Origin of the sequence: Marinifaba aquimaris (assembly GCF_013328345.1) — a bacterium.
Classification (GTDB): Bacteria; Pseudomonadota; Gammaproteobacteria; order Enterobacterales; family Alteromonadaceae; genus Marinifaba; species Marinifaba aquimaris.
Map to the genome: position 1 here is coordinate 1 of NZ_JABULX010000002.1, position 115,343 is coordinate 115,343.

Sequence of the window (115,343 nt, forward strand, 5' to 3'; positions counted from 1 at the left end):
TGTTTGTTTTGGGTTCAACTTTCAGTTTAGTGCTGAAAGTCAATGCAAGGAGCGAGGCTGTCTTAGAGGATTATCAGGTCTTTCATTTTGCACATTATTCAACTTACCGTTGAACAATACACGCCTACATTTGGCTTTTAATAGCCTAACCCGTTAGTACTGAAAATTTATCAGAAGCTATAAAAAAGGAGGTATAAACCTCCTTATCTAATCACCCAACTAAAACGGGTTTATTTACCCAGCTTGATGCAAGCAGTGCAGACAAGTTATCCATGACCAATTCGGGTTCGCTTTGGCTAATTGGCACACCGTAGTTATAGCCATAAGTTAAACCTGCCGATAAGCACCCAGCAGCTTTTGCTGCCTTGATGTCGTTTTCAGAATCGCCCACCATCACAATTTCAGTCATTTGGCAGTTAAACTGTTTAGCTAAGTGTAATAAACCCATCGGCGATGGTTTTTTCTCTTTTAGCGTTTGTCCGCCCACCCAAGCAGAGAAGTACGGCATAATTTCAGCCGCGGTTAAAATCGGCTCAACAAAGGCATCACTTTTGTTGGTTAACACCGCCAATTCAAAACCTTGTTGTTTCAGTGTTTTTAACGTTTCGGCTACGTTTGGGTAAACCACATCGCGATGATGGCCTGCCTGTGCATAATGTTCATTAAATAAAAAACGGGCTTTCTTAAGTAAAGCTGCCGGTAAGTTTTCATCTACCTGAATATTTCGGCTTAAACCACGTGCAACTAATACATCTGAGCCATTGCCTATCCAGGTTTTGATCACATCGGTGGCAATGGGCGCTTGGTCAAGGTCGGCTAACGTGCAGTTTAAGGCATAAGCGATTGTTGGTAATGAATCTACTAACGTGCCGTCTAAATCGAATACAAAAAGTTTGATCATTTAAGAAGCTTCACTGTCTGTTTTATTGTTTGCTCTATTGGGTCAATTATTCTCGGTATTTGAGATTTACTCAGTTTGATATAAAGCGCGAACTTGCAGGCCAATTAACTCGGCCGCTTGTGTTAACACATCATCCGTTTGGCAATAAGATAATCGGATGCATTCTTGTGTGTGCTGCCAGTTTTGGTTTAATGCAAAGAAAAATGGCGCACCATCCATCACCAATACGCCTTGTTTTTTCAGTAATTGATAAAGTTCAGTCGATGATACGGGTAAACCTTCAAACCAAATCCACAAAAAGAATGCGCCCTCAGCTTGATGGATACGATACGGTAAACCGTTTAAGGTTTTATTTAACTCACCAATAAAATGGTCGCGTTTCGCTTGGTAAAAAGGGCGAATAATAGTGTGTTTAATATGCTCAAGCTGACCTTGCTGTAAGATGCGCGTCATCAGATCGGGCCCTAAATTGCCATTTGCCAAGCTGACAATAGTATTGACCTTAACAAACTCTTCGATAACGTGTTCATTGGCGATAACAATGCCGGTTCTAACAGCGGGCAAGCCCAGCTTAGACAAGCTCAACGCTAAAATGTGATGCGGCTGCCATTGATAATCAGTTGTTTGGTAAACAATACCGGGAAATGGCTCACCATAAGCACAATCAATCACTAATGGGATCTGATTAGTTTTTGCTAACTTAGATAATTGCGCTAGCTCTTTATCTGACACCATATTACCCGTTGGGTTAGTTGGTCTCGATACACAAAGCGCGGCAACTTGCTCGGTAATATCCAGCGCGTCAAAATCGATATGGTACTTAAAGCTGTGCTCACCTACTTTCTCAATCAGCGGTTTATTACCAAGAAAATAATCATCGCTGATACCTTGGTCACTGTAACCTAAATATTCAGGCATTAAAGGAAACAGCAGCTTTTTGTGATCGCGCTCTGATTGACCCGCTAACATATTAATTAAAATAAAAAAGGCAGATTGACTACCATTGGCAATGGCAATGTTTTTCTCTGAGATATTCCAACCTTGGGTTTGGTTTAAGTAATCAGCTAAAGCACTGATAAAACGCTCTGAACCTTGTGGCGATTGATATACGCCGATCAGTTTGTGTAATTCATCAGGGTTATTGGCAATTTGATGTAAATGCTCAGCAATAATGGCTTCAAACTCATCGATTTTGGCTGGGTTTCCGCCCCCTAAAAACAATAAATCAGGATTGACGTTGAGCGCATCGCCCAAGTCAGCCATTAAGTTAACAATGCCAGATTCAGCAGTGAGCTGCTGCCCAAATTGAGAAAGTTTCATTTTTATATTTTTTATGATTAAAAAAGCTACGGCATTATAACCTTAGCTAGGCTATTCACCTACTGGCAAAAAGTGACTTGGGATAAAATGAATAATGGAGGCGGTTAATACCAATCTTGCAGGCCATACCTTTGCAGGATCACTTTGAGTTGGCCGGTTTTTCTGAGCCGTTCGATGCCATCAGACAGTAATGCAGCAAGTTTGGCCGATTCTGGGTGTTTGGGAGCAAAGCCGATATAAACCGGATCATGGCTGACTCTAGCGAGTAATTTAAACTTGTCTTTATCTGGATGGTAACGCAAATGGTGTTTAAGCACAGATTCATCTTCGATAAAACCATCTAAGCGATTAGACAGCACCATTTGTAAGTTGCGCTCAAGTGGGTCATCACCTGATGTCACATCCACACCCGTTGACAGGGCCAAACGCTCGGCCAGAAACTTATCAATTTCAGCACCATAGGAATAACCTTCAATGACGCCTAGCCGCAACTCTTGTAAGGTTTCAATTCCTTTAAATTGGGTGCTATCTTGTGCGCGAACAATCACGCTATTATCGGCATAGCCTAATGCGGTATCGGGGAAGATTAAATCCTCAGCATCACTGGGAAATGCGCCAATTAAACCATTGGCACGACCCGTTCTAACTAACGTAATTGCTTGGTTCCATTCCATGGTTTTGTATATGACGTGATAGCCATGCGAGGAAAGTACAACTTTAGCAATTTCAACAAGATAACCAGGGCGTTCTGATTCGGGTAAGCAATTATAGGGACACCACTGATCGGCCACTAGCACCACGGTTTGATTGTTAGTTTCCGCGGCTTTAAGGCCAAAAGCGATGAAAAATGTAAAAAAGAACAGCAATACCTTCATTACTTTGACCCCAGATTTAACACAATAACTATTAAATGTAGTCTAGCTAGGCTGAATGCCCAAAGTATGACGTTATCGTTTAGCTGCGCTAAACCGATTGCAAAATCCCCATGAGTTTGTGGGCGTGTTCAGCGGCTTCTCGCCCTAGGTTTGTTAAATAGCCACCATCTGGTTGAGTGACCAAACCTTTGTCGTAAAGGCGTTTGGCTGCAGCGACTTTTTCATCGCCTGCATCTGAATGTACTTTCAACCCTTCGTGTACTGAAGCTAAGGTGTATAACACGAGGATCTTCAGTTCTTCATTTGTTTCTGTATTTATTGGCATCTGATTTCCTTCTATTTTTCACTGCAAGCGCGCAATAACTAAAGCTTAGTAAGCAGTGGCTATTTCGCCACTCGCTTTTGTGAAATTTTCATGGCAAATCAGTTAACTACCGGGTGCTTCGGTATTATTTCGGTAGTAGCTCAAGTCCAATAATCCAGGGTGAGCCGTCAGGCCAATAAGCTGATTGATGATGCCATCCATCTCTATTGTACTCGGTGTCCAAGATGGCGTTTGCTGCGAGTAACGCCATGGAATAGCCACACCTGATATTTGCGTTGTCGCAATACCAAAGTTGTTATCATCCCACTCAAGAAAATCTTCAAGTAAAGTTAAATCGGAGACAATGTAACCCGCTATTGTCGGTGCATGCGCATAGTTACCCGGTTGGTCAGCCAAAGTATCGTAATAAGGCGTTTCACTGGCAAAGGTATTTTCACCAAAACCATAACCCCATACATAGTCGGCCTCGCTAAAATTAGCTTGCCAGTAAGCCTTTTCGGCGACCGCTTGTTCACTCATTAGCGTTCGGTAGTTCGCCGAATCGAGTGCGGCTTTAATCATAAAGAAGTTTTGTTGATGAATAGTCGCGCTAATCGGATCACCATTTTCATCTGCTGGCATAACATTACCGTCATAAACATAGCGTTCAAAGGCTTCACCCGAGTCGTAATGCTGTGTCCATAAATCGATAGCTGAGACATCACCTGTATTTCGACTATGCCATACAGCCTGCATCTGGAGGTTATAAACACCTTGGGTCGATTGTGCATTACCTGTTAAATCTTGAGTTGCCGCCACGGTACCTGCCGAGGCATCAATGATAATTCCAGCCCAATCGATTGAACCGGTTATCGAATCCACTTTGCTGACGATATCCGTGTTAGATGCAAAAACATTGCGGGTAAAATTAAGTGCAGAAACAAGCTGCGCCGTTGCAATAACTGAGTACTCATTGGTTGTGCCATTATTACCCGAAGTATCGACTTCTGCTTTAAACATACCTAAGTCATTTCGTTGATGTACATATGATGGATTATCGCCATTTAACGATTCAAGCGTGGCTAAAATAAGTGTGGCAGCATCAGGTTGCCAACCCATTGAGAAGCCAATATTTAAAGCCGTTAACCCATGCGCAGTTGCAGAAACTGACAGCATGGCATCTTGTGAGCCAACTAAATCATAGTGGCTGCGGTACATACCCGTTGTACTTTCACGCATCGCTTGAATGGTAGTATAAGTATCCTGTGCAATATCACTGGCTTGAATGATTTGTTGCTCATTAGCGATGGGGGCATTGGTTGAATCCCATTTGAAATTAACAACTGAGTATTGAGGCAAATTGTAGTTAAAAAACTGTCCTTTCCAGTTAATATCAAAGCTAATAGCCGCATTGGTACGATTGACAACAACAGTCACAACGGTGGCATCTGGATTTTTAAACGATACGGTTTCAAGCTGCCCTGCAAAAGTTGTCGAGTCGATGCGAACAGCATCAGGACGAATAAACTGACTAAAATGCGCCAAAGCAAAATATTCAGCATTAGGTAACATATCGCCATTGCTATCGATAGTTACCACCCCGCGACAATCTGCACAGCCGCCTTGAGTCGGACCATTATTTTCATCTAAGGCAAGCGAGCTATAGTAAATAGCCTTAACCGATTTACGCAACGAGCCAATAAACATATCGCCAGCATCTTGCGCTAAAATTTCACCAAAACTGCGGCTATCTTCTTGATTACTACACTCGGTTAGATAAATGCTCTTATCAGGGCGATTAAGTAATAATTCATCAAACGCTTGGCTGTAATCAGCAAAACCATTGGTCGCTTGATAACACTGGAAACCTGCGATATTAACCGTATTATTGATCTCGTTGTAACTAAATAGCGTTTTTGCATAGTTGGCAATATCAGCACTATTTTGAGTGTCGTTATCCGTCCAGTTACCATCCCAAACGATGAACTCAGGGTTGATGTTGGCAGTCGTCAGTGCAGGGTCTAAATAATCGGTATAGAAATCTCTAAAATCGAGTGCTTCGAAACGCTGAGTGGGAAAGTCACTTTCTTCATGCGGTTGGTTTTGCACACTAAAGTAATCAAATTCAATACCTTCTGTCTGGTAATCTTCAAAAAACTTAACAAAATAGTTGGCATAGCTGGTGTAAAACTCATTTCGAACTTCTCCGCCTTGCAAGCTATCAGAGTCTTTCATCCAGCCGGGTGCACTCCAGTTAGTTGCGATAACATCGATATCACTGTTCTCTGCTAATGCTGATTGCAATACAGGTAATAAAAAGTCTCTATCCGCAGCGATTGTAAAAAAGTCTAAATCAGGGTCAGTCAAACCAGCTGGTCGTTCGTTATAACTTTGCGCAACACGAGACACAAACTCACTCATACCGGCAAGTGGGTAACGCAAACCAGAAATACCAATACCATCATCGCGATTAAATAACTGAGCAATAATGGCGTCGCGTTTATCTGACGCATTAATTAATGAAGCGGCCGAATCAGTTAATGTCGCACCAAACGAATCGATTGTTTGATACTCAACACCTTCCGATACATCAATTTGGAATAACGCTGTACCCGTACCTATTTTCAGCTCTTCATCAGCTTGCTTTTCGAGTAATGCCGTTTGGTCATAACTGGTTAACCAAACCGGGACAGTATTAACCAAGATAGAATTGACGGTATGAGTGTAATCTATTGACTGACTTTGAATACCGCGACTGTTGTTAAGAATATAAAATTGTCGAGTACCTAAATCGGCGCAATCTAGAGTAAATTCGCCTTCTAGCTCAGCACCGAGCTCGGCAATAAGGTCATCGGTCTCACTGTCATAAACCGTTAGTTCATGGGCATCACCTTCAGTGTCGGTTTCCACTCGAACAGCATAACGCAGCGCTTCTTCACCTAAACTACATTCACCCGAAACGGTCACTGGCGTTTGAATGGTATCCGTGTGGATAGTTCCCATATCGAGGAAGAAGGTTGTTTCAACTTGACCGTCATTGGCAAACGCTTGAACGACTAAACTATTGCCACCTTGGCCTGTGGTATTAATCACACCGCATTGCTGGCTATTAAGCGATAAATCAGTGAAGGTGCTATCCCCGTAACGATAGCTTGCACTATAAGTTAACGCATCGTTATCAGGATCAGAACCTTCAACACAGACGACAATATTTTGGTTATCGCGATATTGGCCACTAAACTGCTCACCACTATCGACATTGATACCCACACTTGGAGCAGAGTTGAGTTCAGAACTGACCACATGACTATAGATCAAAGAGTTGACAGTTTGACCGCGACTTGTGGTGCGAATAGCAAAGTTAGTTGCGCCTTGTTCGTCACACGAGAGCGTAAAGTTACCGGCAACGACCTGCCCCATGCTGGCTAGCACATCATTCGTATTAATATCTATCGTATCAACACTATAGATATCACCTTCAGGATCGGCTGAAATTAAGACAGTGTAATTAAGCGGTGGATCACCCACCCGACAACTACCACTAGAGCTAATGGCAATATTGATATTATCTTCCAATACAATGCCCGGCGTCAGCGTATCATTAGTGGTAGCCGTACCATCGCCAACAAATCCTTCAATAACCAGTTCCTTGCCGCCCTGATTTGTTAAATCTAGGTTGCCACAAAGTGCAGATAAGGTTAGTTCTTGTTGAGGGTCGGTACCTAATTGGTAGAAAATTTGTGTAGTTAATGGGTCAGAATTTGGGTCACTGACAGTGGCACAAATTTGGATAGTTTGATTATCTCTAAGCTGACCAGAGAAGTATTCTGCATTATTAATGGATAAATCGATCGTAGGCGCATCATTCACCACATTAGTAACAGTATGCTGGTAAGTAAGTGATTGGCTGGCAATACCACGCGCCGTATTTTTAACATAAAAGTTAGTAACACCATTGGCGTTACAGTCAAAAGAGACATAACCAATGGTTGTATTTCCTAAACTTTGAATAAGCGTGTTAGTGTCGGCGTTATATACTTCTAATTCATGTGTATCACCTTCTGTATCGGGAGATACAGTTACAGGGTAAAGTCGCGCCGCATCACCAATTCGGCAAGTTTGACCATAGGTAGATGGAAACTGAACCGTATCTCGATGAATTTCAAATTCAACTTGTTGGCTAATATTTTCTTTACCATCGGTTGAATCAATAAGAATAGATAGAACTTTTCCTCCTTGACCATTAGTACTCACATCAGCACAGTTACTGCTCAAATTTAAAACTTGCCATACACCATCATCAAATCTATATATAACATTTGATAGCACATTATCACCATCTTCATCGGATTCAGTAATACACACTTCAATATCCTGATTATCTCGAATCAAACCTTCATACTGCTCTGCATTATTGATGCTCACAGTCACATCAGGTGGGGTATTAGGCACATCTAACACTTCGTGCTCATACGCTAGGGATAACGTTGATAAATTGCGACTTTGGTTGCGAATATAGAAAAAACGCTCGCCAACTGCACTACATGGAAAAGACAATTGGTACGGAGGTGTGCCCCCTATTGCTGCAATTAAATTGTTATTTTCTGCATCAAAAACATCAAGCTGAATATCATCACTTTCAGTATCATCTGGAATGTCGATATTATAAGTCAAAGAGCCAGAGCCCAGACCACAACTATTACTCGCTGAGGTAGCGATTTGGATGGTATCTAAATAAATTTCACCTAAATTTTGGAATAGGCTCGTACTGACTTCACCGTCAGAGCTCGTCGCATCAATCACTAAGTTTTGAGCCCCTCGATTTAACGTACTTAATTGTGCGCAATTATCATCGTCTAAATCGAGCTCTACTTCTGTTTCATCATCAAAACGATAGCTGGCATCAACAGCTACAGGTAAACCTTCTGGATCTTCTGATGTAAAACACACTTCAAGTAGCTGTTGGTCTCGATATTGAGTTTGATTGTCAACGGTAAACGTATCCCCCGTGACAGCCATTTCAAGGGTCGGTGGCTGGTTAATACTCTCAGTTACTACATGCTGGTAAGTCACCGAATTAACGGTTAAATCTCGACTTGTGTTTCGAATGTAAAAATCAGTTTGCCCTAATTCATCACACGCGAGTGAAAAAGTACCGGTTGTTACCGAACCTAAGGTTTGAATGATAGATTCATCATCGGCATTGATAACGGTTAAATTATGGCTATCGCCTTCAGAATCAGCATCAACAGTGACACTGTAGTTTTGTGCATCAGCACCTGAGACACAGCTGCCACTACTGCTACTGGCAAATTGAACGGTATCAGCATGAACATCTCCTACGTTTCTAGAATCAGTTGCCGTTGCAAATCCATCACTGGCACTAGCAAAAAAGATAAGTTCCTGACCGCCTCGGCCAAAAGTACTTAATTCAGCACAAGTATCGGCTAGTGTGAGCGTTTGCTGTGCTTCATCATCAAATTGTGCAGCTAACGAGAGCGTTAATGCATCGCCATCAGCATCTGAAGCTTCAACACAAACCTGCAAAGTTTGATTATCTCGATACTGTAAATCGACTAAATCACCTTGTGGAATAGTGATACTCAATTCAGGTACAGAATTGGCTTCGCTTGTCACCGAATGAGAATACGTTAATGAGTCTTTTGTTTGGCCGCGGCTAGTATTTCTTAGTAGGTATTGTGTTTGCCCCAAGGTGTCACAAGCAAAACTAATGGTTTCTTGAGTAAATTGCCCCAAGCTTTTTAACGTTTGACCTGAATCACTATCAATAACATCAACACTGTAACTATCAAATTCGGTATCAGTATTAATAGCAAGATTAACGGACTGTGCTGCATCACCCATAACACAACGACTATTGATACTCTGCCCTACCTGCAAAGTATCTTGATGAATAATGCTTAAATCTTGTACTTGCGTCGTGGTATTGCTGGCATCACTGGCTTCTGCAATTAGAGTTAACCTTTTATCGCCATCATCACCAATAACGATATCAGCGCAATTATTTACCAATGTAGCCTCTTGTCGGCCATCACTATCAAATTGATAATACAAGCGGTTAGTCGTGAGCTCCCCTTCAAAATCGAGTACAGAAATACAAGCGGTAATGGTTTGGTAATCTCGAATTAACCCACCAAAGCGCACAGCACTGACAGGCTCAAATACTATCATTGGAGGTTGATTACTGCCGTCGCTACCCTTAGCAATATAGACACTACCCGGTGCATCGTCAGTTGCAAACTGTTCTGCCACATCAGTATCTAGTAGGTCTTTACACTTAGCTTGAATACTGGCGCCATCTCTAACATTATCAGTATCAAGTTCAACTTCAGCCCTAGGTTGCTGACTAAACCACAACTGACCGTCTTGCATCACTTGCACTTCTGTACTATCACCTTGGGGATCTGTACAGTTAGGTAAATTGATAATAAAACTGTCTTGGTTATCGGCAATCGCTAATATTTGATCTTGAGCAAAACTGCCCAAAGGTTCCGAAGTTTCGATAGAGTTGAGTATTAAAGCAATACTTGCTGCATCAGAAACAGTCTGAGTATTCCCTTGACTGACAGCTGCACGAACTAAAATATCGCCATCAAGCCCAGCAACTGGCAATGTGAACTGGCTATCGGTTGTAGCCACATTTTGCCAACTAGTACCACCATCTGTTGAAAACTGACCAACTTGCGACAACGAAGCTGCATCTGCGCCCGTAATGCTAATATCGACATCGAGATCACATATGCTGGCAAAACTGCGCCACGTATCTAGGTTATTAACCACTTGATACTCACATGAGCTGGGTAGATTTGCAGCATCGTAGCTGATATTGACCGTGATGTTGGCTGGTGGCTGACCGGGATCTGTTGGGTTGTCACCTCCGCCTCCTGAGCCTCCACCACATGATGCTAGTAAACCTGTTAATACTACCCAATAAAAACTACGAACCACACTCAACCCCGATACAAATTTTTGACACCTTTTTACCAAGGTGTTTCAAAACAATATAAGCAACTGTTTTGCTTTAATTTTTTATTTTACCTTACTGATAATACACAAAGTTCACACCAACTCTATACCGCAACAAGAAACAAGGTTCGTAAACCCAGAGTTACATAAATTACAGAATTGGAAACAATGTAGAAATACAGGCATTGACATAATATGACCACAGACATAATATGTCCGTCATATTATGTCACTACACATAAGGCTTATTTTCAATGTTCTTAAGTGTTATCGACAGGTTTGGTTTTTGCTAGAGCCTAGTTAAGAAAATAAGCTTAATTTTCATTGGTTAAGCGGGTATTCGAAACGACAGCTCAACGTTACTTCAAGGTAATGACTTTGGCAACCACGTAGATTTGATGTGTTATACGGTTAGCACACTCACGATCTCCAATCGTAAGAGCGACGCTTTGTCAATCTAGCCATCATCGGATGACAATTTGCCTAAATGGAATATTAGGCGCCTTCCTTAGCCCTAGTTCTGTAGTGAGACTAGGGCTTTTTTTTGCTCCGAATAAATAAATTGATAACCTAACTCAATCAATTTCTGGCTACTAATGTGTTTCCCTGCTTGTTGATTATCGACTTTATCTTGCAAGCTTTCGTCCTGGCATCTTGCATCTAATGCCAATTGATAAAATGCCCTTTTACTCATTTGTTCCGGACAACTGATATTGATAACATCAGGTAACGTATTTAAAGTCAGTAAGAAGTGAATTGCTGCCACCACATCTTCTCTGTGCACCATATTTACTGGCATCTTTGAGCTTATCGCCTTCAGCCTTTTGACAAAGTTAGCAGGGTCTCTATCAGGGCCAAATAAACCGGCTAGTCGACAAACCATAAGTTCGCCGTTAAATGCTTTAGCAACCTCAGCTTCAACTTGCCATAACGCTAAACCTTTTTCTGATAGCAATTCGTGTGTGGTTATATCTTCTGTTAACGCAAGTGGTAAATCGGATTCAGTAAAGCTTTGTGCTATTTCTGGATAGACAGCAGTAGAACTGCAAAAAACTAAACGTTTGACCGCATATTGATTGCAATAATCAGTAAGTTTTAACCAATACTTTAAATAATTATGACCACGACCTGAGCGAAACCCAGGAGGGAAGCAACCGATGACAATGTCAGTATCAAAAACCGCTTTTAAAGCCGCTTCATCTAGCTTAGCCGCCAGTAAATTATCAAGATCCAACTGGCAGGTCTTAATACCCTTCGCTTGTATCTTTTTGAGTTTATCTAGATCACGGCTCGTTGCCGTAACACAATAACCCTGCTCAGCCAATTTTGCGGCTAGCGTTTGACCTAACCAACCTGCACCTATGATGGATACTTTCTTCATAACGTCACTAAAAAATTACTTTGATAGTTATCATAACAAAGCAAAATCAAATAATCTGATTTGTCGCTTGCAGATAACAAAGAACTTAGCCAAAATACTGTATATAAAAACAGACACCAGAATGCATTCGTGAAGTTATATATTGCAGAGAAACCGAGTTTAGGCCGCGCTATTGCCCAAGTGCTTCCCAAGCCTCATAAAAACGAGCAAGGTTATATTCAATTAGCCAATGGTGATTGTGTGACCTGGTGCGTCGGACATTTACTCGAGCAAGCCGCGCCAGATGACTATGATGACAAATACAAAAAATGGCAATTTGACCATTTACCTATTGTGCCTGAAAGTTGGCAATTAAAGGCAAAAGCTAAAACACGTAGCCAACTGAGTGTAATAAAAAAATTGGTAAAAAAAGCCAGTGAGATCATCAATGCAGGGGATCCAGACAGAGAGGGGCAAATTCTCGTAGATGAAGTGATCAATCACGCCAAACCAAGTAGCAATAAAATTCAAAATGCCAAGCGCCTGTTAATCAATGACCTAAACCCACAAGCAGTCAAAAAAGCACTGGCTAATTTAAAACCTAACAAAGAGTTTATCCCTCTAGCCACTTCGGCTTTAGCTAGAGCCAGAGCCGATTGGCTTTATGGCATGAATATGACCAGAGCTTATACCCTACAAGGGCAAAAAGCAGGCTACAAAGGCGTCTTATCCGTTGGTCGTGTTCAAACCCCATTATTAGGTTTAGTGGTGGAACGAGATAACACTATCAAAGACTTTATCAGTAAACCTTTTTATCAAGTATTGGCAGATTTAATCACACAGAATAATGAGCGATTTAAAGCGAAGTGGGTTCCAAGTGCCGCTTGCCAGGACCATCTTGATGAAGAAGGTCGCCTATTAAACAAAGCGTTGGCTGAAAATATTGTCAATCGTATTAGTGGAAAGGCTGCTAAAGTTGAAAAAGTAGAGCGCGAATTAAAAAAGCAAAATGCGCCCCTCCCCTTTAACCTTTCACAGTTACAAATGACCGCGAATAAAGCCTTTGGCATTAATGCCAAAGCTTGTCTAGACACCTGCCAAGCTTTGTACGAAAAGCATAAATTAATTACCTATCCTCGGTCAGACTGCCAGTACTTGCCACTCGATCATTTTTATCAAGCGAATGACGTTGTATCGTCCATTGCCAGCACAAACACAGCATTAAACCAAGCGTGCCAAGATGCTGACACGAGGATTAAAAGCAAAGCTTGGAACAATGCAAAAGTTGATGCTCACCACGCCATTATTCCCACGACTAAAAAAGCAGATATAAGCAAGCTGAGCCAATATGAAGCAAAGGTTTATAACCTTATTGCTAAGCAGTATTTAGCACAGTTTTATCCCGCACATGAGTTTGAAGACATAAAAGTTAAAGTACGCATCGAAACGGGACAATTTAGCGCATCGAGTAAGCAGACTAAAGTGTTAGGCTGGAAGTCTATTTTAGGCAAACCTGAACAGCAATCAGCGCATACACTGCCCCCTTTAGAAGAAGGACAAGATCTAACTTGTGTCCAAGGTATTTTAGAAGAAAAGCAAACTGAGCCGCCCAAACACTTTACCGATGCGAGTTTACTCAGTGCCATGACAGGTATTGCTCGTTATGTAAAAGACAAAGCCATTAAACAAATATTAAAAGATACAGATGGCCTTGGCACTGAAGCAACCCGTGCAGGTATGATTGAATTGTTAATAAAACGAGGTTTTATTACTCGACAAAATAAGAATATTCTTGCCACCGCAGCAGGCACACAACTGATAGCAAGTTTGCCTAGTCAAGCAACTACGCCAGATATGACTGCATTATGGGAAGCTAATTTAGATCAAATTAGTCATAAAACAATGAGCTATCAGCATTTTATGGCCCCCATGTTGGAAAATTTACAGGCTTTACTGATAACCGCAGAACAAACGCAAATGCCCAACATGGCTCATTTGACCAGTCCAGCAAAAACGCCGTTTAAAAAGCGAAAATCAACGGCTAGTAAAGGTAAGTTCAATACAAAAACCGCGAGTAAAACAAAAAAACGTTAGCCCATACTTGCTAACGTTTTATTATTGATTAGATAATGAATGCGAGATCGCTTCAGCTAGTGACTCCACTGCTTCGATTTCCGCTTTACTAAAACCTTGCTCTCTTGCTTCTGTGGAAGAGAAATTTAATGTCCCCCAGATTTTATCGCCTTGGCGAATAGGCGTGCCAACATAACTGAGTAATTGCATCATGACGTATACCGGATGCAATAACATTTCTTCCATTTTACCGACATTGTTATAAACCACAGTCTGCTTCTTATCACATACAGCACTGCAATATGTGTCTTTTAACTCAAAGGCATCGCCAACTTTGAAAACAGGCATAGCAGAATCAATCGCTTTAATAGTGTAAGTTTTACCTTCAATATTGGAAATAATCGCTGTCTCAAGCGCTAACTTTTTTCTTAATTCAGCTATTTGTGCTTGATATTGTTCCATTAAAACGACCTTTATTAAATTGACTAGCTCTTGTGATTATTAAACCTTTTAACTGAAAATCAAGTATATAAACCAATGTTTATTATGCATTTATTCTGTGATGGTCACTGGGACATCGACAACCGTTTCACAGCTCAAATGCAACGTATTTTTAGCCACACCTAATACAAAGCAGCTTTGCTGCTGAATTTTACTAATGGCCATGATATCGCCTAAAGAGCGATGAGCGAGTGACGTTATTTGCCCTTCTGTTGTCGAAGTCTGCTCTAACGACTCATTTTCATAACTATTAACAGCTTTCGCAGCAATAAATAAAGCCTCTTCGCGTGCTTGGGCACGTAAGGCTTTAAAGTCAGCTGGCACCTCATCCTTAACGGTGAGTTTTACTTTTATCGTTTGGTACTTTAACTGTTCATTATTTTCGTAGTTGATTTGCCCCAAAGTTACTTCGGGTTCTTCAACTTTTATTTCGGTTTCAACTGCAGTCAAATCTGGATTAGATTCAAGCGTTTGACTGCATGCACCGAGCATTAAACTCAATGCAATAAATAGAGGCGTTTTTTTCTTCATCTTTTTTATTGATATTTCTTTTCTGCTTTGCGGACTTTGTACAAGTAACGACGAGATTCCACTCTTGGGTGCTGCTGAGTTAATTTATCATAGACTTCATTTGCCGCTAAAGTGTTGATGCGCTCAATAGCCACTTTTCTATCGTTAGAGAAGGTTTTTAACACATTACCCGCCCCGCCATTATAAGCAGATATCACCGCATAATGACGACTGGTAAGATTGCTAATTTTCGATAAATACTGATTTTTTAAAATATACAAATATGCCGTGCCAATATCGATATTCTGTTTTGGATCAAACAAAACCTGCTTTGATGGTTGGCCCGCTTTATTTTTTACTTTTTGATAGACATCTCGTCCTGCTGTACTGGATACCACTTGCATTAAACCATAAGCATTAGCATGGCTGACCGCAAAAGGGTTAAAGCTACTCTCAGTCTCGATAACACCGTATATTAATGCGGGGGCAATTTGATAACGTTTAGCCGATGATAGAACAAATTCACTGAACTTTTCTTGTCGTAAGTGCTGATGTTGCTCGACCAGCGAGATATCAACATAATGAGCAAACCGATAGTCTATGGCTCGCTTTTTAATGTGATGAGTAATGAGATAATCTGCAAATCGATTGGCCCGCCAAGGGTAAGCAATCGCTTGTTTGTCTTGATCTAAAACTTGTTGGTATAAAAAGGGTTTACCGGATGCCTTAGGTGTTTCACTGGAAAAGATATCGGTTTTATCGGGATCAGACGTTGCCAATAAGGTAGTCACAATCGCTTTTTGCAACATCTGTGTTGGCGACTTAGTATCGATAGTTTCGACCCTAACCCAACCTTTTTCAAAATCGACAATCGCTCTGGCCTTGTAATCATTAGTGTATTTAACATAGCGCTTATTAGTGGGTAGCTGAATTTGTTTTTCACCCCAAACAACGCGAATCCCTTTTTTGAGCTGAGTAAATAAATCACCGATGGCTTGTACATCTTTGACGATTTGCTCTGGGTTTTGCTGATAACGAACTTGTTTATCTTTAACAATCGCTTTAATAGCTTTATCCGGTTGTTCACTGGTTGCGATATCAAAAATACGCTGCTTATCCGTCGTCGTACAAGACACCAAAAACAAGCTCATTAAAATCAACAAAAAGCGCATACACGTCCTTGTAAATACAGTAAATGTTACAATCATTTTGTCATTGTTAATGACAGATTGTCGCTATACTAAATGCAATAATTTGTGTCTAAAAAACGAGCTCATGCGCTACTTTTTTATAATTTCATCGATATTTAGTTTGTTCTTTAGCGCGATAAGCTCAGCCAATGATGTCATTCAATTTTGTTCGATAGACAAAGCCTTCAAACCTTACTTTGACAACCGTCGCTCGCTTGAGCAACAAACCGATTTGATGTTAGCAAAACGTGTTTTAACCGGAATAAAAGCCAATAACTGGCAACATCAACTCCATACACTTCCTTGGCTTAGATGCATGAAAGGCTTGGAGTCGGGTCAATATCAAGCTGCATTTGCAATGATTAAAACACAAGAAAGAGCACGTATTTTTGCTTTTCCAGCTGATGTAAAACATTACCTCGCCAAGGTTGAATACCCCATCTTTTATCGAAAAGGAGGAGTGTTAGATCACTACACTATCAAACGCCTATTGTTCTCTGCCACTGGAGCATTTGATGTTGCTTATTATCGGAGCATTCAAGAGTTTGGTTTAGCCGCCCCTCTTGGCTATGTTGCCTATCACTATCTAGCCGACAAGCAATTATTGGCTGACACAACGCCAGATGCCGATGTTGCTTTTCATGCATTAAACGCTGATCGGTTAGATGGTTTTGTGATTGAAAGGGAGATAGGGCAAGCCTTACTTTTAGAGCAAGGGTTAGATGAAGTAATTGTTGCCACAGAACACGCTGTATTAAACGCTTATTGGCATGTCGCTTTTAACAAAGACTTTTACCAACAAAATACAGCCGCAGTCGATAATTTCTGGGCTCATTTGAACCCAGAAATACTGACAAAGAATTAACCTTGCCGTTTAATTAAATAAGCCGCGATAACGGTAAATAAAATACTTGGCATCAAAGCACCCACAATTGCCGGTAAATCGTATACCAAGGAGATAGGGCCAAAGACTCGATTGGTAATATGGAAACCAAACCCGATTACAACCCCCATCAAAATTCTCGCTCCCATCGATGTCGAGCGCAATGGACCAAATACAAAAGACAATGCCATTAACATCATCACTGCGACGGTAATAGGTTGAAAGAGCTTGCGCCAAAATGCCAATTGGTAGCGGCTGCCATCTTGATCGTTTGCTAATAAATAATCAAGATAATCAGACAGTTCTGAAATCGATAAGGCCTCAGGCGTCACTGATACAATACCCAGTTTATCGGGTGTCAATGACGATACCCATAGGTCTTTGTCTTGCTGTGATGTGCTGATTTGATTTTGCCCTAAATGAGTAACATCAACACTGTCTAACGACCAGCGGTTATTACTATACTGGGCAGAATCGGCGTGCAGTACTCGCTCCAATTGTAAATTATCAGCAAATTCATACACAGTTAGATCTTTTAACTCGCCGTTTTCATTGACTTCTTCTATGTGTACGAAATGATTACCATCTTTGGCCCAAACACCTTGGGACCCAGCTATTACCGAACCTTGAGTTATTTTGGCTCGACGCATTTGATAGGCTTCGTTTTCAAATTTCGGCGCAACCCACTCACCAATAATCAAAACTAACACCACTAAAATAGTCGTCGTTTTCATTGCGGATTTAATGATATCGAACTTAGACCAGCCAGAAGCTTGCATCACGATCAATTCAGAGTTTGAAGCTAATGCCCCCATGCCCAATAAACCACCTAAAAGAGCAGCCATTGGAAAAAAAATTTCAATATCTCGCGGCGCGGTGTAAAGAACAAATTGCAAAACATCCATCATGGTGTAGTCACCACGACCAATACTTTTCAATTGATCGACTAAGCGAATCAGACCACTTAGTGTCACTAACACCATCATAGAAGCAAAAGTCGACGTTAAAATGGCACGCCCAATGTGCAGGTCAATTATCTTTATCATGTCGCTCTCCCTGCCAAACGTGCTTTGATTCTAAGCCCAAGCGCCCGCTCATTTATCAATAAGTAGAGTCCGTAAATCAGCACTAAAGTATGTACCCACCAAAGGCCTATGGTCGGAGGAATCTTACCATCGGCAAGAGCCGACTTACCTGCCATCAGTAATAAGAAATAGGCCAAATAAATTAAAAATGCAGGGGCTAGCTTGGCCAAACGGCCCTGCCTTGGTTGAACTCTTGCTAGTGGGACAGCGATTAACGCAACCAAAGGCACTGAAAGCGGTAATGCAATTCGCCACTGTAATTCGGCAATGGCGTCGAGATCGTCTCTTTTCATTAATTCAGCAGTGCTGACGGACGAAAGCTTGCGCCTTTGCTCTTCAACTTCCTGCTCTTTGATCTTCATTTTCGAGGAGCCAAACTCAGTAATTTGGTAATCGCGTTTACCGCGCTCCCCTTCATATCGATAACCATCAGAAAGAATTAAAGTTTGATCGCCCAAACTGTCTTCTACTACTTCACCTTTTTGCGAATAAACAATGTTAAACCTTTGTTTTCGCGCTTCTTCTTGAGGTAACTGTGCCACAAAGACCCGATCAAACTCACTGCCCGAGTTTTCTGAATTGTGAACAAAAATAACGGCTTTACCATTTGAAGAATTTTGAAATTGCCCGGGGATAAGGGTCGATAACCCGATATCAGCAGCGAGTTTTTCTCTAAATTCACTGCGCTTTTCATACGCTGCGGGGCCCCACCAAACGGTATTTAGTGCAGTTAAGATGGCGACAAGTAAAGCAAAGACTAAGGTCACACGGGTGACAAACCATTCACTGACACCACAGGCTTTAAGCACTGACATTTCGTTGTCGGCGTAAAATCGACCATGAGCGAGGAAAATACCAATAAACAAACTCAGAGGTAGAATCAAACCAGCAAGCGGAGGAATATTAAGTAACAACATCCAAGCGACAAGGTCGGTGGGTAATTTGCCTTCCATTGCATCATCTAATACGCGAACCAATGCATTAGAACTAAAAATGGTCAGCATGACAAAAAAGACGGCCAACTGCGACTTGAATGTTTCGCTAAAAAGGTAACGGGAAATAATCAAAGGGAAATCCGTAAATTTGCTATTTTACTGCAATACTTAAAAATTTTAAGTAAACTCAGCGTTTTTACAAGAAAATACAACTAAAAACAGGCTAATTTTACAAAATTAATCAAAATTTTGGTCAACTTTTTACATAGCCTGTTCTAAACTCATAACCACAAACTAAGCATACTGGCTTAGTTTAACGAAATTGTAAAAGATCCTAAAAATACCTATTAGCAGGAGCCAAGATGGAATTCAGCGTAAAAAGTGGTAGTCCAGAAAAACAACGCAGCGCATGTATCGTTGTTGGTGTGTTTGAGCCACGTCGCCTAACTTCAATTGCCGAACAATTAGATAAAATCAGCGAAGGTTACATTAGTAACTTATTACGTCGTGGTGATTTAGAAGGCAAGCCGGGGCAAATGCTGTTGCTTCATCATGTACCTAATGTCTTAAGTGAGCGCGTTTTACTCGTTGGTTGCGGTAAAGAACGTGAACTTGATGAACGTCAATACAAGCAAATTATTGCCAAAACAATTAATACATTAAACGAAACGGGTTCGATGGAAGCCGTTTGTTTCTTATCGGAGTTACACGTTAAAGGTCGTGACGCCTACTGGAAAGTTCGTCACGCTGTCGAAGCAACTCAAGATTGCTTATACACCTTTGACCAACTGAAAAGCAAAAAAGGCGAGACTCGTCGCCCACTTCGCAAAATTGTCTTCAATGTGCCTACTCGTCGTGAGTTACCAATTGGCGAACGCGCAATTGCAGAAGGTTTAGCTGTATCTTCTGGTAGCAAGCTTTGTAAAGACGTCGCGAATATGCCACCAAATATCTGTAACCCAGCCTACTTAGGTGAGCAAGCACAAGCATTAGCAACGGAGTTTGACAAAGTTGATGTTGAGCTGATTGGCGAAGAACAAATGAAAGAGCTGGGTATGAATTCATACTTAGCTGTAGGCCGTGGCTCTGACAACGAGTCAATTATGTCGGTTATCAACTACCAAGGTGGTGACAAAGACACGGCCCCCGTTGTTTTAGTTGGTAAAGGTTTAACTTTCGATTCAGGTGGTATTTCAATCAAACCAGGTGCTGGTATGGATGAAATGAAATACGACATGGGTGGTGCTGCAGGTGTTATCGGCACGATGCGCTCATTAGCTGAGCTAGACTTACCTATCAATGTAATTGGCGTATTAGCAGGTTGTGAAAATATGCCTGATGCCAATGCTTATCGACCTGGTGACATTTTAACGACAATGTCTGGCCAAACGGTTGAAGTACTCAACACTGATGCCGAAGGTCGTTTAGTTTTATGTGATGCATTAACTTACGTGGAACGTTTTAACCCTGCGTTAGTTATCGATGTTGCAACATTAACAGGCGCATGTGTGATTGCACTTGGTGCGCATGCATCTGCAGTTTATTCAAGTCACAATCCACTTGCTCATGATTTAACATCAGCAGCAGAACAATCAGGCGATCGTGCTTGGCGCATGCCGCTATGGGATGAGTACCAAGAGCAGCTGGAAAGTCCATTTGCAGATATGGCTAATATTGGTGGCCGTGAAGCAGGTTCGATTACCGCAGCATGTTTCCTTGCTCGTTACACGAAAAAGTACACATGGGCACACATGGATATTGCCGGTACAGCTTGGAAAGGCGGTAAGAACAAAGGCTCAACAGGTCGCCCTGTTCCTATGTTGACTCAATTTTTACTTAACTATGCAACCGAACACTCAGAGCAACCGAGTAATTAATGTCAGCCGTACATTTTTATCTTTTTGATGAAACTTATGAGCAGGTCGAAAATGTACCTGCTCATATTGATTTTGCCTGTCGTTTAGCGGCTCATTGTTACAGACAAAATCAAAAAATCTTTATCTACACGGGTGATCAAACCCAAGCCAATCAAGTTGATGAATACCTATGGCAATTTGATGCACAAAGCTTTGTTGCGCACAATTTGCAAGGCGAAGGCCCTAAATTTGGCAGCCCAGTTGAAATAGGTTGCGAAGTTCCTAAAGGTTCTCGACAAATTCTGATAAACTTGTCGCCATCTATGCCTGATTTTGCCAAGCGCTACCCTCAAGTTTTTGATTTTGTTCCACATCAAGAGGAATTAAAACAAGTAGCACGAGAGCGTTACAAGCAATACAAACAATCAGGCCACCAATTAACAACTGAACCCGCCTACCCTGCGCAATAGTGCACGATAAGTCGAGCTCAGATAATATAAATTTTAACTGATATTTTTTGATACCAGCCATGGAAAAAACATTTAATCCGCAAGCGATAGAAAGCGAGTTATACAACTCTTGGGAAGAAAAAGGTTACTTCAAACCATCAGGTGAAGGTACACCTTACTCAATTATGATCCCGCCACCAAATGTCACTGGTAGCCTGCATATGGGTCACGCTTTCCAAGATACCATTATGGATACCCTTATTCGCTACAAGCGTATGAAAGGTAACAATACTTTATGGCAGGTTGGTACTGACCATGCGGGTATTGCAACACAAATGGTTGTTGAACGAAAACTTGCCGCAGAAGAAGGTAAAACACGCCACGATTTAGGACGTGATGCTTTTATCGACCGCATTTGGGATTGGAAAAAAGAGTCTGGTGGTACTATCACCAAACAGCTTCGTCGTTTAGGTGCATCTGTTGATTGGGACAGAGAGCGCTTCACCATGGATGAAGGCTTATCAGAAGCAGTTAAAGAAGTATTTGTTCGTTTACACAAAGAAGATTTAATCTACCGCGGTAAGCGCCTTGTAAACTGGGATCCTAAATTACACACAGCAATCTCAGATTTAGAAGTTGAAAACAAAGACAAACAAGGCCACATGTGGAATTTCCGCTATCCATTAGCCGATGGCGTTAAGACCAAAGACGGCAAAGATTACATTGTAGTCGCGACAACTCGGCCAGAAACCATGTTAGGTGATACGGGTGTTGCGGTTAACCCAGATGATGAGCGTTACCAAGATTTAATTGGTAAAGATATCCTTTTACCTATTGTTAACCGCCGTATTACGATTGTTGGCGATGAACACGCTGATATGGAAAAAGGCACTGGTTGTGTAAAAATCACGCCTGCGCATGACTTTAACGATAATGAAGTCGGTAAACGTCATCAATTGCCAATGATCAACATCTTCGACAAAGATGCAGCTATTTTAACTCAAGGCGAAAGTTATACCTTCGATGGTAAAGAACTTGAGCTAGATGCGCCGATTCCTGAGCGTTTCCACGGTTTAGATCGCTTTGCAGCACGTAAAGCGATTGTTGCTGAATTTGAAGCGTTAGGTTTATTAGAAGTAATCGATGATCACTCACTGACGGTACCTTACGGTGACCGTTCTGGTGTGGTAATCGAACCATTACTGACCGACCAGTGGTATGTGCGCGTAGCGCCATTAGCAGAGCCAGCTAAACAAGCCGTTGCCGATGGTGAAATTAAGTTTGTACCACAACAGTACGAGAACATGTACAACGCTTGGATGAACGACATTCAAGATTGGTGTATTTCACGTCAGTTATGGTGGGGCCACCGTATTCCTGCATGGTATGACGAGCAAGGCAATGTTTATGTTGGTCGTGATGAAGCTGAAGTGCGAAGTGAAAACAACATTGCTGATGATGTGGTATTAACACAAGACGAAGACGTTTTAGATACTTGGTTCTCGTCTGCCCTTTGGACTTTCTCAACATTAGGTTGGCCTGAGCAAACTGAAGATTTAAAAACCTTCCACCCTACTGATGTACTAGTGACTGGTTTTGACATCATCTTCTTCTGGGTTGCGCGTATGATCATGATGACCATGCACTTTAACAAAGACGAAAATGGCAAAGCACAAGTACCATTTAAAACCGTTTATGTAACCGGTCTTATCCGTGATGAAAACGGCGATAAAATGTCTAAATCTAAAGGTAACGTACTGGATCCAATCGATATGATTGACGGTATCGACCTTGAAAGCTTAGTTGAAAAGCGTTGCGGCAACATGATGCAACCGCAACTAGCGAAGAAGATTGAAAAGAACACACGTAAAACATTTGAAAACGGTATTGAAGCACACGGTACAGACGCCCTTCGCTTCACACTAGCGGCTATGGCATCAACGGGCCGTGATATCAACTGGGATATGAGCCGTTTGGAAGGTTACCGCAACTTCTGTAACAAACTTTGGAATGCCAGCCGTTACGTATTAATGAATACAGAAGAGCACGACTGTGGCTTTAATGATGCTGAAAAAGAGTATTCACTAGCCGATCGTTGGATCTTAGGCCAATTCCAAAATACGGTTCGAACTTATAACGAGCACTTAGATAACTATCGTTTCGATTTAGCCGCTAATACAGTTTATGAATTCACTTGGAACCAATTCTGTGACTGGTACTTAGAATTAACTAAACCCGTATTATTTAAAGGTAACGAAGCGCAGCAACGTGCTACACGTCATACTCTTGTGACAATACTGGAGCAGTTATTACGCTTAATGCACCCGCTAATGCCTTACATTACAGAGACTATCTGGAAGAGTGTTGCGCCATTAGCAGGTATAAAAGCCGATACCATTATGAATCAAGCTTTCCCTGAGTTTGATGCCTCTAAAGTCGATGAAGCAGCGATGGCTGATTTAGACTGGGTGAAGAGTTTTATCGTCGGTATCCGTAATATTCGTGGTGAAATGGATATATCGCCAAATAAACCGCTTAATGCCTTTATCAAAAATGCAGGTACTGAAGATATTCGCCGCTTAACGGCAAACCAAAGCTTCTTACAAGGTTTAGCTAAGTTAGAAACAATCGATGTACTCAGCGAGAGTGATGAAGCCCCAGCATCTGCTACTGCATTAGTTGGTGAGATGGAAATTCTTATCCCAATGGCAGGTTTAATTGATGTTGAAGCAGAACTTGCACGTATTGAGAAGAACATTGAAAAAATCAGCAAAGATTTAGGTCGCATCCAAGGCAAGCTTTCAAATGAGAAGTTTGTTAGCAAAGCACCAGAGGCGGTCATTGAAAAAGAAAAAGCTAAGCTTGAGGAAGTACAAACAGCTTTAGCTAAGTTAGAAGAGCAAAAAGCAACCATTCAAGCGTTGTAAACTCTCTAGATCATTATGAATAAAAGCCGAATCTTATGATTCGGCTTTTTTTCTGCTATTGCCTATTGAGGATTAAAATAGACCTTACCACCTAATCATCATTACATTCTGATAAGTTACTACCGAAAAACTCTTTTATAAAATGTAAAAAAAGTAAACAAATATTTCAAATAGTTATTTTAAAATAATGGAAATACCGTTTACCCTAGCAAAAATAGTTACAAAATGGAGTAGTAATCGCTATGGATTTCAAAAACTCAATAGCACTAAAAAAAATCAGCCTAGCTGTCTCAATTGCACTATTATCAGCCTGTGGTGGCGGAGGTGGCGGAGGCTCAACTCCCAGCTCTAAAAAACAGCCTCAATCTTATTCTATTCATGGCGCTGCAGTTAAAGGCCCTTGGCAAAACGCCAGTGTCAATTTAAGAAATTTAGACCTCAATATCACAGATGGTTTAGGAGGTATTGTCAGCAGTTCAACCACAGGTGATAACACCTTTATAAATGGTTTAAATATCCAAGCCCCGTTAGCTGATTATTACCTTCTTGAATTTATTGCAACTGATGAAACGGTTGATACTTCAACTGGTAATAAACCCGTTTTTAACAAGCTATACAATTTAGTTGAGGCAAACCAAATAACAGCAGGTCAAGCAACTTATGCCACACCATTATCCACCCTCTCTTATTTTGTAAGTTTAGAAAAAATGAAATTGGGTTTATCTTATGCTCAAGCAAAAGTTGAATCTGAAGCACTAATAAAATCTATTTTTAGTTATGGTCAAACACTACAAGCAAGTATTACTCAAACAAGTCCAATTTTAAATTCTGGAATGAGTACAGACCAACAAACGTCTTCATTTCAAATAAGGCAAATCAATGAAATACTGGCGAGTCAAATTGAGTCACTTACTAATGTAAACCAAAGCTCAGACATAATATTTCAGCAATTAGCACAAGATATTACTGACGGTAAATTAGATGCATTATCAGAGCTGGTTCCGATAATAGCTTATCAAGCAGATGATGTTTCAGTATTTCAAAACGATGTTTCAAACTTATTAGTTGTGGGAACAAACATCTCTGTTAGTGATATTCACCTGCAAATGTTGAGTGAAACAAGCGTTACAGGACAAACATTTAATGATGATACATATTTAACGACACTAGCGAGTTCAATTGTATTATCTGGTGCAATTTTAACAGCTGATTATGATAATGATGGTGTGCTTAATGCAGCAGATGAAGATGATGATAATGATCAAGTATCAGATATTGAAGATGCCTTCCCGCTTGATCCAGCAGAACACCTAGATACAGACTTAGATGGTATCGGCAACAATCAAGACGATGATGATGATAACGACGGCACCCTAGATAGTGAAGATGAATTACCACTTAATCGAGCAGAGCAAAAAGATTTTGATAAAGATGGCCAAGGTGATAATGCCGATTTAGATGATGATAATGATGGTACAGCTGATACGTTGGATCTATTTCCTTTCGACGCTTCAGAGTGGCTAGATTCTGATGGGGATGGTACAGGTAATAATGCCGATATTGATGATGATAACGATACCATAAATGATACAGAAGATGCTTTCCCGTTGGACCCAACAGAATCACTGGACACGGATTTAGATGGTGTTGGTAACAATACCGATTTAGATGATGATAATGACAATGTGCCAGATTCAGCTGATTTATTCCCACTAGATTCAACCGAATCAGCTGATTTTGATAATGATGGCTTAGGTAACAACACAGATACTGATGATGATAATGATAGTGTCGTTGATGAGTTAGATGCTTTCCCATTCAATGATAAAGAATCACTCGATACAGATTCTGACTCTATCGGTAATAATGCTGACACTGACGATGATAATGATGGTGTGATTGATGATAAGGACGCCTTCCCTCTTGATGCAGAAGAAAGCATAGATACTGATTTAGATGGTATCGGTAATAACAAAGATAGTGATGATGATGGGGATGGCGTTAGTGATGACGAAGATGCCTTGCCTCTTGATAAAACAGAAACCTTAGATAATGATGCTGATGGCATAGGTAATAATGCTGACACCGACGATGATAACGATGGTATTAACGATGACGAAGACGCTTTTCCGCTAGATGAAGATGAGTGGCGAGATAACGATCAAGACGGTCTCGGTGATAATGTAGATGATGACGATGATAATGATGGTGTAAAAGACGCTGAAGATGAATTGCCATTAGATGCATCTGATTCTAAAGACTTTGATCGTGATTTAATTGGAGATCTAGCCGACACAGATGATGATAATGACGGGATTTTAGATAATAAAGACCTCATCCATGTCAGCTATTCTTTAGATGAATATTACACAAATGAAACTATCAAAATCCGTGTTCGAGGATTTGATTCCAAGGGTAATCGCCTATTATCCAGTGATGGGTGGCACCTACAATATTACAGTTATGACCTTTCTAAAATAATTGGTTATGATCATTTAAACCAACCAGAATATAAGCGTGTAGAAAAATACACTACAAATGGTTATTTCAACGGGATTTTTGACAGCTTGTCACAAGAGTGGGAGATCAATTTCCCATCCGTTGAATACTCTGGTGATTTTAGGTTAGATATCTCAGTTTATTGCTCTCGTGGTGGCAATGATTGCTCTCCAGAAGAGGATGTTTGGATCGATAAAAAGCAATCACGTAATTACACTTTATTATGCTCAAGTGGTGAAGACGTTTGTGAACCTATTTTAGATCCTGAGCCAGGAGTCAATATAACTCAATCTGAAGGCTCATCCTATTTGGCCAGTATTGCCCAAGAATCTAATGGTCAATTATTAGCAGTATACAGGGAGTTTTCAAATAGCAAAGTAGTAAACCAACTGAGATACTCAACTAGTAATGGTCGTAGCTGGCAGGCATTTTCGAACCCAAGTGTGCTGGAATCAGATACAACAGCCAGTCTAATAGCCAATGCAGACAATGATTTTGTTTTAGCGACCAATTGTAGAAATTATTTAGGAATCTGTATTTTAAAATCAGATACAGGCGAAAGATGGTTACAACAAGCAAGCATTAATTTATCCTCCTATGAAGATTGCTCTTCAGGTTGTAGCTATTCACCCGCAAGTAAATCAATTACTCAAGCACCAAATGGTGATTACTATTTAACCTATAGTGTTTTCAACCCACAGCTAAATAAAAATCAATTGCATGTATCAACTTCCAATAATTTACTTCAATGGACCACACCGATTGAAATTAGTACTGAACAGGAAGCCATCGAACCTAAAATAACAGCTATGGATAACGGTACGCTTCTCTTGAGTTACCGCGCTGTTAACTATCAAGAAGAAGATGGAAACTTCAGTACTTTACTTGCTTCGCAAGACGGAGGGCAAAGCTGGCAAGAAGTCAAAACTTGGAAAGGTTATATATCTAACTTTAACTTTGTTAACAATGAGAGCAGTACGGATATATTCTTCTTCTCTTGGGGCATAACAACTAAAGTAACCATCTCGGACAATTTAACCTTGTCTGACGAAAGTTATTATACTCATAACGAAGGCTTCGCTCCCATCTACATTAAACTAAACGATGGCTCTCTTTATAAAGCCTATAGCTTAGATTTAAATGAGACAAGAGATATTTTCTTTGTTCCTTTATCAGAGGATTAACATTAACTTTTAAAAACATGTGCCACTGAACAATTTACATCTAACAGAGGCATACTGTTCATAGAGAACAAAAAAGCCGAATCAGATGATTCGGCTTTTATCAAAAATCAAAGCTGTTATTTAGCAAGTTTGCGTCTTAAGCTCACACCTAAAACACCTAAACCTAATAATAATAAACCGCTAGGTGCTGGAACTGGGTTAACAACACTACCAATACCAACTTGAGCAAATAAAATCTTACCACCTGCTGTTAACACTTCACCATAACCATCACCCCAGAAAGTTACTGTTGTAAAAGTGTTTGTATCATCGATAGCACCAACAAATACAGTATCGTTACCGTTACCGCCACCATTAGCAACTGTTGGGTTATCGTTGTAGCTATTTGCTGTTGCAACTTGCTGCACTGCACCACCATCAAATTGAATGTAAAGACTTGATGGTAAACAACATGTACCCCAGTCACCTACTTCAAAACCTAATGCGTTAATTGCATTATCGAAAGTAAATGTAATACCTGATGTTTCAGGGTTAACTTGTGTAGGGTCAATATTGATCATTTGACCACTCGAAGTATTAGCACTTGCTGATCGAACACCAGTAGTGAAACCATCTGTTGTTTCAATAGTGAAACCACCTAAATCCCAAGAAGAGCTAGTAGTTAAACCAGATAATGTTAAATCAGCTACTGAAGCACCAGTTGAAACAACCGTGTTTGTGAAAGATGTTTGACCGCCAACGATAGTGTCATAGAAAGTAACTGGAACGGCTTGAGCTTGTGCGCTGACAAGAACGGCAGCCGCAGAAAGGTATTTTGCGAAAGTGTTCATTTTTAATCCTTATTTGATTTTATATATCCAGCCGATATTAGTTTTATTTTCGGCATAGCATTTTTAGTACTCCTTCACCACGAGGAACCGCTCGTACAAAAATGTTGCACTTGATAAGCAAAAAACAAACCACCAATAAAATAACAAACAATATCAATAGCTTAAAAAATAAAACCGTAAACATATAGATACAAAAAGTAACAAGTGTAAAAAAAATGAACAGTAAATAGGGGCAGAGATAAAGCGATATCTTAAGAACAAAAGGGAAAAGGGTATGCCGACTAACAAAATAAATGCCAGGAGTGAGGGTGTGAGGTTAGGTCACCTATCCTGCCAGTCGGCGTTTTTTCAGTGCTTTACTCTTCCTATCGATGTAAAAAAACCACTGAAAGCTGCATCAAAGTTTAAAAGGGCTGAGGGAAAGCCCATCAAGTTTTTGACGCATTCTAGATAAAGCAAACTGCGTGCCATAAAAACAACGTTTACTTTATTAAGAATAAAATGGGCTGGTGTTAATCAAACACCAGCCTAAGGCTCAACACTTGGAGAGAGTGAGCAAAATCTTAATGGTGAGTCACTCAAAAGACGAATAGCTTACTATTAAGACTGATTAATTTGCTTTTAAGTTCGATAATAAATGCTTGGTTTCACATGATAAGTAGCGATGAAACCAAGCGCTTTTTGACGTTAACCTGGCTTTATCCTAATAGTGATAATGCCGCTTGTGGACGTTGGTTCGCCTGACTTAAAACCGTTTGGCTTGCTTGTTGTAAAATCTGATTACGGGTTAATTCTGCTGTTTCTGCCGCAAAGTCGGTATCTTTGATACGCGAGCGTGCACCTGATACGTTTTCAACAACGTTTGATAAGTTACGAATCGTTGATTGGAAACGGTTTTGTAATGCACCTAAATCGGCACGTGTTCCACCTATTACTGAAATTGCACCATCAATTAACGTTAACGCCGCTGACGCTTGTTGCTCTGTCGCGACCGAGATTTGACCAATACCTAAACCCGATGCACCAAAGCCGCCTTGACGAGATAAATTAACTGAAATGGATTGACCACCATTTGCACCCACTAAGAAAGCGGCTGAGTAATCACCTCTTAATAAGTCAACGCCGGCAAACTGAGTCGTGGCACCGATACGACTGATTTCTGTTTTTAATGCTGATACTTCTTTTTGCAGGGCTAAACGGTCTGATGAACCATTGATACCGTTTTGTGCTTGAATCGCTAATTGACGAATACGTTGTAGTGAATTCGTGATTTCTTGCATTGCACCTTCAGCTGTTTGTGAAAGTGAAATTGCATCGTTTGCATTACGAATAGCTTGGTTTAAGCCTTGAATCTGCGATGTCATACGGTCGGTGATTTGAAGACCCGCAGCATCATCCGCTGCACGGTTGATACGGAAACCTGATGATAAACGTTCAAACGACACGTCTAAACCATTACCTGATGTCATTAACTGACGCTGAGCATTTAACGAGGATACGTTAGTATTTACAAATAAAGACATGATTCTCTCTCCAAGATTTTTAAATTAAATGCCCGTATTTTTTTTATTGTTTTTGTGTCGGACAATTAAGTTATCGGTGGTGCTTGAATAAAAAAGAGAGGAAAGTGTTGCCGATTGTCGGCAAATATTTGGCCCGTTTAAAAACGAAATTGCCGGGGTAAATCGCCCCGACAATCTAGCTAAAAATAGGCCCTAAAATCTATTAGTGATGAAAAGTATCACTATTAAAACTAAAGCCGGTATTATCAATTAATACTTGCGATAAGCTTGATTGCTCAATCAGTACTTTATCTTCGGCAAAAATGAAGGGGTCATTTAAGTAATAATAGAAATCAGCATCTCTCAAACGTTCAAACTGCTCTTGAATAATTGCAGCCGCAGTTTGACCTACCGCCATACCAGGCTGATGTGATTCAGCAATTAAACCAACCCACGCGTCGATATTATTGATATCACCATCATAGGCTAAAGCCAATTTAGCAGCGATTTCAGGGTTATCGTTAATTTCTTCAAATAACGAAATTTCACTTCCCTGCTCCACTTGTGAACGAATAGTCACATAGTCAGACAAACCATGGTCACGACCACGCTGAATGTTCAGCATCGCTAAATCATTACCAAAAATCGCCGTACCAGTGTGATCAAAAAATAGTAAGTTTCGAATCGCATCGACAAGGTGAATATCAACTTGCTGCTGTGATGTTTCAGCTAAGCCTTTTAAGAAGTAGTTTGCACCGTACTCGGCCACTAACTCAGGGTTAAAGAAAGCATTAATCAGCGGTATTTCACCATTAAAGACTCGACCTCGACTGATCATAGTGGCTGGTGAGTTATCTGATTGTAAAATGGCTAAGTTGTTTGGCAACATAGTGTGACCAAAACGAAATGCAGCTGCAGCAAATGTATTGCTGATAGCTGGGTTTACATCAAACTGATAACCCTGATATTCAGACACTTGAATACCGAGTGCTGGTAACCAATCTTGGTATGTAATTTTTTGAATTTTACCGGTGACAATACGTTTTGTACGTTGGTAAATTTCTTCATCGTCGCGATAGCCTTGCTCCCAAACCATAGCAGCAATACGATTGTGTTCACGTACCCATAACGTATGCATTGCAGTTAAACCCGTCTGCTCGTTAGCTCGAATATCACCAGCAACAAATACAGCTTGACGTTGCCCTGCTCTGTCGGTATCTCCGGCCATACGTGGAGCGGATAAATCTAGTTCGACAGGCGCACCCAACTCATCAAAACGCTCACCTGTTACCGTATTGAAAGGTAAAAGATGCTCAATTTCACCTTGTTCATTTATACGTGTTGAAGTTTTTAACAAACCTTTCTTGAAGCTTCTTAACCAGTTTGCTGATTCAATATCAGAGCCATAGATCATTGAGCCATCTAACCAGGCGGTAATATGGTTCATTTGCTCACGTGGTGTATCAATACCGGTTGTTTCATCATAATTTGAGCGCTCAAAGTGAACCGCTGGGAATAAATCCCCTAAAACTTGGTCGATAATAACCGTTTCGCCATTGCCATGGGCTTGATTGATATCAGCATCAATATCTAGGTCGTGATCGATAAATTGTCCCCACTGAAAAACCATTTGACTTAACTGATTTAAGCTAGGCATATCTTCAGCTTGTGCTGCCACAATATTTGAAATTTCACGAGGATTCTTTCTGGCTAATTGGCTATTAGGTGAATGTTCAACTAACTGACTCAAACCATCCTGATAGGCAGAAGGAAATACTCTGAGTAACTGTATACCTGCTGCCCCTAATCTAGGTTTTACAACGTTATTACAAGTACCATCAATAGCTCGTACCAGTACCCGCTCACAGATAGGGTTATCAAGAGGAGGCTCTTGTGGAGTAGACTGAGAACTAGCGAAAGAAGCAAATGAGCTAAAAGTTAATGCACAGCAGGCCCACTTCGCCTGATTTAGAACGTATTTCATTGTTATCCTTAATATTTTTATTTAAAACCGGGCGCTAAATTAGGTGAGTTAAATGACAGAAAAACGACTATAAAAAGACAAAAAGATTAAAAATAAAACAAATAAAATCAATAAGTTAAAAACAAAAAATGTATTTTTAGACGGTGTTACCACTTCGTTAAATGGTTAACCTAAAAATGCAAAAAACTAACATTTTTAATATTTCATTTTTTGAAAGCTTTTGTCTAAAAGTGTAAAGTAGCGTCAGTTTTAGGTGTCTTGGATGAAATCACTTTCATGCCAAGGTGAAACGGGAATCAGGTGCCTAATCCTGAGCTGCCCCCGCAACGGTAATTGCAAGTTTTTGGTCATCACCACTGTAAGTAACAAATATTTATGGGAAGGGACTAAAAAACGCTTGAGCATAAGCCCGGAGACCGGCCTAACACATAGCAAATCAAGCTTAATAGAAAACTGCGGTGGGCGGCTTTTTAGACATTTAACTTATTTATTACGCTAAGTAGTATCAGCTGCGTCTAATCTCGTCTACTGCCTAACACTAGGTTTAGGTGGTCCATGTTTACTCAACAAAGTAATACTCGTCTTACTGAACGAGTTAATCAAAATAGCGCCAAGATAGTTATTTTTCTGCTACTTGCCTCGCTGATGTTGTTAACCAGAGGATATCATTTTGCCTCTAACTTACATTTGCCAAGTGCCACACTTGCTTGTTTTTTCCTAGCTGGCTTTTTTATTGCACGAATGAAAAGCTTTTACGGGTTATTCAGTCTAGCGGTGGGTATTGATCTATTGTCTAGCTATGCCAGAGGCTCTTTTGGCGATTGTATTACCGTCTCTTACCCCTTTTTAATTGTCGGTTACTTTATTTGCTACCAGTTTGGTAAGTGGAGTTACTTCAATGCACAAGCGAGAGGAAAAGCGCTGGCAGGGGCTAAAAGTTTCGTCTTTTTAGCCATTTCTAGTAGCCTGGCTTTTTTAACATCTAACGGCAGCTACTACTTATTGTCCGGTAAATTTACCGATCTAAACTGGGCAGAATATACCGCTAGAGTGGCAAAATATTATCTCCCCTACGTGCAGAACCCATTTATTTATGTTGGTTTTGCGTTGCTAGTCTATTGGCTCTTTTCAAAAATTAAAGTCGCTGATGCGCTATTAAAACAGGACTAAATGATGAAACTGTGTCCCGCTTTAATTATAAGTGCTCCCTCTTCCGGTTCAGGAAAAACGACAATTACCGCCGCATTGGCCCGTTACTATCAACAACAAGGCAAAATCGTTCACGTATTTAAAACCGGTCCAGACTTTATTGACCCAATGATATTAACCCAAGCAAGTGGCTTTGCAGTTAAACAACTGGATTTGTGGATGGTAGGTAAAGATGCTTGCCAGGCTTTACTTGCAGAGTCAGCTTCACAAGCCGATTTAATTTTAATCGAAGGTGTGATGGGTTTATTTGATGGCCAGCCATCTACTGCTGACCTTGCCGCATTTTTTGATATTCCAGTTCTGGCAGTTATCGATGCCAGTGCCATGGCACAAACCTTTGGTGCCATTGCCTGTGGTTTAAAAAGTTATCGGCAAGATTTTCAACTTGCAGGTGTTATTGCCAATCGAATTGCGAGTCAGCGCCATGGCCAAATGCTAGCAGACAGTATGTTGTCCGATATTGATCTAGTGGCACAATTTAACAGGCAAGCAGAAATCACTTTACCCGAAAGACATCTAGGTTTGGTTCAAGCGAAAGAATTAGCTGATATTGACGACAAACTCAATCTAGCTGCCCAGCAAATCGCTCAATCGCGTTTGGCCGATTTTAGCTACATCACTAAAATAGCCGGTAAGGTACAAGCCAAGGCAACTAACTCCAGTATTCCAGCAACCCAAACATTAAAAGGCAAAACCATTTTAGTCGCTAAAGACCTTGCCTTTAATTTCTTATATCAAGAAAACCTTAATGTATTGAGAAGTGCAGGCGCTGAGCTTATTTTTATCTCGCCACTTAACGATAAGGCACTACCGCAAGCGGATGCATTATACCTACCAGGCGGCTATCCAGAGCTTTATGCAGAGCAATTGAGTCAGAACGAAGCATTCATTCAGTCTTTAAAAGCATTTGCCTATAGCCAGAAGCCCATTCTTGCTGAGTGTGGCGGTATGCTTTATTTACTGGAACAGCTAAAGCTTGATGACGGAACCTGTATCGACATGTCGGGTGTGTTACCGGGTTCAGGTCAAATGCACAAGCGCATATCGAGTATTGGTATGCAAGGAGCGGATTTTAGCCTGCTCACTGGGCAAAAACACCAATTAACGGGTCACAGCTATCATTACTCGAGTGCAGAAATAAATCTCCCAATTAGATTAACCGGCACAACACATCCTTATAAAACACACGGTGAGAATATCTACTGGCAAAATAATATTCTCGCCTCTTATATTCATTGGTATTTTGCTAGTAACCCTGACTTTGTTTGCTCCTTTTTCAATGCCAATATAAAGACTCGATTTAATGACTGATTATCGCCAAATAAAATACCCTGAACGCATTGTTTGCCTGACAGAGGAAACAACCGAAGCATTATATTTAATGGGGGAGCAAGACCGTATTGTCGGTATTTCAGGCTACACTGTCAGACCTGCACATGCCCGCAAAGAAAAACCAAAAGTTTCAGGTTTTATCAATGCAAAAATAGACAAAATAACTGATTTAAAGCCCGATTTAGTACTGGCCTTTTCTGATATGCAAGCGGACATCGTCAAAGACTTAATCAAACAAGGTATCAGTGTGCACTGTTTTAACCAACGTAGCATCAGTGAAATTTTTCAAATGATTGCCACACTCGGCGCCTTAATAGGCAGGCCCGATAAATCAGCAAAACTGATTGCCGATTTAGCCGCTGGCGTTGAAGAAATTAAACAAAAGGCAGCATTATTGACTGAAAGGCCAAAAGTTTATTTTGAAGAGTGGAATGATCCCATCATTACGGGGATTGGCTGGATCAGTGAATTAATTCAAATTGCAGGTGGTAACGATTGCTATCCAGAGTTTGCTAAGGAATCATTAGCAAAAAATAGAATTGTGGCCAATAACCAAGATGTCGTAGCTAGGCAACCAGATATAATCATTGGTTCTTGGTGTGGCAAGCGTTTCGTCCCCGAAAAAGTAAAGGCCAGAGAAAATTGGCAAACGATTTCAGCAGTACAAAATAACGAACTGCACGAGATAAAGTCTGCCGATATTTTACAACCTGGGCCAGCGTGTCTAACCGATGGGCTACAACAAATTTATCAAATTATAGAGAACTGGCACCAAAAGCAGAGTAATTAAATATGCAAACTTGTCACCAATGTGGCGTTCAATTTAGCTGTGATGTTGAACAGGCCAAACAAGGAGGCCACTGCTGGTGCATGGAATTGCCCAAACTGACTGAGCTACTCAGGCAAGCATCGTCTGAAATCGAATTATTAGAGGTTGAAAAAAACCAAGCAAAGCGCTGTATTTGTAAGCAATGTTTATCGAAGCGTTATGGGGATCGAATCAAGCATTTAATTGCTCATTTGCCAACCGAGCAGCTTGTAAAACTTGCACAACCTTATCGGGATGACAAACCTCTACTCGAACATATCGATTACCAAATTGAAGATGGTAATTACGTGTTTAACACTTGGTATTTATTAAAACGCGGACGTTGTTGCGGCAATGGCTGCCGCAACTGCCCTTATTAGCAATATCACGAGCTAAGTAACTAATTGTCCTCTAGTTGCTTAGCCTGAATAGCGGTTAATGCGATGGTATAAACAATGTCTTCTACCAAAGCACCACGTGATAGGTCATTAACGGGCTTTCTCATGCCTTGTAGCATAGGGCCAATACTGACTAAATCTGCACTTCGCTGCACCGCTTTATAAGTAGTATTGCCCGTATTTAAATCAGGGAAGACAAATACCGTCGCTTGACCTGCAACTTTAGAGTCTGGTGCTTTTTTTCGCGCAACATTTTCCATCACTGCGGCATCGTATTGCAAAGGTCCATCTATCAATAAATCAGGCCGTTTCTGCTTCGCCAATTCTGTAGCTTGTCTTACTTTCTCTACATCATCTCCAGCACCGGAGCTGCCCGTGCTGTAGCTGATCATAGCGACTTTAGGATTAATCCCAAACGCTTTGGCCGAATCTGCCGACTGAATTGCTATATCGGCTAGCTGCTCTGCCGTTGGGTCAGGATTGATTGCACAGTCGCCATAAACAAATACCTGTTCAGGCAGCAACATAAAGAAGATCGAAGAGACTAAGCTACTATCAGGTGCTGTTTTAACAAGCTGTAATGGAGGACGAATAGTATTAGCCGTTGTATTAACGGCTCCCGACACTAAACCATCGACTTCGCCTTGCTGTAACATCATAGTTCCTAGCACCACAGTGTCTTTGAGTTGCTCCCGTGCAACGACATCTGTCATACCCTTGTGTTTTCTGAGATCAACTAAAGGTTCTACGTATTTGTCGGCAATTGATGCTGGCTCAACTATCTTTACGTAATTATTGAGGTTAACACCTTGCTGTTCCGCAATACGTAAAATCTCAGCTTTATCACCGAGCAATACAGTACGTGCAATTTCTCGCTCTCCACAGATAGCGGCCGCTTTAATCGTTCTTGGCTCATTACCTTCAGGTAGAACAATGGTTTTGTATGCTTTTCTAGCCGCCTCGGACAATTGATACCTAAATGCAGGCGGGGACATTTTCTTAATACCGACATCAGTCGCTTGCAGCGTTTCAATCCACGCTTTGTCGATAAAGTTTGCAGTGTGATCTTTTACTTTTTCAATACGTTGTAAATCATCAACTGGGACTTCAAAATTAAAGCGTTGTAAATCAATGGCAGTACGCCAAGTATCCCCCTGACTCAGAAGAACGGGTACCCCTGAAGATAAAGCTTGTTCGCACAAACTCATGATATCGGCATCAGGCTCGATACCACCAGTTAAAAGAATTGCACCTATCTTAGTACCATTCATAACCGATAAACACGCGGCAACAATCACATCAGAGCGATCACCTGGGGTAACGACCAAAGTGTTGGGTTTGAAATGATCCAACATGTTGTTCACCGTACGTGCGCAGAAATTGACCGAACGCAAGCGCCTGTGTTCCATATCCCCTTCGTTAATCACTTTAGCATTCAGTGAAGCTGCTAAGTCTTTCACTCGCGGGGCTATCATATCAAAGTGCCAAGGAATGGCGCCTAGCATCTTAAAGCGCGCTCGACGAAAGAGTGGGATAGACTGTAAATGAGCAAGTGCCGCTTGATACGTTTCATCATCAACAGGCTCACTTGCATCTAGACTCAGGCGGCCATCTTTCTCTAGCGGAGCAGCCACTTTATTAAAAATACAGCCCAGTGTTTTTTCACTCTCAACACCGCCATAATTTGCAGCTGTTACCTCCAGCATATCTTCAATTTTGTCATTGCTAAGGTTTTGTGGCGATAACACGAAAATGACATCAGCACCTAAAGCAGTAGCAATTTTTTTATTTAATCTACCTGTGTAGTTTTGGTTAGGTAAAGGTATTAAACCTTCAATCACTAAGACTTGATCATCTTTTGTTTGAGATTCAACACGCCCAATAATTTCTTCTAACAAAACATCGGCATTATCATCTGCCATCATTTGCTCAACGTGAGCAACATCAAAAGATAAAGGAGGCTTGATAGAGGTCGTTTGTCTGATAATTTCAGTCGATTTTTCCGGCCCCTTTTCGCCCGTTCTCGGCTGTGATACAGGTTTAAAAAAGTTAACGGCAATACCTTGCTGCTCAAGCGCCCTAACTAAGCCTAAACTGATAGAAGTTAAACCAACACCAGCACCAACTGGGACTAACATTATACGTGAAGCCATGATTATGCCTCCTCTGATGAAATACGTACCGCATCTTGAGCAATCACCAACTCTTCATTTGTCGGTATGACTAAAGCTTTGGGGCTTGATTCACGTGTAATTATACCCGTGTTGCCAAAGCGAGCAGCCAAGTTGGCTTGTTCGTCTAATTCAAAACCAAATATCGTCAAGTGATTTAATACGGTTTGGCGAATAAAGGATGAGTTTTCACCAATACCACCGGTAAACACTAATGCATCCAAACGCCCAAGTGGTACGGTATAGGCGGCAATAAATTTAGCCAACTGATAACTAAAGACTTCGAGCGCCAACTGAGCACCTGGGTTATTTTCAGCTGCAGCCTCTTCTAGTGCTCGGCAATCGTTACTGAATTCTGAAATGCCCAGTAAGCCACTTTGTTTATTAAGCACTTTATCGATTTCATCAATGCTATGGCCTAACTGTTGATTCAGATACATGACAATACCAGGGTCTACATCACCCGAGCGGGTTCCCATGACTAGGCCAGCTAGCGGTGTTAATCCCATACTAGTATCAACAGATTGACCATTTTTAACGGCAGATACTGAGCAACCATTGCCCAAATGCGCTGTAATTAGATTTACTTCTAATACAGGTTTATTAAGCGTTTTAGCGGCCTGCTGAGTCACGAAATAATGGCTGGTACCATGGAAACCATAACGACGAATACCATGTTGTTTATAAAGAGCTTTTGGTAAAGCGTACAAATAGGCTTGTTGCGGCATTGTTTGATGAAAGGCGGTATCAAACACGGCAACTTGGGGTAAATGTGGAAAGCTCTTTTGCGCAGCTTCAATTCCCAGCAAATTAGCCGGATTGTGCAAAGGCGCGAGCTTACTCATTTCTTTAATCGTCGCTTTAACTTCTGCATTGATCAAAACAGACTGGGTAAACTGCTCACCGCCGTGAACCACACGATGCCCAACTGCAGATAAACAAGTATCAAGATCTTGTTGGTGAATGAGTTTTACCAATTGGTCAATTGCCACTTGGTGCATCGCATCTGCACCTAGAGAAAGTCCTTGCTTTTTGCCATCTAACTTCCATTCAATGCGTGCATCATCCGCGCCTAAACACTCAGCTAATCCAGTTAAAATATTTTCCGCGGTATCGGTATTAACAATTGCAAATTTTAACGACGAGCTGCCGCAATTTAACACCAATGCAAATTGGCCTTCGGTCATAGTTACCTCAAAAGAATTGAATTGATATTTTGATCAAGCTTAGAACAAACTTGGATAAAAACTAGCTCGTTAGAACAGCGAGCAGCTTTATCAAAAAGACAGGTATATTTTACTGACAATTGGCGGGTGAGACTTGTGATAAGTCAAAGAATTAAAACAATATTACAAATTAGCGAAGGATATTAACGTCAAGATCAAAGCTTCAACGTTTGCGCTGTAAAACTAGCCGAGTACGATATACAAAGCGAACAGGAACAAACATTGAAGCGGGATAAAAGGCTTACTGTCTACTGAAATAAACCCTGTATTTGTGATTTATATTGCTCAATAACAGCAACATCAGGGCTTTGCTGCTGTTTATTGAAACCTTGAGTCAACGTCATCATTTGTTGCATTTGCTTTTTCATCATGGCTTTTTCTTCTGCTGTTAGTTGCTCATTCGCTTCTAACTGCTTCAAAGTATCAGACATTTGATTGGATAACATGCCAGCATCCGTTGGCACATTTAAACTCATCATCGCTTGTAATACCTTTACTTGTGTTGAAATAAATTGCTCTGGCGTAAAGCCATATTGTTGCAATTGATTAGCAAAAGACGCATACAAACCTGAAGATTTGATTTGTGCCATGGCCACTTCAACCACTTTTTCAGGTGAGTTATTTAAAAAATCGATACTTTCTGTCGATAACTTATCGGCATTCGCCGTCAACCACTGCTCAGCTTGCGGAAACGCCTTAATCCACTTTTCTACATCATTACCTGTTAAGTTTTTAGCCTGTAGAACACAGCTAAAACCCAGTAGCGTTAATGCAATTAGTAGCTTTTGCATGATTATTCCTTATTTAGATAGTTGGTGTTGATACTTGGCTCGACTTAAGCTCTGCTTCAATATCTTTTGCCAAAATATTTAAACTTTGCTCAATGGCAGTGACCATTGCTGGGTAACCTGCTTGAGCTTGATTCAATATGTAATTAAAACTCCGCCATGATGTCGTTTTGGTTAACGCATCACCCTGACGATTTTTTTTTAATTCTGTTAACTGCCAACGACCGCTTAAAAAAAGTTGACCCGTTACAGAACCATGTAACTTAGTCACTTCTACTTTGACTTGAGCAGCTGATTGATTGGCATCGATAGTAATATACTGCGATAAATAACGCGCAATCCCCTTTTCTAAAGGTTCTGCCCATCTGTGATAATGAGCAAAATGAAGTTGTTCTTGCTCTTTTACAACTAACTTATCTTGTTGTAAATAACCCGGTAGTAGCACTTCAAAATGAACATAGCCCCCGCGAGTTGATGACTCATCATCAAGCAAGTAACGCTTTACTTCAGGCGTGGGTTCGCTCGCACAGCTAGCCAACAATAGTCCGCTACATAATGCAGCCCATAGTTTAATGTTTTTAAATGACACTAGTTTTGCTCCTGACCTAATAATTCACCAGGAATGACATCTGCTTGTTTAGGCTCGGCAAAAATCAATGAGTTTGGTTTAGTTTGTAATTCTGTAGTCACTTGGTCCACACTGCGCAATGTTGAAGTAAGCTGTTTCAATGTGACATCAAGCTGCTGATAAAAATCAGATTCAGGTGCATAACCACTCATCATATCCTGCATTTGACTAACCAGTTGCTTCAATTCTTTTGGTAAAGACTTCACATCTTCATTACCAATATAGCCATTTAAGTCCATGATCAGCTTATCAGCTGAAATCAACATAGCGTTTAATTTAGCCAAACTCGTATTAGCTTCATTGAGTGTTTGATTAATCGGTAACTCATTGAGCTTATCTACAAAAATACCAACACGGGTGATAATGCGATCTAAGTCGTCATTAGTACTAGGGATCAGTAAATGCGGCCCTACTTTTTGTATTTCAGCTTTTGCTAACTCAGGATAGTAATCCAATGTAATGATACGCTTGCCCGTTACTAAACTGGCATTTTTAAGTGCAGCTCTTAAGCCATGAGTCACGTAATCACGCATTTTATCATCGAGTAAGGCTTTGGATTCTGGTGTATCAATGCCTAATATTCTCGCTGCATCGATTTTAATGATCACAGGAACCATGACCGCAGACATCGCTTGTCTTTGCTCTGGCGTTAAATATTCAAAGGAAACACCTTGTACCGTACCGACAGGAATCCCCCGATATTCAACAGGTGCTCCAGCCATTAAACCTCGTGTCGATGAATCAAATAACAACAAATACTCATTCGAGTATTGATAGGGGTGAAGATTCATTTGTTGCTGGTTTTTATAAAGCTTGTATAAGTAACCATCATCTACAGGTTGACCTAGCGGTACATTGGTCGGAACATCAAACGCCACCCCACCAGATAAAATCGTCTCCATCGACTCAGCTGTAAATTCCATACCCTCTGGTGTTAACTCAAACTTAAAACCACTGGCGTTAAAAAAACGAGAATTAGTCGTCACAAGTTTGTCGTAAGGCTCTCTTATGAAAGCTGTCGCTTTGAGTTGACCTTGCTCAACAATTTTAATTTGGTTAACTTGTCCAACTCTAAAACCGCGATACATCACAGGGTCACCTGCTGACAGTGAAGTCGTGACATCGGATGAAAGAGTGACATGAATACCCTTTCGGTTACCGCGAATAAGTGGTGGGCTATCCAAACCGACAAATTTATCGATACCTGTGTAACCTTGACCTGGCGCTAACTCAATATAAGCACCACTAAGCAGCGTTGATAAACCCGAGATGCCTTTTGAGCCTATTCGCGGTTTTACCACCCAAAATTGAGTATCCTGCCTGAGTAAGTCAGTTGCTTTGGGATCGATACGAGCAAAAATAGAAACCGTCTCTAAATCATCATTGAGTTCAACTCGCTCAACAATACCCACTTCAACATTTAAAGCTTTAATTTGCGTTTTACCCGCTTCGATTCCCTCGGCGGTGGTAAATTCGATACGTATCTCAGGGCCACGGTCGACATAATATTGAACAATAATCCAGATACTTGAAATCAACGCGATAATTGGAATTAACCATATCGTTGATATTTTCCGGCGTGTCTTTACTACCGCTTGTGCAGCGGGAACTGTCTCAGACAAGTTATTTATCTCCATTTTGATATTGATCCCAAATTAATCGGGGATCAAATGCTTTTGCCGCCAACATAGTGGTTATCACAACGCCGGCAAATGCTAAAGCAGCAATGCCTGGGGCAACGGTCAAAATACCGCCGAGTTGGAATAAGGCAACCAGAATCGCGACTACAAATACATCTATCATCGACCAACGGCCGATAAATTCAGTTAACCGATACATCAGCGCACGTTCGTGCCTATGCGTGAATAAATTGTATTTTACCGATACAACCAGCCAAATCAGTACCAGTATTTTTATGATGGGAATGACAATGCTGGCAGCAAAAATGACCGAAGCAATAAAATAGCCGCCCTGCTCCCACAGCAAAATCACCCCGCCGACTATGGTCGAGCTCGACTCTCGGCCAAAGTTAGTGGTATGCATAATAGGTAAAAAATTAGATGGCAAATACAACAGGACTGCCGTGAGTAACCAGGCAATGGTTTTTTGTAAACTGAGTGGTGTTCGCATGGCGAGTCTGGCATGACAACGTTGACAGTACTTGTGCTTGGCATCATTAAGTAGCCCACAAACACGACAATTTTGTAAACCGACAGATTTAGCGGTAACAGATTTTACTGATGAAGGTGCTGGCATCGTTTTGCCTGATCTAAGTAATGCCAGAAACGGTATTTATCTAAGCTAGAAAGTGAAAGCGTTAATGCTATCACAAACAAGATATAAGCCCAGAAAGATAAACCTAATTCAACTTGAGCCATGGAGGTAATCTTTGTCAAACTGGCGATCACGCCAATTAAGAACACTTCAGCCATACTCCAGTGCTTTAATGTAAATAAAGCGCGGGCAATAGGTATGCCCCCTTTAACAATTTGACGGCTGAATATAAGAGGCCAAAGTACATAAATCACCCCTAATACCAATAAACTAGGGATGAGTATGATAAATGAAAATACCAATAAGGCTAAAATCTCACTTTGATAATGGTACAAAGTTTGTGCCGATTGCCACAACGTCATAGTGAGCTTATTACCCTGTGCAGAAAAACCGAGAAAAGGAAAAAGATTGGCAACAACTAATAAAATAACAGCCGCAAAAGCATAAGCTAATGCGTACTGTAAGTTATTGCTCGATTTTGCAGTGATTAAACTATGACACCTCGGGCAAAAAGCCGACTGTTTGGCCGTCAGCTTAGGTGTTTCAATCAATAAATCACATTCAAAGCACGCGACATAATCTTTGCCGACCTTATCACAATCCATGGCTACCACTACTTAAGTGACGCACTCTCAAGTAAGTCTTCATCATGATGTTTGGCTCCAAATAAGGTTTTGATATCACTCAAAATAATATAAAGGCTCGGTACTAAAATGAGCGTGATAACAGTAGCAAATAGGATACCAAACGCTAAAGATACTGCCATAGGGATCACGATTTGCGCCTGCAAGCTCTTTTCTAACACGATAGGTACTAAACCAAAAAACGTAGTTAAAGAGGTTAATAGTATAGCTCTAAATCGTTGAGTGCCGGCTCGTATGACCGCATCAATTAATCGCATACCATCCGCTTTTGCGCGGTTGACAAAGTCCACCATGATCAGCGAGTCATTCACCACAACCCCAGTCAAAGCAATAATACCGCACATGGATAAAACGCTTATCGACAGACCTAATACCAAGTGCCCCACTATCGCACCGATAATACCAAAAGGTACAACTGACATGATAATAAGCGGTTGGCTATATGATTTAAGCGGAATAGCCATCAAAGCGTAAATAACAATAATGGCAAATAAGAAACCTAAACCTAGGCTTTTCATCGCATCCTGTTCATCTTTTGATGATCCAAATAGCTCAAATTTAACACTTGGGTATTTGGCTAAAATATTGGCAACTTCATTACTTTCAATTTCAGCAGCAAGTTTACCCGGCTCGACTAATGACTTATCAACGCGAGCGGTTACATTAATCGAGCGCACATAATTAATACGCGTGATGTTAGAGTACCCTTTGGCTATTGTTACCGAAGCCACACTGGTAAAAGGCACACGGTCACCATTTGGCGTAATGACTCGCATATTTTCCAAATCAGCGATAGAGACCCTTTCTTGCTCTGGGTAACGCACCATGACTTTTATTTCTTCACTATCGCGCTGAATTCGCTGAGCTTCAACACCGTAAAACGAAAAGCGAACCTGACGAGCCAAGTCAGCTAGGGTAATACCCAAAGATTCAGCTTCAGGTTTTAGCGCTAATAAGATTTCATCCTTACCACCACTGAAGTTATCAGCAATATCGTAAACGCCTTTAAACTCAGCTAAACGTTGCTTAAATTCAAGTGCCGCCGAGGCGACTTCATTTAAATCACTTCCGGTGAAAAGGAAGTTTAAATCGGTACCCGCTCCACCTTGAATCGCGGCATCAAAACTGACGGATTTAACGCCAGGAATTTCATCAAATGCATCACGCCATAAATTAGCAATTTCAAAGCCGTCTGTTTCCCTGTTTTCACCTTTCAAAAGTTCAACAATTACCACACCAGAGGTTTGAGATTGGCTAATGCTATTAACATGTTTAACAACGTGTTCGCCATTAGTGGCCAAATAAGCTTGATCAACTTCTTCAAGTGCTTGTTCAATTAACATGATGGCTTTATTGGTTTGACTGTCTGGCGTCCCATCTTCCATCGTCAATTCTGCGCGAATATAGTCACTTGGCAAATTAGGGAAAAAGACAAAACGCACTAACCCGCTGCCAACTAAACCGGCACTAATTAACAAAGCGCCGACAAACACAGAAAGCGTGATGTAGCGATTAGCAATCGCTTTTGTCAAAAATGGTTGGTAATACTGATTAATGAAATGGCTTAGCCCTTTGCTAACTTTGTTGCGAGCACGCGTTAAAGCATTGGGTTTGGGTTGTCTGGTTTTCATCCCTGCAAGATGAGCAGGTAAAATCCATTTGGATTCGATTAAAGAAAAGATCAAACATAGAATGACGACCATACCGATAGATTTCCAAATCACCGAACTTGGCCCGTCAACAGTTAACATAGGGACAAAAGCAACAATCGTCGTCAGTACACCAAAAGTTGCAGGCATCGCAACGCGTTGTGCCCCCGATATAATTGACTCTACACTAGAGCCTCGGTGTTCCACCTCATTGTAGACACTTTCACCAATGATAATGGCATCATCCACCACGATTCCCAGCACTAAAATGAAAGCAAATAAGCTGATCATATTAATGGTTACGCCCGTGTATGGCATCAGTGCAATCGCCCCTAAAAAGCAAACGGGTAAACCAATAATGACCCAAAATGCTAGGCGTAATTGTAAAAACAGTGTCAGGATAATAAAGACTAACAAAGCACCAGCAAGCATATTGCTGGTCATCAAATCCATTCGACCTTGTAAGTAATGAGAGGAGTCTCCCCAAGTAGCGAGCTGAACGCCATCTGGCAGTGATTGTTGCTTTTCTTTCACATAGTCTTGAACAGCTTGAGCAATAAGCAGATCATTTTGCTCGCCGACTGACTTAACTTGGATACCTAAGCTGTCTTTGCCATCAAAACGACCAATGACTTCTCTTTCCTCAAAGCCATCTATTACAGTAGCAACATCACGGATACGCAACTTGCTGCCATCGGCTTGAGTGATTAAGACAATTTCAGCAAATTCTTCACCGGTATAAGCTTGGGCATTAGTTCTAAGTAGAATATCGCCATTGGGGTTTTTAATCGCCCCACCAGGTAAATCAATAGAAGAGGCTTTAATACGATCGCTAATTTGATTAAGCGTTAAGTTGTATTCTCTTAATTTAGCTTCGCTAATTTCGATGCTGATCTCGTAATTTTTTGCACCGACAATTTCTGCTCGACTGACACCATCTAACGCGACAATTTCATCGTAAACTTCTCGTGTTAAACGTTTTAGAGCATGCTCAGACATATCCCCTGCGAGCTGAACAAATAATACGTTCTTTTCAGGCTTTATTTCGTAAATGACAGGCTTTTCAGTATTTTCAGGAAAGCTACTAATAGCATCAACCTGAACTTTCACTTCATCCATTACCGTGAGTACTTCATAGCCATCTTCTAATTCAAGCACTACAGAACCAATGCCTTCAGAAGCTGTCGCCGTCACTCGTTTGATACCATCGACCTGTTCGATTGCTCGTTCAAGTTGCAAAATAATACCTTGCTCAACCTCTTGTGGTGCTGCCCCTAAATAAGGCACGCGAATTTGAATGCGATTGAGTTCAAAGTCAGGAAAGGATTGCTTGCGAATGGTATCAACCGAGTACAAGCCAATTAAAATAATCAATATCATCAATAGGTTGGCTGCAACTGGATTACGAGCAAACCAAGCGATAATACTGCCTTGTGTTTTTGCAGTGGTCATCAGCTTACTCCGCTACTCGTACAAGCATGCCATTAACAGGGCTTGAAACTGCAGAGGTGATCACGCGCTCTCCCTCACTCAAACCTTGGTCTATATACATATGAGTGCTGTCACTTCGCACCACATTTACTTGGCGAATTTCAATTTTATCATCGTTATCAACAACCAAGATTTGGTCTGTGCCGATTAAGATATCTCGCGGTAAAACAAATAAATCTGGTTGAGATTTACCCGTTAATTTAGCATCGACAAAACGGCCGAAATGCAAATTATGTGAGTGTGAATTATTCAAGTTATAAGGGTCTTTAATGCGTGCGACCACATAAAACATGCGACTACCTGAATCGATTAACGCTTCACTTCGGTTCAACTCTGCTTGCCAAGTAAAAGCGACTTTATTCGTTTGATAACTGAGCTCGACGGCTGGCTTTTCGCCTTTTTCATTAAGCTTATCAATATCGATAAACAAAGCCTGTTGCTGGGTCAAACTCAAACGCACCTCAGCAACATCAGTACCAAAGAACTCCCCGAGCACCGACGACGAATTAACTTGCTGACCAATATCAACATCGCGTTTTACGACAATCCCATCGAATGGCGCTTTAATTTCAGTACGCTCTAAATTGCGCTGCGCTTTTTCAAGCTTGGCTTGTGCTGATCTTAAGTTCGCTTGTTGTTGTTTTACTTGCGGCTTTCTCAATGCTAAGTCAGTGGCTTGATCCATGATGGATGACCATTCCGCTTCGGCGACATCGGCCCGGGCTAACTCCTCTTCAAGCAGAGCTTGGGCTTGGGCATATTGAGCTTTTGCCGCCAATAAGTCGGTTTTAAAGTCGCTACTGTCGAGCTGGATTAAAACCGTCCCTTTTTTGACAAATGCACCTTCAACAAAATGTGGAGATAACACAGCAACTTGCGCGGTAACCTGAGCGGTTAACTTTGCATTTAGAAAAGGAGCGACTGTGCCTTGTGAAAACAGTTGGTGCTCGATTATTTGCGATTTAGCTTGAGTAATTTCAACCAAAGCAGGCTTAATTTCAGGGACTTCTTGTTGCTGAGGTTTACGCATGCTGAATAAAGACAACATGATAAAAAAAGCTAAAATCAGGATGATAATCGGCAAGCCAATTTTTTTAATTCGCGAAGACATGCTCGTAAATTTCCAATAAATAAGTGCTTTATATAAGTTGATGTAAAAATAATGCAATTAACATCATTTTTACTACTCTTATATAAAGCGGAGTTAACCAGACAGATTTAACAACAAGCAACGATGCTTGGGTTGGACAGTTGAATCAATAATACACTGAGATACAAGAATTTCAGCAATTTGGTTCAATAAAATCAAACAAAACCATTAACTTAATAGGTAGGTAAGTTTAGATATTCCGTTGAAATTATCGCCAATAGCGTAGATAATTTAATCGTTTTTGAAAAATTCTATTTTACAGGGAAATAAACATGAGCTTAAAAAAACAATTCCTTAAATCAAAACCCGTATGTAAAGTCACTTTCCGTTTAACTAAAGAGCAAGCAAAATCTGCTGATAAAGTAAACTTAGTTGGCGACTTTAATGACTGGGACAAAGAAGCAATTGAGATGACTAAATTAAAGTCTGGCGACTTTTCTGTTGTGGTTTCGCTTGAGTCGGGTCAGTCTTATCAATTCCGTTATTTACTAAATGAATCGGAATGGGAAAATGATTGGGATGCAGACGACTATGTTCCTTCATCAATTGGCGACAGCGACAACTCAGTTGTAACTTGCCAAGCTGCATAATCTCACTGAATTTATCAAAAATGCCGCGTTCATCGCGGCATTTTAGTCTCTGCGCCAGAGATAAATTACACCAATGAAAAAAACTAAATACGAAACCTTACTTAAACCCTTGCAAATTGAGCTCGTAAAACTGCAACGCTGGGCAATTGAAACCAAGCAACGTGATGTCATTATTTTTTGAAGTGCACGACGCATCAGGTAAAGGCGGTGTCATCAAAGCCATCACACAGCATCTCAACCCTAGACACTGCAGAGTTGTAGCGCTAGGCGTTCCTACTGATACAGAAAAAGACCAGTGGTATTTTCAACGTTATGTAGAGCAACTACCTACATCCGGGGAAATTGTTATTTTCGATCGCAGTTGGTACAACCGAGCAGGTGTTGAAAAAATTATGGGCTTTTGTACTGAGCAAGAATACAAAGATTTTCTGTTTGCATGCCCACAATTTGAAACGACATTGATACACAGTGGAACAGTGTTATTAAAGTACTGGCTATCGGTTAGCTATCAAGAACAAGAAAAGCGCTTTTCAGAAAGGTTAAAAAATTCATTATAAAGATGGAAATTTAGTCCAATGGATTTGGAGTCAATGTCGCGCTGGCGCGAATACGCATTGGCAAAAGATGTCATGTTCAAACACACAGATACGAGAATTTCACCTTGGCGTGTTGTTGAAAGTGACGATAAACGCATTGCGCGGTTAAATATAATTAGTGATATTTTAAAGTGTGTCGACTATCGTGATATTCCCTATCCTGAGATTGAGCTCCCCAAAATAGCTCACGCCCCAGATAGTTTAGCTCGTCCAAAAAAGCACCACTACCACTATGTTGAATCCATTTATTCGAATAAAGACTAACGACTCGCTGCAGATTGAAATTCACTGCGGTGGCGATTAAATAAAAAGCGTCTTAATCGTTCACGTAAATCTTTTGCCAACTCCATACTATAAGCCGCTTGTCTGTCATCAACGCGAACTATCTTTGCTCTAGCATTTAGAATAGAGCCACAATCAGGCAAGGTCAGCGCAAGTTCTAATTCTTCAGGCGCATCTTCTGGAGAAAGCTGAACACAAAAACCGGTTGAAGAGATCTCGAATAAATCAAATTCAGTATTGGCGAGTAGACAGGTCGCCGTTAACGGGTTTTCGAGTTTGTGACGCCAGTTTCTCGGTGTATCACCCAGTTCAAATATCTCAGGGCTTTTTAACTGCATCTGGAATTGACCAAAGTCGTTTTGCAGAAGCTCGACAGGAAAAACAAGTTGGTGTGATTGATAATTAGCCGTTAATTTTATTTGGCTAGCCAAGTCTAACTTTTCGAGTAATTGTACACCCCGCTCATCAACGCCTAGCTCCATAGCTAATTCGTTATTATTCACAGGTGCGCTTTGTTCAAAGTCCATTTCGCTTATAAATGCTAACTCGTCCTCAGTGAGCACCGAATTTGAAATATCCACAAACTTAACTCTTTATTCGCCGTGTAATTAAGGGGGTGTATAAGATTTGTTCATAATATCACATGTGTAACAAAAAATTAACATAAAAAAGCCCAAGATAGGGAAGGAAGCTATCTTGGGCTTTACAGCGATAAATTAAGTTAAGCTAAGTAAGTGATTTACTCAGGCTTATTCTTGTTTCGGCTTAATTCAATTTTTACTGAATCAACACGGCTATCGTTGCGTAATACATCACTTACTTGTAATAAGTTTGCATCTTCGCTAGCACGTAAAACAGCTGTTTCACCATTTGTGAAAACAAGCGTTAAACCTAAATCTTTTGCTAATGCTTTAACATCTGTATTAGGTGTTACTGCAACGAAGAACGTACCAGTTGCTTTAGAAACTTGGTTAAACGCACCTTGAGCAACTTGGTCACCCGCAAATAAAGCGATAGTATCAGCAACTTCTTGGCCTGTTGCTTGAGTGATAATACGCTGGTACGTTTGGCCATTTACTTCAACAGTTTGGCTTTGTTCGATTTGAACTGGCACTGCCAATTCTTTTAAATGGCCATTTGCCGCCGCTAATGCAGAGCCACTGGCTAAAATTGCTAAGCTAGTTAATGTTACTTTTAACATATTGATCTCTCCATTAATGTCCGAAAATTCTCATATCCCAAGATTTGATAACACCGTCTTCTGCGTTGTTATTTAATGGGATTTGGAAGATGTTGTCACGGTTGATGTAAGCGATGAAGCTAAATACTTCTTCACCATTTGTATCAACGGCACGTAATGTCCAGTCACCTTTAGCATTCTCACCGTAGAATTGGTTAGATGCCATGATTTGGCTATCGAAACCAGTGATTTCTGGGTTTAATGCTTGACCAACTAAACCGTTACGCGGTGTTAATAATACAGAGCGAGTACCTGCAGGAGAAATTAACTCAATTGCTAAGTCAGGTAAACGAGCGTGGTCTAATGTTAGGCGAACTTGAACTTGTTCAACAGTTAAGTTTGACTCAACTTTCATTACAGACTCACCACCAGCTAAAGATGCATCAGGGATAGCAACATCAGCTGTCACATTTTGCCATTCAGTTGTTTGTAACTGAGGTAAAACGCTATTCGTCATACGCGCTTTAGACATTGCAGCGTCTAAATCAGGCGTACCGAAACCATAGTATGCGTGGAAAGCGTAACCGGCAGCATTTTCTTGCCAAGCGTCGATAGCTTGGTAGCTTACTGTTTCGCCTTGTGCATTAACGAAGTCAAGTGCAACACCAGGGTGATCGTTATCTGTTTTACGCGCTGTATCAACAACTAATGCACGAACGTCACGAGCAGATAATGCGTGGTTAGTTGACATAACTGCGGCAATTACACCTGAAGTGTTAGGCGCTGCAGATGAAGTACCGTTCATTGTACTTGTGTAGTCACAGCTTGGATCGTATTCAGTACCGCCATGTAGTTGGTTTTCACCAAGACCAGCAGAAGTATTTGAACCGTCTTCACAACCCATTAAGTCAGTAGTAACCATAGCTGGGAAGTCACGACCGTATTCACCACCTGGTGCACTTACCCAAACGTTTGAACCAACTGAAGAGTAACTCGTACGTTGACCATTCGCGTCTGTTGCACTTGTTACGAAGTTGAAGTAGTTAACGTTATCGTATGATTGGTTAGAGTTATGCATTGGTAAACCTAAGTTGTTACCACCTGCAAAGAAGTCACCTGGTAATACGAAGAAGTTACCAGTGTTGAAGTAACGGTAACCGTTACCTGCAGATTTAACAAATACCGCACCACGACCGTATTGTGCATTTGCACTAACGTCTGCTGTAACTTGTTCAATTAATGCTAATTCTGGGTCAGTTTCAGGAAGGTATGTGATCGGGTCGATCGGGCTGAAACCATAACTTTGGTTGAATACGCGAACGTCTGCAGATTCTTTAGTTGCACCGTGAGAAGCTAACCAAGCTTCCATAGACTGTGCACCTAAGTAGTTGTAACCCACTAATGAAGCGCTTGAAGCAACACCGCGAACACCTTCATTGTTGTTACCAACCGCCGCGATTAAACCCGCAACAGAAGTACCGTGACCGTGATAGTCAAATGGGTAATCAGCTGGATAACCAGTGTCTTCCATAAAGTTAAGACTACCAGTTACCACATTTTGTGCTAAGTCTGGGTGGTCAATTTGAACACCAGTATCGATTACTGCAACTTTCACACCCACACCAGCAATACCAAATGCTTGTGTTAATTGTGTGTTTAAGTCTTGGCCTGGCGTACCTGATGATGCAGAGAAGCCATCTTGACCTGTGTTGTGTAAATGCCATTGTTGTGGGTAAAGCGGATCTGACGCAAGCGCCATAGAAGATAACCCTAGCCCAAGCATAGCTAACGTAAGTTTGTTAAATTGCACCTTCATATGCTCATCTCTTTATTTTTTTAATGATCTGTTATTTTTGCGCTACCACTTATCTCTTTCTCCAGCTAGCCCACTCACCTTATAAAACCAGTTATTGAAAGAAAAAACGCACAATCAACATATATGGCAATAACATTTTTTTAAAATTTCTAACTAAAATAATCATCTTCATATCAGTAAACATTCTGTTACAAAGCAGAAACAAAACTTGAAAAATAAAAGAAAAATATTAGAAGTAATACAACAAAATCAATTTGATAAATTACTGCCAAGCTTTTCACTATCAGATACACTTAACACTATTAATGACGAACAAAGAGAAAAATCATGTTACTTGCAACTCAAGCTAAAACCATGCTTGTCCTTCAAGACAAAATGAATGCCAAAGTTAACCCTGATTGGTTAGCAGTAAAATCTCCTTTTTTACGCGCAGTCGTTATTGAAGGAGCCGAGGCAATTGAACACCACGGTTGGAAGTGGTGGAAAAAGCAAGATTGTGATTTAGCACAATTACAGATGGAACTTGTCGATATTTGGCATTTTTTATTATCTGATTTACTTATCCAAGCCGATGGTGATTTTAGCCTTGCAGAACAAGCCATTTTTGCTGATATCGACCAAGACAGTGTTAGCTTCGATGGTAAAGACTATCCATTTTCCTCATTAACCTTGTTAGATAAACTTGAATTGATGATTGGTTTATCCGCGGCAAAACGCACTAACATAGGCTTGTTTTCGACTTTACTTACCGATTGTCAAATGGATTGGAATGAGCTTTACGCTCAATATGTCAGCAAAAATGTGCTGAACTTCTTCCGTCAAGACAATGGCTATAAAGAAGGTACCTACATTAAAGAATGGGGTGGCAAAGAAGATAACGAGCATTTAGTAGAGATAATGGCAAAACTTGATGCCACTGCTGAAGAATACCAAGACTTGTTATATCAAGAGCTCAACAAGCGATATCAATTACTGAATATTACTTAAGACTAATCAAGGTCACTTAATGCGCTTAGGTGACCTTGTTTGCCATCGACTGCCAGTTGATTGGGTTATCACTGGCAATCGATGAGTGATATGAAATGCAAGAAGCATCAACGAGCGCGTTAATATCACTGATATCCTTTGGCGCATGTTCAGCATTGCCACCTATCAATCGCATCCAAGCATCTGGCTTTGTAGCCTTAGCAGCATTAAGCGCGTGATAAGCCAGTAAAACGACTTGGTTAATCGACACATTTTCAGGCTCTTGGTGAAAAAACGGAAAACTTGCACTACCGATAGTGACAGTGCGCTTGAGCGCTTTATCTTTGTTGTAGACACAAGCTTGGTTAGCAATCTTATCTTTTAACCGACTGGCAACTTCGGGGACCTTATCCCGAGATGAAAAACGCGTCACTATCATAAATTCATCACTGTTAAGACGAATCAGGTAATCCCCCGCTCTAATCTCGCGCTTGATAACACCTGCTACAGCTTTTAAATAGCTATCGCCAAGGGAGTGGCCATATTTAGCATTAATCGATGCAAAGTCATCAATATTGACAATGATCACATTGATATCTGCTTGCAGTGGAATACCACCATTATTACTAGCCGCTTTGTATTCTCTTAGTGACTTGGCTACATCTGCTTTTATTTGCATATCAAAAAAATTTCGATTTCTCAGTCCTGTTAACGCATCGGTTAAATTGAGAAAACGAATTTTTTCTTCAGCAATCACTAAGTTTTGTTGGCTATCGTCTAATTGAGATTTAAGTTCATCAATTTGATTTTTATAGTTTTTTGCTAGCACTGATAAAAAAGCAAGTAATCCCAAAACAGCAATCAAAACAAAAGCTAAATGGTAATAATGGACAGTTAAACTTTCTGTCGTCGCGGCTGTGGTCGTGACAGGAAAAAACAATAACAAACGGCTCAGGTATTTAATCTGCATTTGTTTTCACCTATATGTTGATGAACAAAATTTAAGCTTTACCTTATTTGAATTAAAAATTGAAAGCAAGTCGACAAAAGCGTATTAAAAATACAAAGAAAATGGACTTTTTTTCAACAAAAACTATCAATGATTAATTAGCGCGATATACTCAAATAGATAATAAAAATAAGGAGTAAAGGGATGTCACTTCAAACTATTTTTAGCCCATCTAAACTTTTTTTAATCACCTGTTTAACACTTTCAGCCAATCACTCGTTAGCCGAATCCTCGCCGCCTTGGCAAAATTGGCAACAGGACGAAAGCGCAGAAGCCGCCATTACAGGTAAATGGGACTGGCTGCTGACCTCATCAAATGAATGGATAAAGGGGAAAGTTATTGCGATTTATGGCGATGAAGTTGAATTTGATAGTGATGAATTTGGCATTGTTAAAGTCGATTGGGATGATGTCGCAGAATTAAGAACACATGATTATAAAAGTGTTCGAACCGATTCAGGCGAAATAATTGACGGTAAAATAATCGCAAAAAATGGCACGATACATTTTTACGATGACTCAGGAAAGATAAACAGTTTAGAAAAGTCTCAGCTACTTTCGATGGCCAATTCTGAGCAATCTAAAGAAAGCCAGTGGTCAGGTGATATATCAGCAGGCGCTACTTTTAGAGACGGCAATACCAAACAAACAGATTATACCTTCACTATGGATGTGAAGCGCTTAGGGTCAACATCGAGGTTACTCGGCTCTTATGTTGCTAGTTACAGTGAAGCAGACAGTGAAGAGACTGAGAACTCACACCGCGTGACCGCCTCCTATGACTGGTTCTTTTCAAATAAACTTTTTATACGTATTCCAGAAGTTGAGTACTTCAGAGACCCGTTTCAAAACATAGCTCACAGGTTAACCGTCAATGCGGGTTTAGGTTATCAACTTTATGATGAATCTAAAATGAACTGGTACGTCAACGCCGGCCCTGGTTATACCTATACAGAATTCGATGAGGTAGAAGAAGGTGAAAAAGAAGATGCTTCATCACCCGTATTGGTGCTAGGGAGTTCATTTGAAAAAGACCTCACCTCAGATATCGAATTTTTTCTCGATTACCAAGTCCAAGTGGTCGAAGAAGATGCTGGTAAATACATACACCATGCAGAAACTGGATTTGAAATCGATTTAATCTCTGATTTTGACTTAGATTTAACACTTTATTACGACCGTATCGAAGAACCAATCCCAGATAAAGATGGTGAACTTCCTAAAAAAGACGACTATCGCTTTGTTGTTAGTATCAGCTACGACTTTTAAACATCATCGATGCCTAGTTGGTAAATTAAACCTAGATTCGCCTTTTATCCTTTAACACATAGACTTATAACAAGTATACATTTTAAGTGGTACCCCAATGAAACACCTTGCAAGCGGCTTTTTAATGCTCCTTTTACTATCCGGCTGTGATAAACCCGTTGAAAAAAAGCCACAGCAAGTTGAAGTCATCGTGACTGAACTGGCCAGAGAAAATATCCCTGTTTATGGACACTATATCGCAACAACACAAGCCTCTTTAGATGTCGAAGTCAGGGCAAGGGTTGAAGGTTATTTAGAACAACAGCATTTTTTAGAAGGCAGTTTTGTCAGTAAAGATCAGCTACTTTACTCTATCGATGATGGCCCTTATCAAGCGGCACTAGCCAGTGCAAAAGCAAATCACAGCAAAGCTGAAAACGCACTAGCAAAAGCACAAAGAGACGTAAAACGCATTAAGCCACTCTACGAGCAAGATGCCTCTAGCCAATTAGATTTAGATAATGCTTATGCTGATTTAGATTCTGCTCAAGCCTCGTTAAAGGCGGCAGAAGCTGAATTACAACAAGCTGAATTAGATTTGAGTTATACCCAAATACGCGCGCCAATTGCAGGTGTGATCAGTGATAGTAATGCAGATATTGGCGCATTAGTTGGTGGCTCAGGGGTGTCTTTATTGACCAATGTCCAAAAAGTTAACCCACTGTACGTCGAATTTCAGATGACCACATTAGATTATTTACAAGCACGACGTCGTTTAAAAAGCTACTACGAAAAACTGAAAGCCGATGTTGAAGGTACCTCTGTTGAAGGTCAAATCGCGATTACACTTCCTGATGGTACAGAATACCCACATTTAGGTCAGATGAAATTTACTGCGCCTAGAGTCAACTCTGAGACAGCGACTTTCACCGCCAGAGCAGAAATCATCAACCCCAACCGCGAATTATTGCCAGGTCAATACACAAGAGCACGTATTCAATTAGATGAAATAGACCAAGCCTTGTTATTGCCCGAGCAAGCGGTTCGATTTGAGCAAAGTGGCTCCTATGTGTACGCTGTCTTAGCTGACAACACAATAGAGCGTCGCTTTGTGATACTAGGTCGCAATGTAGAGGGGCAATTTTTAGTACAAAGTGGATTGAGCCATGGCGAAAAGGTGGTACTTGAAGGTACACACAAAGTACAACACGGTAGCCATGTTATTCCGGTTTTAGCCAAAGACGTCGCTGATGCAGCAAAAAAAGCACAACAGGCAGAAAATGCAGCCCAGAAGAAAGTTGCAGAAACCCCAGTTGAAAAACCTGAGAAGTAATTAGGGGGTCTTATGATTGCTCAATATTGTATAAAACGCCCCGTCTTTGCATCGGTTATTTCAATTATTATTGTGTTGGTTGGCTTAGTCTCAATGTTGAAGATGCCGATCGACCAATACCCAGATATATCACCACCACAAGTCACTATTTCAGGTAGCTATTCTGGTGCAACAGCAGCTATTACCGCCGAGTCGGTATCGATTCCGTTAGAGCAAAAGGTCAATGGCGTGCCTAATATGCTCTACATGACATCGAGCAGTAACAACGGCGGTAGCTCGAAAATTAAAATTACTTTTGATGTAGGTACTAACCCAGACTTTGCCGCAATCGATGTACAAAACAAAGTAAAGCAAGCTGAAAGTGATTTACCGGGTGATGTGATCACCGATGGCGTAACCGTTGAGAAAACCTCGACTAGTCCGTTAATGACAATAATACTGAGATCGAGTGAAGCGCGCTTTGACGATCTCTACTTAAGTAACTTTGTAACCTTGCAAATTCAACAGGCGTTAAAACGTATTCCTGGTGTCGCTAAAGTAAGAAATATGGGGGCGCGCACATACTCTATGCGCGTGTGGTTACAACCGGATGCTTTAGCGTCTTATGGTTTAACCCCCTCTGATGTATCCGATGCAATCAAAGAGCAAAATGCCAATGCAGCAGCAGGCTCTTTAGGTAGCCAACCCTCTACCAGTGATATCAATTTATCCTTAACGATTAACGCTTCGGGTAAACTAAAAGATGCAGATGCATTTGGCGATATTATTATCCATGCAACCGAAACCGGCGCGCTTATTCGATTAAAAGATGTAGCAAGAATTGAGCTCGGTGCCAGCGCTTATAAGCTCCTTTCTCAGCACAATGGTCAAAGTGCAGCCATTGCTCAGCTTATGTTACTGCCAGGTGCTAATGCTTTAGAAGTTGCCGAGCAAGTTCGTCAAGCAATGCAAGCGCTTTCAACTCAATTTCCACAAGGGATTGAATATCAAATTGCATATGACACATCGGTATTTATTGAAGCGGCCATTTACGAAGTCGCAAAAACCTTAATCGAAGCACTCGTTCTAGTCGGTGCAGTGGTCTTTTTATTTTTACAAAACTGGCGCACCACCCTCATACCTATGCTCGCCGCCCCTGTTTCTATCATAGGTACGTTTGCCTTTTTAGCGGCCTTTGGTTTTACCATCAACACAATCAGCTTATTAGCTATGGTGTTAGCAATAGGTTTAGTGGTAGACGACGCCATTGTCGTCGTTGAAAATGTCGAACGAATCATTCAAGAGCAAGCCGTTAGTGCTGCCAAGGCGACCTCAATTGCGATGCAAGAATTAACTGGAGCGCTCATTGCCACGTCTCTAGTACTTGCCGCGGTATTTTTACCCGTCGCTTTTTTAGGGGGTATTTCAGGCGAGTTATACAAAGAGTTTGCCATCACCTTAACTGTCGCGGTATTGATTTCGACTGTAGTCGCTTTAACCTTGAGCCCAGCCCTATGCGCTTTGCTGATGCAAAAACCCGCTAAACCTCATGCTTTTTTCACTTGGTTTAATCAAATATTAGATAACCTAACCGCTAAATACACAGACGCAGTAAAGAAAACCATTAAACGAACTGCACGCTCACTAGTACTGTTTTCTGCTTTTGTAGGTATTGGTATTTTTATCATGAAGCAATTGCCCATTGGTTTTATGCCACTTGAAGACCAAGGTACCTTTTATGCAGATATCCAACTACAACCTGGCACAGCTGTAACCCGAACCAGTCAAACCACATTTAAGGTTGAAGCAGAATTAAAAGCACACCCCGCTGTTGAACAAATTATTACTTTAACCGGTGAAAACCTCAGTAATGGCTCAGGTGAAGAAAACGCCTACTTCCAAATAGTCTTAAAACCGTGGGAACAAAGAGATGACTTCGCATTGGTAAATGTGATGCAAGATGTAAGTCAAATCTTGAGTAAATACCCTGAGCTCACTTATCGCGTATTTCAACCTCCTGCAATAGCCGGAATGGGTGAACGAAGTGGTTTTTCTATGGAGTTACAGGATAGAAGTGGAGCAAACTCAGAAGGCTTGGCAGAGCTGGCCAGACAATTTATTTTACGCGCTCAGGCTCTGCCTGAAATTGGTTCAATCAGTACCACATTAAGTGGTGATGTCCCCATGTTAAAACTCGTTGTCGATAGAGAAATGGTTAAAACCTATGGCGTCAATCTCAATGACTTAAACAGTCTATTGAAGCAGCTAACAGGTTCAAGCTCAGCGAGTGATTTCAATATGTTTGGCCGAACCTATAAGGTTAAGGTGCAAGCCGAAGCTGAATTTAGACGCAGGCCTGAAGACCTAGCACGCTTTTATATCAAATCGAGTTCAGGTGCGATGATCCCACTGTCAATGCTGGCCAAAATTGAATATGGTGCAGGTGCAGGTTCGATTTCTCGACACAACTTATTTACCAGTGCCAGTTTAGGTGGCACACCTGCTCCGGGTTATAGTTCAGGTCAAGCCATGGCCGCATTAGAAAAATTAGCAAATGAATTTCTGCCACAAGGTTTTGGCTATGAATGGACAGGCATGTCTTTCCAAGAAAAAAATGCCAGTGGTCAAGCTGGCGCAGCGATGCTGTTAGCGATCATTTTCATTTACCTCTTTTTAGCGGCTTTGTATGAAAGCTGGCTCATTCCCATCCCTGTATTATTGATTGTTCCGATTGCTCTGGCCGGTGCAGCGCTGTTTGTTTATGCGCGAGGTATTGAAAACAATTTATTTTTCCAAATATCCGCCGTTGCGCTAGTCGGTTTTTCTGCGAAAAACTCAATACTCATTGTTGAGTTTGCCCGTACCCTTTACCAAGAAAAAGGTTTTAGCCCTGTTGATGCCTCTATAGAAGCAGCAAAACAAAGGTTCCGCCCAATTGTTATGACATCTGTGTCATTTATTTTAGGTATTATGCCTTTAGTTATTTCTTCAGGCCCTGGGGCACAAGCAAGACAAGCAATCTCAACGGGTACCTTAGGTGGTATGTTGATGGCAACCAGTATTGGCATTGTGCTCGTTCCTTTATTTTTCGTGATTTTTATTAAACTAGCCGAACAACTACGAGCCCGCTTTTTTCCGGTATCGAGCAAACAAGAGCAGGAGGGCTAAACCATGTTCAATCAATATTTAGCTCCATTTCGCCTGAGTTTACTCACTTTAGCCCTGACAGGTTGCGCGGTAGGTCCCGATTATCAGAAAGCTGAGTCATTACCAGTGAGTCAGCAAGAACTCCCCAATTGGCAATTGGAAAATCAATATTTTTCACCAGATGCATCAATAGCAGAACAAGAGTGGCGTAGCTTTTATCAAGATGAACACTTACAAGGCTTAATTGAAAAAGCACTAAACAAAAATATTGATTTACGGATAGCAAGTGAACGAGTGTACCGTGCACAAACAGGGTTAATACAACGCGATGCTGATTACTCACCACAGCTTGCGATGAACTTTGATGCAGACAGAGAAAAAACCAGCGCGGCGCTGACCTCAGATCCTAAAGTAGACAATGAATTTAAATGGACTGGTTATGTCACATGGGAGCTTGATCTGTGGGGTAAGTTAAGACGTGCAAAAGATGCTGCAATTGCAGATCTACAAGCCACACAAGCAGATTTTTACGCTGCCAAAATATCACTTATCGCCCAAGTAGCAGACCTTTATTACCAAATCCAAGACACACAGCATCAAATTTGGTTAACGCAAAATAATATTACGGCTCGAGAAAAGTCTAAGCGCATTGCCGAGCTAAGACACAAACAGGGCGTAATTTCTGGTTTAGATGTGAGTCAAAGCAATGTTGAGTTGGTGCAAGAAAAACTCAAATTACCCGCGCTGCACAACCGGTTAAATTCACAGATGTATCAGCTTTCTATTTTGTTGGATCAGTCCCCTAAAAAGTTAAATATCCCGAGTAGAACGGAGATCAGTTTAAAGAACAAGGGCATTCCTGTTGGCTTGCCATCCACCTTACTCAAGCGCCGTCCAGATATTATCGCATCTGAACGAAAGCTCTACGCAGCTACATCGAATATTGGGGTAGCAAAAGCGGATTACTTTCCGAATATTTCGTTAATCGGTGAAGTCGGAGCTAAAAGTTTAGAGTTTGATACCCTACTCGATAATGCAGAATACTGGGAAATCGGTGCTGACATCCGGATGCCAATTTTTAACTGGGGAGCGACTAAAGCCAATGTTGATAACAAGCGTTCTGAATATCGAGAAGCTATTCTCAATTACCGCAAGTCGATTTTTACCGCATTTAGAGAAACAGCAGAAGCCATTGAAAATGTGCATAAAAATCAGGTCGAATTTGTACTAAAAAAAGAGCTGTTAGCCGCGACAAATGAATATTTAAGAATAGCTCGCTTGCGTTACGACAACGGCGTCGTTTCATACTTGGATGTATTAGATGCTCAGCGCAGCCAAGCACAATCTCAGCAGGATTTTTCTGCAGCTGCACAAGCGCTACAATCATCCTATGTAAATTTATACAAAGCGCTTGGTGGCGGTTGGAATGCTGAGGCATTTAACCTGTCAATAGAGGCAGAAACCCACGTGGAAGATAAACCGGTTGATATGGCTATTGAAGATGATTCGACACATTTAATATCGCAAAATCAACCTGAAGATTTGCTCAAAAGGCAGATTTCAGAGTAAAAAGTATACCTTTAAGAGACAAAAAAGCCCGTCACGTGACGGGCTTTTTTATATCTAAATTCAATTAAGAATCTAACTTATCTGTAGCAACATGATAGTTAGGATCTTCAAGTACATTCACTTCGCACATGTTACCCGCGCGTTTAAGCAATTGCCTACACTCAGGGCTTAAGTGTCGGATATGCAATTGTTTATTTTGCGCTTTGTATTTATCTGCCAGACTATCAAGCGCTTCAATGCCTGAATGGTCAGAAATCTTTGAGCGTTGGAACTCAATAACTACGTGCTCAGGGTCATTAATTGGGTCGAAAAGCTCTTTAAAATGACTCACAGAACCGAAGAATAACGGGCCTCTTAACTCATATACTTTTTGCCCATCTTTATCGACCGATGTTTCAGCATGAATGTGCTTCGCGTGTTTCCAAGCAAATACTAATGCAGATACGATCACACCAATAATTACCGCAACGGCAAGGTCATAAATAACAGTAACACCTGATACTAGGATGATAATGAAAGCATCGGTTGCCGGTATCTTGCGCATAATACGCAGCGACGACCATTCAAATGTGCCCAATACAACCATAAACATGATGCCGACTAAAGCCGCTAATGGGATCATTTCTATCAAACTGGCTGCAAATAATATAAAGCCCAGTAATACTAAGGCAGCAGTAATGCCCGATAGACGACCACGACCACCGGAATTGATATTAATCATAGATTGACCAATCATGGCACAACCACCCATACCACCAAAGAAGCCGTTAGTAGTGTTGGCTAAACCTTGACCAATACACTCTTTATTGCCTTTACCACGAGTATCCGTGATCTCATCAATCAAGCTCAATGTTAATAACGATTCGATTAAACCAATCGCAGCAATAATGAGCGCATAAGGTAAAACAATGAGGAAAGTTTCCATCGTAAATGGCACGACAGGGATGGCGAAACTAGGCAGTTCACCCTGTAAGCTTGCAGTGGCTGCTTGCTCTGCAGGTAACATATCACGGACGTAATCAATAACGGTACGCGCTTCTAAATCTAACCCCATCACTAGCAAAGTCACAGTAACAATAGCAACTAAGCCGGCAGGTACGGCTGTTGTGAATTTAGGTAGGAAGTGGCAAATAGCCATAGTTAAAGCAATCAAAGCAACCATAGTTGTCATCATGCCGCTTTCCATAATCACCATTTCACCCACATCGTTCTTAACCAAGAACTGGCCAAATTGTGCAAGTAAAATAACGATGGCAAGACCGTTAACAAACCCCAGCATTACGGGGTGAGGGACCATTCGAATAAACTTCCCGAGCTTGAATATACCCGCGAGTATTTGAATAAGACCGGCGAGAATAACTGCGGCAAATAAATATTGAACACCGTGCATAGCAACGAGTGAAACATACACAACAGCTGTTGCGCCTGTTGCACCTGAAATCATACCTGGGCGACCACCAAAAATAGAGGTGATCAAGCCCATCATAAAGGCCGCATAAAGCCCGACCATAGGCTCAACCCCTGCAACAAAGGCAAAGGCAACCGCTTCCGGTACTAAGGCTAACGCCACAGTAACACCGGAAAGAACGTCATTTTTAACGTTCGACTGGTTACTATTAATTAAGTTAAACATGAATAGATCTGCTTAAAAAGTGAATGGAAATTAAGGCGCGCGAGTATAGCGAAAAGCGCCCTTAACTTAAAGGAATTGAATATAAATATTGATTAAATTTTAGCTAGATGCAAATAAGCTGGAGGGGGTTAAGCTTTGTTTTCACTTCTCAACTTATTGGGGCGACCACCGGTAACTTTATCCGCACGGCCTTCTTCTTTGGCTTTTTCGGCGCGGCGGCGACGAATCTCTTTGGGATCAGCGATCAGTGGGCGGTATATTTCGATGCGATCACCTTCGTTGATGCTTTCAGTCAGCTTTCGGTTGCGACTCCACACACCGACTTTATTTTTGGCTAAGTCAATTTCAGGGTATAGCGCTAAAATTCCAGAAGCTTTGATACAGTTTTCAATCGTTTCACCTTCATCGACCTCGACGACTAAAAGGCTTTGCTTTTGTGGTAAGGCAAAAACAACTTCTATTTGTATTTTGTTCTGGCTCATAAAATTGAATAACTTTTTTACTGTGGCTACATATTAAGCTAGCTGATTGGCTCGGCTGATGAAGGCTTTAACCATATTATTGGCAACGTGATTAAAGATCTTACCAAAAGCCAGGGCAACTAATTTGTTAGAAAACTCAAAATCAAGCTCTAAACTCACTTTACAAGCTTCTTCATCAAGTGGGATAAACTGCCAAACACCCGTTAGACGTTTAAATGGGCCATCAACCAAGGTCATTTTAACTTGGTTTTTATCAATGAAGGTATTGCAGGTGGTAAACCATTTATTGACAGCGCCTTTACCGATTTTTAATGATGCAGTCATTTCACTTTCATTAGATGAGATCACTTTTGCGCCAAGGCAATCGGGTAAGAATTCAGGGTACGCAGACACGTCATTAACTAAATCAAACATGGTTTCGGCACTGTGCATAACCAGCGCGTCACGTTGTATGGTTGGCATCTACTAACCTCAAATTGCGAAAGAGCGCGGATTCTAACACATAATCTGTATTTGGCAGAAAGATCTGAGAAAGATTTTAATGGCGAGTTAAGCCCCAATCCGTATAATATGCCGCCGAATAGGATTGAGAAAGTAGACCATGAGTAAAGCGAAGAACAAAGCCAAACCACAAAGCAATACCATAGCGCTGAATAAAAAAGCACGTCATGAATTTATTCTCGAAGATAAATTTGAAGCGGGTATCGAGCTACAAGGTTGGGAAGTGAAAAGTATTCGCGCTGGTAAAGTGAATATCTCAGAAACCTTCGTCACCATTCAAAATGGTGAAGCCTATTTAGTCGGCGCACAAATCCAACCTCTTCACGCAGCTTCGACTCACGTTGTGGCAAACCCTGAGCGCAGCCGTAAACTATTACTCAGCCGCCGTGAATTAGATCGCTTAATCGGCGCAAGAGATCGTCAAGGCTACTCTCTAATAGCGACGGCGATGTATTGGAAGAAATGTTGGGTAAAACTAGAGTTTTTCACAGGTAAAGGTAAAAAGTCTCACGATAAACGAACCGATCTCAAAGACAAAGACTGGTCGCGCCAAAAAGAGCGAATCATGAAACACTCTGCTCGCTAATTGAACTCGGCACATGGCTTTAATTACAGATACACCTATCCAACAAGCCGTTGAAACTTGGCTTGTACAAGTTGTCATCGGTTTAAACCTGTGCCCTTTTGCAGCCAAGCCACATAAAAATAAACAAATCCGTATCAGTATCAGTGATGCAAAATACGATGGTGATTTAGCCGATGACTTAAAGGCTGAGCTAGATAAGCTTTGCGTAACCAATGCTGATGAGCTCGATACCACACTCTTGATTGTACCCAATATGTTGAGTGATTTTCATCATTACAACGACTTCCTATTTGAACAAGCAGACGCCCTTCTCGATGAGTATGATTGGTCTGGCACCTATCAAATTGCCAGCTTTCATCCAGAGTATTGTTTTGAAGGTTTACCCGCCAATGACGAGCAGAATCTAACTAATCGTTCTCCATTTCCGATCCTACACATTTTAAGAGAAGATAGTTTATCTAGAGGCATCGATCATTTTCCAGATGTTGATGCGATCCCCGAGAACAACATCAAACGCATCTTAAGTTTGAGCGAACAAGAAAAACAAAAACTGTTCGGTTATTTAAGTCTAGAAAATCTCTAACCAGTTATATTAAAGTAACGTTAATCTCTAACATTTTTATACAAAAACAACTATCCTAATGCAGATTTTAAAATCTAAAAACTAAGGATAGATTCAAATGCGCCAACCCATTATTTGGCTATTCGCCATACTAATGAGCTTTGCTGGCTTTAGTTATGCCCAAGCAACTCAAACAAACTTAACCCCGCAACAACAAATCGAACAAAAAATTAAGCGTTATCAAAAGCGCTATAACGAAATTGAAGCTTTGCGCAGTGAAGTAAAAAACTTAACAGGTAGTGATGCACAAGCACTTAACTACCTCATTGCCCAAAAGCAGCTTATCGCTTTTGAAAGCTTAGATAATTTAGTTGATCAAGCACGTGAACAACCACTTGATGAAGCAACAAAAAAACAACTAGAAAGCTTTTTAATGCCAATTGGTGGATTTATTGCTGATACCATCAAAAAAGAGCAAAAAACATACAAAACAGCATCAGCAAAATTAGACCAATTCACCATTGACGGTTTTGAGCTATATATGCGCCATAACGAAAAGCAAGATTTAGCTTTAACGTTATTAGTAGGTCATTTAGAAAATCTAAAACTGGCTAATTTAGAAGATGCAAAAACAACGGCTTACGTTAAAAAAGCACTGACAGAGCGCGCAGAGCTACTTACAGGTAAACTGGAATTTTTAGATACTGAAATTGGTGAAATAGAAAAACTTTTAGCGCTAAAACCAGAGGAAGCAAGTTTATTAGACAGAAAAACTTTCTCTACAGAAACCTTAAAACTAAGCCGATCGAGTTTAGAGCAAACGATCAGTCACTTACTTGAATTTGATATCAATACGGATTACTACCAACAAGCACTATTAGCTTCAGGTGGAGAAATCAGCTCTAACTTATTACACGCTTCAGTGATTACCAACCTAATTAACAGCTGGTTTGAAGGTTTTGGTGAGTTCTTTGCTCAAAACGGCGGAGAGATTATTTTTAAAATATTCATCATTGCCGTCATTCTTTACTTATTCATCAAGTTATCAAATGTCGCTAAGAAAGTGCTTTACAAGAGCTTAGATAAATCAAACTTAAACTTATCTAGCTTAATGAAAGAGATGATTGTCTCTATCGCCTCTCGCATCATTTTAATCATAGGTATTTTAATTGCTTTAGCTCAACTGGGGATTTCACTAGCACCTATCTTAGCGGGTCTAGGCGTAGCAGGTTTCATTATCGGTTTCGCCTTGCAAGATACTTTGGGCAACTTTGCATCAGGCTTAATGATTTTAATTTATCGTCCTTATGATGTGAAAGATGTAGTTGAAGTCGCTGGAGGTGTATCAGGTGAAGTTAAGAGTATGAATTTAGTTTCGACGACCATTCTTACTTTCGATAACCAGACCTTGGTATTACCTAATAGTAAGATCTGGGGCGATGTCATTAAAAACGTGACCGCACAAAAAGTGCGACGTGTTGATATGGTATTTGGTATTGGCTACAGCGACGATATCGCCAAAGCTGAACGAGTGTTACAAGAGATCGTTGATAAGCACGAGAAGGTTTTACCAAAGCCAGCACGTAACATCAAAGTGCACGTTTTAAATTCATCATCAGTTGACTTTATTGTTCGTCCTTGGGTGAAAACAGCTGACTATTGGGATGTGTACTGGGACATCACGCGTGAAGTTAAACTGCGCTTTGACCAAGAAAATATTTCAATTCCATTCCCGCAGCAAGACGTACATTTATACAAAGCAGACTAACCGCTCCCCTACTCCTCAAACCTTTCGCCAAAAGCGAAAGGTTTGACCCTTTTTTTGCCATTTTCTTTTTATTTAATTGTCTTAATATTTGGATAACACCTTTATTGAGAGATTTGAAATGGCTAGCCCAACTTCGTATAACACCACCAGTAAATGCCTACATTGGCTAACAGGAATACTTGTTTTAGCTTTATTTGGCTTGGGTTTCTGGATGGTCGATTTAAGCTATTACCACGCTTGGTATCGCACCAGTATGGAGCTACATAAAAGTATAGGTGTGATTCTCGCCTTGCTATTTATCTGGCGATTAGTGAATCGGCTGACATCAACGCAGCCCTCGCCCATAGCCAAGCAAGCTTGGCAAAAATTAGCAGCCCACATGACACACTTAATGCTCTACGTCTTGGTTTTCAGCATTTTTATCACAGGCTACTTAATATCAACAGCAGATGGACGCTCAATTGAAATATTTGAACTGATTGCTATCCCTGCATTGATAGCAGAAGGCGAGCAACAAGCTGAGCTCGCTGGCAGTATCCATAAATGGTTAGCTTACAGTGTAATTGGCTTAGTGGTTTTACACGCAACAGCTGCACTTAAGCATCATTTTATCGACAAAGACGTAACACTAAGCCGCATGTGGTTTAAATCAAAACACAACTAAACATTCTTCAACAGGAGCCCGTTATGAAAAAAGTTATCGCAGGCAGTATATTCGCAATCAGTGCGATATTTGCTAACTCAGTACAAGCAAACGACTATATTATTGATACTAAAGGTGCCCACGCATCAATCGAATTCAAAATAAAACACTTAGGCTATAGCTGGTTAACTGGTCGCTTTAATCGTTTTGATGGTGAATTTAGCTATGATGCGAGTAAACCAGAACAAGCCCAAATTACTGTTAATATCGACCCTGCCAGTATTGACTCAAACCACGCAGAGCGAGACAAGCACTTGCGCAGTGGCGATTTTTTATCTGTGACCAATCACAAAACATCAAAGTTTGTTAGTACGCAAGTAAAAGACCAAGGAAATGGAAAGCTCAGTATTACAGGTGATTTCACTTTGCACGGTGTGACTAAATCAATTGAAATTGATGCCCAAAAAGTTGGCGAAGGTAAAGACCCTTGGGGAGGCTACCGAGTCGGCTTCACAGGTACAACCGAAATTGCTCTTGAAGACTTTGGTATAAAAAACACACTGGGGCCAGACTCTGCTAACGTCTACCTTAGCTTAAATATTGAAGGAATTCGTAAATAGCAAAATTATGGCTTGAGGAAATCCTCCTTAAGCCATGTAAGACATTTCCCACACCCGTGTAAGTTTTTCCTTTTACATAACCCAATTTTCATCTGGCAAATAGATAGAAAAACAATAAAAATCAGAATCTTATATATATCAAGGCTATTTTAGAGATGAGAAATTAACGACTTACTGAAAATAGGTCAGTTGCGATCAAAACAGATTAACCTATTATTAAACACATCGGAGCAGGGATGATGACTAGGAAAGTCGAGCTAGGTTGAGGATGACCTAAAAGGATACTCTGGATTTTACGAAGGAAATTGTTTTTTCAAGGACACGAAAAAACGCAGGATGCACTAGGACAAACATGATGTTTTTTCACTCAAGGTAGAGTGAACAAAGGACGCAAAGCTAGGGTGCTTTGCAAAAAAATGGAAAGCTAACCGTCTATAAAACGCTCGCCTCTGGCGGGCGTTTTTCATTTCAGTAGATTAATTTAACAACAATATCTAGCCAATTAACACTATTTAGCTCACTAGTTTATAATTAAAAGTTGTTTGAAATAGAAGTTTCTGGTATAGATAGCCGCCTTAAACTATTTCAGAACAGATGTAGCACGATTAGGAGACCATCGTATGCCTGCTGGCAAAGATAAAAAACCACTTGGTATTATGGCAACTGCTGGTTTAGACCCATATCAAGAAAAGCCAGGCGAAGAATACATGAACACGGAGCAACTTGCTCACTTCAAGAAAATCTTGGAAGCTTGGCGCAGCCAACTACGTGCAGAAGTAGATAAAACTATGGTGCACATGCAAGATGAAGCTGCAAACTTCCCTGATCCGGTTGACAGAGCAGCTCAAGAAGAAGAGTTCAGCTTAGAGCTTCGCGCACGTGACCGTGAACGCAAACTGATCAAGAAAATCGAAAAAACGCTTCAATTAATTGAAGAGGACGATTTTGGCTTCTGTAAAGAATGTGGTGTTGAAATTGGTATTCGCCGTCTAGAGGCGCGCCCTACAGCCGATTTATGTATCGATTGTAAAACACTTGCTGAAATTAAAGAAAAGCAAATGGCGGGTTAAGCCCTTTTCTTTTTATCAGTTAAAAGGCTTCTTTTTAAGAAGCCTTTTTTAATTCATCCAACTTATGTCTCATCCACAATACATTGGCCGTTTTGCTCCCTCACCTTCAGGGCCATTACATTTTGGCTCTTTAGTTGCAGCCCTTGCTAGCTTTTTAGATGCTAAACATCACGCTGGTAAATGGTTAGTTCGCATCGAAGATATCGATCCACCAAGAGAGGAAAAAGGGGCTGATAAACTCATATTAAAGACCCTAGAAGCATTTAATCTTTATTGGGACGATAGCGTGCTCTATCAAAGCGAACGTCATGATGCATATCGCGAGCAATTAAATAGCTGGCTATCATCGGGGGATGCATTTGCTTGTGAGTGCACGCGCAAACAAATAAAACAACAAGGCGGCCATTATTATGGCTTCTGTCGAGATAAAGGCTTGCCTAAAGAGGGTCATGCAATCCGTTTTAAACACCAAGATGCAACCCTTAGCTTTAACGACTGTTATCTAGGCCATTACCAAGCAGATATCAATCAAGCCAAAGAAGACTTTTTAATTCACCGCCGGGATGGTTTGTTTGCCTACCAATTAGCAGTTGTTATGGATGATAGCTTTCAAAATATTAGCCATGTAATTCGCGGCGCCGATCTACTGCCTACCACGGTTTGGCAAATTGATTTGTTTAAAGCACTTAAGGCAAAGTTACCAACCTTTGGCCACGTTCCATTAATGATGGCTGCAGATGGCCGCAAGCTCAGTAAACAAAACCACGCCCCAGCACTGGATATCTCACAATCCTCAGCATTGCTTTTTGATGCATTAATTGCATTAAAACAACAGCCGCCAAAAGCGCTCATTCACGAAAATAATCAAACCATCTTAGATTGGGCGATTATTAACTGGCAAAATCCATACAAATAAAGGTTTAGCTAGCGTTAGAAGGGGACTCTGGTATATTATTGGCGCTAAAATTTATCGCTCAGTAGTAAAGGTTCCATTATCAGACAAGTCATCGAATTATGTAAGAAAGTTGTCAATCGCAGTAAACGCAAAAAAGCGTCAAAAACCGCGGGCAACTTAGCCATAATCCCCAGAGATAACCACCCTATTTCGCGTCGTGATATTCACAAAAACGCGTTAAAGGTTTTATATCGCCTGCACGATGCAGGCTTTGAAGCCTACTTAGTAGGTGGTGGTGTTCGTGACTTGTTATTAGGTTTAAAACCAAAAGATTTTGACATTGCAACCAATGCCACCCCTGAGCAAATTAAAAGCTTATTCTCAAACTGCCGTCTAATCGGTCGCCGTTTTCGTTTAGCTCACATTGTTTTTGGTCGAGATATTATTGAAGTCGCTACATTTCGCGGTCATCACGAAGAAAAGGCCGATGGTAAAAACGTATCAAAGCAGAGTGAAGACGGACAGCTATTGCGCGATAATGTTTATGGCACGATAGACGAAGATGCTGAACGCCGTGATTTCTCAATCAACGCCCTTTACTACAGTATTGCGGATTACAGTATTCGCGATTATTGGCAAGGCGTAGAAGCGATCAATAAAAGACAAATAGAGTTAATTGGTGACCCTGAAACGCGTTACAGAGAAGACCCTGTTCGTATGTTACGCGCGGTCAGGTTTGCAATTAAGCTCGATATGGAAATCGCCCCTGCTACTGCCGCGCCAATAAAAGAGCTGGCACCTTTATTAAACAATATTCCTGCAGCACGTTTGTTTGAAGAAAGTTTAAAACTTTTTATGAATGGTAAAGGTTTAGCCACATTTAAAAAGTTAGTTGAATTTGGCTTATTCCAGCAAATGTTTCCGCAACTGGGTAAAACGGTTGCGGTTGAAAACTCAAAAGGCTATCAACTGTTCTGTTTAGCACTGAGCAACACAGATGAACGAATTGCAAACAATCAAAGAGTAACGCCTGCTTTCTTATACGCAACCATGTTTTGGTATGGTGTGGAAGCACGTGCCACCGAACTGGCCAGCGAAAGTGGTTTACCTAGTTACGATGCGCTACAAATTGCGATAACAGAAGCACTCGATAGCAATAAATATCGAATATTTATACCCAAACGCTTTGCCAGCATGATACGCGATATTTGGTCAAACCAACCGCGTTTACACAACAGACAAGGCAAGCGCCCATTTAGATTACTTGAACACCCTAAATTCCGTGCCGCATATGATTTCTTACTACTGAGATCAGAAATTGAAGGTGGTGAATTAGTAGAGCTTGCTCAGTGGTGGACACAATTCCAACAAGCTAACACCAAAGAAAAGTCAGGCTTGATGCAAGATGTAAAAGATCCAAGCAAAAAACGCGGTCCTTACAAAAAACGCCGATATAACAAAAGGCGTTCAAGCAATAAGCCTAAAAAACAAGATTAATACATTATGACCCAATGTTTTATTGGCCTAGGTAGCAATTTATCCACGCCTGTAGCCCAGTTAAACGCAGCGTTAAAAGCCCTTGAGCAATTGCCTAACCTATCTGAGCTACAGTGTTCATCCTTTTACGGCAGCAAGCCAATGGGACCACAAGATCAGCCAGACTACGTCAATGCAGTTGCAAGCTTCAACTGGCAAGGCGATGCGATTACCCTGCTCGATGCTTTACAAAAAATTGAACTGGAACAAGGCCGAGTCCGTAAATATGAACGCTGGGGCCCCAGAACACTTGATTTAGATATTATACTCTTTGGTGATGAACAAATTTCAACTGATAGATTAACCGTGCCGCATTATGGTCTAGCTCAACGAGAGTTCGTGCTTTATCCACTTGCTGAATTAAATACCAACTGTCAGTTACCGGATGGTACTTGCATTAACGACTTATTGAAAAAAGTACCACTCAATGGATTAACCAAACTTAATTGTGACCAGGTTTCGTAATGAATAAGAAAATCTCCATCTCTACTTTGAATAAAATGAAGCAAAATGGTGAAAAATTCACTGTTTTGACTGCTTATGACACAAGCTTTGCTAAATTATTCGACGAACAAGGTGTTCATATGCTATTGGTCGGCGACTCTTTAGGTATGGTGCTTCAAGGTGGCGATGACACTTTAGCCGTCACAATTGACGAAATGGCTTATCACACGCGTTGCGTCAAAGCAGGTGTAAACTCAACCTTTATACTCGCAGATATGCCATTTATGAGTTATGCCACACCTGAGCAAGCTTGCGATAATGCTGCTAAGTTAATGAGAGCAGGTGCGCAAATGGTAAAATTAGAAGGTGGAGCTTGGTTAGCCGAGACCATTACTATGCTTAGTCAGCGCTCAGTACCTGTTTGTGCGCACTTGGGATTAACACCTCAATCTGTACACGTATTTGGCGGCTATAAAGTTCAGGGTCGTGAAGATGATAGTGCACAACAAATGATTGAAGATGCTAAAAACTTAGTCGCAGCTGGCGCTCAAATGGTATTACTTGAATGTGTTCCGGCAAGCCTTGCAAAAGCGATCACTGAAGCCGTTGATGTGCCTGTTGTTGGTATAGGGGCAGGCGTTGATACCGATGCTCAAGTGCTCGTTATGCACGACATATTAGGTATTAGTGCGGGCCATATTCCTAAGTTTTCAAAGAATTATTTAGCGCAAACTGGCGACATTCGCCAAGCTGTAGCAAGCTTTGTAGAGGAAGTAAAAAACAAAACCTTCCCAGCACAAGAACATACTTTTTAAGGACGCTGCAGACATGTTAACAGTCGATACCGTTGAAAAAGTACGCAATCAAATTTTAGATTGGCGTGCAGATGGTTTAACTATTGCTTTTGTTCCGACAATGGGCAATTTACATCAAGGGCACCTCAGCCTAATTGATGAAGCGAAGAAAAGAGCAGATAAAGTAGTATCGAGCATCTTTGTCAATCCAATGCAGTTTGGTGCGAATGAAGATTTAGATAACTACCCACGCACTCTAGCTGACGACCAAGCAGCATTGACTAAACACGGTACAGACCTATTGTTCACCCCCACACCAGAAATAGTTTATCCAAAGGGCTTAGACAACCAAACGTATGTCGATGTACCCGATTTGGGCAATATCTTATGTGGTAATAGTCGAAAGAACCACTTTCGCGGTGTAACAACGGTAGTGGCCAAATTATTTAATATTGTCCAACCTGATGTTGCTTGCTTTGGAGAGAAAGACTTTCAGCAATTATTTATCATCAAAACCATGGTTGAAGACTTAAACATGCCCATTGAAATTATTGGGGTGCCAACGGTCAGAGAAGAATCAGGTTTAGCCATGAGCAGCCGCAATGGCTATTTACATGAAGATGAGAAAAAACAAGCAACGGCTATCTATAAAGGCTTGATGTATGGCAAGCGCTACCTCAGTGAAGGTAATCGTGACTTTACTTATTTAAAACAAACGATTAGCAGTAATATTGAGCAAGCTGACTTGCGAATCGATTATGTCGAGGTGCTCGATGCAACCACACTGGCTGATGCCAATGCCAATACCCAGCATTTTGTTATCTTAGCCGCAGTGTTTGTCGGTCCTGCGAGGCTAATAGACAATATCCATTTCAGTGTTTAAAAAAAGCGGTTAGTGAATAATCACCAACCGCTTTTTTCTTTATCCACCGGCTAACTTCACTTTATAGCCTTGCTTTTCAAGTTCAGCTTTGATGACGTCTCGCTTATCGCCTTGAATCTCGATGATCCCATCTTTAATTGCACCGCCTGTTCCGCATTTCTTCTTTAGGGTCTGAGCGAGTGCTTTTAACTCTGCGCCAACGAGCGGTAAACCAGCAATAGTGATCACACCTTTGCCTTTTCGCCCTTTCGTTTCACGTCTAACGCGGATGAAACCGTCGCTAAATGTTTCGGCTTGTTGTTCTTTTTTCGGTTCTGAAATGCGACCTTGATCGGTCGAGTAAACGAGGCGAGAGTCTGACATAATGCACCTAATTGCAGAAAATAATGCTGACATTATATCGTTTTTTAAAAGGCTAAAATAGCTTATTCCGCTTCAGCTAAAAAGCTGTTTTCTAATTGATATACATTAACGGCCTGATCTGGGTTCATACCCATTTCCATACACATTTGCCAATATTCTAAGTCGTCTTCTAGGCTCATTAACGCTTGGCTACGTTCAAATACAGCTTGTAGGTGTTCAGTTAAGTGCGCTTTAAAAGGATTGGGTAAAGACATAATTAAACCTCAAATTAAATCGACGAGGATTATGCCGCCCTAATATTAAAATTTCGAGAAGGGTTACTTTACTGTTACATATAATTTAATTCGGCTCAAATTGCTGCGCCCAAGACAGTGCATCTTGGTAGTAAGCAGCAAGTTCATCGTACTCAACTTGAATTTTGCTCGATTCTCTTTGCGTGTTATACCACTGCCCTTGCTCAAAATAACAGATGGCTCGCAATGAGATGGCTAGAGGGTTTTGACATTCATCTTCAGTCAACGCTAACACGATTTCATCACTCAAAGGCAATGTCGTTAATGCCACACACATAGGGCTATCTAATATGGCGTCTAATAAAGAAAAAAGCCCAGTTAAAAAGCCTAGCTCGGCTTGGCCAGGAAAACGTTTAGTACAAACAAGCTCACAATGCTTGGCACGTACAATCGCAATGCGCAGTAACTCTCTGGGTTTTCCTTCAGTCAACAAGCTCGTTACTAATAGCGCAATCAATTTACGTGTCTGTGCTTCACCTAAATAAATAAGAGCTTGTTTGATAGACGTTATTTCTTGCGTAAGCGGCATCACGCCTGAATTGATAAAGCGCAGTAATTTGTAGGTCAAGCTGACATCTTGCTCAAAGAACAAACTGACGGATTCAACATTGAGCTGTTGCTTTGCTATTTCTTTATACAGCATCATCAAGACGTGTGGGTTACCTTCCACATCGTTTCTTTCTTTTATCTCAGGTTTACAGAAAAAATAGCCTTGATAATAGTCAAATCCTAGCTTTCGACAAGCTTCGAATTCCGCTTTGGTTTCAACTTTTTCAGCTAAAATTTTCACCCGTTTTAGCTTTTTAATCGCCGGAATTAAAGGCGCAACATCATCGATAGGCGTGCGCATAATGTCGAATTTAATTAACTTAATAAATTTGAAAAATCGTTTCCATTCGGGTTTGTAGACAAAGTCATCAAGTGCGATGTGATAGCCCTGATGGAATAGCTCTCGACATAACTCAAAGACCTCGTCTGAAGGCTCAACATCTTCTAAGATCTCAATCATTACTTTATTTTTAGGTAATAAGCTAGGTAAACCCGACTCCAATGAAGCTTGGCCAAAGTTAATGAGTACAGGTTTGTTTTCACTATAAATTGATAGCCCTTGATTAAGGTGCGTTCGCATGATGAGCTTCGATGTTGCTTCATGGGCATCAACGTCGGGGAAAAAGTTCTCTGGTCCGTCTCGAAACAGTAATTCATAAGCGACAACATTTTGCTGCCTATTAAAAATGGCCTGCCTAGCCGTATAAACCTTCATTTAAGTTTGCTCCATGCAATGTCTTTCAACCAAGCCTTCTGTAGTAAGCTAAAACTTAATATTACTGATTGCAATATCATTTTTTCAATAAAATCTGTGCCTTAGCAAAATCAGGCGTGTTTTTATTAGCTTGGTGATAATCTTTCCAGCCGTAGTAGCTACCGACGAGCAAATCGAGTTGGAACAAATTATTATCAAATGCGCCTCCCTCATCAGCCAAAATAGCTAACCGGCTCCTCAGTTTGTCATCCCCTTTTTGTTGGTAGCTCAACATGATCAGTTTACCTAAACCAAGCGCTTTAACATTGCCTGCCAAACTCACTTGTTCTCTTAACGCTATTTTACTGGTGATTTCTTTCCCATATCCCATGATGCTAGGTACTTTGGCGAAATACCAATAACGCGCTTGTTGATCTTTGCCTAGGGCATAATCATAGCTAATGCCATTATTGCGATGAACATTGTAATACTCAGTGCGATCACCAAGATCCAGCACGCCAGTACCCTGTAATAACACATCATGTAACGCGGCTTCAGTCAGCCATACCATAGGCTCAGCGAGCTTGTTTTCATCCAATACCCCCTTCATAACCTGCTGACGCGTGTATTTAAAGCGACTAAGCTTGCTGCGTTTTTCCTGTGCTTGCTCAATAGTGAGTCCTTGTTCATCATAAGGTAAGCGATAAAGTGCATGATTGTAGGTAGAGGTTTTAACGGGACTCGCTTTAAGTAGCTTAGTGTAGTATTTAGTAAGCAGAAGTTGATCATCAGGTATCGCGTTTAAAATTCTAGCTTTTCCTTGGTGATTAGTTTCTTCAGCGTATTTTTCTGCCTGCTTTAAATCAGGTTGCCAATGATAAACATTGAAATGTTGCTTTAAAAAATCAGCCTGTTTTAATCGACTAGCATTTCCCTGTTGCTTATCTTCAGTTACCACCTGACAAAGAAAGTTAAGTGTCTGTTTAACCTGTTCAAGACTAAGGCCCGGGATGACAGTACCTGGATGATTGGCTTTTTCATCATAGGCACGTCCTTTAGCTAAGTAGGTTTTGGTGGCTGTAGCAACTTCACATAGAGCTTGTTCATCAAAGCTTAATTCACCTATTTCAGCATTGGGCTGTAAAGTGAATTTAGCTTGCGAAAAGGCAGAAAAAGAAAAGCTAAACAAAATAATAAAAAGCAGGTGTTTCATCGGTTTTTCAATACATTAGAGTCGTCAATGACGTTATAACACAAAAAAAAAAGCCCCTGCACAGGCAGAGGCTTAAAGTAAGTAAAAAGAAGTAATAAATTATTTTTCGTGGCGTAAAACTAAACCCACACACGCTAAAACTAATAAACCTAGAAGAGCGACAGGCATAAGTGTTCCGCTTTCAGTGGCGTTCTCCATTGCGAATGCAGAAGAAGTACAACACGCTAGCATTGATGCAGTAAAAAATCTCATGATGATTCCTTGTCTTTAATTCGAGTCATTACAGTTTATCTAAACGACATGAAGTTAATGTTAACTGGTTCTCATATAAGAAAAAACAGTCTTCCTTGAAACGATAAAGTCGATACTCACCACAGTATCGACTCATCCAAAATCTATAGTTTTAGGGGCTATAGAAATAGGCATCTTGCCTGAGTTCGTTGCTTATTTTATAACGACTCAAACTCGCTTCAAGTAACAGATGTTGTTTATGTTAACTGGGTCACATTAAGAGTGAAATTAAGCTTCAGCTTGCTGGTTATCGTGGTGCTCAGCGCAACCTTTACAGCTGTTGCATAACTTAATATTCAAAACATGCGCGAAAATAATTAACGCAGAGCCAACTCCCACAATTAATGGTTCGTAAGCACTGCCAAATGTTTCGCGGTTAGCATAAACAAAAATACCTAAAGTGAGCGAGTAGAAGGGATATAAACTGCGATGGTGTTTGTGAAACCCTGAAAATAAGGCTACAAAACCAATCGCAAATGCAACAAGCAGGCTCACTAGTTCATAAGCATGAGAGGAGAAAAAGCTTAGTCCTAGTAAAGGTAAAACAGGAATGAGCACGGGCAAGAAAATACAATGCATCGCACACAACGAAGTGAATACGATACCAAGCTTATCCAACCAATTACGCTTATTGTCTGTAATGTCTGTTGATTGCAAATTAAGTTCCTACTAACTGACTTAATAGTAAAATGGGGCGTGATTATAACACATTAACTATGTTATATCACAACGCTTGAACAGCAATTATCAGGATTTAGTTAAGCTATTGTTTTACTTAAAATTGTTCATCAAGTTTCAAAAATAAACTCATGCCCTGCTGGCGGGTATTTGGCAAAATGGTCGCAGTTGATACGAAAGGATTCATATTTTTCAACACTGAGTCAACACATGCAGAATTAACATCATCGTTAGTCACCCTTCCATTGTTACTCAGTTTTAGGGTAAGCGGAGTGGCATCTTCTAGTGTCAAGGTAAAACGCGTTGCTTGGCCAAACTCAATGGCATTATTAATTGCATCATGAAGACAGAAAAAGAGCTTCTCTGTTAATTCTGAATCAGATAAGACAACAGGCTCGGGCACATTAACCTCTATCGTTGGAATATTGGCCACTAATGCATCAATCATTTCTTTCAAATCGCGCTGAGATGAATCTCTCAGCTGAGTGACCGCGGCTTTTAAATCTTGTGTGGTCTTTCGAATTTCAGTTTTGATTAAGTCTAAGTTCTCTACATAATCTTGCTGGGGAGCTTGTTTAGCTTGCTCGACTCTAAGACTCAATGCCGTTAGTTTAGTTCCAACATGATTGTGTAATTCTTTTGATATTCTTAGCCTTTCTTCCATTTGATGCCTTTGGTCAAGTACAGAACGCATCGCTAATAGCTCACTGTGCTTTTTTTGTAGTTCAGCACGGTGTGATCGCTCTCTAATCCTTGATGTAGTTGAGGCAAAGGCAAACACTTCAAACACTAAGAAAGAAATAAACTTCATGATATGTTCAGTTTGTAAGCTGCCAAAGATAATCGCAAAAATATAGACAGTATTAATGCCTATCAGCACCAGAGCGGCTTGTCTGGTCTTATAAACTTCAGGTAAGACGGCAGCCCAAATTACCAGCAAGATAGGCGTGATCCCTTCAGGGTTGAGTGGGATCATTAAAATTAAGCAGCATATTCCCTGAATCAATAAACCACCACGCAAGCCACTCAGATGCGCGGGGTTAAACCTAGCGTAAGAAAACCACAAGAAGATGGCGAGAAAACAGATATATAAAAATGCGTGATAGGAAGAGGAAGCCCAAATGGCATGATCCAACAAAAATACAACTAGCCAACTAAAAACGCCGCTAAGAACCAGCGTCAACTCTTCCTTGTTCATCTTCTTCCCTGTAATAAAGCTTACTCGAAGTAAATCGAATCTCTGTATTGCTTAGGTTTCTGGCTACGGCTATCATCCAAAACTAACAATTACCTTAGTTTTAAATCATGCCAGCTGTAGAATTTACTCGAAACCTAGATCAGTTTTGGATAACTGACGATATCAATAAGTATGATCTTACCTCAATTCATAGTGAAATTGCGAGTACATACTGGGCAAAAAACATCCCCTTTTCGATATTTAAGCGTTCAATTGAGAACTCAACCTGTATAGGTTTGTTCGATAAATCAGCAAATAACAAGCAAATTGGCTTTGCTCGCTTTATTACAGATAAAGCGACATTCGCTTACTTAGGCGATGTGTACATTTTACCTGCGTATCAAAAGAAAGGGCTAGCAAAGTGGATGTTATCAAACGCACTAGAACACCCTGATTTACAAGGGCTAAGAAGGATAAGCCTTGTAACTAAAGACGCTTTTGGGTTATACGAAAAATTGGGGTTCGATAAAGCTGATAATGCATCAGGCTACATGCACCAATATTTTGATAATCGATATAGCAATGACTAACACACTAGCGCTCAAACAGGCCTTTGAATCGGCCTTTGTTTCGTCAAAATTAGTCGGCCACCGATTATTAAGTTTTTTTAATAATTCAGAAAAACTAGCGAACACTTGCCTCACGCAATTTATAGAAAATAAACCAAATTCACGCGTGCTTTGTATTGGTGTTGAAGCAACTGGTTGGTTACCTATCACCTCATCCACCTATATCAGTGCCAAGCAATATCGGCATTATCTAGGGCATGAATTTGACCTCATTATTTTTAATGGCAAAAAACAATTTCACCCAGATGCATTTGCTGCACTCGCAGGAACACTTCGTGCAGGCGGCCTATTCGTCTGTACTATGCCAGCCAAAGTAAAATGGTCTGATTATACCGATGAAGATAAATTAAGATGCAGCCAATGGCCTGAACAAGGAGGCTTTACATCCTATTTTCTTTGCAGATTAAAAAATCAAGTCGAGTCTTTTTCTCTACACAATAGAGTGCTTGATTTTAATCAGGACGATGAAACCGCAGCACTGTCTTCACTCCAGCGGTTACAGGCAGTATTAACTCAATCATCGAAGCACCAGAATACTGAGGATTCATGGCATCAGAACAGCACAGCAACCGCAGAGCAAGCTGGCTTTATCGATTTAGTGAGTCAAATTAAAGACCACCAAGCGTTTGTATTAACCGCAGATAGGGGACGAGGAAAGTCTAGTGTACTGGGAATGGCAATCGCTAAGATAAAGTTACTTAACCCAGAAAAAAGCGTCATCGTTACAGCACCAAGAAAAGACTGCGTTGCGCAAATTCAAGCTTGGCAGCAACAAGGCCGTGGCAAATCAGCTACTTTACCTTTTTTCGCTATTGATGAAATTATTACCAAACGCCCAAAAGCCCAGTGCTTAATCATAGATGAAGCGGCAGCTATACCCTTTGAGCAACTTAAACAGCTAACGGAGCAATATCCTCAAATTATAATTGCTACAACACTGCATGGCTATGAAGGTTCAGGGCAAGGTTTTTCGCAAAAATTCATGCGTTTTTTAGCGGCGAATAAATCACTTATTGAATATAAACTCTACCAGCCAATAAGGTGGCAACAAGGAGACAAGCTAGAGCGTTTTTGTAATCAAGCTTTTTTACTTGCAACAGAACAAAAGCAACTATTACGTCTTGATGATTGTGATTTATCAACGTTAACTTTTAATCGTTATTCAAAGCTATCCCTGCTAAACGATGAAAAAAAGCTTTGCGCGATTTTCAGCCTCTTGATTGAAGCACACTATCAAACTACACCCGCTGATTTACGCTATATAATGGATAGTCCAAACCTCATCGTATTTACAGCCGAACTAGATGATGAACTCATTGCTGTTTCATTAATTTCTAAAGAAGGTAATATCGACGCGGATTTAGCACTAGAAATAGCAAGAGGTCGTAGACGTGTTGCCGGTCACTTAACACCACAGACCATCGCGGCTCAACTAGGTGAAGTTGAGTTTTGTCGACATGCCAATTGGCGAGTTGTGCGTATTGCCGTCTTAGAACAATTCAGGCAACAGCATATTGCTTCCAAGCTGTTGGCATATATCGAACAACAAGCTAACAATAGTCAAATCAGCTATATGGCGACAAGCTTTGGTGCCGCAGCATCATTAGTCAATTTTTGGCAACAAAATGACTATCAACTGGTGCGCTTAGGTTTAAGCCGCGAAAAAACCACAGGTGAATTTTCAGCATTGATGTTAAAAACATTAACAAGTAATTTTAATAGCCTGATAGCTCAACTTGTTAACAACTGTGCTTACCAACTTAGCTACCATCAAAATTTGAGTTACCAAAGTGTTTGCCGCGAGCAATTAGCAGCATGGCAAAGCACATTAAGGCAACAACAAACATTTCCACTACTTAATTTTGAAAAACAGCACTTAAATCACTTTGCTTTTCACTTCGCTAATTTAGCAAGCACACGCGCTTTAATAGCTAAGTTACTTAGTATGTTGAATCGCTCTCATATTTCAGTTGAAAGTTACTCACTGCTAGAAGCTATTGCTAGAGGTGATAATGAGACGAAACTAGTGCAGGAATTTGCTTTTACGGGAAAAAAGCAGCTAACACAAAACGCCAGGCTTGCAACAGGCGAAGCACTTAACCAACTTAAAACCCTACTCTAGCTAGGTATTAATCAAACTCAAAATACTTACAATTCGCTGTGTTTATGACTTTGTGACAAATTTGTGTTATAAAGTGCGCCCTTTTTTGACCGTGAGTCCCTTTTTAACTTCGATTTGGAGCTGAGATGCCAACAATTATGCCTGATATTGCAAACCAAGCAAGTGCCCTTCAAGAAGGTACTTTAGATTGGGTTGGTATGAGTGAAATTGAAGTGCCGCTTACGGTTTCTGCCCAAGGTGAAGCGGATCGCCCAGTCAGTGCAAGAGTTGAAGCATTTGTTAATTTAATCGAACCAAAAGCAAAAGGCATTCATATGTCGCGCTTGTTCCTTCAACTTGATGAATTAGCGGCCGAGAAAAGTCTTTCACCAAAAGCACTTACAGAATTACTGAATGGTTTTATTGCCAGTCATGATGATTTAAGTAATGGCGCATACGTTAAATTTAACTTTGACTATCACTTAAGACGTAAATCTTTGCTCAGCGGAAAACAAGGCTGGAAAGCTTATCCAATTGAATTAACCGCATACAAAAAACAAGACCAGCAACATTTAGAGCTATCTGTCGAAGTACCTTACTCTTCAACGTGTCCATGTTCTGCTGCGTTGGCGAGACAACTTATTCAACAAGCCTTTGACGATAAGTACCAAACCACCGACACGTTAAATAAAGAAGATGTTCGTCAATGGCTAGGCACAACTGAAGGTATTGTTGCAACGCCTCATAGCCAAAGAAGTATTGCTGATGTCAAAGTCAAACTCCCTGCAGACTTAGAAGCGTTGCCAATAACTCACTTGGTCGATTTAATTGAAACAGCAGTACAAACACCAGTTCAAGCAGCGGTAAAACGCGAAGACGAACAAGAATTTGCGCGTTTGAATGGTCAGAACTTAATGTTTTGTGAAGATGCTGGCCGCCGAATAAGCCATGTGCTTAATTCCGATCAGCAATTTATCGACTTTTGGTTACGCATCAATCACTATGAATCTTTGCATGCGCACAATGCTGTTAGTATTAATACAAAGGGCATCCCTGGTGGCTATCAAGCAAACTAGTTAACCCCAATCTACGCGCTATTAACATCTCCCCCATGTTTTTAGCGCAAATGACTAAATTTTCACTTTCCAATTCCTTGATTATTATTCAGCCTTCTGATTTACCTAGATCTCAGGCGCACAACACAGAATAATCTAGCAATTTTTATGAATACTTATTCACTAAGTTTTATTCAAATCGTCACTTAAGAACCATTCTCATTAATCAATTTAGGTTACAAAAAAGCAAGATAACAACAACTTGGCGACAATTACCCCATTTTTCACCGAAATTAACCTTTAGTTACACTTATTAAATATTTCTGAATAAATCTGCATTTTAATTGACCTGAACGGCTAAAATGAGTACTCTATTAGGTTCTTCCATATTTTAAATTGATGAATGAAAAGTACGTATACGGCTAATAATCATTCTCTAGCTGGGGATACCTGACCCTAGCTAGTTGGCGATTTGCCAGTTTAAGTCGTAGTAACGGAGGTTTTTAAATGAAACTATATGATGCAAGCCAATCGAAAGATAACTGCGGTTTTGGCCTTATCGCTCATATGGATGGCGAAGCTAGTCACAAACTAGTAAGTACTGCCATCACTGCGTTAGATCGCATGAAACACCGTGGTGGTATCGCTGCCGATGGTGTAACAGGTGATGGTTGTGGTTTATTAATGCAAAAACCTGATTCTTTCTTCCGCGCTGTAGCAGAAGAAAATCAGTGGTCACTTGCTAGCAACTATGGTGTAGGTACAGTATTCCTAAACCAAGACGCAGACAAAGCAGCTTTCGCCCGCCAAGTAATAACTGAAGAACTAGAAAAAGAAACATTATCGATTGTCGGCTGGCGTGTAATGCCAACGGATGAATCTATTCTTGGTGAAATCGCTTCTGAATCAGTACCTGTAATCGAACAGGTATTTGTTAACGCGCCTCAAGGCTGGAAAGACGTCGACTTAGAACGCCGTTTATACATCGCTCGTCGCCGTGTAGAAAAGCGCCTTGAGAACATTGAAGATGATACTTTCTATATCGCTTCACTTTCTGCGCTAGTCACTATTTTCAAAGGCTTGGTAATGCCTGCAGATTTACCGCGTTTTTATAAAGACTTAGCGGATATTCGCTTACAATCAAGCATCTGTGTATTCCACCAACGCTTCTCAACAAACACGTTACCTCAATGGAAACTAGCTCAACCATTCCGCTTCTTAGCGCACAATGGTGAGATCAATACGATCAAAGGTAACCGCCAGTGGGCTGATGCACGTATTGCGAAATTCGCAACACCATTATTACCAGACTTAGAGTCTGCTTCACCGTTCGTAAACAAAACGGGTTCTGATTCATCATCACTTGATAACATGCTTGAATTGTTATTGGCAGGTGGTATGGATTTATACCGTGCAATGCGTTTACTTGTTCCACCAGCATGGCAACAAAACCCAGAAATGCCAGAAGAGTTAAAAGCTTTCTATGAGTTTAACTCAATGCACATGGAACCTTGGGACGGTCCAGCGGGTATCGTATTAACCAATGGTCGCCACGTTGCATGTAACTTAGACCGTAACGGTCTTCGTCCTGCGCGTTACGTTATTACTTCAAACCGTTTCATTACCCTAGCTTCAGAAGTAGGTATCTGGGATTACACACCTGATGAAGTGGTTGAAAAAGGTCGTGTAGGCCCTGGTGAAATGCTAGCGGTTGATACTAAGACAGGTGAGTTAAAGCACTCGCGTCAAATCGACAACGAATTAAAAGATCGCCACCCTTACCGCGAATGGTTAGACAGTAACATCAGCCGTTTAATGCCATTTGAGCAGTGTGACGCAGAATTAATTGGTAAGCGTAGTTACAACGATGATGAACTTGCCGTTTATCACAAGCAATTTAACTACAGCTACGAAGAAATCGACCAAGTCATTAAAGTACTTGCTAAAGATGGTCAAGAAGCCGTTGGTTCTATGGGTGATGATACTCCTATGGCTGTGCTTTCTTCTAAAAACCGCTCAGTATACGATTACTTCCGCCAAATGTTTGCTCAGGTAACTAACCCACCAATCGACCCGTTACGTGAAAACCACGTAATGAGCTTACAAACGTGTATTGGTCGTGAGCAAAACGTATTTAGCGAAACAACTGGTCACGCAAGTCGCGTATTATTTGAATCGCCAGTATTGATGTACACAGACTTACAACAATTGCGCGAGTTTGATAAAGAACATTACGGCGTAGTAAATATCGAATTAAACTTCGACCCAGCTGAAAAAGATCTTAAGCAAGCAGTAGAAGATATTGTTGCTCAAGGTCTGAAAGCCGTTAAAGAAGATAATGCTGTAATCTTAGTTTTATCTGATCGCAATATTGAAAAAGGCAAATTACCAGTACCTGCAGCTATGGCAACAGGTGCATTACAACGTCAATTAGTTGAACAAGGTTTACGCTGTGATTCAAACATCGTTGTTGAGTCAGCGTCTGTACGTGACCCACATCACTTTGCGGTATTACTTGGTTTAGGTGCAACAGCCATCTATCCATTTGCGGCTTATGAAACAATCGAACAATTAGTTGAAAAAGGCGCCTTAGATATTGATGCTCGCCAAGCCTTGATGAACTACCGTAAAGGTATCAATAAAGGCCTATTTAAGATCATGTCTAAAATGGGTATTTCAACAATTGCCTCTTACCGTTGTTCACAGTTATTTGAAGCTGTGGGTATCAGTGATGACGTTATGGAGCTTTGTTTTAAAGGTGTTACCAGCCGTATTCAAGGTGCAGGCTTTGCTGACTTCCAGCAAGACTTATACAACCTTGAGCGCATTGCTTGGCTTAAGCGCAAGACAATTACTCATGGTGGTTTACTCAAGTTTGTACACGGCGAAGAAGAGCACGCTTATAACCCTGATGTTATCCAAACATTGCAAACAGCGGTTAAGTCGGGTGAATACTCAGACTATATTAAGTTCGCCGATTTAGTTAACAAACGCCCTATTCTTTCAATTCGTGACTTATTTGAGTTAGCGAGTGATAAAGAAGCAATTTCAGTTGATGAAGTAGAACCAGCTGAAAACCTATACAAGCGTTTCGATACAGCTGCTATGTCAATTGGTGCATTAAGCCCAGAAGCTCACGAATCATTAGCCATTGCGATGAACCGTTTAGGCGGTAACTCTAACTCTGGTGAAGGTGGTGAAGATCCTAAGCGCTATGGTACTGAGAAGAACTCAAATATCAAACAGGTTGCTTCAGGTCGTTTCGGTGTAACACCACACTACCTTACAAACGCTAAGATTATCCAAATCAAGGTTGCACAAGGTGCTAAACCAGGTGAAGGTGGCCAGTTACCGGGTGATAAAGTTAACCCTTACATTGCAACACTGCGTTTCTCTGTACCGGGTGTGACACTTATTTCACCTCCACCGCATCACGATATTTACTCAATTGAAGATTTAGCTCAGCTAATTTTCGACTTGAAACAAGTGAATCCAACTGCACTTATCTCAGTTAAATTAGTATCTGAGCCAGGTGTTGGTACGATTGCAACTGGTGTTGCTAAAGCTTACGCAGATTTGATTACTGTTTCTGGTTACGACGGCGGTACAGCTGCATCACCATTAACGTCAGTTAAATACGCAGGTTCACCTTGGGAAATTGGTGTTGCAGAAACACAACAAGCCCTTGTTGAAAACAACTTACGTCACAAAATCCGTTTACAAACAGATGGTGGTTTAAAAACAGGTTTAGACGTAGTTAAAGCGGCTATATTAGGTGCTGAAAGCTTTGGCTTCGGTACTGGTCCTATGGTTGCTGTAGGTTGTAAATTCTTACGTATCTGTCACTTAAACAACTGTGCGACAGGTGTTGCAACACAAGATCAAAAATTACGTGACAACCACTACATCGGTGTACCAGAAATGGTAATGAACTACTTCAAGTTCATCGCCCAAGAAGTACGTGAAATCATGGCATCTTTAGGTGTTGCTAAGTTTGAAGATTTAGTTGGTCGTACAGAGCTATTAGAAATTATTGATGGCTATACGGCTAAGCAAAGCCGTTTAGATCTAAGCCCAATTTTACATGACAACGTACCAACTGAAGCAACAGCACGTTTCAATACTGAAGCGAAGAACGAACCGTTCGACAACGCTGTTCTTAATAAGCAAATGGTAGCGGACGCTGCTGATGTTGTTGAGAATAACGCTGGTGGTACATTCAACTACGAAATCTGTAACTTAGACCGTTCAGTAGGTGCTACGTTATCAGGCAAAATTGCATACAAGTACGGCAACCAAGGTGTAAGTAACCCAATTACGGTTAACTTCACAGGTACTGCTGGTCAAAGCTTTGGTGTATTCAACGCTGGAGGCTTAAACCTAGTATTAACAGGTGACGCTAACGACTATGTAGGTAAAGGCATGGCTGGCGGTAAGCTAGTTATTCGTCCACCAAGAGGCGTAGCTTACAAGTCAAACGAAAGTGCCATCGTTGGTAACACATGTTTATACGGTGCTACAGGCGGTAAATTATTCGCTGCCGGTCGCGGTGGTGAGCGTTTCTGTGTTCGTAACTCAGGTGCCCTTGCTGTTGTAGAAGGCACAGGTGATAACGCATGTGAATACATGACAGGTGGTATTATCTGTATCCTAGGTAAAACAGGTGTTAACTTCGGTGCAGGTATGACAGGTGGCTTTGGTTACGTATTAGATGAAGACGGTACTTTCGAATCTAAAGTAAACCCTGAGTTAGTAGAGACAGTCGACTTTGAAGACAAAGCGATTTTAGTTGAACACTTACGTGGTTTAGTTAACCAACACTATGAAGAAACAGGTAGTGCGCACGCATTAGATATTCTAACTCGCTTCAATGAGTTCTTACCTAAGTTCAAACTAGTTAAACCGAAAACTAGTGATGTGAAGAGCTTATTAGGTCATATCAGTCGTTCTTCGGCTGAACTTAGAGTTGAAGTGCAGTAGGAGATTAAAATGGCTAAAAATGTTTTCCAATTTGTCGACGTAGAACGTATCGACCCGCCAAAAAAGCCGGTTGAGCAACGTAAAATTCAATTCGTCGAAATTTATCAGCCTATGACAGGCGACCAAGCTGCTGGTCAGGCTGATCGCTGTTTAGATTGTGGTAACCCATATTGTGAATGGAAATGTCCAGTTCACAACTACATTCCACAATGGTTAAAACTAGCGAACGAAGGTCGTATTATTGAGGCAGCTGAGCTGTCTCACAAAACAAACCCATTACCAGAAATGTGTGGTCGTGTTTGTCCTCAAGATCGTTTATGTGAAGGTTCTTGTACTCTTAACGATGGTTTTGGTGCGGTTACTATCGGTTCAATCGAAAAGTACATCACTGATGAAGCATTTAAAATGGGCTGGCGCCCAGACTTATCTGATGTTGTTAAAACAGATAAGAAAGTGGCTATCGTTGGTGCGGGCCCAGCTGGTTTAGCTTGTGCAGATAAATTAATCCGTAACGGTGTACAACCCGTTGTATTTGATAAGTACCCTGAAATTGGTGGCTTATTAACTTTCGGTATCCCTTCATTCAAACTTGAAAAAGATATCGTTAAAAAGCGTCGTGAAGTATACGAAGGCATGGGCATTGAGTTCCGCCTAGAAACTGAAGTTGGTAAAGACGTACAGTTTGAAGACCTACTTGCAGAATACGATGCAGTATTCTTAGGTATGGGTACTTACAAGTACATGAAAGGTGGCTTTGACAACGAAGACGCACAAGGCGTTTACGATTCATTACCTTTCTTAATCGCTAACACTAACCGTGTAATGGGCCTTGAAAAAGATCCAAGCGAGTTTATCGATATGGCTGGCAAGAAAGTTATCGTTCTCGGTGGTGGTGATACTGCGATGGACTGTGTTCGTACATCAGTTCGTCAAGGTGCAGAAGAAGTTTACTGTGCTTACCGTCGTGACGAAACTAACATGCCTGGTTCGGCACGTGAAGTTCAAAACGCGAAAGAAGAAGGTGTTAACTTCCTTTGGAACTTACAACCAGTTGGTGTTGAAGTTGGCGAAAACGGCAAAGCGACTGGCGTTAAGTTTGTTAAAACACAAATGGGTGAGCCAGATGAAAACGGCCGTCGTCGCGCTGAAACGGTTCCAGGTTCAGAGCACGTAATGGAAGCAGATGCAGTTATCGTTGCATTCGGTTTCAAACCATCACCTACAGGTTGGATGGCACAACACGGTATCGAATTAGACCAATGGGATCGCGTAATTGCCCCAAGTGATGCTGAGTTTGCTTATCAAACTTCAAACCAAAAAGTATTCGCTGGTGGTGATATGGTTCGTGGTGCTGACTTAGTTGTTACCGCAATTGCTGAAGGCCGTGACGCTGGTGAAGGTATCTTAGACTACCTAGAAGTTTAAGCTAGCTACTGCAATTAGAATTTAAAAAGCCCGCCTTTTTCAAGGCGGGCTTTTTTATTGCTAAATAAAGTGGTTAGTTAAAAGCGACTTGATACCAATTAAAACGCGTTGTACCACTTTCAAATAAAGGTTGATGCGGAAGAAACTCTTCATGCTGAGCATATAGAGCGATATTTTCAGCCTGTTGCCACTCCACAAGCACTAAATAATCAGGCTCAGATTGAGCTAACTTTGCTGGTTTTAATTTTAATAAAACACGCGCACCTAACTTTTCTCTTAATGAATCCGTTGCTTTTAAATAACGGGCATAATCTTGATTATCCGCAAGCCATACCTGTGCTAGCGTATAAAACTTATCTCCCTTAGGCTTAAATTCAAATGGCTGATTTAGGTCAACTCGAATTGCATTGGTGTTGTGAAATTGAGTCACTTTTTCAGTTTGGTAAAAACTAACTTCACTCACTTCATCACCAAACAGGGTATTAATGACCTTGGCACTTAAAGCAGGGGCAGGTGCGTTTGTTTGTTCTGCTGTATTAAACTGTAGATATAAAGATGCAGGCTGCTCTGCTGCATAACAAACGATACTTGATAAAAGTAAGCTAGCCGAGGCGATTTTTCTTATTAACTTCATTATCTTGCCTTTATGTAAATAAAAACAAGATTACCTTTGTTTATTCAGATAGTCGTCAATTTAGGACGAAAAGACTAGACGACAACAATGTTGACCACCAGTCACCAAGGTGACAATTCTTATCTGCAAAAAATTGATTATCTAGCGTTCAGATCAAAAAAGCCCGTTTTAAACGGGCTTTTAGCGAGAAAATACTGCGCTGCTACTCTTTTAATAGATCGTGTTTAAGTTCGTCGTAAACCGAACGAAAATAACCTGCACACGCCACTAAAATAAATACACCGCCTAACAGTTTGATATTCGACAAACTAACTACAACTGCAAAATTGTTGACGTTGAACAAACCAGTAAAGATAAAATAAACACCAACTAACATGCCCAAAGACAAAAACACCAGCCTCATTTTTAGCATTGTTATTGTTGAGTTTTCCGCTGACATATAGCTCATTGTATGTTGCCTCTAATGTGCTTCAAAGCTTCCCTAAGCCGATCAAAGTAAACTTCCTTTTTAAGGGATATTAGCAAGCATTGAATAATTTTCAAACAAATAATGCGTTTAAAGTTAACAATGATGTAAACTGATTGTTATAAGGAATACATCTCAATATAACTACAACAAAGACAACGCTGAGATTAGTTTTATTTTCAAGGATATATAACATGTCAAAACCTGTAAAAAGCCTATTAGTACCCAGCTTACTTCTTATGTTATCGGCCTGTGGAGGTAACGGAGGCTCAGGCCCAAGCCAAACTTTCACTAATAGCAATCAGCAAACAACCGAAACTCAAACCGATACTGCCATTGATGAACGTATTATCGGTGACGTCACTTATTTAGCGACTGAATTAGCCAATGAAGGTGATGAAGCCCCAGCTGGTACTCGACTTTTTTATCGAGAAAGCTCTAGCTTTTCTTCGCAATTTCAATCTGATAGAGCAAACCAAGTAAGTGAAATCATCAGTGATATTGCCGGCCAAATAAATATCAAAGACATTGAAATATTCTTAGAGTCAAATGACTTCGCTACAGATGTTCTGCCTTCAAATTCAACAAACACCTTGTTTTTACATTTAACTGAAGCTGACTTTTCTGATGCGACATTTGCATTCGAATTATCAAAAGCGATTTACAAAGCGCACCGTCATACATTTATCCAAACAGATACACAAGCAGAACAAATGATAAGTGATGGTTTAGCCTCCGCCTTTGCCATTGCACTGCTAAATACCAATACCCCAAATGATTTATTGCCTCAAGCAGGCAGTGACCTAAACACAGTCAGTAATACCATAGACTTAACCAGTAATGAGCCATTGCCCGATGATGATTTTGTCCCTCAAATAGGTTATCAAGCCGCCTTGATATACATGTTTGATTACCCTGGTAGCGACCCTGCAAACTTGGTTTCAATGCCAACATCAGCATTTGAAAGTTATTTAGCCTTACCGTTAAATCACCCATTACAAGAAAAGAAAACAACTGAAGAGCTGCTACTTAGAACGGGGAATTTTCCAGACCAACAATCTGTCGAGTTTATTACTCAACAAGGCAGAGATAACCCTGGGACTTACTTCTTAGAGGGTTATAACAAACGCAAAATGATTGCTCTGACCTTTGATGATGGTCCTAACAATAACTACACAGTACAAATTCTGGATATATTACTCGAACATGACATCAAAGCGACGTTCTTCTGGACTGGGCAAAACTTGAATACCAATCGCGCTGTTGCATTGAGGGCAATGGAAGAAGGGCATGTTATTTCTAATCACACATGGGATCACCCTCACTCACCCACTTTGACGGCGGATGACTTATGGCAAGATCAAATCGAACGAACAAATGATTTGTTTGAAGAGTACCTTGGATTTAAATCGCGCTTATTCCGTCCTCCGTATGGAGAAATCACTCAAGAACAGGTCAATTACTTAAATGACAGAGGGATGAAAACAATCGCTTGGTCTGTTGATACACGAGATTGGTACACTCGCAATTTTTATCCAGGTTATCCGGCAACGACAGTTGAAGATATTGAACAGACCGTGATCAGCCTAGAACACGAAGAAATGATTGTTTTGATGCACGATGGTGGCGCGATTAGACAAAACACGGTTGATTCATTAGAAAACATCATTGAACACTATCACTCGCAAGGCTATGAGTTTGTTACGATAGAAACCTTGTTAGGAATAGGTAATAAATATTAACAATTGACTAGGGAAGTCACCGGTTAGCAATTTAGTGACTTCCAAAATTATGTTCTACGCTTTTAATAATGGAATATTAGTTATTTTTTTAAGTGAATAAGAAGTCATTAGTTACCCGATACATATGGGCTTTGTTTACCATAGCTATCGCGTTGATAATATCTGAAGCATCTGTTCAGTACTTACTTTGGCAAGGTAAGTTAGACTCTGCCGTTATAAATAAGGCGGGTATGCAAAGGATGCTATCGCAAAAAATAGCATTATCCATATATCGCATCGAAATAGGTGAAAACCAAGAACAAGCCCGGTCTGAACTCTCACAAGCAATAACTAAGTTTAAAGAAAACTTAGAATTTTTAAATGAAGCTCAACAAAGCCAATCAGTATTAATCCAGTCCAATTTAAAGCAAGGCAATCCCTCTCTAGAACAACAAATAAAGCAATATCTAGATAACGCCAGTTTGTATTTATCATCACAAACGAATGCTCGTGCACTTTCTCAATTTAGTACCAAACAAACAGAAAAATTATTAAAGAATCTAGATAACCTTGCTAGCCTTTACGAAAAGCAAGCAGATGATAAAGCGCAAACAGTCAGTAATGTTCAAATCGCGCTGACATTGTTTATTTTGTTATTACTCATCTTTGAAGCCAAGTTTATCTTTGCCCCAATGGCGCGCCGTATTAGCAAATATATTGCGATGTTAAAAACCTCTAGAGCTAATGCTTCACTTTTGGCCAAGCAGGCGCAATCAGCAAATATGGCAAAAAGTCGCTTTCTCGCCAATGTCAGCCATGAACTAAAAACGCCGCTCAATGCACTAATTGGCATGCTGACATTATTAGAGAGCCAAGCAGATTTAGCTAAAACCCAAGACAATGTTAATCAAGCAAAAACGGCAGGGAAAAAACTAGAAAAGCTGATCAATGCACTACTAGATGTTGTCCAACTCGAAAACAATCAATTAACACTGCAAAACAAACCAACAATTATCAAACAGCTTTTAACTGACATTGCCAAACAAAGCGAAATAGACTGTCAAAAAAAAGGCTTAACCTTCAAATATGAGTGCAGTGATAACCTCGCTCAAGTTATCAATACAGACTCATATCGGCTTACCCAGGTAATTGAGCAACTTATCAATAACGCCACTAAATTTACCGAGCATGGACAAGTCTGTTTATCAATCAAACAAACTTCAGTATTAAATCAAGTGAGCTTGAACATTCGAGTAAAAGACACAGGAATAGGCATAGCTGAAGATAAATTAGCTGAAATTTTCCATAGCTTTAATTTACTCGATGATGGAAAACAAAAAATTCACGAAGGTTTGGGGTTAGGCCTTGCGCTCAGTCAATGCATAGTAAAAAAAATGTCAGGTCAACTTAACGTCGATAGCCAGCTAAATCAGGGTAGTGAATTTTCCATAACGATTCCAATAGAGGTTCTTGAACAACAAGGCACAATAAAGGGAGATGAAACTAAAACGGATACTAAGCCAATAAACCGTCAGAGCAAAAAGGTATTACTAGTAGAAGATAACCTAATCAATGCAGAAATTGCAGGTCAGATCTTAAAAAGTGAAGGCCACACAGTGACCAAAGCAGAAAATGGAGAACAAGCAGTTGAGCAACTCAAAGGCGAACTTTTTGACTTAGTGTTGATGGATATCCAAATGCCCGTAATGGATGGAATTGCAGCCACTAAAGTTATTCGACAAGAGCTTAAACTTAACATACCTATTATAGCCCTCACCGCCAACAGCTTTGATTCAGATAAAAATGAATACAAAGAGGCAGGAATGAATGCCTGTTTAGCTAAACCCATAGACAAAGATAAGTTACTGCAAGTCATTCAAGCCAGTTAAAACACTTAATTTTGATCTTGGCACGATCTTCGCTTATTCACTATCAAGCAAAGTTAATAACAATTTTCCGTCAATATTTTGTAGAAGATAGCGAGGCAATGAGTATGGAATTAGTGATCACCTTAATGATTTTACTATTGGTAGTATCGGCAATTGCCATTCACCTGACTCAATCAAACAATACGCCTTTTCCGTATAAGAAAAAGATTCAATTATTCAGCAATTCAGAACGCGCATTTATGTTAATGCTAGAACGAGCAGTTGGTGATGAGTTTAGAATTTTACACCGTGTTCGATTAACTGATTTATTGGAAGTGCGCCAAGGAACAAACAAACGTACTGCACAAACAGCTAAGTTAAAAGCAAGTGGCAAAGTGCTCGATTTTGTATTGTTAAACAAAACTGATTTATCCCCTATCGCTGCCATTGATTTAGTCAATGCAGAAGGTTACAAACAACGTCCCGACTGGTTCTTAAAAGGCAGCTTAGATACCGCTGGCCTGCCTCATGTTCGAATTAAGATTAAATCCGGCTATACCCCAGCTGAAATTCGCCAGTGTATTGCAGCTAAACTTGGCCCAAATAGTAAGCTAAGCCCGTTAAATGTGAAGAAAGTGAAAAGCAAAGGTCCAACGCGCCCTATTCGCCCATTACTGCAAGCACATATCAATCAAGCAACGGCACAAGAAGCGCAAGCGGCAGCATAAAAGTTCTTTGGAGAGAGAGCGATTGCCGTATATGATGTTTAATATCATATACGGCATTTTTTATTTAAGGACGTTTAATGACCATAGGCATCATAGGCGCAATGCAGCAAGAAGTAGATATATTGCGCGATCAACTCTCAGGCCTTCAAACTGAACAACACGGCCCAATCACTCTCTACAAAGGGACGCTCAACCAGCACAATGTCGTACTTGTACTCAGCGGTGTAGGTAAAACGGCAGCAGCAATGGCGACGACGATTCTAATTGACCGCTTTAACCCAGAATACGTTATCAATACGGGCTCTGCTGGTGGCTATGCTGAAGATCTTGAAATTGGTGATTTAGTGATCTCAAGTGAAGTGCGTCATCACGACGTCGATTTAACCGCATTTGGCTTTGAAAAAGGTCAAGGCTTCGGCTTTCCAGCCGCTTTTCATTGTCATCAAGACTTAATAGAAAAAGCACTCAGCGCTGCTGCAAAGCAAACAGAACTCAAGACCAAAGTTGGTCTTATTTGTTCAGGCGATAGTTTTATGGACTGTCCAGAGAGAGTGCAAAAAGCACGTGAAGATTTTCCACAGATGATTGCCGTTGAAATGGAAGGAGCAGCAATAGGTCAAGTTTGTCAGCAGTTTGACACCCCTTTTGTTGTTATACGCGCATTATCTGATATTGCTGGTAAAGAGTCACATCAAAGCTTTGACGTATTTTTAGAGCAAGCGGCTAAGCACTCTTCTAAGCTCATTCTAGATATGCTTGAAGCCTAGATGAACTTAAACTTTGATATCAGTAATTTACCCAGTTTTAGTATTTATACTGGGTTACTATTAATTGTTTTAGTGATTGACCATTGGGTGGCTATTCCACAAAAATACCACCCCATCTATTTTTTCCGAATTCTCCTTACCCGCTTATCAGACAAGGTTCACCCTAGTAACAGCCGTTCTAAAAAACAGCAATATATTTCCGGTAGCCTAGCCATATTAGCTGCTGTTCTGCCCTGGGTTTTATTGTGTTATTTATTTATCCCGTTTACCGAATATCCATTATTTTTTGAAGCAGTGATACTTTGGCTAAGCCTAAATTTACGCTCACACAAAACAGCCATTAACAATGTAGAAAAAGCTCTCCACTCTGGGCAAAAAGCCCTAGCCAAAGATAGGTTATCGGACTGGTGTTTAAGAAAAACGGACAACTTATCTTCTGTCGGTCTAATTAAAGCTAGCTGTGAAAGTTTGGTTTTAAGGAATTGTTACTACAATCAAGCGATTGCACTTTTCTTTTTGTTGTTAGGGCCTTTTGCAGCACTTGCCCTGAGACTCACTCTTGAAGCTAACCAAGTGTGGTCTGCTAAAAAACCTCGATTTATTCATTTTGGCCAACCCATTCGCTGGCTAACTCACTTTTTACTTTTACCAGTTACTTGGATAACAACCTGTATAAACTGCCTTTTGGTTAATCCAGTAAAACTGTTTGCAATCATTCGTCAAGCCCGGCCAAGTTGGCAATATGCGCTATCTTTAAAACTGTTAGCGGCAGCCAGTTTAGCAAGCCGCTGTCAGCTTGGAGGCCCAGTTATTTATGATGAAGATAAAATAAGACGAGCCAAGCTGAGCCAACACCCATTGCCCGATATTAGTCGAATCAAAGCAACCACACATTTTTGTGTTAACCAAAATTTACTCTTATTACTAATGGTGCTTATCGCAAATTGCGCTATCATCTATTTCTAATATCAAGCGATTATAGATTTCACGTGCAACTTATTCTTTTTATTTTAATTTTTCCTTTTTTAGGGCTATCTGAAAACGCTCAGGCAAGTCAACAATCAGCAATTACTTTATCCATTAGCAAAGCCGATTTAGATGAGTATCAAAATTTTGTAAAAGGTCGCCCAGCAGAAGAAATCGATAATTTTCACGGTGTTTATTTAAGAGAAATTGTCGAATCAATTTTGATCCAAAAAGCACTCAAACTGGGAGGTTATGACAAACCAATAAAGCTTCAACCTGTTATCAACTACAACCACAGCCTGCAACTGGTCAGTGCAGGAGTAATTGACATTAGCGGTATTAGTTTGTGGCACTACGATGCAGTGAAAATTGACCACGATGTCTATATTTCTCGGGCGATAATCGAGCAAGGTGACTATATTGTTGGCTTTTACACAAAGGCCAATAACAACAAAGCGTTAAACGCCAGCAGCTTATCTGAAATTCAACAACTCGCTGCCGTATCAAGCCGAAAGTGGTTTACCGATTGGCGTACATTGAGAAAGCTAAGAGTGAGAACCATGCTTGATACCTTTCCATTTGCCAATATGGTCAAAGCCGTTCACAGCGGTAAAGGTGACTTTACGCTAGCGCCCTTCTCTTCTAACTCTGATTTAAGCATAGAGCAAGATGGCTTTAAGCTAATACCTATTCCCAATATCGCGATGGCTCTAAATGACTCCAGGCATGTCACCATCAGTAACAAACACCCGGAAAGTCAGTTAATGTTAGAAGCACTGAACAAGGGGCTATCCCAGTTAAACGATGACAATAAAATCCATCAAGCTTTAGCGCAAAGCGGCTTTTACAACACGCAAACAGCTGATTGGCCCGTGATAAACTTATAAAAATTTTCCTGATAATAGCCAGCACATCTTTGATATACTATGCTCAATTTCAATCTGAAAAGCATTCATTTCGATCTTGAAGCTAAATCACTGGTATTCAATCATATTTAGCCTAGTATCGCGCCTCATTTACAGGAGTATTATTCGCCAATGGCAAAGTATGATGTATACGGCTTAGGTAACGCCTTAGTCGATAAAGAATTCGAAGTCACCGAGCAATTTCTAGCTGATAACGGTATTGAAAAAGGCTTAATGACCCTTATCGAAGAAGATACTCATTTCAAATTACTCGATAACCTAATCAACACCTACGGCATTAAAAAACGTGCTGGTGGCGGTTCAGCAGCTAACTCTTTAGTTGGTTTAACTCAATTTGGTGGTTCGGCTTTTTATGCATGTAAAGTCAGCCAAGATGAGTATGGCCAATTTTACAGCCAAGATTTAGCTGATGCGGGTGTTCAAACACGTATCAGTGAATTAGCAATTGAAGGCCCAACTGGTAAATGTATGGTCATGGTGACGCCTGATGCTGAGCGCACAATGAATACCTACCTAGGTATTACTGCCGACCTTTCAGTTAATGAACTTTTCTTAGATGAATTAGCACAAGCGGAATACCTGTACATTGAAGGCTACCTCGTTCCTTCACCAACAGCATGTGAAGCGATTGAAGCGGCCAAAGCCAAAGCTAAAGCCGAAGGTATCAAAGTTGCGATGACCTTCTCTGATCCAAGCATGGTTAAGTATTTCAAAGAAGGCGTCGATAAAGCACTAGGTAATGAGGCAATCGACTTACTTTTTTGTAATGAAGAAGAAGCATTAACCTTTACTGAAACAGACTCAGTGGCCGCAGCAGCGCAAGTATTACTCAAGCGTGCGAAAAAAGTAGTGATCACTTTAGGACCAAAAGGCGTATCTGTATTTTTAGAAAACAGTGAAATTACCGTTCCTGGTCACAGTGTTGATGCAGTTGACACTAATGGCGCAGGCGACATGGTTGCAGGCGCTTTCTTATATGGTGAGACACAAGGCTGGGATGATGAAAAATCAGCAAAGCTCGCTTGTAAAGCCGCATCAATTGTTGTTTCGCATTTTGGTCCTAGACTAACGGCTGAGCAACAAAAAGAGATTTTAAACGCATTTTAACTTTGCCAATTGGGCAAAGCCTATTTATTTAATGCCTCACGTAAGCCGTGAGGCACATCCATAATCTATTGGAGATACAAATGACAACTGACTATAAAGTCGCCGACATTTCCCTAGCTGAATGGGGTCGTAAAGAATTAACTATCGCTGAAAGTGAAATGCCTGCATTAATGGCATGCCGCGCGAAGTACAAAGACAGCCAACCACTTAAAGGTGCAAAAATCTTAGGCTGTATCCACATGACAATTCAAACAGGTGTATTAATCGAAACACTTGTTGAATTAGGCGCTGAAGTTCGTTGGTCATCATGTAACATCTTCTCTACTCAAGACCATGCAGCAGCAGCTATTGCAGCAGCGGGCATCCCTGTTTTCGCTTGGAAAGGCGAAACAGAAGAAGAATACGAGTGGTGTATCGAACAGACTATCAACAAAGATGGCCAAGTTTGGGATGCAAACATGGTATTAGATGACGGCGGTGATTTAACGGCTATCCTTCACGAAAAATACCCTGCATTATTAGAGCAAATTCACGGTATTACTGAAGAAACAACAACGGGTGTTCACCGTTTACAAGAAATGTTAGATAAAGGTGAATTAAAAGTACCTGCTATCAATGTAAATGACTCAGTAACTAAGTCTAAAAACGATAACAAATACGGTTGTCGCCACAGCTTAAATGATGCAATCAAACGTGGTACAGACCACTTATTGTCTGGTAAAAAAGCCCTAGTTATCGGTTACGGTGATGTAGGTAAAGGTTCTGCACAAAGCTTACGCCAAGAAGGCATGATCGTAGCAGTAACTGAAATTGATCCAATCTGTGCAATGCAAGCATGTATGGATGGTTTTGAAGTTGTATCACCTTACAACAACGGTATCAACACAGGTAAATTAGAAGACATCAACACTGATTTACTTGGTAAAACAGACTTAATCTGCACAACGACAGGTAACTTCAATGTATGTGATGCCAACATGCTTCAAGCGCTTAAATCAGGTGCTGTTGTATGTAACATTGGTCACTTCGATAATGAAATTGACACAGCTTACATGCGTGAAAACTGGAAGTGGGATGAAGTTAAACCACAAGTTCACCAAGTATTCCGTTCAGATGACACAAGCGATTTCTTAATCTTGTTATCGGAAGGTCGCCTAGTGAACTTAGGTAATGCTACAGGTCACCCAAGCCGCATCATGGATGGTTCTTTTGCTAACCAAGTACTTGCGCAAATTCACTTATACGGTGAGAAATTTGCTGATTTACCTGCTGGCGATAAAGCAGCTAACATCACTTTAGAAGTTCTGCCTAAGAAACTAGACGAAGAAGTCGCTGCTTACATGGTAGAAGGCTTTGGTGGTGTAGTTACACAAATGACTAAAGAGCAAGCTGATTACATCGGTGTAACAGTTGAAGGCCCATTCAAGCCAGAGACTTACCGTTACTAAATACGGCTTAATTAACACCACAAAAAAGCGCTTGTTTTCACAAGCGCTTTTTTATTTGCCTTAACCATGCGCTATCAGACTAAGTTAATTCTGTTTTGATTACAGTCAGTAATTGCTCCCTAAACCAAATACGAGCCGCACTATTCTCTGTTTGTTTATGCTCCACCAAGTATATGGGTAATGGCGTAAAGTGCTGTTTATCAAACTCAAATAGCATTCTAATATTTTCTGTATTTTTAAGTCTTTGCTGTAGAATACTTAAAGCCCCCGCCCAACAACAACGCTTGGTCGCCCACTTCAAAGTACTGAGATGCGGTTAAAGTAACGGGAATCGACCATTGGTCTTCATTCCAGTTGTAGTTGGACTCTGACGTTAATTCGAAAGTCATCGCCCATTCTGTGGTGTAATGATAGAAAGGTTGGAAAAAGGTATTGCTGTAGGTGTCACCTAAACTGCCTTCAGCAGAATAAATGTGATTAATCAGAAAGCCCCAAGTAACGGGACCATAAACGGTCAATCCAACATACGACAAGCCGATACCGTGCTCATCTAGTCCTAAATAGTCGTCTGTCGCGCTGTCGAATTGAAAAACGGGGCCAAAACCGTGTATCCACCAGCCATCAACAGCCTGAGTTGGTGAAAAAAACAAGCTCTCAGTAATATCCCCCATACCCGATTGAGTGCCACTGCCAGGAAAGATATCTTGCTGGTCTATAAAAGGCACAATAGTACGTGTGATCAGGTTCCAGTCATCGTTTAATTCAAAAGGAATAATGGGTTGAACAAATACATTATGGCGGGTGCCTTTATCATCGGGGCCGATATTTTCATTGTACTCGTATTGCACAGGTACCATGATCATTGTAGTGAGAGGATTAGCAATTTCTTGTGCTAAGGATTGAGAAGAGCCTTTTTCACTACTGTGTACAAACGCTGAAGCCAAGATGGAATTCAAGGCTAGACAGCTCAATAGGTTTTCCAGCATCCTTTCATTTTACTAACCACTTTTATTAGATGAGTTCTTAGTAGGGGTTAGTTAAAAGTATAGTCAGAAACTTTAAAAGTGTATGAAATATAAATAAAAAAACCTGCACTCGGCAGGTTTTTTTAATCTCAGAACAGCAAGTTAAGCGAGCGTAATTTTAGCAAATTTGCGCTTACCTACCTGATAAACCGCAGTAGAGCCTAACTCAATTTCTAATTTGGTATCAGAAACCTTTTCTCCATCAATTTTGACCGCACCTTGTTTGATCATTCGCATCGCTTCAGATGTACCACCAACTAGGCCAGCGGCTTTTAATAAACCACCAATCATCATATTAGCGCCCTCTTCAACAGTCTTTTCTTCAAGATCATCTGGGATGGCGTTTTTCGAGAAACGTTGGATAAAGTCTTGGTGAGCAGCTTCAGCAGCAGCTTCATCGTGGAAACGAGCAATGAGCTCTTTCGCTAACTCAATTTTAATATCACGAGGGTTAGCACCATCCGCCATTTTTTGTTTTAGTGCATCAATTTCACTGATTGGGCGAAAGCTCAATAAGTCGTAGTAACGCCACATTAATTCATCACTGATCGACATCACTTTACCAAACATTTCATTTGGTGCATCTGTGATACCTATGTAGTTATTCAGTGACTTAGACATTTTCTGAACGCCATCTAAACCTTCAAGTAATGGCATCATCAGTACTGTTTGTGGTTTTTGACCTTCTTCTTTTTGTAATTCACGGCCCATTAGTAAGTTGAACTTTTGATCGGTACCGCCTAATTCGACATCCGCTTCAAGCGCAACAGAATCCCAACCCTGTACTAATGGATATAAGAATTCGTGAATAGCAATGGCTTGGCCACCTTGATAACGCTTTTTGAAGTCATCACGCTCTAACATACGCGCAACAGTTTGGCGGGCGGCTAACTTGATCATGCCCGAAGAGCCTAACTGCTCCATCCATTTTGAGTTAAACTCGATACGTGTTTTAGCAGGATCTAAAATCTTAAAAACTTGTTCTTTGTACGTCTCTGCATTGGCCAGTACTTGCTCTTTGGTCAATGGCTTACGCGTAACGTTTTTACCCGTTGGGTCACCAATTAAACCAGTGAAGTCACCAATTAAGAATATAACTTCGTGACCAAGCTGTTGGAATGTACGTAACTTGTTGATTAAAACAGTGTGACCTAAGTGTAAGTCAGGCGCCGTTGGATCAAAGCCAGCTTTAATTCTTAATGGACGGCCTTCTTTTAGTTTTTCGATTAATTCCGCTTCTACTAAGATCTCTTCCGAACCGCGTTGGATCTCAGCCAGTGCCGTTTGCACATCTGTCATAATTCTTCTCTTTGAGCTTATTTGCCGCATATTGCGGACACAAATCATTTATAAAAATGCCGCTGATTTTATAGCGCTGCAGGCATTAAGGAAAGTAGTTAAACTGGTAAATTAGTCAAAATAGTTATATGCTCGCGAGCAGAGTACATTTAATCCTCAGCTTGGGTCTCTAGTAAATGAAAGAGTTTTGGTCGCGTTTACCGCATTTACACAAAGTTTGTATTGGCTCAATTAGTGCAATTGTCGTAGCAGTAGCAATCTGGCCAACAGACGAAGCACAAGCTTCACGAAATACGGTTAATGACGATAGTATTTCCCAACTTTTTGAAACGGGTGTGGTACCGGGACAACGCTATGCGCTGCCCATTCCAGAAACCAAGCAAGAAGTTAAAGAAATCACAGAAAACGACGTCAGCTATGTTAATAAAGCGGTCAAAGTTCGCAAGAATGACAGCTTGGCCAAAATATTTTCACGCCATAAAATTCCCGCTAAAACGCTTATTCAGGTAACGAATGCAGGTAAACTCGCGAAAGATCTAATCAGAAAACTACGTCCTGGCGATGAACTCACATTAACCCTCACTGAAAATAATCAACTGCACGGTATTATTTACCCATTATCAGCAACCGAAACACTTTACATAGAGCGACAAGACGACAAGCGTTTTGCTGGCCACAGAGATGTTAAACCGGTTGAAACAACTGAAGCTTTTGCCTATGCCGATATCGCATCTAATTTTTGGAATGCAGGTGTTGATGCTGGCTTAACCGAAGCGCAGATCATGAATTTAGCAAATATCTTTGGTTGGGATATCGACTTTGCTCTAGATTTACGAAAAGGCGATCACTTTAATGTCATCTTCGAAAAACAGTATATCGCTGGTGAATATATTGGCCCGGGAAAAATATTAGCGGCTGAATTTATTAACCAGGGCGAAAAATATGCCGCAGTTCGACACAGTGATGGTAATTATTACACCCCCGCAGGTAGAAGTATGCGAAAGGCCTTCCTTCGCGCGCCAGTAAACTTTAAATATATCAGCTCTAACTTTAACCCCCGCCGTTTGCATCCAGTAACGGGTAAAGTACGCCCTCACCGAGGTATCGACTACGCAGCTCGTACCGGAACGCCAGTTGTTTCAAGCGGTGATGGTAAAGTCATTAAATCGGGTTACAGCCGATTAAATGGTAACTACATCTTTATCGAACACGGTAATACCTACGTCACTAAATACCTTCACCTTCACAAACGCCATGTGAAAAAAGGTCAAAAGGTCCGCCAAGGACAAAAAATAGGTACAGTAGGTGCAACAGGTCGTGTTACTGGCCCACATCTGCATTATGAATTCCTTGTTAATGGCGTTCACAGAAATCCAAGAACCGTTAAACTGCCTAAAAGTCAGCCGATTGATAAAAAAGAAAGAGAAGATTTTCTTGCTCAATCGAGCAAAATGACAGCGCTGATGAAGAGTAATAAACGCATCTTATTAGCAATGCAGCAAGATTAATCTCGCTGCATTCTCAAAGAAACACGCTAAATACATATTTTTTTTACATTTAATCAACAGTAGTATCGAAGCAAAATTGGTACTACTGAATCGTCATTTTACTCATTTAAATACCTCAACCACCAACTAAGCTACAAGCCTTAATTTATCTGGCTTTAGCCTAATTGAAACTCAAACCTGCATTACTTAAAAACGCTAAGCAATTGAAAGAATTAAGATTAATTTAGCGACCGCTCAAATAGCAACCAAAAGAAATAAAGTTAAAAAAATGTTAAAAAACTTTTGTATATATGTATTCTTGCGTCTAGGTTTAAATAAGATTTGAATACTTTGTAATGGTTTACAGACTTAACAAACTTGTTATGACGAAGTTCCAATCTCCAAGGATGAGCAGTACGAGAATCGATAATTCCTAAAATAATAATGTCCCTTTTATAAGTAGTTGGGACAATGAAAAATGGAGAACGCGATGTCTATATTTAAACGAGGTAAATTAGTTGCAGCAGTTTCATTAGCACTTGGCTCATTGAGCGCAGGTCAAGCATTTGCTGCACAAGGTTGTACAAACATTAACGAATACCCAAACTGGCCCCAATCTGATTGGCAAGGAACGCCAAGTCACGCTAACACAGGTGATTTAATGCAATTCAATGGAAAAGTTTATAGTGCTAACTGGTGGACGAGTTCAGAACCAGGAAGTGATGGTTCATGGGCCTTTGTTGACGATTGTGGAAACGCTACTGATACCTCAACCGATACAGCTACTAATACCGATACAGCCACAGAAACTCAAACTGATACGCAAACAGCTACTGAAACCGCCACCGAAACTCAAACGGACACAGCGACTCAAACAACTACAGACACAGCAACCGAGACTCAAACGGAAACGGTTACCGACACAGAAACGGCAACAGATACCGATATTATTATCGATGTAGGCGAGCTGTGTGCTGATTTCAATGTCTATCCAAATTGGACACAAGGTAGCTACGCTAATAAAGGCGATGTGATGGTATTCGATAACATTGCTTACAGCGCTAAATTTTATACCGATACTATCCCAGGTTCGACAGATGACTGGGAACACTTAGTCAATTGTGATGGTACAGAAAAAGGGGCGCCAGCCATTTTATCCATGCCTAACCCTAATGATCCTATTAGCTTAAAAGTTTCAGGCTGGCCTAATCAAGTAGTTGTCGCCACACCGTCAACGGCACCTACAACTGTTTCCGTCGATGCAATTGCTGCTGCAGATGTTACCGATCTAGCCGCATTAACAAGTGCATTCGAAGCAGCTATCCTAGCGGCACAAAACGCAGGCACTAAAACCATTATTATCAATGGTGATATCTTAGATTCTGCAGTCGCCGATAAAGGTGCAGCACTTGGTGTTATTCCAGTCAAAGAGGCGCTTAGCGCAGCCACTACTGCCATTAGTGCCACAGATATCAATGCGCTAAGTAATAATGCCAAAGGTTTAGCTCAAGCCTACAACTTAATCATGTCGACGTTAGCAACCAACGCCGTATTTGGTTGGGAGTTAACAATTGGCAGTTTTGCCAACGATAATCACTCAGGCTATCGCAGTGTTTGGAACTCAGCATCTAAAGCGACGGCTGATTTACTGTATAAATTTGATTTGTATTCAGGTACCCACAGTGCTGATATCTTGGCATTCACAAAACCGACAAGCACACCCACTTTAACTGCCGATCAGTGGGATAATGCACTGCGCTTTGTTAAACAAGTATCTGATTTTGTTAAAGCACCTGCTTTATTAGCAGCACCTTCTTCTCAAGCAGGAGATTACTTCTTAGGTGCAACATCGGCTGAACGCAAACTCCGCCATGCTGCACATCACAATGTATTTGCGGTTTTATTAGACCAAGATAATACAAGTTTAAGCAGTAAAATTGCTGATTATGCAAACGCAGCTATTCCGCTTTATCACGAGGGTAACGGTAGCGCTATTGATACCGGCTTGGAATTAACATCCATTGCGGCATTAAATTCAGCATTAATTTCAGCTGAAGCAGCTATGAATAACGAAGCGTTTTTATATGAAGTGGCTCAGGGTTCATATGCACCATCTACGGTTTATAAGTGGAATGACTTCCTACAAGGTTTGAGTTCAATGCACAATGTCGGCATTGCCGGTAACAAATTCTGGCTTTACGACGAAGGTGCCGATGATGCAACAAATGCAAAATACGCCAAAGTAGCAATTGCCGCATTCCTTGCACAAAGTATGAAAGAAACCATACGTTACGATGCGTGCGATGAAAATAACTGGTCAATTAGTACTGGTGACCCTGTAGATTATCCATTGAGCGCTTCTTGTGGTCAGTTACAACAAGACTATGCGAGCTATGGTGAAAATCCAGTCACTGGCGTTGATCACCCTTATTCGTGTCCTCGTGCTCCTAAGATGGAAGTCACTGCAACTACACACGCCAAATGGTATGGCGCCCCTGCACCATTATTTGCAGCCCCAGATTCAGTGCTTGAAGAAGCAGGTATCCTAGTTAACGGAGCTGTAGGTCAATGGGATTACATGGGTGGCTGGTGTTCAACTCCTGCAGACCGTATCGATACCTCAAAAGCAGGTTGGGAACGCGATCAATGTAAATTATATGCTGGTCAACAAGCGGGCCAATTTGTTCACAATGGGTCAGCAGGTAAGTCGGTTGAAGGCTGTGGCTGGTGGGGCCGTGGTGTAATTCAAACTACAGGTCGTCAAAACTTTGGTACGCTCAACCATTTCTTAGGTCGTTCACATGTTGATCCTGCGACAGTGGGTACAGTGCAAGAAGGTATAAATGTTGCGGCAGCACCTGCCGATCCTTTATATGCAAACCTTGATTTCTGCTCTAACCCTCAGCTTATTTGTACATCAGAAGAACACCCAGAGCTTAAGTGGATTGCCGGTTTATTCTACTGGGTTAACGATGTACAAGGCTACAACGTTGAAAGTGGTCCTTACGCCGATTGGAACTACCTAACAGAGCTAAAGGCGTATGTTGATGGTGGCTTACAAGGCACTAAATTCATTGATGATATCTCTGGTATTGTAAACCGCGGTTGTCCAGATTCAACTTGCCCAATTAGTGGTGAAGTTGATGGTGTTGAAGACCGTCAAGCGAACTTCTTCTTAGTACTAGAAAAACTAGGTTTAAGTGTTAAATAAGTTCAACGGTTAAACAATCACCCCCAAGTAAAAGCCGGCCTAGCGCCGGCTTTTTTGTTAGCAAATTATCATTTCAGACCTTTCCGACACCCTTTTTATCTCCCTAATCACATTAGATAAATGAAAAACATCGACTAAAATAAAAACAATATAAAACAGGGGTTAAATTATGTGTAAGATGTTTTTTATTTTATTTGTCGTTTGGTTGTACCTCAGCACGATCAGCACAGCTCAGGCTGCAAATCGAATTCAGTGCAGTAAAGGCAGTATCAAACTTGGCGCCAGCAAAGATCAAATTATCGATAAATGCGGTAAAGCGAATGAAAAAATCAAACTAGACAGAGATTATCGGCAAGATTACTGGCCATCAGGTAAAAGAGAGCTTTGGATTTATCAGTTAGATAAAAGAGGCTTTGCTAAGCATTTATATATTGTAAAAGGCAAGCTTGCCCTGATTGAACAGGGCAAAAGAATCAATTAACAGCGCTGATTAATAATGGTCGCTGTAATCCTTATGCATATCCATAAGTTGATTAGTGGTGTTTTTCAAACGACTTGAAAGTACTTCTAGCATACGCATAGCAATACTAGAGTTCTCTTTAATAAGTTTGCTAAAGCGCTCATAGTCATAAACTAAGATAGAGACATCGGTTAATGCTTTTGCGGTACAAGTGCGTTTCGACTCAGTCAAAATCGCCATTTCACCTAAGAAATCACCAGCAACGAGCTTAGCTACTTCCACCTCTTTGCCTTCAACTTCTCTAGTCAAGACAATCTCACCGCGGCCAATAACGAACATTTCTTTACCGTCATCGCCTTCTTTAAATAAGACTTTTCCTTTTTCTAATGAACGTACGTTGTCCATCAATTGCTCCTAATCGAGAGTAATGGTGACCTTCTCCATTAAAGAGGTCGCTAAATTGTTATCATAATAAGCGGCTTCATTTACAAAAGCCGTATAAACAGTTTTTTCACCCTGATAGTAGATCGTTTCACCTGTTATCAACTGAAATAGCGGATCGCCAGGGTTCAACGCTTTAAAGTCACTATCTTGAATATTCTTGTGCACCATACCAATGCGCTCACCTTGTTCGTTAACAGGCAATTTTAAACTTTCAAGAAAACGGTATGCTTCTGTTTCTTTCGGTAAATCAGGTAATGAGTCAGTATTATAAGCTTGAGCAAAATCAAGTATATGTAATGTTAGCTCTTCACTTTGCTCGAAAATATCTTGTCTTAAAACCGCTTGTGGTACAGGGCCAACTTCAACAATAACCCCATAACGACCCGTCGTAGCCAATAGGTGATGCTCTTCATTTGCTTTGTGATCTTCATCGCGAAATATAGTCACTGAAGGCATTTTCAATTTTAAGTAAGCGGCCAATTGATTATAAAAAGGGCCTGCTTGTGGCATTAACAATGTCGGCCCCATATTACTTGTCGTAGTATGTAGGTCGATAACTAAATCAGTTTTTGATGCCCCTTTTGGACCAAGCTCGGCATTGATCACCTTAGCACGATTTTGTTCGTATCCACCTAAGGTTTCATCAGCTAAATTATGACTTGCAAATTGACGGTTTAAATCTTGATCGACATAACGGCGATTAATTTCTACCGCCTTGGGATTAGCCAGTAATGTACGTGTATTAAAGCTGCTTCTTTGAATTAACTCTGGCTGTTGCTGCCATTTCTGTAACAGATAATAGCCTGTTATTTCATTGCCATGTGTAGCACCGACGATAGCCACTTGCTTAATTGCCACTAATTACTGCTCCTCACAAAAAATCTTAAATACTCTAGTTAATTTAGCAGAACTTCCCTGCTAATAATAAGTATTTTCAGCAATAACTTAGACAGTGACATTTAAACAAGTTGCACAACATTTTGATTCCGACCGTTACTTTTTGCCTTGTATAGGCAACGATCAGCTTGTAATAGTAGATCTTCAGGGTTGTGTTGTAGGTGTGGCTGCTGGACACAACAACCAATACTGACAGTTAATTGCTGTGACACTTCCGAACCTGTGTGACCAATCGACAGCTCTGCAATGTTTTGTTGAATCGATTTCATCAACTCATTTGCGCCATCGAGCTCGGTTTCAGGAAGGATTAGTACAAATTCCTCACCACCGTAACGGCACACCCAGTCTCGCGGGCGTTTTAAGGTTTGTTTAAGCGCTTGAGCAACGCGTTTGAGTACCAAGTCTCCTTCACCATGGCCGTAGCTATCATTGAATTTTTTAAAGTAATCAATATCAACCCAAGCCAGTGCAAAAGAAGTATTAGTGCGTTGTGCACTAGCCCACTCTACCGCTAAATGATCATGTAATTGTCTGCGATTGGGAATTTCAGTTAGCGCATCGATATTTGCTAATTGCTCCAACATCTTGCGTTGACGCACCATATCCAGCTGAGTTTGGATACGCGCTCTGGTGATAGTGGGGTGAAAAGGTTTAACAATGTAGTCACATGCACCCAGTTCAAATCCGCGCTCTTGCATATCGATATCATCACGAGCAGTGACAAAAATAACAGGAATTTGTGACCAGTGTTTAGACGACTTCAGCACCTTAATCAGTTCAAAGCCGTCCATTTCTGGCATGACAATATCAAGCAAGATGAGATCGGGGGTAAACTCTTCAAGTAAAGTTAGGGCAGATTTAGCAGAATTGGCCGTTACTACTTTTGCTAAGTGATTAATCAAGTCACCCAATACTATATGACTTGAATTTTCATCATCAACTACTAAAACTTTAGCTAAATTGGTATCCGCTAATACTTCCATCTTGACCTAACTGACACTTTTGTTTCACACATGTAACTACATTAACTGATCTGACCACCATAAGCCTAGTCCTATTTTGTAACTAGGCCCCGATGATTAAGCTAGTGCAGCTTTAATTCGACCAACAATTTCGACTAATTGACCGCGCGGGCAACCAAAGTTGATGCGGGCAAATTGCTCTTCACCAAAGTCACGACCTGGAGAAGGTCCAACCCCAGCATCTTCCCAAAACTTCTGCACGTCATCTACACCGAGTCCCGAACAATCAATCCACGCCAAGAAAGTAGCATCCGATTTTTGCATGCTCATGCCTTCAATAGCATTGATTTCTTGATATAAATATTCTTGGTTACCACGTAAATAATCTAGCAATGCATCACGCCATGCCAAGCCACCTTTGAATGCAGCTTCTGTTGCTACTAAGCCTAAGACCTGCGCCCATGGCACAATCCCCATACCTGCGTTACGAAACTTAGCACGTAAACTAGGGTTTGGAATAACTGAGAAAGAAACACCTAAACCGGCAATGTTAAATGTTTTACTCGCCGCCATTAAGCTAAAAGAATTATCTTTAGCAGCATCAATTAACGGCATAGGAATGTGTTTAGTTTCAGGGTTTAAGATCAAATCACAGTGGATTTCATCAGAGCAAATGATGACATCGTGACGTGCACAAATATCCGCGATTTTAGTTAATTCACTTTCAGTCATAACCGAACCACAAGGATTCATTGGGTTACAAAGAATAAATAATTTAGCTTTAGGGTTTGCAGCCTGTTGCTCTAGATTATCTAAATCTAATTGGTAACGGCCATTAATAAGCTGACTTGGGATCTTACCAATTTCGCAGTGATTTAATTCAGGCGCTTTTAACATCGGCGGGTAGTTGGGTGTTTGCACCAAAATAATATCGCCCGCGTCACAAAATGCTTTTGCTGCCACATTAAAAGCAGGTACCACACCTGGATTCCAAACTAACCAGTCTGCTTGAATAGCCCAGTTGTGCTCACGTTTGATCCAATCAACCGTGGCTTGATTAAGCGATTCGTACGGTAACGTGTATCCCAGAGGACCGTGTTGAGTTCGCTCAACGATTGCATCAATCACGTCTTGCGGGGGAGAAAACTCAGTATCAGCTACCCAAGCAGGGATAATATCTTTACCTTTGTATTTATCCCACTTAAAAGAATGTGTGGGTTTGCGATCTATAATGCGATCAAAATCAAATGACATGGTTAATCCTAATAATGGAAAAGTTATTGCTGAGTATTGTTACTTTTCATCGAAAAGAGAGCAAGACTCCGGCTAATTTTTCAGGCTAAAAGACTCAGGACGAGCGATAAAACCTTGATAAGCATCAAAGTGATAATCTTTCAGTAAGCCAAGCTGTTCTTCTGTTTCTACACGGGTTGCGATCACTTTGATATCTAAATTGTGTATCGTGGTACACAATGAACCAACAAAGTAAGCATCGTTTTCACTGTTCATTGCCATTTGTGTGTAAGCATGATCAATTTTAACGTACTGTGGGTGTATAGATTGCAGGTAGGCAAGTGAAGAGAAGTTTCGCCCTACTCTATCCACACCAAAATGAATATTCATATCGGTCAATCGACGACATAAATACTCAATGTGTTCTAAGTTATAAATAACACTCTCTTCACTAAATTCAAAACCAATATAAGGTGCGATACCTTGGTTGCTTTCTAACTTAGCGACAAGCCAATCAATAAACTCTAAATTCTTTAACGCCGAAGCAGTTAAGTTAATGGCGTACACTTGCTCTTGGTTATGTTGTAAATAATCGATAAGTAATTCAATGACTTTACGGTCAAATAAAGTGCCTAACTCAAATTCATCAAGTACAGAGATAAAAGCCCCGGCATGAACTTGTTCCAAATTATCTAATTTAAGCTTGGCAAATGCTTCAAAATGCAACGTTGACCCAGAATCAATCAAACTCACGGGTTGCCTTGAAAAAGCTAAAGACGAGCTATCAATAGCTTTTTCAACTGCATCTTTAATATCCAAACGGGCAAAGTTGTGACGCGATTCATTCGATTGCTCAATTAACTTAAACTGTGTTGTTTCTTGCCTCGCTAACTGCATTGCGTGGTCAGCAAGCGCTAACACACTAGAATTGTCACTTTTTTCGGTAATGTAAACGGCACCAATATTACAAATTCGCTGTTGGCCAAAACACTCTTTTAAAGACGTGGTGTGCAGCTGTAAAGTTAACTTACTCACCAGTGCCTGACCCTGCTCTTTATCTATATTGCTAACAATCAAGGCAAATTCATGCGCAGATAAACGACATTTGACCGAGCCCGTATGCTCAGCAAGCTCATTTTCAAGATGATGAGCAATTTGTTTCACCGCTTCATCTCGAGCTAACCAACCTTGCTTGTGATTAATCTCATCTAATCCCAATACTTCAATAAAGATGACCAAACCTTCGGTTTGTTCTTCTAGCCAAGCTAGCAATTGGCGATTGAAAAAAGCTCGATTACCAAAGCCTGTCGTCGCATCTTGGAATGCTTGTTCCTTTAATTTGTTATGAAGTCTCGCTTCTTCAGAAAACTGCTCTTGCAACTTTGCAGTCATCTTATTAATCGCTTCGGTAACCGTTGCAAACTCTAAGGTGTCAGGAATAGGCAGAGGTTCTCCAAATTTGCGCTCTTGAACGGCTTGCGCTTTTTCTTTGATTGCTTCTAACGGTTTAAGTAATCGGCGAATACCCGTAATAGCCAATAAGATGAGAATAGATGACAGCAAAGCAAGCCAGCTCGACATATCTACAAAAGCACGCCAAAGTTGTTGGTAGGCAAAACCAGGGTGCCCTTTTATTGTCAATTCACCCGTCTGCAGCCAACCAGAGGTGATCGTATTGTTCACACTCGGTACTTTTATAAGATCTAATGCTACAAACCAATCAGGTACACCAGATACCTTAACAGGTACTTGTTCTTTTATTAATTTGTCTTGGTTTAACATCCTGACCGCAATCACTTCATAAAAGCCACCATCAAAATAGGTTTTAATCGTCGATTGCACCAATACCTCATCTTCCATCTCGAGCGGTTCAGCCAAGGCCATACTCAAAGAGGTTGATGTGTTGTTAAGATCAGACTCCAACTGATTGACCAAGTAATGTCGAGTATTGGCAAACTCTAGCCATAAAACACCAACTAAGTTAGCGCTAAAACTAATTAAAATGACCACTAAAAGTTTGTTAAATAATGTCATGTTTGGGCCTTATTCAAAAAAGTCTGTCAGTTGATATCGCGATGTCAGGTCACTCCAGCTATCTAGCTGTTGCGAACTCCCAACCAATTGTCCTCTTCCCTTTTGCTTATTCAGCCATAGCTTTTGCGCATTAAAAGAGAAAACAGGCACGAGATCTTTTCGCGCCGAGGCAGGTTTAATTTCGCCATCGATATTATCTAAGATAAGAGGCATAGCAGAAGGCTTAGGGTAATAAGCCAATACCATGTGAAATTGGTTTAAACTCAGCGCTTTAACATAGGTAAGCCTGAGCTTTTCAACCGGCATTCCCAGCTCAATTAATGTGAAGTATTTGGCGATAGAAAAGTCTTCACAATCACCGGCTTTTTCGCCAATAAATTCAATGGGGGTTGCCCAGTAATCATTTTGCTGCCAAAGCTGCTGATCAGTTGTGAACTCAAAAAAGTTAAAGAATTGATTTACTCGCTTGATTTGCTCAAGCTCATCTTTATCGTGGTTTTGTTCTATGATTCGCCGCCAAGCTTTTGTGCGTTTGACGGCGTTTTCATCATAGGTAGTCTGCATATAGTTAAGTAGTTTATCTAAATTCAGTTTATCACTGGCGGTATGAGCAATACCCAAACCCAACAGCAGCAGTAAACTGATTAAAGAAAAAATCCTCAACGATTTTTATTCCTATAATAGACAATCAAAATCTAATAGAGAGCTACCAACCAATCACATTTTGTGGCCCTTCTTCAGGGGCTATTTGTGGTCTCTCATCCATAATAAATATATGCCATTTATCGGCAGTTAATGACTCTGTCGATTCAGCCTGAATAAAGACATTTCTTGCATCCACGATATCATCTTCATTCACTTCTCTGACACGCTCAATCGTTAAGACTTCAGATAAACTGATATCTACACGTCGGTTTAACATGTGAACTTCTTCGCTGTCACCTTGTTCCAGCAGCTCAGTTTCACCTTTAGCCACAGTATTAATCTTTGCTGGTTCAATTTCGTAATCGCTGATTAACATCGCTTTAATTGATTCAGCTCGACGCTTACTTAAACGCATATTGTAACTATCAGAGCCTAACGCTGATGTATGACCATTAACCACAATACGCTGAACGTTATAGTTATTGATAAAATTAGCTAACTCAGTCAAACGGTCAAGATAAACAGGTTGAATATCTGCACTATCATGTTCAAAACGCACAGTTAAAGAGTAATCCACATGGCGTTCTTCTAAAATAGGACAGCCCATTTCATCAACGTAAAAATGACTTGGCGTGTCATCACATTTATCTAAATGGTTAGGGACTAAATCTAAATCAGCATCTTCTAGGTTCGCTAATAAGCCATCGCCTTCATAAACTTGGCTATCAATAAAGACTTTCGAGTGAACAGGCGCAGCTAAAGTCACGTTTTGACTTTCAATCAGTGACTTAAGATAAGCCATGCGGCGTTGACTCTTTACTTGGTCGTAAAGAATATCGGCTTCGTTCGTCGCGATACCTTCGAGCTTAAAATACCACTTTTGGTCCGCCGGTAATTTGCGAAGAAAACGCACAAAGCGCTCGCGCTCTTTGTGTTCTAATTCATAGCTATCGGCTTCAAATTGAACTTCGTAGTCTTGCTTTAAAAGCTGATCTTTGACTTCAGAACAACCTGAATTATCAACTCGACGCCCATCTTTCGTATAGTTACACAGATCACGAGCTAAAATCACACCATCTTTATCCAAGTCCGCTAATTTGGCGTACTCTTTATTATCTATGGTGTTCCATTCTTTAACTTGGTCTTGGCTTGAACACGCAGTCAGAGCAAGTGAAGCAAGAATCAGACTAAGCTTTTTCATTACTCAATTCCCTGCCAGTAAACAGCGCTGTTGATACGTAAACCTTTTAATAAGCGCCCCATTGAATTAAGTACACGGTACTTAGCTACGATATAATTTGCTTCAGCATCGATATAGTTACGACGCGCTTCGAACAGTTCATTCTCAGTATCAAGTAAATCAAGCAGCGTGCGACGACCTAAATCAAATTGCTTTTTATACGCTTGTTGCGTTAAGTAACTTTGCTCTACATGTAATTGCAGGTGTGTAATTTGGTCTTCTGTAAATTGATAAGCATTCCAAGCAAACTTGGCACCTTCAACAACTTGGCG

The 115,343-nt window shown here is 40.7% G+C and carries 92 protein-coding genes, 1 pseudogene and 1 riboswitch (1 of these 94 running past the window's edge); of the genes and pseudogenes, 44 read left to right on the forward strand and 49 right to left on the reverse strand.

What is annotated here, in order from left to right; translation table 11 throughout:
* Positions 1-211: 211 nt before the first annotated feature.
* The 6 genes from HR060_RS01555 to HR060_RS01580 all read right to left on the reverse strand — a co-directional run bounded on the left by HR060_RS01555 (position 212) and on the right by HR060_RS01580 (position 11,768).
* Positions 212-901 (reverse strand): phosphoglycolate phosphatase, encoded by a 690-nt coding sequence (locus HR060_RS01555; RefSeq protein WP_174198510.1) that lies wholly within the window; start codon positions 899-901, stop codon positions 212-214.
* Positions 902-967: 66 nt separating this feature from the next.
* The gene (locus tag HR060_RS01560) at positions 968-2,221 is read right to left on the reverse strand and encodes a valine--pyruvate transaminase (protein ID WP_174198511.1); all 1,254 of its coding nucleotides are present in this window, start codon (positions 2,219-2,221) and stop codon (positions 968-970) included.
* 104 nt (positions 2,222-2,325) lie between these two features.
* Complete coding sequence (locus tag HR060_RS01565) at positions 2,326-3,096, reverse strand: substrate-binding periplasmic protein (protein ID WP_174198512.1); 771 nt, start codon at positions 3,094-3,096, stop codon at positions 2,326-2,328.
* 88 nt (positions 3,097-3,184) lie between these two features.
* Positions 3,185-3,421, reverse strand: coding sequence for a TIGR02647 family protein (locus HR060_RS01570; protein WP_174198513.1), 237 nt, complete (start codon positions 3,419-3,421; stop codon positions 3,185-3,187).
* A 102-nt stretch (positions 3,422-3,523) separates the two neighbouring features.
* Positions 3,524-10,369: a glycoside hydrolase family 30 beta sandwich domain-containing protein gene (locus HR060_RS19725; RefSeq protein ID WP_174198514.1), complete on the reverse strand. Its 6,846-nt coding sequence runs from the start codon at positions 10,367-10,369 to the stop codon at positions 3,524-3,526.
* A 532-nt stretch (positions 10,370-10,901) separates the two neighbouring features.
* A complete protein-coding gene (locus HR060_RS01580; protein ID WP_174198515.1) occupies positions 10,902-11,768 on the reverse strand; it encodes an NAD-dependent epimerase/dehydratase family protein in 867 nt (288 codons plus the stop codon).
* A 129-nt stretch (positions 11,769-11,897) separates the two neighbouring features.
* On the opposite strand from HR060_RS01580, the gene HR060_RS01585 reads away from it, so the two are divergent.
* Positions 11,898-13,841 (forward strand): DNA topoisomerase 3, encoded by a 1,944-nt coding sequence (locus HR060_RS01585; protein WP_174198516.1) that lies wholly within the window; start codon positions 11,898-11,900, stop codon positions 13,839-13,841.
* A gap of 21 nt (positions 13,842-13,862) precedes the next feature.
* Here the strand turns inward: HR060_RS01585 and HR060_RS01590 are convergent, their stop codons facing one another.
* The 3 genes from HR060_RS01590 to mltC form a co-directional block, all read right to left on the reverse strand.
* A complete protein-coding gene (locus HR060_RS01590) occupies positions 13,863-14,282 on the reverse strand; it encodes a GAF domain-containing protein (protein WP_174198517.1) in 420 nt (139 codons plus the stop codon).
* 90 nt (positions 14,283-14,372) lie between these two features.
* Complete coding sequence (locus HR060_RS01595; RefSeq protein WP_174198518.1) at positions 14,373-14,852, reverse strand: hypothetical protein; 480 nt, start codon at positions 14,850-14,852, stop codon at positions 14,373-14,375.
* Between the two features lie 5 nt (positions 14,853-14,857).
* On the reverse strand, positions 14,858-16,003 hold the full coding sequence (gene mltC, locus HR060_RS01600) for a membrane-bound lytic murein transglycosylase MltC (RefSeq protein WP_174198519.1): 1,146 nt from the start codon (positions 16,001-16,003) through the stop codon (positions 14,858-14,860).
* A 103-nt stretch (positions 16,004-16,106) separates the two neighbouring features.
* Here mltC and HR060_RS01605 point away from each other — a divergent pair, with 103 nt between their 5' ends.
* A complete protein-coding gene (locus tag HR060_RS01605; protein WP_174198520.1) occupies positions 16,107-16,886 on the forward strand; it encodes a type 2 periplasmic-binding domain-containing protein in 780 nt (259 codons plus the stop codon).
* Here the strand turns inward: HR060_RS01605 and lptG are convergent.
* Together lptG and lptF are read right to left on the reverse strand one after the other, a co-directional pair.
* On the reverse strand, positions 16,883-17,947 hold the full coding sequence (gene lptG, locus HR060_RS01610; RefSeq protein ID WP_174198710.1) for an LPS export ABC transporter permease LptG: 1,065 nt from the start codon (positions 17,945-17,947) through the stop codon (positions 16,883-16,885). The two genes, HR060_RS01605 and lptG, sit on opposite strands and share 4 nt — an antisense overlap.
* On the reverse strand, positions 17,947-19,056 hold the full coding sequence (gene lptF, locus HR060_RS01615; RefSeq protein ID WP_174198521.1) for an LPS export ABC transporter permease LptF: 1,110 nt from the start codon (positions 19,054-19,056) through the stop codon (positions 17,947-17,949). Before lptF ends, lptG begins: the two co-directional genes overlap by 1 nt.
* A gap of 230 nt (positions 19,057-19,286) precedes the next feature.
* On the opposite strand from lptF, the gene pepA reads away from it, so the two are divergent.
* From pepA to HR060_RS01635, 4 genes are all read left to right on the forward strand, one after another.
* The gene (gene pepA, locus HR060_RS01620) at positions 19,287-20,801 is read left to right on the forward strand and encodes a leucyl aminopeptidase (RefSeq protein ID WP_174198522.1); all 1,515 of its coding nucleotides are present in this window, start codon (positions 19,287-19,289) and stop codon (positions 20,799-20,801) included.
* Positions 20,801-21,250: a DNA polymerase III subunit chi gene (locus tag HR060_RS01625; protein WP_174198523.1), complete on the forward strand. Its 450-nt coding sequence runs from the start codon at positions 20,801-20,803 to the stop codon at positions 21,248-21,250. Before pepA ends, HR060_RS01625 begins: the two co-directional genes overlap by 1 nt.
* 59 nt (positions 21,251-21,309) lie before the next feature.
* A complete protein-coding gene (locus HR060_RS01630) occupies positions 21,310-24,156 on the forward strand; it encodes a valine--tRNA ligase (RefSeq protein WP_174198524.1) in 2,847 nt (948 codons plus the stop codon).
* Between the two features lie 242 nt (positions 24,157-24,398).
* Positions 24,399-27,839 carry a sialidase family protein gene (locus HR060_RS01635; protein WP_174198525.1) on the forward strand — a complete coding sequence of 1,147 codons (3,441 nt, stop codon included), beginning with the start codon at positions 24,399-24,401 and terminating at the stop codon, positions 27,837-27,839.
* Between the two features lie 116 nt (positions 27,840-27,955).
* Here the strand turns inward: HR060_RS01635 and HR060_RS01640 are convergent, their stop codons facing one another.
* From HR060_RS01640 to HR060_RS01650, 3 genes are all read right to left on the reverse strand, one after another.
* Entirely contained in the window at positions 27,956-28,669 is a 714-nt protein-coding gene (locus HR060_RS01640; RefSeq protein WP_174198526.1) for a PEP-CTERM sorting domain-containing protein, read from the reverse strand.
* Positions 28,670-29,367: 698 nt separating this feature from the next.
* Positions 29,368-30,192 (reverse strand): flagellin N-terminal helical domain-containing protein, encoded by an 825-nt coding sequence (locus HR060_RS01645; RefSeq protein ID WP_174198527.1) that lies wholly within the window; start codon positions 30,190-30,192, stop codon positions 29,368-29,370.
* A gap of 202 nt (positions 30,193-30,394) precedes the next feature.
* On the reverse strand, positions 30,395-32,155 hold the full coding sequence (locus HR060_RS01650; protein WP_174198528.1) for a peroxidase family protein: 1,761 nt from the start codon (positions 32,153-32,155) through the stop codon (positions 30,395-30,397).
* A 234-nt stretch (positions 32,156-32,389) separates the two neighbouring features.
* A riboswitch (cobalamin riboswitch) is annotated at positions 32,390-32,594 on the forward strand.
* A gap of 116 nt (positions 32,595-32,710) precedes the next feature.
* Between HR060_RS01650 and HR060_RS01655 the strand changes: the two genes are divergently transcribed.
* Genes HR060_RS01655 through HR060_RS01670 form a run of 4 tightly spaced genes read left to right on the forward strand, consistent with a single transcriptional unit; the run spans position 32,711 to position 35,884 of the window.
* The gene (locus HR060_RS01655; RefSeq protein ID WP_174198529.1) at positions 32,711-33,325 is read left to right on the forward strand and encodes a hypothetical protein; all 615 of its coding nucleotides are present in this window, start codon (positions 32,711-32,713) and stop codon (positions 33,323-33,325) included.
* Positions 33,326-34,675, forward strand: a complete 1,350-nt coding sequence (locus tag HR060_RS01660; protein WP_217434849.1) for a cobyrinic acid a,c-diamide synthase CobB — start codon at positions 33,326-33,328, stop codon at positions 34,673-34,675.
* On the forward strand, positions 34,668-35,486 hold the full coding sequence (locus HR060_RS01665) for a cobalamin-binding protein (protein WP_174198530.1): 819 nt from the start codon (positions 34,668-34,670) through the stop codon (positions 35,484-35,486). Before HR060_RS01660 ends, HR060_RS01665 begins: the two co-directional genes overlap by 8 nt.
* A 2-nt stretch (positions 35,487-35,488) precedes the next feature.
* Positions 35,489-35,884, forward strand: a complete 396-nt coding sequence (locus tag HR060_RS01670) for a cysteine-rich CWC family protein (RefSeq protein WP_246283046.1) — start codon at positions 35,489-35,491, stop codon at positions 35,882-35,884.
* Positions 35,885-35,904: 20 nt separating this feature from the next.
* On the opposite strand, the gene pta is transcribed toward HR060_RS01670, so the two are convergent.
* From pta to HR060_RS01715, 9 genes are all read right to left on the reverse strand, one after another.
* On the reverse strand, positions 35,905-38,055 hold the full coding sequence (gene pta, locus HR060_RS01675) for a phosphate acetyltransferase (protein ID WP_174198531.1): 2,151 nt from the start codon (positions 38,053-38,055) through the stop codon (positions 35,905-35,907).
* 2 nt (positions 38,056-38,057) lie between these two features.
* Positions 38,058-39,260: an acetate kinase gene (locus tag HR060_RS01680; protein ID WP_174198532.1), complete on the reverse strand. Its 1,203-nt coding sequence runs from the start codon at positions 39,258-39,260 to the stop codon at positions 38,058-38,060.
* Positions 39,261-39,547: 287 nt separating this feature from the next.
* Positions 39,548-40,090, reverse strand: a complete 543-nt coding sequence (locus HR060_RS01685; RefSeq protein WP_174198533.1) for a hypothetical protein — start codon at positions 40,088-40,090, stop codon at positions 39,548-39,550.
* 13 nt (positions 40,091-40,103) lie between these two features.
* Complete coding sequence (locus HR060_RS01690) at positions 40,104-40,676, reverse strand: ABC-type transport auxiliary lipoprotein family protein (protein WP_174198534.1); 573 nt, start codon at positions 40,674-40,676, stop codon at positions 40,104-40,106.
* A complete protein-coding gene (pqiB, locus tag HR060_RS01695; protein ID WP_174198535.1) occupies positions 40,676-42,337 on the reverse strand; it encodes an intermembrane transport protein PqiB in 1,662 nt (553 codons plus the stop codon). Before pqiB ends, HR060_RS01690 begins: the two co-directional genes overlap by 1 nt.
* Position 42,338: 1 nt before the next feature.
* A complete protein-coding gene (locus HR060_RS01700; protein ID WP_174198536.1) occupies positions 42,339-42,971 on the reverse strand; it encodes a paraquat-inducible protein A in 633 nt (210 codons plus the stop codon).
* Positions 42,950-43,594, reverse strand: a complete 645-nt coding sequence (locus tag HR060_RS01705; RefSeq protein WP_174198537.1) for a paraquat-inducible protein A — start codon at positions 43,592-43,594, stop codon at positions 42,950-42,952. Before HR060_RS01705 ends, HR060_RS01700 begins: the two co-directional genes overlap by 22 nt.
* A gap of 8 nt (positions 43,595-43,602) precedes the next feature.
* The gene (locus HR060_RS01710) at positions 43,603-46,734 is read right to left on the reverse strand and encodes an efflux RND transporter permease subunit (protein ID WP_174198538.1); all 3,132 of its coding nucleotides are present in this window, start codon (positions 46,732-46,734) and stop codon (positions 43,603-43,605) included.
* Between the two features lie 4 nt (positions 46,735-46,738).
* Positions 46,739-47,884 carry an efflux RND transporter periplasmic adaptor subunit gene (locus HR060_RS01715; RefSeq protein ID WP_174198539.1) on the reverse strand — a complete coding sequence of 382 codons (1,146 nt, stop codon included), beginning with the start codon at positions 47,882-47,884 and terminating at the stop codon, positions 46,739-46,741.
* 311 nt (positions 47,885-48,195) lie between these two features.
* Here HR060_RS01715 and HR060_RS01720 point away from each other — a divergent pair, with 311 nt between their 5' ends.
* Both HR060_RS01720 and ppk2 read left to right on the forward strand, forming a co-directional pair.
* The gene (locus tag HR060_RS01720) at positions 48,196-48,513 is read left to right on the forward strand and encodes an isoamylase early set domain-containing protein (RefSeq protein ID WP_174198540.1); all 318 of its coding nucleotides are present in this window, start codon (positions 48,196-48,198) and stop codon (positions 48,511-48,513) included.
* Between the two features lie 164 nt (positions 48,514-48,677).
* Positions 48,678-49,373, forward strand: a pseudogene (gene ppk2, locus HR060_RS01725) (polyphosphate kinase 2).
* On the opposite strand, the gene HR060_RS19730 reads toward ppk2, so the two are convergent.
* From HR060_RS19730 to HR060_RS01740, 3 genes are all read right to left on the reverse strand, one after another.
* A complete protein-coding gene (locus HR060_RS19730; RefSeq protein ID WP_174198541.1) occupies positions 49,370-49,972 on the reverse strand; it encodes a PilZ domain-containing protein in 603 nt (200 codons plus the stop codon). The pseudogene ppk2 and the gene HR060_RS19730 sit on opposite strands and share 4 nt — an antisense overlap.
* Positions 49,973-50,130: 158 nt before the next feature.
* Positions 50,131-50,592, reverse strand: coding sequence for a hypothetical protein (locus HR060_RS01735; protein WP_174198542.1), 462 nt, complete (start codon positions 50,590-50,592; stop codon positions 50,131-50,133).
* A 13-nt stretch (positions 50,593-50,605) separates the two neighbouring features.
* On the reverse strand, positions 50,606-52,387 hold the full coding sequence (locus HR060_RS01740; RefSeq protein ID WP_174198543.1) for a S8 family peptidase: 1,782 nt from the start codon (positions 52,385-52,387) through the stop codon (positions 50,606-50,608).
* Positions 52,388-52,714: 327 nt separating this feature from the next.
* Here HR060_RS01740 and HR060_RS01745 point away from each other — a divergent pair, with 327 nt between their 5' ends.
* Positions 52,715-53,374, forward strand: coding sequence for a dUTP diphosphatase (locus HR060_RS01745; protein WP_174198544.1), 660 nt, complete (start codon positions 52,715-52,717; stop codon positions 53,372-53,374).
* Between the two features lie 25 nt (positions 53,375-53,399).
* Here HR060_RS01745 and HR060_RS01750 read toward each other — a convergent pair whose 3' ends face one another.
* Entirely contained in the window at positions 53,400-54,323 is a 924-nt protein-coding gene (locus HR060_RS01750) for a GGDEF domain-containing protein (protein ID WP_174198545.1), read from the reverse strand.
* A gap of 183 nt (positions 54,324-54,506) precedes the next feature.
* Between HR060_RS01750 and HR060_RS01755 the strand changes: the two genes are divergently transcribed.
* The 4 genes from HR060_RS01755 (at position 54,507) to HR060_RS01770 (ending at position 61,638) form a co-directional block, all read left to right on the forward strand.
* On the forward strand, positions 54,507-55,631 hold the full coding sequence (locus HR060_RS01755; protein WP_174198546.1) for a DUF481 domain-containing protein: 1,125 nt from the start codon (positions 54,507-54,509) through the stop codon (positions 55,629-55,631).
* A gap of 97 nt (positions 55,632-55,728) precedes the next feature.
* A complete protein-coding gene (locus tag HR060_RS01760; RefSeq protein ID WP_246283047.1) occupies positions 55,729-56,943 on the forward strand; it encodes an efflux RND transporter periplasmic adaptor subunit in 1,215 nt (404 codons plus the stop codon).
* Positions 56,944-56,955: 12 nt separating this feature from the next.
* On the forward strand, positions 56,956-60,090 hold the full coding sequence (locus tag HR060_RS01765; protein WP_174198547.1) for an efflux RND transporter permease subunit: 3,135 nt from the start codon (positions 56,956-56,958) through the stop codon (positions 60,088-60,090).
* A 3-nt stretch (positions 60,091-60,093) separates the two neighbouring features.
* Entirely contained in the window at positions 60,094-61,638 is a 1,545-nt protein-coding gene (locus tag HR060_RS01770) for an efflux transporter outer membrane subunit (RefSeq protein ID WP_174198548.1), read from the forward strand.
* 64 nt (positions 61,639-61,702) lie between these two features.
* Here HR060_RS01770 and HR060_RS01775 read toward each other — a convergent pair whose 3' ends face one another.
* The 3 genes from HR060_RS01775 to HR060_RS01785 form a co-directional block, all read right to left on the reverse strand.
* On the reverse strand, positions 61,703-63,271 hold the full coding sequence (locus tag HR060_RS01775) for a SulP family inorganic anion transporter (protein ID WP_174198549.1): 1,569 nt from the start codon (positions 63,269-63,271) through the stop codon (positions 61,703-61,705).
* 128 nt (positions 63,272-63,399) lie between these two features.
* The gene (locus HR060_RS01780; RefSeq protein ID WP_174198550.1) at positions 63,400-63,753 is read right to left on the reverse strand and encodes an RnfH family protein; all 354 of its coding nucleotides are present in this window, start codon (positions 63,751-63,753) and stop codon (positions 63,400-63,402) included.
* 33 nt (positions 63,754-63,786) lie between these two features.
* Positions 63,787-64,215 carry a type II toxin-antitoxin system RatA family toxin gene (locus tag HR060_RS01785; protein ID WP_174198551.1) on the reverse strand — a complete coding sequence of 143 codons (429 nt, stop codon included), beginning with the start codon at positions 64,213-64,215 and terminating at the stop codon, positions 63,787-63,789.
* Between the two features lie 139 nt (positions 64,216-64,354).
* Here HR060_RS01785 and smpB point away from each other — a divergent pair, with 139 nt between their 5' ends.
* The 11 genes from smpB (at position 64,355) to panC (ending at position 74,055) form a co-directional block, all read left to right on the forward strand.
* Positions 64,355-64,840 carry an SsrA-binding protein SmpB gene (smpB, locus tag HR060_RS01790; protein ID WP_174198552.1) on the forward strand — a complete coding sequence of 162 codons (486 nt, stop codon included), beginning with the start codon at positions 64,355-64,357 and terminating at the stop codon, positions 64,838-64,840.
* A 13-nt stretch (positions 64,841-64,853) separates the two neighbouring features.
* Complete coding sequence (locus tag HR060_RS01795; protein WP_174198553.1) at positions 64,854-65,423, forward strand: DUF1415 domain-containing protein; 570 nt, start codon at positions 64,854-64,856, stop codon at positions 65,421-65,423.
* A 97-nt stretch (positions 65,424-65,520) separates the two neighbouring features.
* Entirely contained in the window at positions 65,521-67,170 is a 1,650-nt protein-coding gene (locus HR060_RS01800) for a mechanosensitive ion channel family protein (RefSeq protein ID WP_174198554.1), read from the forward strand.
* 118 nt (positions 67,171-67,288) lie between these two features.
* Positions 67,289-67,834, forward strand: a complete 546-nt coding sequence (locus HR060_RS01805) for a cytochrome b (protein WP_174198555.1) — start codon at positions 67,289-67,291, stop codon at positions 67,832-67,834.
* Positions 67,835-67,857: 23 nt separating this feature from the next.
* A complete protein-coding gene (locus HR060_RS01810) occupies positions 67,858-68,433 on the forward strand; it encodes a YceI family protein (protein WP_174198556.1) in 576 nt (191 codons plus the stop codon).
* A gap of 620 nt (positions 68,434-69,053) precedes the next feature.
* Positions 69,054-69,503 (forward strand): RNA polymerase-binding protein DksA, encoded by a 450-nt coding sequence (gene dksA, locus HR060_RS01815; protein WP_174198557.1) that lies wholly within the window; start codon positions 69,054-69,056, stop codon positions 69,501-69,503.
* Positions 69,504-69,567: 64 nt separating this feature from the next.
* A complete protein-coding gene (gluQRS, locus tag HR060_RS01820) occupies positions 69,568-70,419 on the forward strand; it encodes a tRNA glutamyl-Q(34) synthetase GluQRS (RefSeq protein WP_174198558.1) in 852 nt (283 codons plus the stop codon).
* A gap of 165 nt (positions 70,420-70,584) precedes the next feature.
* Positions 70,585-71,895 (forward strand): polynucleotide adenylyltransferase PcnB, encoded by a 1,311-nt coding sequence (gene pcnB / locus HR060_RS01825; protein ID WP_343044138.1) that lies wholly within the window; start codon positions 70,585-70,587, stop codon positions 71,893-71,895.
* A gap of 6 nt (positions 71,896-71,901) precedes the next feature.
* Complete coding sequence (gene folK / locus HR060_RS01830; RefSeq protein ID WP_174198559.1) at positions 71,902-72,399, forward strand: 2-amino-4-hydroxy-6-hydroxymethyldihydropteridine diphosphokinase; 498 nt, start codon at positions 71,902-71,904, stop codon at positions 72,397-72,399.
* A complete protein-coding gene (gene panB, locus HR060_RS01835; protein WP_174198560.1) occupies positions 72,399-73,193 on the forward strand; it encodes a 3-methyl-2-oxobutanoate hydroxymethyltransferase in 795 nt (264 codons plus the stop codon). The genes folK and panB overlap by 1 nt, the downstream gene beginning before the upstream one ends.
* A 13-nt stretch (positions 73,194-73,206) precedes the next feature.
* Positions 73,207-74,055, forward strand: coding sequence for a pantoate--beta-alanine ligase (panC, locus tag HR060_RS01840; RefSeq protein WP_174198561.1), 849 nt, complete (start codon positions 73,207-73,209; stop codon positions 74,053-74,055).
* A 39-nt stretch (positions 74,056-74,094) separates the two neighbouring features.
* On the opposite strand, the gene yciH is transcribed toward panC, so the two are convergent.
* From yciH to HR060_RS01875, 7 genes are all read right to left on the reverse strand, one after another.
* Entirely contained in the window at positions 74,095-74,418 is a 324-nt protein-coding gene (yciH, locus tag HR060_RS01845; protein WP_174198562.1) for a stress response translation initiation inhibitor YciH, read from the reverse strand.
* Positions 74,419-74,480: 62 nt separating this feature from the next.
* On the reverse strand, positions 74,481-74,672 hold the full coding sequence (locus HR060_RS01850) for a hypothetical protein (RefSeq protein ID WP_174198563.1): 192 nt from the start codon (positions 74,670-74,672) through the stop codon (positions 74,481-74,483).
* A gap of 85 nt (positions 74,673-74,757) precedes the next feature.
* A complete protein-coding gene (locus HR060_RS01855) occupies positions 74,758-75,975 on the reverse strand; it encodes an EAL and HDOD domain-containing protein (protein WP_174198564.1) in 1,218 nt (405 codons plus the stop codon).
* Positions 75,976-76,051: 76 nt separating this feature from the next.
* A complete protein-coding gene (locus tag HR060_RS01860; RefSeq protein ID WP_174198565.1) occupies positions 76,052-77,167 on the reverse strand; it encodes an MltA domain-containing protein in 1,116 nt (371 codons plus the stop codon).
* 99 nt (positions 77,168-77,266) lie between these two features.
* Positions 77,267-77,419, reverse strand: coding sequence for a hypothetical protein (locus HR060_RS01865; protein WP_174198566.1), 153 nt, complete (start codon positions 77,417-77,419; stop codon positions 77,267-77,269).
* A 267-nt stretch (positions 77,420-77,686) separates the two neighbouring features.
* Positions 77,687-78,115, reverse strand: a complete 429-nt coding sequence (locus tag HR060_RS01870; RefSeq protein ID WP_246283048.1) for a MerC domain-containing protein — start codon at positions 78,113-78,115, stop codon at positions 77,687-77,689.
* 118 nt (positions 78,116-78,233) lie between these two features.
* Entirely contained in the window at positions 78,234-79,334 is a 1,101-nt protein-coding gene (locus HR060_RS01875) for a sensor histidine kinase (protein WP_174198567.1), read from the reverse strand.
* 107 nt (positions 79,335-79,441) lie between these two features.
* Between HR060_RS01875 and HR060_RS01880 the strand changes: the two genes are divergently transcribed.
* The 5 genes from HR060_RS01880 to HR060_RS01900 all read left to right on the forward strand — a co-directional run bounded on the left by HR060_RS01880 (position 79,442) and on the right by HR060_RS01900 (position 89,503).
* The gene (locus HR060_RS01880; RefSeq protein WP_174198568.1) at positions 79,442-79,903 is read left to right on the forward strand and encodes a GNAT family N-acetyltransferase; all 462 of its coding nucleotides are present in this window, start codon (positions 79,442-79,444) and stop codon (positions 79,901-79,903) included.
* The gene (locus tag HR060_RS01885; RefSeq protein WP_174198569.1) at positions 79,896-82,064 is read left to right on the forward strand and encodes a tRNA(Met) cytidine acetyltransferase TmcA domain-containing protein; all 2,169 of its coding nucleotides are present in this window, start codon (positions 79,896-79,898) and stop codon (positions 82,062-82,064) included. Before HR060_RS01880 ends, HR060_RS01885 begins: the two co-directional genes overlap by 8 nt.
* A gap of 125 nt (positions 82,065-82,189) precedes the next feature.
* A complete protein-coding gene (gene folE2, locus HR060_RS01890; RefSeq protein WP_174198570.1) occupies positions 82,190-83,119 on the forward strand; it encodes a GTP cyclohydrolase FolE2 in 930 nt (309 codons plus the stop codon).
* A gap of 486 nt (positions 83,120-83,605) precedes the next feature.
* Positions 83,606-88,078: a glutamate synthase large subunit gene (gene gltB / locus HR060_RS01895; RefSeq protein ID WP_174198571.1), complete on the forward strand. Its 4,473-nt coding sequence runs from the start codon at positions 83,606-83,608 to the stop codon at positions 88,076-88,078.
* A gap of 9 nt (positions 88,079-88,087) precedes the next feature.
* Positions 88,088-89,503 (forward strand): FAD-dependent oxidoreductase, encoded by a 1,416-nt coding sequence (locus HR060_RS01900; protein ID WP_174198572.1) that lies wholly within the window; start codon positions 88,088-88,090, stop codon positions 89,501-89,503.
* A gap of 73 nt (positions 89,504-89,576) precedes the next feature.
* Here the strand turns inward: HR060_RS01900 and HR060_RS01905 are convergent, their stop codons facing one another.
* Both HR060_RS01905 and HR060_RS01910 read right to left on the reverse strand, forming a co-directional pair.
* Positions 89,577-90,137 carry a DUF1330 domain-containing protein gene (locus HR060_RS01905; RefSeq protein WP_174198573.1) on the reverse strand — a complete coding sequence of 187 codons (561 nt, stop codon included), beginning with the start codon at positions 90,135-90,137 and terminating at the stop codon, positions 89,577-89,579.
* Positions 90,138-90,339: 202 nt separating this feature from the next.
* The gene (locus HR060_RS01910; protein WP_174198574.1) at positions 90,340-90,585 is read right to left on the reverse strand and encodes a hypothetical protein; all 246 of its coding nucleotides are present in this window, start codon (positions 90,583-90,585) and stop codon (positions 90,340-90,342) included.
* A gap of 212 nt (positions 90,586-90,797) precedes the next feature.
* Here HR060_RS01910 and HR060_RS01915 point away from each other — a divergent pair, with 212 nt between their 5' ends.
* The 8 genes from HR060_RS01915 (at position 90,798) to ahcY (ending at position 100,134) form a co-directional block, all read left to right on the forward strand.
* The gene (locus tag HR060_RS01915) at positions 90,798-92,345 is read left to right on the forward strand and encodes a polysaccharide deacetylase family protein (RefSeq protein WP_174198575.1); all 1,548 of its coding nucleotides are present in this window, start codon (positions 90,798-90,800) and stop codon (positions 92,343-92,345) included.
* Between the two features lie 152 nt (positions 92,346-92,497).
* Positions 92,498-94,213: a response regulator gene (locus HR060_RS01920; RefSeq protein ID WP_174198576.1), complete on the forward strand. Its 1,716-nt coding sequence runs from the start codon at positions 92,498-92,500 to the stop codon at positions 94,211-94,213.
* A gap of 104 nt (positions 94,214-94,317) precedes the next feature.
* Positions 94,318-94,920 (forward strand): DUF2726 domain-containing protein, encoded by a 603-nt coding sequence (locus tag HR060_RS01925; protein ID WP_174198577.1) that lies wholly within the window; start codon positions 94,318-94,320, stop codon positions 94,918-94,920.
* A 77-nt stretch (positions 94,921-94,997) separates the two neighbouring features.
* Positions 94,998-95,687 carry a 5'-methylthioadenosine/S-adenosylhomocysteine nucleosidase gene (gene mtnN, locus HR060_RS01930; RefSeq protein ID WP_174198578.1) on the forward strand — a complete coding sequence of 230 codons (690 nt, stop codon included), beginning with the start codon at positions 94,998-95,000 and terminating at the stop codon, positions 95,685-95,687.
* On the forward strand, positions 95,688-96,653 hold the full coding sequence (locus HR060_RS01935) for a cobalamin biosynthesis protein CobD/CbiB (RefSeq protein WP_174198579.1): 966 nt from the start codon (positions 95,688-95,690) through the stop codon (positions 96,651-96,653). It abuts the gene before it with no gap.
* A 23-nt stretch (positions 96,654-96,676) separates the two neighbouring features.
* Complete coding sequence (locus HR060_RS01940; RefSeq protein ID WP_174198580.1) at positions 96,677-97,540, forward strand: hypothetical protein; 864 nt, start codon at positions 96,677-96,679, stop codon at positions 97,538-97,540.
* Between the two features lie 150 nt (positions 97,541-97,690).
* Positions 97,691-98,686 (forward strand): adenosine kinase, encoded by a 996-nt coding sequence (locus HR060_RS01945; RefSeq protein WP_174198581.1) that lies wholly within the window; start codon positions 97,691-97,693, stop codon positions 98,684-98,686.
* Between the two features lie 80 nt (positions 98,687-98,766).
* Complete coding sequence (gene ahcY, locus HR060_RS01950; protein ID WP_174198582.1) at positions 98,767-100,134, forward strand: adenosylhomocysteinase; 1,368 nt, start codon at positions 98,767-98,769, stop codon at positions 100,132-100,134.
* A 236-nt stretch (positions 100,135-100,370) separates the two neighbouring features.
* Here ahcY and HR060_RS01955 read toward each other — a convergent pair whose 3' ends face one another.
* Entirely contained in the window at positions 100,371-101,090 is a 720-nt protein-coding gene (locus HR060_RS01955) for a transporter (RefSeq protein WP_174198583.1), read from the reverse strand.
* 171 nt (positions 101,091-101,261) lie between these two features.
* Positions 101,262-102,458 carry a tyrosine--tRNA ligase gene (tyrS, locus tag HR060_RS01960; protein WP_174198584.1) on the reverse strand — a complete coding sequence of 399 codons (1,197 nt, stop codon included), beginning with the start codon at positions 102,456-102,458 and terminating at the stop codon, positions 101,262-101,264.
* Positions 102,459-102,634: 176 nt separating this feature from the next.
* Here tyrS and HR060_RS01965 point away from each other — a divergent pair, with 176 nt between their 5' ends.
* From HR060_RS01965 to HR060_RS01975, 3 genes are all read left to right on the forward strand, one after another.
* Complete coding sequence (locus HR060_RS01965) at positions 102,635-103,966, forward strand: peptidoglycan DD-metalloendopeptidase family protein (RefSeq protein WP_174198585.1); 1,332 nt, start codon at positions 102,635-102,637, stop codon at positions 103,964-103,966.
* 469 nt (positions 103,967-104,435) lie between these two features.
* A complete protein-coding gene (locus HR060_RS01970; RefSeq protein ID WP_246283049.1) occupies positions 104,436-107,156 on the forward strand; it encodes a cellulose-binding domain-containing protein in 2,721 nt (906 codons plus the stop codon).
* A 169-nt stretch (positions 107,157-107,325) separates the two neighbouring features.
* Positions 107,326-107,637, forward strand: coding sequence for a DUF2845 domain-containing protein (locus tag HR060_RS01975; RefSeq protein ID WP_174198586.1), 312 nt, complete (start codon positions 107,326-107,328; stop codon positions 107,635-107,637).
* Positions 107,638-107,646: 9 nt separating this feature from the next.
* Here HR060_RS01975 and HR060_RS01980 read toward each other — a convergent pair whose 3' ends face one another.
* The 8 genes from HR060_RS01980 to HR060_RS02015 form a co-directional block, all read right to left on the reverse strand.
* Positions 107,647-108,021 (reverse strand): Crp/Fnr family transcriptional regulator, encoded by a 375-nt coding sequence (locus tag HR060_RS01980; RefSeq protein WP_174198587.1) that lies wholly within the window; start codon positions 108,019-108,021, stop codon positions 107,647-107,649.
* Positions 108,022-108,030: 9 nt separating this feature from the next.
* On the reverse strand, positions 108,031-108,918 hold the full coding sequence (locus HR060_RS01985; protein WP_174198588.1) for an aspartoacylase: 888 nt from the start codon (positions 108,916-108,918) through the stop codon (positions 108,031-108,033).
* A gap of 101 nt (positions 108,919-109,019) precedes the next feature.
* Positions 109,020-109,940, reverse strand: coding sequence for a diguanylate cyclase domain-containing protein (locus HR060_RS01990; protein WP_174198589.1), 921 nt, complete (start codon positions 109,938-109,940; stop codon positions 109,020-109,022).
* Between the two features lie 96 nt (positions 109,941-110,036).
* Entirely contained in the window at positions 110,037-111,173 is a 1,137-nt protein-coding gene (locus tag HR060_RS01995) for a MalY/PatB family protein (RefSeq protein WP_174198590.1), read from the reverse strand.
* A 72-nt stretch (positions 111,174-111,245) separates the two neighbouring features.
* The gene (locus HR060_RS02000) at positions 111,246-113,186 is read right to left on the reverse strand and encodes a bifunctional diguanylate cyclase/phosphodiesterase (RefSeq protein ID WP_174198591.1); all 1,941 of its coding nucleotides are present in this window, start codon (positions 113,184-113,186) and stop codon (positions 111,246-111,248) included.
* A gap of 9 nt (positions 113,187-113,195) precedes the next feature.
* Positions 113,196-113,849: a transglutaminase-like cysteine peptidase gene (locus tag HR060_RS02005; protein WP_246283050.1), complete on the reverse strand. Its 654-nt coding sequence runs from the start codon at positions 113,847-113,849 to the stop codon at positions 113,196-113,198.
* A 43-nt stretch (positions 113,850-113,892) separates the two neighbouring features.
* Positions 113,893-115,032, reverse strand: coding sequence for an OmpA family protein (locus HR060_RS02010; protein WP_174198592.1), 1,140 nt, complete (start codon positions 115,030-115,032; stop codon positions 113,893-113,895).
* Positions 115,032-115,343 carry the final stretch of a TolC family outer membrane protein gene (locus HR060_RS02015; RefSeq protein WP_174198593.1) on the reverse strand. It continues 1,008 nt past the right edge of the window, so the window shows 312 of its 1,320 coding nt (coding positions 1,009-1,320); the start codon falls outside the window, past its right edge — the gene reads right to left on this strand; it ends in the stop codon at positions 115,032-115,034. The genes HR060_RS02010 and HR060_RS02015 overlap by 1 nt, the downstream gene beginning before the upstream one ends.

Bases quoted from the DNA above. Each gene is read 5' to 3' on its own strand.
- HR060_RS01555 (WP_174198510.1), bottom strand. From the start codon at position 901: ATGATCAAACTTTTTGTATTCGATTTAGACGGCACGTTAGTAGATTCA.
- HR060_RS01560 (WP_174198511.1), bottom strand. From the start codon at position 2,221: ATGAAACTTTCTCAATTTGGGCAGCAGCTCACTGCTGAATCTGGCATT.
- HR060_RS01565 (WP_174198512.1), bottom strand. From the start codon at position 3,096: ATGAAGGTATTGCTGTTCTTTTTTACATTTTTCATCGCTTTTGGCCTT.
- HR060_RS01570 (WP_174198513.1), bottom strand. From the start codon at position 3,421: ATGCCAATAAATACAGAAACAAATGAAGAACTGAAGATCCTCGTGTTA.
- HR060_RS01580 (WP_174198515.1), bottom strand. From the start codon at position 11,768: ATGAAGAAAGTATCCATCATAGGTGCAGGTTGGTTAGGTCAAACGCTA.
- HR060_RS01590 (WP_174198517.1), bottom strand. From the start codon at position 14,282: ATGGAACAATATCAAGCACAAATAGCTGAATTAAGAAAAAAGTTAGCG.
- HR060_RS01595 (WP_174198518.1), bottom strand. From the start codon at position 14,852: ATGAAGAAAAAAACGCCTCTATTTATTGCATTGAGTTTAATGCTCGGT.
- mltC (WP_174198519.1), bottom strand. From the start codon at position 16,003: ATGCGCTTTTTGTTGATTTTAATGAGCTTGTTTTTGGTGTCTTGTACG.
- HR060_RS01605 (WP_174198520.1), top strand. From the start codon at position 16,107: ATGCGCTACTTTTTTATAATTTCATCGATATTTAGTTTGTTCTTTAGC.
- pepA (WP_174198522.1), top strand. From the start codon at position 19,287: ATGGAATTCAGCGTAAAAAGTGGTAGTCCAGAAAAACAACGCAGCGCA.
- HR060_RS01625 (WP_174198523.1), top strand. From the start codon at position 20,801: ATGTCAGCCGTACATTTTTATCTTTTTGATGAAACTTATGAGCAGGTC.
- HR060_RS01630 (WP_174198524.1), top strand. From the start codon at position 21,310: ATGGAAAAAACATTTAATCCGCAAGCGATAGAAAGCGAGTTATACAAC.
- HR060_RS01635 (WP_174198525.1), top strand. From the start codon at position 24,399: ATGGATTTCAAAAACTCAATAGCACTAAAAAAAATCAGCCTAGCTGTC.
- HR060_RS01640 (WP_174198526.1), bottom strand. From the start codon at position 28,669: ATGAACACTTTCGCAAAATACCTTTCTGCGGCTGCCGTTCTTGTCAGC.
- HR060_RS01645 (WP_174198527.1), bottom strand. From the start codon at position 30,192: ATGTCTTTATTTGTAAATACTAACGTATCCTCGTTAAATGCTCAGCGT.
- HR060_RS01650 (WP_174198528.1), bottom strand. From the start codon at position 32,155: ATGAAATACGTTCTAAATCAGGCGAAGTGGGCCTGCTGTGCATTAACT.
- HR060_RS01655 (WP_174198529.1), top strand. From the start codon at position 32,711: ATGTTTACTCAACAAAGTAATACTCGTCTTACTGAACGAGTTAATCAA.
- HR060_RS01660 (WP_217434849.1), top strand. From the start codon at position 33,326: ATGATGAAACTGTGTCCCGCTTTAATTATAAGTGCTCCCTCTTCCGGT.
- HR060_RS01665 (WP_174198530.1), top strand. From the start codon at position 34,668: ATGACTGATTATCGCCAAATAAAATACCCTGAACGCATTGTTTGCCTG.
- HR060_RS01670 (WP_246283046.1), top strand. From the start codon at position 35,489: ATGCAAACTTGTCACCAATGTGGCGTTCAATTTAGCTGTGATGTTGAA.
- pta (WP_174198531.1), bottom strand. From the start codon at position 38,055: ATGGCTTCACGTATAATGTTAGTCCCAGTTGGTGCTGGTGTTGGTTTA.
- HR060_RS01680 (WP_174198532.1), bottom strand. From the start codon at position 39,260: ATGACCGAAGGCCAATTTGCATTGGTGTTAAATTGCGGCAGCTCGTCG.
- HR060_RS01685 (WP_174198533.1), bottom strand. From the start codon at position 40,090: ATGCAAAAGCTACTAATTGCATTAACGCTACTGGGTTTTAGCTGTGTT.
- HR060_RS01700 (WP_174198536.1), bottom strand. From the start codon at position 42,971: ATGCCAGCACCTTCATCAGTAAAATCTGTTACCGCTAAATCTGTCGGT.
- HR060_RS01705 (WP_174198537.1), bottom strand. From the start codon at position 43,594: ATGGATTGTGATAAGGTCGGCAAAGATTATGTCGCGTGCTTTGAATGT.
- HR060_RS01710 (WP_174198538.1), bottom strand. From the start codon at position 46,734: ATGACCACTGCAAAAACACAAGGCAGTATTATCGCTTGGTTTGCTCGT.
- HR060_RS01715 (WP_174198539.1), bottom strand. From the start codon at position 47,884: ATGTCTTCGCGAATTAAAAAAATTGGCTTGCCGATTATCATCCTGATT.
- HR060_RS01720 (WP_174198540.1), top strand. From the start codon at position 48,196: ATGAGCTTAAAAAAACAATTCCTTAAATCAAAACCCGTATGTAAAGTC.
- HR060_RS01735 (WP_174198542.1), bottom strand. From the start codon at position 50,592: ATGTTAAAAGTAACATTAACTAGCTTAGCAATTTTAGCCAGTGGCTCT.
- HR060_RS01740 (WP_174198543.1), bottom strand. From the start codon at position 52,387: ATGAAGGTGCAATTTAACAAACTTACGTTAGCTATGCTTGGGCTAGGG.
- HR060_RS01745 (WP_174198544.1), top strand. From the start codon at position 52,715: ATGTTACTTGCAACTCAAGCTAAAACCATGCTTGTCCTTCAAGACAAA.
- HR060_RS01750 (WP_174198545.1), bottom strand. From the start codon at position 54,323: ATGCAGATTAAATACCTGAGCCGTTTGTTATTGTTTTTTCCTGTCACG.
- HR060_RS01755 (WP_174198546.1), top strand. From the start codon at position 54,507: ATGTCACTTCAAACTATTTTTAGCCCATCTAAACTTTTTTTAATCACC.
- HR060_RS01760 (WP_246283047.1), top strand. From the start codon at position 55,729: ATGAAACACCTTGCAAGCGGCTTTTTAATGCTCCTTTTACTATCCGGC.
- HR060_RS01765 (WP_174198547.1), top strand. From the start codon at position 56,956: ATGATTGCTCAATATTGTATAAAACGCCCCGTCTTTGCATCGGTTATT.
- HR060_RS01770 (WP_174198548.1), top strand. From the start codon at position 60,094: ATGTTCAATCAATATTTAGCTCCATTTCGCCTGAGTTTACTCACTTTA.
- HR060_RS01775 (WP_174198549.1), bottom strand. From the start codon at position 63,271: ATGTTTAACTTAATTAATAGTAACCAGTCGAACGTTAAAAATGACGTT.
- HR060_RS01780 (WP_174198550.1), bottom strand. From the start codon at position 63,753: ATGAGCCAGAACAAAATACAAATAGAAGTTGTTTTTGCCTTACCACAA.
- HR060_RS01785 (WP_174198551.1), bottom strand. From the start codon at position 64,215: ATGCCAACCATACAACGTGACGCGCTGGTTATGCACAGTGCCGAAACC.
- smpB (WP_174198552.1), top strand. From the start codon at position 64,355: ATGAGTAAAGCGAAGAACAAAGCCAAACCACAAAGCAATACCATAGCG.
- HR060_RS01795 (WP_174198553.1), top strand. From the start codon at position 64,854: ATGGCTTTAATTACAGATACACCTATCCAACAAGCCGTTGAAACTTGG.
- HR060_RS01800 (WP_174198554.1), top strand. From the start codon at position 65,521: ATGCGCCAACCCATTATTTGGCTATTCGCCATACTAATGAGCTTTGCT.
- HR060_RS01805 (WP_174198555.1), top strand. From the start codon at position 67,289: ATGGCTAGCCCAACTTCGTATAACACCACCAGTAAATGCCTACATTGG.
- HR060_RS01810 (WP_174198556.1), top strand. From the start codon at position 67,858: ATGAAAAAAGTTATCGCAGGCAGTATATTCGCAATCAGTGCGATATTT.
- dksA (WP_174198557.1), top strand. From the start codon at position 69,054: ATGCCTGCTGGCAAAGATAAAAAACCACTTGGTATTATGGCAACTGCT.
- gluQRS (WP_174198558.1), top strand. From the start codon at position 69,568: ATGTCTCATCCACAATACATTGGCCGTTTTGCTCCCTCACCTTCAGGG.
- folK (WP_174198559.1), top strand. From the start codon at position 71,902: ATGACCCAATGTTTTATTGGCCTAGGTAGCAATTTATCCACGCCTGTA.
- panB (WP_174198560.1), top strand. From the start codon at position 72,399: ATGAATAAGAAAATCTCCATCTCTACTTTGAATAAAATGAAGCAAAAT.
- panC (WP_174198561.1), top strand. From the start codon at position 73,207: ATGTTAACAGTCGATACCGTTGAAAAAGTACGCAATCAAATTTTAGAT.
- yciH (WP_174198562.1), bottom strand. From the start codon at position 74,418: ATGTCAGACTCTCGCCTCGTTTACTCGACCGATCAAGGTCGCATTTCA.
- HR060_RS01850 (WP_174198563.1), bottom strand. From the start codon at position 74,672: ATGTCTTTACCCAATCCTTTTAAAGCGCACTTAACTGAACACCTACAA.
- HR060_RS01855 (WP_174198564.1), bottom strand. From the start codon at position 75,975: ATGAAGGTTTATACGGCTAGGCAGGCCATTTTTAATAGGCAGCAAAAT.
- HR060_RS01860 (WP_174198565.1), bottom strand. From the start codon at position 77,167: ATGAAACACCTGCTTTTTATTATTTTGTTTAGCTTTTCTTTTTCTGCC.
- HR060_RS01865 (WP_174198566.1), bottom strand. From the start codon at position 77,419: ATGAGATTTTTTACTGCATCAATGCTAGCGTGTTGTACTTCTTCTGCA.
- HR060_RS01875 (WP_174198567.1), bottom strand. From the start codon at position 79,334: ATGAACAAGGAAGAGTTGACGCTGGTTCTTAGCGGCGTTTTTAGTTGG.
- HR060_RS01880 (WP_174198568.1), top strand. From the start codon at position 79,442: ATGCCAGCTGTAGAATTTACTCGAAACCTAGATCAGTTTTGGATAACT.
- HR060_RS01885 (WP_174198569.1), top strand. From the start codon at position 79,896: ATGACTAACACACTAGCGCTCAAACAGGCCTTTGAATCGGCCTTTGTT.
- folE2 (WP_174198570.1), top strand. From the start codon at position 82,190: ATGCCAACAATTATGCCTGATATTGCAAACCAAGCAAGTGCCCTTCAA.
- gltB (WP_174198571.1), top strand. From the start codon at position 83,606: ATGAAACTATATGATGCAAGCCAATCGAAAGATAACTGCGGTTTTGGC.
- HR060_RS01900 (WP_174198572.1), top strand. From the start codon at position 88,088: ATGGCTAAAAATGTTTTCCAATTTGTCGACGTAGAACGTATCGACCCG.
- HR060_RS01905 (WP_174198573.1), bottom strand. From the start codon at position 90,137: ATGAAGTTAATAAGAAAAATCGCCTCGGCTAGCTTACTTTTATCAAGT.
- HR060_RS01910 (WP_174198574.1), bottom strand. From the start codon at position 90,585: ATGAGCTATATGTCAGCGGAAAACTCAACAATAACAATGCTAAAAATG.
- HR060_RS01915 (WP_174198575.1), top strand. From the start codon at position 90,798: ATGTCAAAACCTGTAAAAAGCCTATTAGTACCCAGCTTACTTCTTATG.
- HR060_RS01925 (WP_174198577.1), top strand. From the start codon at position 94,318: ATGGAATTAGTGATCACCTTAATGATTTTACTATTGGTAGTATCGGCA.
- mtnN (WP_174198578.1), top strand. From the start codon at position 94,998: ATGACCATAGGCATCATAGGCGCAATGCAGCAAGAAGTAGATATATTG.
- HR060_RS01935 (WP_174198579.1), top strand. From the start codon at position 95,688: ATGAACTTAAACTTTGATATCAGTAATTTACCCAGTTTTAGTATTTAT.
- HR060_RS01945 (WP_174198581.1), top strand. From the start codon at position 97,691: ATGGCAAAGTATGATGTATACGGCTTAGGTAACGCCTTAGTCGATAAA.
- ahcY (WP_174198582.1), top strand. From the start codon at position 98,767: ATGACAACTGACTATAAAGTCGCCGACATTTCCCTAGCTGAATGGGGT.
- tyrS (WP_174198584.1), bottom strand. From the start codon at position 102,458: ATGACAGATGTGCAAACGGCACTGGCTGAGATCCAACGCGGTTCGGAA.
- HR060_RS01965 (WP_174198585.1), top strand. From the start codon at position 102,635: ATGAAAGAGTTTTGGTCGCGTTTACCGCATTTACACAAAGTTTGTATT.
- HR060_RS01970 (WP_246283049.1), top strand. From the start codon at position 104,436: ATGTCTATATTTAAACGAGGTAAATTAGTTGCAGCAGTTTCATTAGCA.
- HR060_RS01975 (WP_174198586.1), top strand. From the start codon at position 107,326: ATGTGTAAGATGTTTTTTATTTTATTTGTCGTTTGGTTGTACCTCAGC.
- HR060_RS01980 (WP_174198587.1), bottom strand. From the start codon at position 108,021: ATGGACAACGTACGTTCATTAGAAAAAGGAAAAGTCTTATTTAAAGAA.
- HR060_RS01990 (WP_174198589.1), bottom strand. From the start codon at position 109,940: ATGGAAGTATTAGCGGATACCAATTTAGCTAAAGTTTTAGTAGTTGAT.
- HR060_RS01995 (WP_174198590.1), bottom strand. From the start codon at position 111,173: ATGTCATTTGATTTTGATCGCATTATAGATCGCAAACCCACACATTCT.
- HR060_RS02000 (WP_174198591.1), bottom strand. From the start codon at position 113,186: ATGACATTATTTAACAAACTTTTAGTGGTCATTTTAATTAGTTTTAGC.
- HR060_RS02010 (WP_174198592.1), bottom strand. From the start codon at position 115,032: ATGAAAAAGCTTAGTCTGATTCTTGCTTCACTTGCTCTGACTGCGTGT.